A 115,343-nucleotide genomic window follows, 5' to 3' on the forward strand; every position below is an offset into this window, starting at 1 on the left:
TCAACACCAGATCATGAGTGCCAAGCCAGTTGAATAACCCCGCCTGTCCTCGCTCACCAAAGCTCATCGCTCCCAGCCATATATCAATTTTTTGACTATAACCACCACGGAAGTAATCGGTTGGAGATAAAGCTAAAGTCTTAACTTTAATCCCCTCTTCACCCAAATGTGTGGCCATTGCCTGAGCGATCAGCGGGTATAAAGGGTGATCGGATAAATACGCGACGGTTAATGATGTGGGACCCGGTGCTTCGGGTCGTTTATACGGCTCAACGTGATGCATCCATCCTGGCATCAATCCATAGGCATTGAACAGTCTATACTCCCCCATGCCATTGGCAGCCAAACGGGGCAGGAGTTGCAGTGAAGATAACTTCGCGTGTAAGTACGCTCGCCAAGCAGGCTGGTTAGCCAGCCCGTCACGGCAATTCAACCACAGATAGCCGGCGCCCTGATCCATTTCGAGCTTTTGACTCAACGATGTTTGATGACTTGCCAGTCTTTCAGGAGTAAGCGAGGTACTCGGAGTGAGGTAACACATCGCCGCCTCGTCAAAGACCATAATGTGGATCTCATCCGTTAAAGCGCGATAGCCAAAATAATCATCAAAGGCTTCAAGCACCAACCGATGCGCTTGTCGCTCGATAACCCGGTAGGGGCCGGTTCCTATCGGTTGATAAGCCGATAGCTTACGATGATCACACTCAGCAGGGCGAATAACGGCCTCAGGCAGGGTGAGTGCATGGTCGAAAAGCGCGTCCGGGGAGGATAGATGAACATCAATAATGCGTGGCCCTGGAGATTCCACCCGCAATACGTGTGCGAAAAAACGACGTGCCGCAAGCGGCGACAGGCTAGCGATGACATCCTGCTCGGTCATCAAACGCCCATCATGAAAGCGAACGCCTGGGCGTAAATAAAAACGCCACTGTGTGGTGGATACCGCCTCCCAGTGATGGGCTAAATCAGCAACCACAATGCGATCATTGCCGCGATAACGCACTAAGCCGTTAAAAAGTTGCCCCACCAGATGCTGCTCGGATCGGCGGAGTGGCTCACGCGGATCAAGGTTTTCTAATTGACGATAGTAAGGGAGGCGAACAATTTGGCGGCCATTTTGCGTGCTGGGCCCCATTTGCTTTTGGATCAGAGTCGCAAGTTTCGTGGAATCATTATCGAGGCAAGCCAAAGCTTGATCCATCTTACCTTGCGTGAGCCATTGCGCGGCTTGCTCTTCCCGGAGGGAAACCTCACTACGCAAGAACATTAACCGGGATAATTTTCCCCGCCCCACTGATGGTTGCCAAGTCAGCCAATGCTGCTCTTCTAATTTATTCAGCACCATACGCGCATTACGCCGCGTACACACTAAAATGTCGGCAATCGCCTGTAACGTGGTGTCGGAATCTTCGCCATTGAAGTGATGATAAAGGCGGGTGAATTGTGCGCGCAGTCGCTGACCTGACATAAAAGAGGAACCCAATAATCACGATAAGTGGTTTTTACACTTCCTATTTTACGCAACACAAAGCATGCCGTCTGCTCATATATGCGTCACTTACACTCAGGCTGTGATCTCTGACAGGCTATAATCGCGGGCATTAGTGAGGAGGCGTTTGTTCTCACGCCTGACTCAGTTATGATGCCTTTTCTTTGTCAATCATGAATAGGGTGTCTATGATCGCGCCGGCTGTTATTTCCCATTTTGATATCAAACAACGCTGGATGGCTTGCCACGTTAAAAAAGCACAGTTCCCCACTGAAGAAAGCCTGGCTGGATTTGATATCTATGATGCCGCTGCTTATCCCCCACAACCTTTTGACAAACCTGACGCACCGAATCATCAGCCACTCACACTGTATTGGGTCAACAACCACCCGCTCATGATTCAGTATGCCAAGCTCCAGGCTCAACAGTGGCCAGAATCAGATCGCGCCAATATGCTCGCCTACTTTGCCCAGCTTGCGCTTGAAGATGGCGTAGAAATTGCCGAAGCTACGGTCTCTTTGTGCATTGGCACCCAACACGGCGAAACCTGCGCTGCCGCCATGCGAGTCGACACCCAAGAAAACGGTCAGCCAATCAGCGGTATTTATGATCTGATTGCACCCAGTGACGACGCCCGCGCACAACTTCTGCGCGCAATGATGGAGGCGACTGACAACAACCGCCAATGGGTAATTGCCCGTTAATCCTGATACTTAAACGGTTTGATGCCGCTCTTCAACGTTTAGCACAATAACCGCCATTCAACGAGCGCTTTACGGGAAAGATTGTGTTGAGTTTGGGAGACGAAAGCGAGATTTTCTGTGGCTCGTAATTGGACAGTTTCGTGTTAGATCATTTGCTCCACTTTTTGCTTTTAGATCAGTTCTGGTAATGCAACTTACCAGAACTCGTTGCTGAGACTGAGAGCTTTTTTTGCTTGCTATCGGGAAGAAGCGAGCGTCACTAACCTAAGAACGTTAAGTATTCAAGAAAGGACGCTATCCATTTATCGCTAGATAAGAGCCTGCTGCTATCATAATCCCCCCCGCACTTTGATTTAATCTCTTATGTGCAAGTGGTGTCTTCAGCATATTTACCATTCGACTTGCCCCAAAAGAAATTAGCATTAGTCCAGTCATCAAAGCAACAAATGAAAGTATTGAAAAAATAACAATATCTTGAGCTTGCAAAACTGTCAGATCAATGAACGTCGGTAAAAACGAGATGTAAAAAAGGATTACTTTAGGGTTTGACGCTGAAATCAGAAAGCCTTGAGTAAAACTAGCCAATATCGCATTTTTTTTCTGCTCTTCTGATTCGGCCTGAATCGTGTCCTTAACACGAGGCAAAGCTTTAAACATTTTATAACCAAGATAAATCAAATATGCTGCGCCTAAATAACGAATAACAACAAATACTACCGACCAATTCTCAGCAATGGTAGCGAGACCAAAACATGCAAAAATCAGGTAAATAAGATCACTACTAACCATGCCCATTGCTAGCATGAAGCATTTCTGCGGTCCATACACCATGGCGCGAGCCAAAATGGCAAAAACGCCCGGTCCAGGAGTAATACCAAATATAAACATAGCTATAAAAAATGTAGCCGCCCCTTCTAGTGACATTTTATCTGTCCTTAAAAATCAATCAATGTGATGGCTATACCACAGAGCATCAGCATAGCTATAGATGGCTTAAACGATGTTTGTAGCCCAAAAAATGACATTCACAAGATTCATATTCAGCTACTAACTTAGCAGCTAATGGAGAACTTATAGTATTTCTAGGTAGCTTGGACTTATACCATTAATCGTAGTAAATAACTGCTCATTCTAGCTTTTTAAAATACTCGATAACTGCGTTAACTTTTCGTTTAAAAGTAAGTTGATTATAGAATAACCACTTATCGAAAATTTCGCCTTATTCTCAAGAATTTTTTCTACGCGATTTCTGACCATTTACTTTCTGATATTAATGGAACAATAGCAAAAGCAGGTTCTATTTAAAAACGAGCAATATCGCTACATTTTCAAATAGCCTGAGACGGTATCTATAGGGGTGCATGCCTGTCTACAAGATTATCGTTTCCCAAACCACATACGTGAGACTAGGCGATCTTTTAGTATTAGTTGGTTATATAGTGCCGCCAGGATATGAATGCTTATCGCTACCATCAGTAGTCTGGTTAATAACTCATGCAGTTGTCTCGACACAAAAAAGGTAAGCTCCTGTGGTATTGTGTCTCCTTGCGCTACAATACTTAGGAAGTCGACTTCAATCGACATTGCGATACCGCTAGTGACGACACTCAGTATTAGAACGTATAGCCCTGCATAATAGGCTTCGGCTAACCACCCTGCCAAAGAGTGGTTGGTTTGGCTCGGTGCGTTGCTTGGTTGTAGCGATTTGATGGCCAACCTGAGCAAAAACGCGAAGCCAATAAGAACTCCTGCAATGATATGGATGACCAAACGATCCACCTTGAGATCAAGTTCGTGGGAAAGTGACGCAATATCAAATCCCATAAACAGAGCAATCATAACAAATAGGACTAATACCCAATGCAGCACCACCAAAACTGTAGAATAGCATTTCATCCTAGATCCTTGTTATTATTCATTTAGTATTTGTAAATATAAAATCCAGAGCTACGTTGATCTCATCATTAGAACAGTTTTTGCAACCACCTTTTATCTTGTGATCATAAAATACATTCATTACGATGGCTCTCATCTCCTCTTCATTATGGCGCTGATGATACTCAGCCTACTCTTGCGCTTTATTCACATTCGGTGCGCCAGACATCGAACCTTTAACTCCTCCAGAGTGGCAGGAGCTGCATACTTTTTTAAATGCTGCTTCATCTGCAAATGCAGTAGCACTAGGAATGAGCAACAGTTTTAACAACGCTATAATTTGGGTTACTTGACCAAAATTAATCTCATATTTCATGAGCTTACCTCTTATGACGAATAAATTTTTTTACCGTCGATGATGTTCATTGTCATGAGTACCAGGTTAACTGCGCCAGCTATCAGTTCGGCTGCTTGAAGTAAGTAGAACTGAGTATCCAAATTTCCTTCAGTTGCCCATTGATTAAGGAAAATAGCGGCAGGGATTAGGATGAAAACGCCATTCATAGCAATGAAAGGCATGCGTTTTTTCTTTCTATTGATTATTCCCCCTGAGCGTTTTTTTGCCAAAGAGAACCCTGTAGCTCCCGTTAAGGCAATAGCAGGGGCCAAAATAAATAAACCTGGAAAAACGATAAGGGACTTAACTTGCCTGATCGCTTCAATCGAACCAAACAGTTCAGCCAACAAGGTGCTGCTAAAGAAAGTAGCGACGCATAAAGTTGCCGTTATTGCGGCGGCTCGGTGGATTATCTGTTTCATATTCTCGACCTACGGAGTATAATTGACAATATGTTGTCAACATAACTCAAATGACAACATGTTGTCAACTTTAAGTGGGAGATAGTTTTATGGATTCAGATGGCGAAGCCTTCACTAAGGTCGTTCTGGCGATATTTAAAGTAAGCGGCCTACTAAACACGGAAGGCGATCGAATTAGTGAAGAATTCGGTTTAAGCAGTGCTCGCTGGAAAATTATGGGCGCAATAGAAAAGTCAGATGTGCGGCTCACCGTGCCGGAAATAGGTAGAGCAATGGGGCAAAGCCGACAGGCTAGCCAAAGAATTGTCGATGTGATGGCAAAAGATGGTCTAATCGAGTTTGTTGATAACCCAAGCCACAAACGGGCGAAGCACGTCACTCTGACTGCTGAAGGTAAACGCATTTATGATTTTCTCGATAAAAAACAAGCATTATGGGCAGCGGAAGCGGCGATAGAACTCACTCGAGAAGAGTTGGATATTACGTTTAATACCATCCAGAAAATGGTCAAATATTTTGACAAGTAGCATCCCCGTGGAAAGCCATACACCTTAATTACAGCGTGGGAATATTTTTACTTATTATTTTAGGCATTCAGATATTTAATTTTTATAATATTATATTGCCTAATTTATTATTAGCTTGGTCAAACTCACTTTGGGGCAAAAACAATTTAAGTAACCGAGAGAGCTTCCTTCTCGTTACCAGCTTGAGATGAGGGAAAATCAGCCAGGCTGATGGCCTGACTGTTTTGGTCGGGACAGGTTACACCCGCTTCAAAGGCTTAACCACGCTTTCTAAGCCTTCAACTTTTAATGCCAAGCACAGTTGCATCAGATCACCGAGCTCGCCGTCGGGGAATTCCGCTTTGTTTTGAAACCATAGTAAGTATTCTTCAGGCAGATCAATCAATACACGGCCTGCGTACTTGCCAAATGGCATGCGCATGTTGGCCAATTTAATCAGTTGCGCTTTGTCCATGAAGCATTCCTTGTCGATTACGCCGTGGCTTGTTGGGTGTTCTCACGCTGCTGAGCAATCATTTCGAGCAACATGGTTTCACGTACCAGCGATTGTCCTGCTTTGTCACTGTTTGCCATCACCGCTTTGTTGTGCGCGATCGCGTGAGACAGATTCACCCATACAGGCCGCATGCCGTTATGGATCTCGTAGTGTTCGAACGTGGGGGTGCCGAGTTCTCGATCGACTTGGCAGTAGAAGCAGTAAGAAAACATGTGCATCACATCGGCGCCGTCACGATACCAAGGGCGGTATTCTTCAAAGCAGCCAAACGGGCGAATATCACGAATATGTTGTGCACCCGTTTCTTCTTGTAGCTCGCGGATCATCCCCTGCTCTGCGGTTTCACCCTCGTCAATACCGCCACCGGGTAACGAATAATCATCATAGCGTGCGGTGTACATCAAAAGGATCTCATCCCCTTGCAGCGCAATCGCGCGGGCCGCATGGCGTGTGATAATGGTTTTGTTGTCGAGCGGTAACACGCGCTCATCGGTATGTTTGGCAATGATTTGCATCGGTCGCTCAAGTAACAGAAAAACGAAGCGAGGAATCATAGCATACGAGTCTAGAAAATCTCAGATCTCCGCGAACGCCTAAACTACGACAAAAAGTCATTCTAGCGCTTATTACGGCTATTTACTTAAGCCCGAGAGAAGAGTCCACACCATGCACCACGGGAAAATAAAGGCTTAACGCTTCGAAATCAATGCAATTTATATTTACAGTTAAGTAAACTACGTGATATCAAATCAATCATTGGTCGTTGATGTAAAGGGCCGTAATTTTGCAAAGAATTAGTATCCAGCAACTGACGCTTGGAATGTACGTTGAGCAAATCGAAACAGAACACTCACGCACTCGGATGGCGAAACCTGGTTACGTCCGCCGACCCGAGACAATCCAGAAGCTTCGTCAAAACGGCATTAAATACGTATGGATAGATGCTGACCAACTTCTAAGCGCTGAGGAAATACACTATAAAGGCCCTTTAAATAAAGGGAAATATGCATCAACAGGCGCAGACATCGACCAGGCCCGCACACTGATTGACACCTCTAAGCAACAACTTAGCCGTCTGCTTAATGATATCTACGACAACAAGCCAATTGATGTTTCTCCCATCGAGGATCTGGCGGGTGGAATTGTAGATAACATATTTAAACGGCAACATGCCGTGGCTTGGATCAGTGGTATTCGCGACAAGAGTGCCTACCTGATGGAACACTCACTTAATGTCGCCTTTCTGCTCGTCAACTTTGGTCGATACCTCGGGTTTGACCATGCCACACTTCAGGAACTCGCGGTGGGTGGGCTTGTCCACGACATTGGCAAAGTATTAGTTGCTGATGAAATACTTAATAAACCAGGAAAACTGACAGCAGAAGAGTTTGATCACATGAAACTCCATCAAGTGTTCTCTCAGCCTGTGTTAGATAGCATTCCCGATTTGTCGCAAATCGCACGTGATGTCAGTTTGATGCATCATGAGAAGCTGGACGGCAACGGTTATCCTAACGGATTACAAGGCGAAGCATTGCACACTATTGGGAGAATGAGTGGGATTGTCGACATTTATGATGCGCTTACCGCCGATCGCTGCTATAAGCGCGCCATGTCACCCTCGGAGGCTTTTAAAATCATGATGGGCTTGACGCCGTTTCACCTAGATCCCACGTTATTGCGATCTTTTATTCAATGTATCGGCTTTTACCCTATTGGCTCACTGGTGGAACTTGAGGACGGGCGTGTTGGCTTAGTTTGGCAAGAAAATCTCGACGATATCACACGTCCCGTGGTGAAGATTTTCTATTCGGTACGCAGCAACCAATTCCGCGAAGTCGAGTATATCGATCTTAACAGACGTCATGATATTCGCATTGCTCGCGCCACCAGCGAAATGGCGCTCGATATCCATGTCGATGCATTTCGTTAATCCTGTGACGTCACGAGGGCTTTTGCGTATACTGCCCGCCCTCGGTAACCATGTTTTGCTAAACACTGTAGCCTTTGCCAAATAAGATAGAGAGAAAAAGATGAGAGTATGCGCGGTTGATTTAAAAGCCAACGAAGCCAACCTGGTACTGCTAGATAGTAATGACGGCCTATTTTCGGTGCCTGATTGTCGAGCGAAAAAAATCAGTGTGTCATCACCAGAATCGCAAGAGAGTATTCAACATTTCCACCGTACTATGAGCAAACTCATCGAAGATTATCAGGTGGAAAAAATTGTGATCCGCGAGCGCCCAACCAAAGGCAAATTTGCCGGTAGCAGTGCCGGGTTCAAGCTAGAAGCCGCGTTGCAACTGATTGAGGGCATTGACGCCGAAGTACTGCCAAGTAGCGTGATGAAGCAAACCCTAAAACGTCATCCGGTTGATGTGAACTTAAAAGAGCTCGGCCTCAAACAGTTCCAAGAACAAGCGTTTTTAACCGCTTGCGCCTATTGTAATCAACACACCAACTAGTGAAGTGACAGCCACAAGGATGTGTTATGACCCAAATCACTTATGCATCACCGCTCGGTGAGTTAACGTTAACCGCAAACAGCGACGGACTCACTGGGCTGTATTTACCCAAGCGCGCGCCACAGCCGGTCAATACATCATGCCACTCAGCCCAACGCATTCTGGATGATGCATGTCGCCAGCTGGATGGTTACTTCAATGGCTCGCGCCAGCAGTTCTCTTTGCCCCTCTCCCCGCAAGGCACGGCGTTTCAGCAACAGGTGTGGCAAGCGCTGCAAGACATTCCGTATGGGCAAACCGCCAGTTATCAAACCATCTCTAACACCATTGGTAACCCTAAAGCGAACCAAGCCGTTGGGGGCGCAAATGGTAAAAACCCCATTTCAATTATCATCCCCTGCCATCGTATTATCGGGCGCAATGGGCAATTGGTAGGCTACGGGGGCGGTCTTGCGGCCAAACAAGCCTTGTTGATGTGGGAAGCAACCGGCGAATGGCCAACCACGCTCCCCAGCCCGCAAAGTGGTAAAGAAAAAGCCTTTGTCGCTTAGCTACGCTGCTAACGCTTTTATCAGTCGCTCTGGGGTGAGTTTAAAACCGCAGTGCAGGTAAAAGCTTTGCGCATCGGCTTTGTGATAGCTCGGGACCACTTCAATATGATCACACCCTCTTGCCAATAAACAGGTCTCCGCAGCACTGAGCAACTGGCGGCCGAGGGTCATGTCCCGAAAGTGTTCATCCACCATAATGGTGCTGATGCGCCCGACATGGTTGGATTTATCCAGTTGTAAGATCACGTTGAATGCCACCACGCCTGCCACCAACCCACAAAGCTCGGCGACTAGCACGTTGGCATCCTCTGCATTAATCAAATCGGTGAGCGTTTTCTTCATTTGACGCCACGGAAGTGGGTCAGGCTGACAGCGCTCACACAAGGCGCAAATGGCATCGATATCGTGAAGGGTTGCCTGTCGAATCATGGTGTCTTCCTTGGTTGCCGAAGATAAGTCTCTAACATTTGCTATGGGCTAGGCCATTGTGTGGCAGCCCAGCCCCAAAGCGATAAAGCGATAAAGCGATAAAGCGACGACTACTGTGCCTGTGCCATTTGCCCGCCTTTGACGCGTGAAAGGGTAACGCGACGGTCAAAGAAAAAGCCTTCATTGTCGGCTTGGTCGGCCAATGGCTGGCTGTCTCCATACGCAACCGTATCTAGCTGCGCCGGATCGACCCCAACCGAGATCAAGTAGTCATAAACCGCTTGCACACGTTGCTCTGACAGCGCTTGGTTGTAGGCTTTGCGACCCCGTGGGTCGGCATACCCAGCCAATTGCCATTGCGCATCCGGCATTTGCTGAATAAAGCCTGCTAGCTCATCGAGCTGAATCATAAAGTGGGGTTCAATGTCGGCCGAGCTGGTTCGAAACTGAATATTCATCGCTAAGTCGATATCCTCGATAGAATGTTGCTCGGAGCGCAAGCGGGCAAGCTCTAATTGAGCTTCGTTATATTTTTGCGTAACAAGACTCAGCTGCTCATTTTTCGCATTCATGGTTTCAATCGTATCTTGCTGCTCCGTCGCAAGAGTTTCAAAACTCGCGTTCTGGCCCATCACGGTGCCGATAATCGCCCCCGCGACTGCGCCGACCGGTCCTGCCACTAACGCGCCGGCCACCGCGCCGCTGCCCATCCCGATCAGTTCTGGTTTTTTGTCTCGCTCAACATGTGTGGCGGCCATCCCTTGTGGGGTTGCCACGACAAACATAGAAACCGCGAATACAGAGTGTGTGAGTGCTTTTTTGATATCCATAATGTCCTCGAAAATATGCTTGTTGTGCCGTGCTGGCGATGAGGACATTAAAACAAGCCGATCAGGCATTTTGCGGGAGCAAAAATGGCAATGTGGCGATCAATTGTGGCAAAAAAATGGCAATTGCGCGGAATCCGGCAAAAGGGGTTTTCTATGCGCTGAGTTTGGGTATAGTCACTGCAACACTCGTTACCTATCCCGTACCATGAAGCAGATAGCAATTGTTGAAGATGAAGCCGCCATTCGCGATAACTATGCCGATGTGATTCGTCGCCAAGGCTATCAGGTCAATACCTACGCCGATCGTCCATCCGCCCAAACCGCTTTTGAGCAACGTCTACCCGATTTAGCCATTATCGACATTGGTCTGGGGAATGAAATTGACGGCGGCTTTGCGCTATGCCAAGCCCTGCGTGCGATGTCTGCAACAGTGCCGATTATCTTCTTAACCGCTCGGGATAGTGACATTGACACAGTGGTGGGGCTGCGAATGGGCGCCGATGATTACTTGACCAAAGACGTCTCACTGCCTCACCTGATGGCACGCATTGCCGCGTTGTTTCGCCGCAGTGATCTCTTGGCTCAAGCGCCGGCTAGCCAAGTAACGAGTCTGCATTGTGGCCCGCTGAATCTTGACTTGGATCGGATGCGAGTTTACTGGCATGACACCTTGATCGATCTCACTGTGACCGAGTTTTGGATGGTTCATGCCTTGGTTAAGCGTCCGGGCCATGTCAAAAGCCGTCAAGCGTTAATGGATGAAGCCCATGCGGTGGTGGACGACAGCACCATTACTTCGCACGTGAAACGGATCCGTAAAAAGTTTCTTGCCGTCGATAGCCAATTTAATTGCATTAGCACCGTCTATGGCATGGGATATCGCTGGGATGAGGAACACCCATGAGCCTGAGTCGACTGCGTCGTTATGGCTTAAAAGGACGTCGCTGGGTGCGAGAAGGGCTGGCCGGGATCCGCACCAAGATTGTAATTCTCTCGAGTTTTCTACTGCTGCTACCCTATTTGGGCTACCAGTACGTGTGGGAAATGGAAAGTGTTTTACGCCAAGGCCAAGAGCAGACCCTAATGGGCACCGCACGGGCCTTTGCGATGGGCATGAACGATAGACCCTCTTTGTTTACCTACCATGATGCGCCCTCTCAACTCGATCCAGGTAAAGATTTACACGCCTTTCGTCTGAATCATACCGTCACACTGGATGGAGATCTCAGTGATTGGCAACACGATCGCCATCATCAACGAGTGTACCAACGTGATGGGCTTATTTTTACTCAGCACCCTTATCACAGTGATCAATTGTCACTCTCTGTGCTCACCGGCAGTAACAAGCAGGCGGTCTATTTTGCTCTCAATGTCACCGATGCAACACCGACACCCTCACAAGATAGCGGGGATGTCGCCAGTCAAGATCATCTTATTATCGCTCTTACTTCACCACAGGGTGCCTTTTATCGCGTAGCACTCAGCCAGACGGCAGGCTCAGACAATGCCCACGTGATACATATGGAAAGTGGTCTACCTTCACGCTCAGATCACCGTACCCATCAAGATATAACCGAAGGGCCCCCGCAACCCTTACCGATTGCTGCAAAGTGGCGAGCAGTCGATAAAGGTTATCATATTGAAATCAAACTTCCCGCAAACTGGGTCGGCCAGCAATTGGGGCTGGCTTACTATGATCTCGACAATAACTTCGAGCGACCATTGCGCGCCATTATTGGTACGGCCTCCACCCGAACACCCACCACGCTTGGCAGCTTTATGATGCCTTCTGCCACGATTCAAACCTTAATTGAGCGGATGAATAACAACGCGTCACGTGTTTGGGTGGTGGATCAACACAGCCGCGTCCTCGCCAAAGATGGCGATATCCAAACATCCAATGGCGTATGGCAATCACAGGCTGAGCAAAAAGAACAGAGTGGGCTGATTGCCTGGCTAACCAACACCCTCCTCCGCCCTTGGTACGACCGTTTACTCGTTACCCCTCCCGATCACTTTATTGATGCCATGCAGCAGGCTTCGATTTACAAAGGCGTGCAGGCGCAACAAGCTTTACAAGGTCGCCCCTACGCAGGCTGGCGAAGTTCAGATGATAACCAAGCCATGATTCTTTCCGCTGCTTACCCTATTTGGCTAGATGATGAGGTAGCAGGTGCGGTGATCGTTGAAGAGACCACAAACGGCATTCGTAGCCTACGGAATGAAGCCTTAGAAACCCTTTTTTCTGTCATGCTCGCGGTGATCTGTACTGGGGTATTATTACTGCTTCTGTTTGGATCACACATTGCAAAACGTCTGCGTCGTCTGCAACACGAAGCTGACCACGCTATTGATAGTCAAGGACGCGTCATGGGCGTGATTACCACCACTCATAGCCACGACGAGATCGGACGGCTCTCACGGACCATTTCTGAGATGGTCGGGCGCATTGCCGGATACAATCACTATTTGGAGAAAATGACATCCCGTTTATCCCATGAACTGCGCACACCGATTGCGGTAGTACGCTCATCACTTGAAAACATGACCTACACCCAAACCGACCCGGGCCAACTCACTTACATTAACCGCGCCCAAGAGGGGGTCCATCGCCTTGCCGGTATTCTATCAACGCTTACCGAAGCAACACGCCTAGAACAGAGTTTTGATAATGCGGATAAAGAGTCAGTGAACCTCAATGCGCTGCTGGAAGGGTGCACACAAGGGTATCAGCTCGCTTATCCTGAGACACATTTCGCCCTGACATTGCCCGCGCAAACGATAGAAGTAGAGGGAGTGCCTGACTACTTGGCGCAATTACTGGACAAACTCATCTCCAACGCGGTGGAATTTGATGACGGTCGGGCGCCGATTACACTGGCTCTCACGTTAGAAGCGCACCAAGTGGCAGTGACAGTGAGTAATACCGGGCCACTTCTACCAGAGCCGATGCGGGATCAATTGTTTAACTCAATGATCAGTGTCCGTCCCGATAACCATGGCTCGGATAAGCCGCATCTCGGTTTGGGACTTTATATCGCCAGACTGATTGCAGACTTTCATCACGCTCACCTCGACGCGACGAACCGCCCGCAACAAGACGGCGTGACACTGTCACTTTCCTGGTCGACCACACAAATAACAAGTCGATGATTGATCTAAGCGACGCTGGCCTCAATACTGAAAACACCGCCTAACATAAGGGGACTTCGTCAGTTAACCCTGATGACAAGAGAGTCACCCACTTTATTAAGCAAGGAGCCATGATGATTGAGTTTTATTCTGCCGCGACGCCCAACGGTCAAAAGGTCGCGATTGCGCTAGAAGAAATGGGGTTAGCGTATAATCTCCACGCCATGGATCTCATGGCGAATGAACAAAAGCAGCCAGATTTTTTGGCGATCAATCCAAATGGGCGTATCCCGGCGATTGTCGATAAGGACAATGATGATTTTGCGGTTTTTGAATCCGGGGCTATTTTGCTATACCTCGCTGAAAAAACAGGCCAGTTTTTACCTCAAGATCCGAAGGCACGTTCGCAAGCTGTCCAGTGGTTAATGTTTCAGATGGGAGGCGTTGGCCCCATGATGGGACAAGCGAATGTGTTTTATCGTTATTTCCCTGAAAAAATCCCCGCCGCGATCGAACGCTATCAAAAAGAAAGTCGACGCCTGCTCGAGGTAGTTGACCATCAATTACAAAAGCACGCTTATCTTGCCGGTGACAGCTATACCGTCGCAGATATGGCTACCTGGCCTTGGGCCAGAATTCATGAATGGAGTGGTGTCGACGTAAGCGGGCTCGACGCATTGAAAGCTTGGTTAGAAAAACTGGCTGAGCGTCCGGCATGTCAAACCGCTTTAGTGACCCCAGCACCGGGTGAAGCCACCGACGAAGAACGCGCCAAGCAAGTACGAAGCATGGTGACCCGCTAGAAAAACCGATATACTTTTGCCCAGAGAAACATCTCTGAATAGAGAGGTAGCTGTTTGGGCTACCTCTCGTTGACTAACCATGTTTGAGGCACTTTTGTGTTAACTCCCTGTATCGGTCATTGTCGCCGCGAAGATGATGTATGTATCGGTTGCAAACGCACGCTCGACGAAATTATTCGCTGGGGCAATATGACCGACGATCAACGTGCCACGGTTATGGCTCAACTCTCGCAAAGGCCTGAGCCTCAATCGGCTGAGCCACCACGCCGCTCAAGAAACCCGTTCAAACGCCGTCTCGGCTGATGGTGCCAGTGGTTTGCGGTATTCGATAACGACGGTATGTCCCTCGTAGTAAACGGCTTCAATCTCACCATCGACAACCACCTTACTCGTCACCAATACGTCTTGGCTCACTTGCTCACGATCACGTAAGCTGGGCAGGATTTTGTTTGGCTCAACGCCCATGACTTGACAAAAAGCGAATACAAACCGGCTATCAAGTACGCCATCGCCATGAATGCAGCGAGAAAACGTGAGGTGGCTCGTTTCTAATTTCTTCGCCATTTCACTCTGTGTAATCCGTGCTTTGGCTTTGTAAGACATCCACGTTTCGTACAAAGCTTGCCTGTCTTGTTCGTCAAACGTCATCATGATTTCCAATGGGTATATAATGCATAAGCAGTCAGGGTAACAAGTCAACTCCACACAATGTCAGTCTTCCGTTAACCCCAGGTAAATCTTGCCGGATACCGCGCGCTCGGTTAGGATCCACTCATGAGTATTACCTTGAGAGTTACCCAATGGATGTCAATTTAGCCAACCTCCCTGCTGACCAGAAACAAAAAATAGAGCTGGATAAACAAGCCGCCTATGCCGTTTGGAAAGTGGTCAACAACCAAGCACCACAAAACCTTTTCGAGCAAGAAGCCAATGCACTGGTTGATTGGCAGCGTGACGTCTATTTGACGTCGGTTGAGAAATATCGCGCGCAACCTGAGGCCTTTATTATCCCAAATACTGAGCCTCACACTCACGAGCGCTAATGCCCTATCAGGACAGTGGACATCGAAACAGCCCATCCCAATTAACCGTGTCCACTTTTACATTGACCGTGTCCACTTTTACAACGAACTCACCATCGATCCGACCCGGCGCCAAACTGTGCTCACTCTGGTTTTGCTCATAGAAAGTATGGCTCAGCCGTCTATCTGATGTTGCCAATGATGACAAATTGACATGACCCACACTGTTTTAAACGGCCTCACCTGCCTGACTTTTCTTACCCATTGCGTGTCCACCCATCGCTAAATTGTCATACATTTTTTCATTTTTAATTTGGCAAAATCAGACAACTCACTCTAGTGTTATTCTTATCAAGAAGTCTTTTATATTTGGCGTAAAACTTGTATATACACGAATTTGAAAGACAGTGTTGGCTGGGTGACTCCTTGGTGGCCTGATAGAAACCGTATAAGAAAGCGGACAAAAAAGCGCCCATCTCGCAAAGGAAACACCCTTACTTTTTAGACAGTTTAATACGCTCTCAGTAAGGGGTAATCGCTATGACCTTAGGGTTTAAATCTCGCATTATTATGGGGGTTGGACTGTTAGTCACCCTCTCACTTGTCGTACTCGGCTCTCTCAACGCATTATCTCTTCGCGACCGAATGGTTGATGCTTTGGTGACACAAACCCAAAACAAGCTTGATCACCATGTTACGGAGTTAGAGCAGCTCGTACAGTCTCAGCTGAATGCCATCGAGCAAGGTGCTAACCATTTCTCAACAGGCTTAGCGGGACAAGAGAATGTTGCACAAGTACGGATGTTGGCAGACACTGCAGGCATCGCCAATGTGATCATGACTTATGAGAGCGGTCGCTCGTATATGTCGAATCACTCAGGGGATGGGGTCACGACCAACGAGTACAATTTCCGAAATCGCGATTGGTATCGCACGGTCAAATCAGATCAATCGATCCACCTCACCGACATCTATACCGATAAAGTGACCGGTGAAAAAGTCATTAGTGCGGTTGCCCCGGTGTTCGAGAATGGACGCTTCATTGGTGCCTTGCTGGGTGATATTCCACTGAAAAATGTGATCACTCAGGTTAGTGAAATGCGCTTTGCGGGGGGCGCGGCTACCCTCACAGATCAAAATGCGGCTTTTTTCGCCAGTGATGATCCCAATGACATTGGTAAAACCCCCTCTCAGGTCAGCTCTAACTTTTCTGAAATGGAGCGCATGTTTCGCGATAGCGAACAAGGGCATCTAACGTTCCCCTACAGTGGCATCCAGTTTGACGGCTATTTTCAACGCGTCAATCTTACGGAAGGTCGTTATTGGACGTTGATGGTCTTTGTCGACCAAAAAACCGCGCTTGCGAGTGTTCGGGATGCGCAAATAGAGTCGGTGGGAACAGGTTTATTGCTGTTGCTCATCAGTCTCGGTGCGATTTATGCGATTATTCAGATATCGTACCGGCCCCTACTCAAACTCAAAGAGGCTGTGCTTGATTTATCCCGAGGGGAAGGTGACCTCACGACTCGGCTCGACGTGAATGGCAATGACGATTTAGCTCAAATCAGCGATGGTTTTAACCGATTTATCGAAAACCTACAGGGAATGATACGCAGTGTGGCTGAATCCAGCCAGGCTATTTCGGCGAATATTAGCCAGTTATCGCAAACCACCAGTGAGAATGAATCCGTATTAGAAGCGCACTCTGCGGAAACCGAGCAAGTGGTAACCGCCATCACTCAGATGAGCGAGAGTGCTCGAAACATCGCCGAGAACGTGTCGCAATCGAACAATATTACTGCCTCTGCCAGTAAAGAGGCGAGCCAATCGCTAAAAGTCGTTGATAATGCGGTAGTCACCGTCAGCGCGCTGGTCGACGAAGTCGAAGAGATGTCTGGACGGATTACGAGCATGAATAAAGATGCCAACCGGATCAGTGATGTACTGACAGTCATTGGTGAGATCTCAGAACAAACTAACTTACTGGCATTAAACGCTGCCATTGAAGCCGCTCGTGCTGGCGAACAAGGCCGTGGGTTTGCGGTGGTGGCTGACGAGGTACGCGCGCTGGCCGCACGCACCCAAAGCAGTACCACCGAAATCTCTGACATGCTAACGGCCCTACTCGATGGCACGTCCAGCGTGGTTGATGCAATGGAGAAAACCAAAGAACAGTGCCAGACAACTGCTGACAAAACGTCAGAAGTCTCTAGCAGCTTGACCATTATGAGTTCATCTGTCACCGAAATTGATGATGTAAGCACCCAAATCGCTACCGCCACCGAGCAGCAAAGCTCCGTTGCAGAAGAGCTCAGTAAAAACATGCTTTCTATTCGCGACATGGTCAGCAAGCTGGTGGAAAGCGGTAACCAAACGACGGCAGCCACTCAGTCACTCACTCACTCTAACGAGGAATTGGACCGCATGGTTAACAACTTCAAATTGCAGTAAACCATGATACCCATATCCGTTTAAGCTCACTGAATCAGGCAGCGAACGTGGCTGCCTGACCCGCACGCAGTTAAGGGTTGTTGTTATGTCTCATTCACTGTCTTCCCACGCACTAACACCGGCGTTTTTGAATCAGTATCAAACCATTCGTCAGCATTTTTTTGATCGTAATCCTGACCGCTGGCCCATCTATCGCACACCCGAATTAGCCCAATGGTTGGCCAATGGTATGCACCCAATGCGTGCAGATAGTGATTCATTACTCAAACAACAGACAAAGGTTCCTAATCAAAGTGACTTGAGCGCCAAGACCTTACCTAACCTAGCGTTGCAAGCGGCGACCTACTCGAAAGATTGGACCTCGCCACACGCTGTTGAAAATGTGATTACCGCGCCATGCGATCCGGCAATACACGGTGCATTACTTGCCACGATGGCCAACCCTAATTTGGTTTATAGCGAATATGCCGGCTTATCCGTTGAGTTAGAAAAAGCGTTAGTTCGTCAAGTGGCCAACCTCATTGGCTATGATCCCAACCAAGCGACTGGCATATTCACCCAAGGAGGGACCTTTGGCAATTTATATGGCTATTTGATGGGGTTGCGAAAGCAGTTTCCTTTGTCGGGACAGCGGGGGTTACAAGGGCAAGATTTCCGCATGATTAACTCACTCGCAGGCCATTATTCCAACATGACGAATCTGGGACTCTTGGGGACGGACATTCCGAATCAAGTACTACGTGTCAAAGTCGATACCAACAACCGGCTCGACCTCGATGATTTTGCCTACACCCTTAACAATTGTCTCGCAGAAGGCATCCCTGTTCCCACTATCTTGCTTACTTTTGGGACCACGGACACCTTTGCAATTGACGACATTGAACGTGTTTACCAAGTGACTGAGCGTGCCTGCCAGCGCTTCAATACCCCGGTTAAACCCCATATTCATGTTGATGCTGCAGTAGGTTGGCCGTTAATCATGTTTAACGACTACGATTTTGATGCCAACACCATCGGGCTGAACCGTCCAACGCGAGAAAAGCTTCAAACACTCCTTCCACGCATCCGTGGGCTGCGTTTCGCCGACTCCATCACGATTGATTTTCAAAAATGGGGCTTCGTACCCTATACCGCCAGTCTAGTGATGTTTAAACGTCAGGAGGATATGGAGCATCTCAAACAAGACCCGCATTATTTCTCGTATTTTGAGGCACACAAAACCGAGCAAACACACTTACAGTCGACCATCGAATGCTCTCGCGGTGCAGCGGGTGCGTACGGCAGTTATTGTGCCCTAAACATGTTAGGTAAACGCGGTTATCAAACCATGGTTGCTCACAGTTTGCAGAACGCCGAGTATTTAAAAGCACACTTATCGACACTGCCCCACTGTAAAGTGGTCGCGGCAGATAACCTGGGTCCCACAGTTGCATTTCGCCTCTATCATCCTTCGCCAACCCTGGATGTCGATGCCATGTTTCAACAAGAACAAACGCTACACAAAGTGGGAGAGAGAATTGATAGCATCACGCAACATAGCTTGTTTCACCGTCAACACTTCCTTCATCGGCAAGGTAAACAACTCAAGACAAATTGGGTAGAGTCCATTGCACGCACTAACTTTGACCATCATGGGCAATGTTTATTTATTCCGGGAGAAAAAGCGGTATTTTTAAATCCTTACACACGCTATCGCCATATCGACGAATTCATCACCTCATTACATCCTGAATCGGTCAAACAGCCCGTCTGAGTGCGGGCTTTACCAACGCCAAAAATGCGGCATAAATAGCGCAAGCACGGTGAAATATTCCAAACGCCCAAGGATCATCGCAACGTTCAGTATCCAGATCCCCGTATCGGTGACCGGTTGAAAATTACTCCCCACTTCACCAAATCCAGGACCAAGTACATTGATACAAGCCACTACGGCGGTAAAGGATGACCAAAAGTCGAGCCCGGTCATCATCATCAACAAGCTAAAGACACCCGTAGTCAGAGCCGCGAGCGACATAAACGCCATCACCGCTTGAGTCACATCGGTCGAAACAACCTTATCTTGATATCGGATCGGTAATACAGCCGAAGGATGTACCAACTGGTGAAGCTGTCGACGGATGATTTTAAACGTAATAATGTCGCGAATAATTTTATTACCGCCCGCGGTTGATCCTGAGCACCCGCCGAGATAAGCACAAAAGACTAAAAATAACGCCGTTGCGGCTGGCCAGGTGCTTAAATCCGCCGCACCAAACCCTGTACTGGTAATAAACGAGACCACGTGAAAAGCCGCAAAACTAAGCGAGACCCAAACCGTCTCATAACGCGCTTCACCGTATAGATAGAGCCCAAGCATCACCGACAAACACGCAACCACGATAAGAAAGACCCGTGACTCTTCATCATCAATATAAAGCTTCACCCCTCGCCACCCGATACGAAAAATGCGAAAGTGGAGGCCAAAGTTAATCGCGCCCAATAACATAAAGACATTGGAAATCATTAATATAATATGACTTTGAAAGTGCCACATACTGGCGTCGTGAGTAGAAAAGCCACCGGTTGAGACGGTCGAAAAACTGTGAGCGATCGCATCATAAGCACTCATCCCAGCAAGATAATAAGCCAAGGCACACGCGATCGTGATAACCACATAGACCCCCCACAAATAGTGCGCCGTCTTAGAAATCCTTGGGGAAAGTTTTTCGTCTTTAATCGGGCCTGGCGTCTCTGCTTTGAGCAATCGCATGCCACCCACGTTAAGCATTGGTAATACCGCAACCACAAAGATAACTACGCCGAGCCCCCCCATCCACTGTAAAAATTGACGATACAGGAGAAAAGAGGCCGGCATCTCATCCAAACCGCTCAGAATCGTGGCCCCCGCAGTACTCAATGCACTGATGGATTCAAAGGTAGCATCGGTAAAGTTAACCTCTGTGACCAATTTAATTGGAACGCCCCCCAAAAAACCAACAAGGATCCAGGTACAGGTAGAGAACAATAACGCATCACGAAAGGTAACTTGGTTTAATTTACTTTTACGAAAGAGCCAGGAAATGATCAATGATGACAGCATCATCAATAAAGCAGGATAAAAGAATTGTGTCGATACACCGTCGCGAAAAATAAATAGCGACAACAATCCGAAAACGAACTGTACGATCCCCATCCATAAAACAGGCATACCGAGAAGACGCAGTGTATTTTGAAAGTTAATCATGACAGAGGCAACTCATCATTAACACGCCCGTGGTTTGTAGGCTCCATCACCCACCACGCGTAACAACAAACAGTGGCGTGGTCAATCACCTCACCGTTCAATAATATCGGCCTCATCCAATAATGTCATTGTTTATTGGAGGCTAGAGACCGCATATCTACGTCGTTAATACCCTGCAAACAAGGCATTACATCGCAGACACAGATAAAAAAGCCGGGCTAATGCCCGGCCGATTGTTCTTATTGTGCGTGACGGCGCTCACCGCGTGCACTACTACCACGACGCTCATTACCACGGTCGCGATTAAAACGACGTTCACCACGTCCACGACCATCACGATCGTTACGGCCACCACCATTACGGTCGCCAGAGCGACGTTCGCGCATAATTTGACCTTCAACACGCTGTGCATTGGTCTCTTTTTGACGAATTCGCAGTTTTTGCAATTGAGCAAAGACTTCTTTCGGCATAGTTTTTGGCAATTGTACGAACGTGTGCGCAGGCGCTAGTTTAATGGCACCAATATTTTGCTTATTCAAGCCCAACTCGTTGGCAATCGCACCTACGATATCTTTCACTTGAACACCTTGCTCTCGGCCTACGTCTAACTGGTAAGTATCCCAGTCTGCCGGATTCGTATCACGACGATCCGTACCATTTTGGCGATCATCGCGACGGCGATCACGGCGCTGCTTTTCACGATCCATCGCGGCGATCATTGGGTCTGGACCTTTATAGAATAAAGGACGCTTCCCTTGCTGGCGCTGAAGTAACATTGCAGCCAGTGTTGTTGCATCAACCTCGATATCGTTTTGCAGTTGCTCAATCAGTTCAACGAATGGTCCAATGGCATCGCCATCTTTCTTTTCAGCCAATTCGCCCGCCAGTTGTGCCACACGCGCTTCCGCCACTTTGTCGCGGTTTGGCAGCTGGATTTCTTCCATTTTTGTTTGTGTAACGCGCTCAACCGTACGTAGCATACGCATTTGATTAGTACGTACCAGCAAAATAGCCTTACCAGCACGACCAGCACGACCGGTACGGCCGATACGGTGGATGTAAGATTCCGCATCAAACGGAATATCATAGTTGAACACGTGTGTAATACGCGGCACATCAAGACCACGAGCAACTACGTCAGTGGCGACCAAGATATCAATCACACCACGTTTTAAATGATCAACAGTGCGCTCACGCAGTGACTGCGGAATATCACCATGCAAGGCAGCGGCTTTAAAGCCACGTGCTGATAACCAATCAGCCAAACGCTCAGTATCTTGGCGAGTACGCACAAAAACGATCGAGGCGTCAGTATCCTGGGTCTCAAGTAAACGGCTCATCGCTTCGTCTTTTTCGACGCCTTTAACGACCCAGAACTGTTGCTCCACTTTCTCTACAGTGCGGTTACTACCAGCCACATCAACACGGGCAGGTTCACGCAGGAAGCGATCAACAATTTGTTTAACAATCGGCGGCATGGTAGCTGAGAACAGAATGCGCTGTGCACTTTCTGGTGCCTGCTCCATAATCCAGGTCACGTCATCGACGAAGCCCATTTTGAGCATTTCGTCAGCTTCGTCGAGAATAAAGGTATGTACCTCGTCTAGCTTCAAACGATCGCGGTTGATCAAGTCTTTTACACGTCCTGGTGTACCCACCACGATATGCGCACCGCTTTTCAGCGCTTTCATTTGATCAACAATCGACGCACCACCGTAGATCTCAAGGACTTTTAGGCCTTTGATGTTTTGTGCGAGGGTTTTAATTTCCGCCGCTACCTGAATCGCCAACTCGCGCGTCGGTGCCATAATGATGGCTTGCGGCTTATGTTGGTTCAGATCGACTTTATTCAGCAACGGCAATGAGAACGCAGCTGTTTTACCCGTACCCGTTTGGGCTTTACCGAGTGCGTCACGACCTTCGAGGAGTACAGGGATGGAAGCAGCTTGGATAGGTGTTGGTGTTTCAAAGCCCATTGAGTCAAGCGCAGACAAAAGGGTGTCGGCCAGATCTAACTGGCGAAATTTGGTTACAGATTCTTGCATTGGGATCCCAATCTATGAGTGTAGCGAAACGGGGCCCCTTCAGCGTTCTGCTCAACCATGCAACACTGTCTTTCATACAGTGTTAGTCACCAGCGCCACGGGCCTCGGTCATTAAGGGTGTGTATTCTGCGCCATTTACACGAAAAAAGCCAGAAAAAGTTGAACAACTTCACAAATTTTACGGCTCATGGACACATATCTCGCATCTTGTGTACGAAGACAGCGGAGTACGGGCAAAAAAAACACAACAAGAGCCTGTGCGGACTAGGCTCACAGGATTTTAGTGCCACGGGTTGGTTTTGAAACAGTGAATACGTATAGTGTGGCGATCCGTTTATCGAGACCCGAGTTATGTTTCAAGACAATCCCCTGCTAGCACAGCTAAAGCAACAGATTCAGGAAACCCTGCCTAAGAAAGAGGGCCAGGTAAAAGCCACAGAAAAAGGTTTCGGCTTTCTCGAAGTCGATGACAAGACCAGCCTTTTCATTCCGCCACCTTATATGAAGAAAGTGCTTCACGGCGACCGTGTTGAAGCCTTTGTTCGCACAGAAAAAGACCGCGAGGTGGCAGAGCCTGATACCTTGATTGAGCCCAGCCTGGAGCGCTTTATCGGTCGTGTACAGTGGATCCGAAACCGCCTGAACGTGGTGCCTGATCACCCACAAATGAAAGATGCCTTACGCGCCAATACGCAACGAGGTCTGTCACAAGATGATCTTAAAGAAGGCGATTGGGTAGTCGCGTCGCTGACTCGCCATCCACTGAAAGGTGATGATAACTTCATGTGTCGTATCAGCGAGAAGATCACTGATGCCGACGACAAAATTGCCCCTTGGTGGGTCACGCTGGCTAAACACAACCTGCCCAATAAGGAGCCTGCGCCGAAAGAGGCATGGCCAATGTTGGAACAAGGGCTAGAGCGTCGTGACCTCACCGATCTCCCCTTTGTGACCATTGATGGTGAATCCACCAAAGATATGGATGACGCCCTGTATGTAAAAGCCAATGAACAAGGTGGCTTTACCATGACAGTCGCGATCGCCGATCCCACCGCCTATATTGATGCCGATGAGGAACTCGATCAGGTCGCACGCGAGCGCGGTTTCACCATTTATCTGCCTGGGCGCAATATCCCAATGCTGCCTCGCGATCTCAGCGACGACTTGTGTTCGTTACGAGAGAATGAACAACGCCCTGCACTGTGCTGTACATTCAGCATCAGCGCAGACGGTACCATTGCTGACAATACAGAGTTCTTCTCCGCCTGGATACAATCACATGGCCAGCTTGCATACGATAAAGTATCTGACTTTATCGAACAGGGTGAAGAGGCGCTATGGCAACCAGAGAGCGCTGATATTGCTAACCAAATCCATCAACTTCACCAGTTTGCACTCGCGCGCATCCAATGGCGTGAAACCCATGCGGTCACCTTCCCCGATCGCCCAGATTATCGCTTTGAACTTAGCGAAGATAACGATGTGATTGCCATCCACACGGATCAGCGTCGAATCGCTAACCGCATTGTGGAAGAGTCGATGATCAGCGCCAACATTTGTGCAGGCCGCAAACTCCGTGACGCCTTCGGCTTCGGGGTTTTCAACACACATGCAGGGTTTAAGCAAGATAAACTGGATGACGTCGTCGAGCTCGTGCGCGCCCATGAGCACGATGCTAACAGCGAAACCTTAGCCAGCGTAGAAGGCTTTAGTGCACTGCGTCGCTGGCTGAACAGCTTAGATACCACCTATTTGGACAACCGCCTACGCCGTTTTCAAGCTTACAGTGAGATTGGCCATGAACCCGCCCCTCACTATGCGATGGGCCTAGATGTGTATGCCACTTGGACATCACCTATCCGTAAGTACGGCGATATGATTAATCATCGCTTGCTTAAAGCGATTATTCGTGGCGAAAACGAAGCCAATGCCCCTGCCGATACTGTCGGTGAAGAACTCGCGGGGCACCGCAAGCATCACCGCATGGCGGAGCGCGATGTTGCCGATTGGCTTTACACGCGCTTACTAAAACCGGAAGTGGAAGCACAAACCCGCTACACAGCGGAAATCTTTGATATTAACCGCGCAGGTATGCGTGTTCGCCTACTCGAAAATGGCGCACCGGCGTTTATTCCTGCGTCATTAATCATGGATAACAAAAGCCGTATCGCGTGTGACAAAGAACAAGGGACAGTCACTATCGATGGAAACGTCGAATTTAAACTGGGTGAGAACTTAGAAGTGGTGATTGCCGACATTAAAGAGACAACGCGCTCAATCGTCGCAAAACCGACGCAGGTATTTACCCTGCCAGAGACGCCACAAAACTAGTTTTTTGCTGTCATCACGCATGATGACCAATGATCTCGTTATAAAAGCCAAGCCATCGCTTGGCTTTCTTTTTACCCGCAAAATGATAGTCTAATCACTAAATTAATTTTAATCATTGAACCATTACAATTATCACACGCTGAAACCCTAGCAACATGCTAAAAAGCCATCAGTGATATGTTAATGGTATACCTCAACCGCCTTAAGAGGTTTCATGGGGCTTTTACGTTCATCTGCGGTCCGAGTGGGGACCCCCATTTTTTTATTATTACTACTCACGGCAGGTTATCATCCTCTGATCGCCTCGCTAGCGCCCTATTACAATCTCATATATGCCGCCCCTTATTTTCTCCTACTCACCGCGCTACTGTTAAGCCATTTGTTTAAAAGCGCCCGCGTCGGCATGATGGTAGTGATCTTATTAGTGGGGTATACGGTTATCCTTACTCGGCTTCAATCCCCACTCGACCAAGGCACCACCTATCTAGAATATTTACTTCTGGCAGTGGCACTGCCCATAAACCTGCTTTACATGATCATTGTTCGCGACCAAAAGCTCACATCACGATTCGGCTTATTCTTTTTTTTCGCCATTGGCATGGAAATGGGCTGGTGTGCACTGATGGTGCAGCAATTTGGTGAGTTGTCGAATTATCTGCATCAGCATCCCATCTTGGTGAGAGCCGCTTCCATTAGCCCAATGCCGCTCCTACTGATTGTTTTGCTATGTATATTAGTTTGCATGAGCACCATTCGCTTACTCCATAAGAACAGTATTGAAGATCATGCTGCCTTTATCAGCGTGCTCTGCGGCGCAGCTACTCTGGTATTTTTCAATGTGCCGTTTATTTCGTCGCTGATTTTTTCACTTGCCGGTCTCTTATTGGTTGCCAATCAAGTTTCATTTAGTCACCAACTCGCATTTGTCGATGGGCTTACCGAAATTGCGGGTCGCCGAGCACTCGAAGACGAACTTAAACATCTTGGTCGTCAATACACCCTCGCGATGCTTGATGTTGATCACTTCAAACAATTCAATGATCGTTATGGCCATGAAACCGGTGACGACGTGCTTAAATTGGTGGCTAAACAAATGGCGCTATGCGACGGTGGAGCCAGTGCTTTTCGTTATGGCGGCGAAGAATTTACGTTATTATTTAAAGGGAAAATGACCGAGCATTGCTTGCCCTACTTGGAGGCACTGCGTGAAGACATTGCCAATTACCCATTGGTATTGCGCGATCAATCTCGTCCCTATAATGATAAACAAGGTCGACAGAAACGCGGACGTGCCATTGACAAAGAGCCCGTGAATATCACGGTCAGTATTGGATTTGCCGATTCATCACAAGCCGATACCCCAGACGAAGTCTTACAGTTAGCAGACAGTGCCTTGTACAAGGCCAAAGAGGCAGGGCGTAATTGTATTAAGGGCAGCACATGAAACATATTGTATTGATGAGTCTAATGGGGTTGTTTTTAATCGGCTGCACCACGCAATCGGATACATCCGCCACCTCACCATTACCATCATCGACAAATGAAATCAGTGCGACAGCATTGGATCACGCGCTTAATCAAGTATTTTATCAGTGGCGAGGCACGCCTTATCGCTGGGGAGGGACGACTCGAAATGGTATCGATTGCTCTGCCTATACCCAACGCGTTTACCAAGATGCACTCTCAACATCCTTACCTCGGACGACGCATGGCCAAGCCAAGACAGGGTATGCCATTGATTATGAGATCGCGAGGCAAGGCGACCTCGTATTTTTTCATATACGCCCTGGCCTGCGTCACGTTGGCATCTACCTCGGCGGGCAACGGTTCATGCACGCCTCGGCATCGAAAGGAGTGACAGTGTCACGACTAGATAATCCCTATTGGCAAGCGCGCTTCTGGCAATTCCGCCGTTATTTCTGAGTTTGCGCTTTCACCGCGTCGGCAAGTTCGCAACAAGGCTGATATCGTGGGCACGTGACCACATGATCGTTAACCATGCCTAATGCTTGCATCAGCGAATAGCAAATCGTCTCGCCCACAAACTTAAACCCACGCTTTTTCAAAAAACGGCTCATCGCTCGGGACTCGTCCGTCGCGGTGGCTACGTCATCATCCGATTGATGATGATTCACAATCGGCACACCGTCGGTAAACTGCCATAATGCCTTGGCGAGCGAGCCGTACTCTTCCACCAGCGCCACGGCGGCTTTGGCATTAGTGAATACCGATGCCACTTTTAATCGATTACGGACAATCTCATGGTTGGCCATAATGGCGGCGATGTTTGGCGCTTCCACGGCGGCAAGATGATTAAAATCGAAGTGAGAGAAAGCATCACGATAAGCCTGCCGTTTTTCCAGTATTAGCCGCCAACTTAACCCTGCCTGCGCGCCCTCTAAACAAATAAACTCAAAAATAAGCGGATCATCAAATGTCGGTACACCCCACTCGCTATCATGGTACGTACGCTCAGCCTCGCTTTGCTGTGCCCATCGGCATATATTCATTTCTCACCTCCTCTCCTCATACCCTTACTGGGTCATCATTTTTGTTGCTTATAACAAGAAATCAGCAACTTAACGGTGTAAAAGCTATCGTTACATGCGATATAACGCTATCTTTGATCGTGATAAGTACATGAAACGTAATATAACCGTTACTCCTTGTTATTGATGCCACCCATAACTACAAAGGAACACGCGTGACAAAAAAGCATATATTGATCACTGGTGCCGGGCAGCGTATTGGCTACGCACTGGCCTGCCACTTTCTTAGTCAAGACCACGACGTGACCTTATCGTATCGTACCGAGCGGCCTCAAGTGGCTGATTTAAGGTCACGCGGCGCGCACTGCATTCAAGCTGACTTTTCTGCTGATGAGGGCGTTTATGCATTCATTCAGGCGCTTGACGAACAGAATCCCACATTCGATACCCTGATACATAATGCTTCGTCATGGGACAGTGAGAAACACAACCAGGACATCGCATTGCTGTTCGATAACATGATGCAAATTCATGCCAAAACGCCTTATCTTATCAATATGGCGGCACAGCGATGGATGCAGAAAGGAGACATTATTCACCTTACCGACTATGTCGCGCAAAAGGGCAGTGCGAAGCATACTGCCTACGCGACCAGCAAAGCCGCGTTAGAAAACCTGACACTCTCCTTCGCGCAAAAGTTGGCACCACATATTAAGGTAAACAGCATTTCACCTGCGCTGATCATGTTCAACGAGGGCGATGACGACGCCTATCGCGAAAAAGCTCGCCGTAAATCGATTTTAGGCACTGTGCCTGGTGAGCAAGAAATAGTGAATGCCTGTGAATTTATTCTCGCCAGTCAACATATGACGGGCCAATCCATCAAGCTGGATGGCGGACGCCATCTCATTTAGTTTTCGTGACCAGGGAAAGATTATGAACGACGCTGTCATTAAAGTAACCAACCTGCGCCTGCGCACTTATATCGGCTTTAATCCCGACGAGCAGGAAAAAAAGCAAGATGTGGTGATCAATGTCGAGATCCACTACCCCGGCCACAAAGCCTGTGAAGAAGACAACGTAGATGATGCGCTTAATTATAAGGTGATCACCAAAGCAATCATCGATTATGTTGAAAATGGCCGTTTTTTGCTGCTGGAAAAACTGGTGGCAGGCGTACTAGACATTGCGCGAGATCACCACTGGGTGCGTTATGCACAGGTCACCATTGATAAGCCGCATGCGCTAAGATTTGCCGACTCCGTCTCATTAAGCCTTAGCTGGACCGCCAACGAGTCGTAACACAGCCAAGAGTTCGTTAGAATTATTCGAACATCTTGTTCAAGGTGAAACGGTTATGAATTACCATTTACCTTATATACTGTGTTGGCATAGTGAATGGGGACAACAACAATGACAACGAAAACAGGCTACGATCTGGTAATGCGTACGCTACACTGGCTATCAACGATAGTGATCATTGGCCTTTTCGCTGTTGGGCTTTGGATGGTTGATCTCAGCTACTACAGTAATTGGTACCAAACCGCACCACATTGGCACAAGTCAATAGGTATATTACTGGCGATCACCACGGTGACTCGGCTTTTATGGAAAGCAACGCATACAATGCCTCGTGTTGAAGGCAAAGCATGGGAGCGCAAAGCCGCAACAGCTGGGCACCATACCATCTACCTGCTTCTTGCGACCCTGTTTGTCTCTGGATACTTGATCTCAACGCCTGACGGACGCGGGATTGGTGTATTCACTTGGTTTACCGTGCCGAGCGCCGGTGAGCTGTTCCCTAACCAATCCGACATTGCGGGAAATGTTCACTATTACGTTGCTATCACCCTGATTGTGCTGTCGGCTGGCCACGCATTGATGGCACTGAAACATCACTTTATAGATAAAGACAACACGTTACGGAAGATGACCGGAGGAAACTCGAAATGAAAAAACTCATGTTAGCCATGGGAATGAGCGCCGCAACACTCCTATCTGGGCCTGCACTTGCAGACACTTATATGATTGACACCAAGGACGCACACGCCTCGGTCAACTTTAAAGTGCCACATCTGGGCTATAGCTTTATCAAAGGCCGCCTAAACCAATTTGATGGCCAATTTGAATTTGACCCAGATAATATTGAGGCGTCCAGTGTCTCTGTCACCATCGATACCACCAGTGTTGACTCAAACCACGCTGAACGTGATAAGCACATTCGTAGCGGTGACTTCCTAAATGCAAGCAAATACAGTGAAGCGACGTTTGAAAGTACCCAAGTGACTGACAATGGTGACGGCTCGATGACCATTGCAGGCGATCTGACACTACATGGCCAAACCAAACCGATTGAAATCGACGCGGAACTGGTCGGCCACGGTGAAGATCCATGGGGCAACTACCGTGCGGGCTTTATGGGCAACACCCGTATTGAGCTCGAAGACTTTGGCATTCCCACTATGGGTCCAGCGACTTACGTTGATATGGAGCTGCACGTCGAAGGCATTCGTCAGTAATCAGCCATAACTCTATGTCGTGATCAAGCCTCGGTTCGTCCGAGGCTTTTTTGTCGGTAGACTGAAACCCAATCGTCATAGTTGTTGTCTAGAATTCATAGTATGAATAACAACAAGCATTTGGCTATGACTGTTCCCATCAACATCGCGTTTTTTGACCTCGACGAAACCCTGATCGCCACTGACACCAAGCAAGCATGGCTTGAATACCTTTGTCAGCGCGATCTCGCGCCGCAAAATGTGGTCGATCAAGAAAAACGAGCGTATCTGGATTTTAAAAAAGGCCGCATCAACCTTGAGCCATACATGCAAGTACAGCTCACGCCACTCAAAGGCCAGTCAACCCAAACGGTCGACGATTGGGCGACTGACTTTATCGATAGGCTCGTCGCTCCTGTGGTGGTACCGCAAGCGTTAGAACGCATTGAATGGCACCGAATGCGCGGCGACCACTGTGTGCTGGTTTCTAACACAGGCGCGCATCTGGCGCGACCAATTAGCAAACTACTTAAGCTAGATACCGTGATTGCGATTGAGCTTGAAACACTCAATGGCGTCTATACCGGCAATATTTCCCATTGTGCGCGTGATTTTCGTGGCAAGCACGACTATATGCAAGCATGGCTATCAGACCGACATGACACCATTGGTCACACCTACGGCTACAGTGATTCGCACTGGGATGTGCCACTGCTCGAGCAAGTTGATAATGCGTTTGCGGTAAACCCCGACCCGCACCTAAGTTTGCACGCGCAGAAGAAAGATTGGACTATAATGGAATGGGCTAGGCACGACACCATTCGTGATTGAATGTGAGTTCTCTCTGTATGCAATCCACATAGGTTGTGGCAATGAATGGGCGCTATCCGCGCCCTTTTTATTAATACCCACTTGAGAATGATTATCATAACCGTTATCTTTAACTTATGATCGGCTGGCGGCACCGCGCCGTAGTCACACGCATCGTTAAAGAGATAAAGGCTTATGAAGAAGAACATCATCATTATCGTCGCGCTCTTGCTCTCTCCACTGGCGCACGCCGACCAATCAAAACACGCGGACAAGTTAAAAGTGGTGACCAGCTTTACCATTCTCGCTGATATGGCCGCTAACGTAGCGGGTGAGCATGCCGAGGTGGTGTCACTGACTAAACCCGGTGCTGAGATCCACAACTACCAACCCACCCCGGGGGATATTCTGCGCGCGCAAGGTGCGGATGTGGTGATGTGGAACGGATTAGGCTTAGAGCGTTGGTTCGAACGTTTTTTCCAGCACATTGATGAGGTGCCGAATGTGATCTTATCGGACGGAGTGGAGCCGATTGTGATTGCCTCGGGCCCGTATCGCGGCAAACCCAATCCGCACGCGTGGATGTCCCCATCGGATGCAATGCGATACGTTGATAATATCGAGCAAGCCCTGATTAAGTACGATCCTGCCAATCAAACGCACTACCAAGCCAATGCCAAAGCCTACAAGGCACAAATTCAAGCCGTGTTCGCGCGTGCGCAAGATGCCTTATCCGCTGTCCCCGAATCCCAGCGTTGGCTAGTAAGCAGCGAAGGCGCTTTCTCTTATCTGGCGCGTGATTTAAACCTCAACGAAGCCTATTTATGGCCGATAAACGCTGAGCGTCAGGGCACACCGCAACAAGTGCGTTCGCTGATTGATACCGTACGAGAACACCAAGTGCGTGCTGTCTTCTCCGAAAGTACCGTGTCTGATGCACCCGCCAAACAGGTCGCCGCGGAAACCGACGCGCACTATGGCGGCATTTTATATGTCGATTCGCTCAGTCAAGCTGACGGACCCGTGCCTGACTATCTATCCTTACTGACAGTCACCACAGAAACCGTCTTAGCGGGGTTGCGCCATGACGCACTATGATTTAACCGACGGCACGCCCAGTGTGTTAGATGTCAACGAGGTACGTGTTGTCTATCGAAACGGCTTGTGTGCCCTTGAGCACGCCAGCTTCTCGCTGCCAGCGCAAACCATTACCGCCTTGGTGGGTGCCAATGGCAGCGGCAAATCCACCTTGTTTAAAGCCATCATGGGGTTTGTGAATCCAGGCAGTGGCAGCATTGCGGTCAACGGTACTCCCATTAAGCAAGCGCAAAAAGCAGGCTTGGTCGCTTATGTGCCTCAATCCGAAGAGATCGACTGGTCGTTCCCGGTGTTAGTGGAAGATGTAGTAATGATGGGCCGCTACGGCAAGATGTCATTTATGCGCCGTCCCAAAGCGGCGGATCATCAAGCGGTGGATGAGGCCTTGGCCCGCGTTGATATGAGTGCATTTCGCCAGCGCCAAATTGGCGAACTGTCCGGCGGACAGAAAAAACGTGTTTTTCTCGCCCGCGCCTTGGCTCAGCACAGCCCGCTGATTTTACTGGATGAGCCCTTTACTGGTGTAGATGTTACCAGTGAAGAGTCGATTATGCGTTTGCTGCTCGAGCTCAAAGACGAAGGCAAAACCATTTTGATTGCCACCCATAACCTCGGTACCGTACCCGACTTTTGCGATCGCACCGTGTTGGTCAATCGCGCGGTGGTGGCAGGCGGGCGCACCGAACATGTGTTTACCACCGAGAACCTCAGTGCCATTTTTGGCGGCAAACTGCGCCAATATGTAATGCCCAGCGATCAGCTCCACCAAGACGCCGATCCGCGCGAGCTATCGGTGATTTCCGACGACGAGCGGCCCTTGGTGGTGTATGGCAAGCGCGAACAAAGCGCACAGGAGCGGCACAAATGAGCTTACTCGACCCCCTCGCCTATCAATACATGCAAAAAGCATTGCTGGTCACCACCTTGATTGGCGGCGTGTGCGGCTTGCTCTCGGCCTTTTTGATGCTCAAAGGCTGGTCGCTGATGGGCGATGCTCTCTCCCATGCGATTGTACCGGGCGTTGCCGGCGCTTATATGCTAGGCCTGCCCTTTTCGCTCGGTGCCTTTGTTGCCGGCGGCATGGCCGCGAGCGTGATGCTGTTTTTGCATCAACGCAGTCACATCAAACAAGATGCGATCATCGGTTTGATTTTTTCGAGCTTTTTCGCCTTCGGCCTGTTTTTAGTCTCCATTTCGCCCGTCGCAGTCGATATTCAACAAATTATGTTGGGTAATTTACTCGCCATTGCCCCACTCGATGCGGTGCAAATGCTAATCATTGCCTTGGTGAGCCTCACCGTACTGGCGGTGAAATGGCGTGATTTTATGCTGACCTTTTTCGATGAAAGCCACGCTCGCTGCATTGGCTTACCCGTGGTGGGGCTTAAAGTGCTGTTTTTCGCGCTGCTCAGCGCTTGCACCATGGCGGCACTTAAAAGTGTCGGTGCCTTTTTGGTGATTTGCTTGGTGATCGCCCCCGGTGCCACCGCCTATTTATTGAGTGATCGCTTCGGGCCCGTGTTGGTGCTAAGCGGTGTCATCGGCACACTCACCTCATTATTTGGGGTGTATATCAGCTATTTCGCCAACCTTAACGCCGGCGCACTGATTGTGCTGGCCCAAGTGGGACTCTTCTTAGCCGCCTTTGTGTTTGGCCCCAAACACGGTTTGCTCGCGCGGCGCGCCAAACGTCAGGAGGCACTGCAATGAATCCGTATCAACTGACCTTTATGCAAGATGCACTGCTGATGGCCGTCTTAGTGGCACTGCCTTGTGCGCTGCTTTCTTGCTATTTAGTATTAAAAGGCTGGTCGTTAATTGGCGATGCGGTAGCTCACGCGGTGCTACCGGGGTTGGTGCTGGCAAACTTATTTGGTCTGCCGCTGATTGTCGGCGCGTTTGCTGCGGGATCCGCATGCGCCACCAGTGTGCATTGGCTCAAACAAAATAGCCGTGTGAAAGAAGACACCTTGCTGGGGATTGTGTTTTCTGGCTTTTTCGCACTGGGGCTGATTTTGCAAGGCCAGTTCCCGTCTGATTTGCACCTTGATCATATTCTATTTGGCAACCTGTTGGGGATTAACCACCAACAGCTCCTCACCGCCGCCATTACCGGCTTAGTCGTGCTTGCGCTGGTACTCCTTAAAGGGCGAGATTTAATGCTGCTTTCGTTCGACCCCGCGCAAGCCAGCGTGCTCGGGCTCCCAGTACAAAAACTTCACTGGCTCTTACTCTCAGTGATGATTGCTACCATTGTTGCGGGGTTACATGCAGTGGGGATTATCTTAGTGGTGGCGATGTTGATTGCACCAGGCGTCACCGCCTTTATGCTCAGCAAACAATTTAGCCGCATGCTATGGATTGCCTGTGCGATTGCCTTAGTCACCGCCGTGGGCGGCGTCACCCTGTCGTTTTACCTTGACAGCGCACCCGGCCCGACCATTGTATTGCTCCTCACCGGCTGCTTTGTGGTGACCTTTGCGTGGCAGCAATATCAAATCCACCGCAACCAACAACGCCCGCAGCCGACGCAGCAAACAACAAAAGCAACGCGCCCATCCACCACCCATTCGGCGCAATCGCACTGATCGGCACCGACGGACACAGCGGCATCCCAACCTCAGCAGTGCGCGAAACAGAGCCCTCGTTCTAATCGCGCACCGCCCCAACCAAACCGATTCGCCTTGTATTCTAACCAACTTCTTGTACCCATCTCACAAAACATGGCTTACCTAACACTTTGGACAATAGCGCACGAAAACCCAAACAGCCCTTGATAGACTAATCCCAAATCTGCCAACTCAATGGCGTGTTAGGTGCCGACAACTAATCGGCGGTAGCATGGCTAAACACTGGACGGTTAACCAGCTTATCGGGCAGAGATATCCAATAGTGTGCGCGTTTATCCGTGACAGATGCACACTTTCGCGGTAACAAGATATGCATGACAAACGATAAATACTATCTATTTCAGCTGGTTAGCTTGATAAGAGCGCGTGTAATCGTTTTGGGAAGTCGCGCATGCGCACTAATATAATTTTTATATGAATTATCCAGTCCAGTGAAGTAGCTTCATTCGAGAGTTAATTGATGTTTGAAATCTTTGAGCCTTTAAGTCCCTATCTTCCACTAATAACTGTCGGACTTGCTGTCTTTACCTTATGGAATGCTATAAAAACACGTATCCAAGGCAATGAGCTAAAGAAACAGAACCTAGCTTTGAAACGGATTGACCGGGAAGACAAATTTCGTTACCTACACCCCCATCTATATGTTGATTTTATAGCTAAATTCCCTTACCAAGATTCATCATATACGCCCACTTGCGTAATGATTGTATCAAACCGTGATGAAAGAAACGTTAGAGTTGATACTGTTGAATGGGCTTATGATGACGGTTTTAGTTGGGCGCTTGATAATGTGGATTTTCAACCTGTAATGCTACAAACATCTGATAAAATTGAAATATCAATAAATCCAGAAGCAAAAATTTTTCCACATAGTAGTGGCAAACCGTTGGACATGATTGCTAATATCCTAGGGTTGTCTATTAAAGTTAAGTTATCTACCGACGCTGGTCGTCTATATTCAATTGATGACCATCGTTTTAAGCGTTATTTGATGTGCAGGTACATTGATTCAGCAATTATGCTAAAAGTTGGTGAGTATTTTCTGTGTCGACAATACAAACTAAGCCTTTTAAATTTACTCATATAAAAAGAAAATAAATCTCAACCGTTATATCTCAGTTTAGTTCCGATAACTGCAAGTTCAAAAGGAGTAAATTCATGGCCACTTGGGATATTACACATTACATACAAGAATGTGAAAAATGCGGTAAAAAATATAATGTGACTAAGCATGAGCAACCGGTGAGAGAAAAGGGTGTTTTTAACTGTCAGTGTGGTCATCAACTTGAATGTTGGAATGGTGGTGTTGATTACACATTTTCTGAAATAAAAGAACAATAAATATAACGAAATAAGTCCGTGGGACTATTTCTCGCTGCGCGTATATTAGCGCCCGCTTGGGAAGTTACGAGATAAGTTCGTCGGAAATACAAAAAAGTGTCTTATGGAAAGTTGGGAGAGTTTGAGTGACGATGAGCAGGATGTGTATATCAATCTAAAAGCTCGAAACCGTAAGGCTATAAAAATATTTAAACCAGACGACTCATCAACGCAATCAGAGAGCCGCAATTTGCTGGCTATGACAATACATCACCTTACAACTGGTTGTTTTTTGAATACGAGAGAAGAAAGGCGCAACGAAACTGGATTTTAGGAATTGTCGCCGCAATTATTGCGGGTACTGGTGTTTTGTTCATAGCAACCGCTTCGTGAAATGTCAAAAATAGGAATAAGTTTCGCGCAGCCACTTATTCTTATTTGAGTGTTGAAAAAGCCATTGCATTATTAAGTAAATAGGTTGAATAAGCATAGATAGGCGCTGCGTTTAGCTCTTTTTTCAGAACGATCACAGCTTAGAGGTAGCAGATAAGTTGTCAGCTCAGTACGATGCGCCGTGAATCGCAATACACATTGTGGACATTCCTGCTGGTCTAGTCCGTAGTTTAACGCGTGAAGAGAAAAATGGTGCTTAGCGAGCTCAACGCCACAAAATAATTGAGTGGAAATGGTTACCTTCGATATTTAATAACGTACCTAAGTGTGACAGAACTTCAAAAAAGAGAGTTCAGTCATTCGTTAGTAATTTTTATAAAGATTTGGAGAAGGGAAACTGATACCTTACAAAATGTTGAATGAATACTTTCTATACAACTATTCTTTTTTAAACATCTGATGCGCGATATGGGTTTATTTAACGAGGTAGTTTTCAAGCGATGGTACACATAATATTAGATTTTCTGTATGTAATTGTACAACGGAGGTTATCTTCCGGGCGATACTTGATGATGTCTGGAATATCCATAGCTGGGGCTTGTTTGGGGATTGGGTCTATTATGGGAAGTATCTCAAATGACTCACTAACCATTACTTTAGACAACAATAGCTCACCGCTATCATCTATCTTTATTAATGTTTTTTTTGTTCTTGGTGTGTTAAGTTTTTTAGTAGGATCTCTCATTGAGCTGTATGAGCGCTTAGTAGGTGAAGCCGCTGTGAGTAATCGAGCAAAAAGTATTGATTTGCGAAGTCTTGGACAAGCAAGTGCTCCTAAACTATCTAGGGCATTTCCTTTGCAAATTGAAGAGTCAGGTCTTCATTATGACTTATTTCTCTGTCGTCTAGAAGGTGAAAATTTGGACTCTTGGTTAGAAAGGTCTAAGCGAGCTTTAGAGGTTTTCTCTAGTGAAAGTCTTGAACGAATTAATAGCCATGAATCAGAACACCCATTAGCTCTCGGTGCACAAGCTCACATACCTCATTGTTTTACAATAGGCTTTATGGTTGCCAATAGAAGGTTGGTTAACTTTTATTGTTGGAGTAGGGATAAAAACAAAGATGAGAAAAGCCGGTGGATTGACACCAGAGATAAAAGGACTAGAGGAAAGACAATAATTGGTTTTACGAAGACTTTGATTGCTCAACATATCGATGATGATACTAATGTCAAAAAACTTGGTCTTTCACTCGAAATATCAATCCCTTCAAATCCAACGATCTTTATGACTCAATTGAAATTAGATGCTTGCACTCAAATTAAGGTAAAGCACCAATACGTCGGGAATTTATTCTCGGAAAAAGAACAAGTTAATATCATTACAGAAATAAGAAGCTTATTAAATAATAACCTTTTTAAACGGTTTCCTAACTTGCGGGAGCTTCACATCACTATTACTGGTCAAGCTTCATTTGTGATGAGGCTTGGGGCTGACTTTAATCAGAATCATTTCCCGAAAGTAATTAAGGTGTATCACTTTGAAAATAATACGTACCCTTGGTGTTTTTGTCTTAGCCCAAATAATAAATCCATCCAGTATTTAATAACCAGAGATCAATGAAGAGAGATGTATGCAGCAGTCTTATTCAGGGAGTTATGAGAACTTGCTAGCTTCATGTCGTTACCATCAATCGAAATTCCAGCCATTACTGCATTTTTTATTTAAACTTAAATAACCTGGCCATCACTTATATATACAGAATATATCCTTACTAATAGAAAAGCTTTCAGTCGGGTTTGACGTATCCTCTCATATTTGAACGAGCCCCATCGTATACGTTAGCCGTTGACATGCCGTGATGGCCTACCGGTATTGGGTCAGATTAATAAGATATCGCTGATACTTTCTAACCTCGAGGCCAAGCGAAATATCGAGAGTAAGAAAAGGCGCTTGATAGTGTTAGTTTGAAAGTAGTAATGCCAACCTAACTTGGGCGCAACTAATCATTTCATATACATCAGACCAATCGACCAAGATAATAGGATAAAGATCGGCGCACGTCATCAGGTGCGCATGCCAGCGATAAATGAGGTTTTTCTCTCGATACGGCAGCGCATTGCCTAACAGTCGATGATATGTTTGACAGAGGTTTGAGTCTTAAGCGCGCACCCAAGTTTGGTTAAGAGAAATAAGCCGTTTTTTGTGAAGCTTGGGGCACTGTTTTGACAGTGTTTGTAGTAGGATTTGGTCATCACGCATCGTTAGCATCGCTATTGAATCTGTCTATATCGAGAGTATTTTTGGTTAAGTTCATTAGGTAAAAAGGGAGTGATACGTTCATATCTAATTGTTTTGATTGATATTAATGAGGGGGTTCGTTAGGGCTCGGCTTTGTCCGTTAGTTGGCATCAGGTGACAGCTGTAGCCGGCTCTGAGACCAAATCTATAAACATCCGAGGAGCCAGTTATGCCACATAGTAAATACTCAACTTTAGTCAAGGATGCTCTGCAGCGCAGAGACAATTCACTTCGCAAGGGGCTAGATTCCATAAGCGAAGGTATATCGATGGAGTCATTTGATTCTGCTTATAATATTTACGGCCCGTGGGCTAGTGAGCTTGCTTATGTCAACGATCATATTACAGTTTCTCAAGAAATAATTGACAATGCAGCGAAAGAATACGAAAAGGTTGCGGATAAGCTTATAAAGGAGCTTGAGTGGGATGAGAACTCTATCAGGGTTTTACCCCAAGGTTCAGCAAGTACCCAAACGCTTATTAAGGCTCCAGACAGATCAAAGTTTGATATTGACGCTGTTTGCCAAGTGGATGTGTCACAGATAGATACACAAGATCCGATGGCTTTCTTCGAAAAGGTTGGGGGTGTTTTAACCGAAATAGAAGCTATTAGGAAAAAACGTTGCTGGAAGATCCAATTTTCCAAAGAGCCATTTTATCTGGAGTTTACACCTTCAATCCCCCTCGTGACGGTGACTGAAGAGGTTAGACAATCCATGTCTCCTCGTTTCCTACCGGTTGAACACAAATACCTCAATACTGCACTGGCAGTGGTGGATACACCCACTGAATCGTGGAAAACATCTAACCCTGAAGGGTTCTCAGCTTGGGTAAAAGACACTGCGAAGTTAAAGCTATTAGCCCATCAAGCAAATGAATCAATTTCAATGGAAAGTCGAGATGGTATAGATCCTGTTCCAGAGCAACATGTTGAGTTGGAAGATACGCTACGTATCGCTATACGTTTATTCAAACGACACAGAGATATGTGTATTAGAAGGGGACAGATTGAAAAAGAAAGCAAGCCTATTTCTGTGATCATAGTTACTCTCCTGACCGGGTGCTATGCTGGACTGTACAATCTACGGCAATCATACAACCACCCCATTGAACTATTAGCCGACCTAGTTGAGCTAATGCCTAAAATGATTGAAGTAAGAAACGGCGAGTTCTGGGTAGAGAATCCGACTGTGCCTGAAGAAAATTTTGCTGAACGATGGAATGAAGATGACGGAGAGCGTTTTAGCACCATTACTCGCTGGTGTGCTCTTCTAGCTGCAGATCTACAACATATACTACAAGCAACAGATGATCGTGAAATCAAAGAACGAGTACGAAAAATCTTTGGATGCCAAGGTAATAAGTTCGATACTGATGGGTCTAAGAACCCAGGATATGATATATCCCCTATTTTAAGACCCAAACCAGCACCAAAAACTAACGGTTTGGCTTGAGGATAGTTGAAGATGACGATCGATATTAATCGATTAAAATCATTGGTTCCCCCACTTGAGACATCGTACCGCATCTGTTCCGAAGAGGCTAAGGCTTATCGCCTTGGCCTTCCGAATATTAGCGATGAGCGTGAGTTTCAGTGGGCAGAACTTATAATCCCAAGAGACTTTCCACATGACCAAGCTCGCATAATACTCTCTCCCGATACTATATTGAGGATACCTCATGTTGAGTATAACGGAGCTCTTTGTATTGAAGAGATTGGCCCCGGAAGAGGATTCAGTCCAGAAGAACGCATCCATTACTTACTTCATGATTTTTACAATGAGTTCTTATCATCTTGGATAAGCGGAGATCTAGACGACGATTTTGCAAAAGAGCCTCTTCATTATTGGGATATTTACGTTTCTAGATTTCGTGGACGACATGATCCCATTCGTGAAATTTGGACCGTAGATAAGGCTCCAAAAAGGGCTAGTATAAGAGAGGGAACACTTTTATTACCTGCAGGTATTGTGATTGTGGACAACATGAGGCTCCAAACGTCTCATAGGTTAGCTCATTCCCTTGGCAAACAAGCGTCTCAACGTATTCGAGTATCCATCGCTGATATTCCTATTGAGTATCCATTAACCCCCTCAACTTGGCCAAGTAATTTAAGGGAACTAGAACTACTGGTTGCGGCACGCTTCGAGCAGAATAAACAATACTTGTTTCAAACCAACTTGCGAAAGCGTGCTAAGGGCGTCCATAGAATTGTTCTTTTGAGAAACGATTACTATGGATTTGCATACTTCTTGCCAGGAGGGCCTCCAATACCAGTGGGAAAAGGTACAGAAAGACGCGCGTATCCATCAAGGAAAAGCCCACAACCTATTTCTGTGAGCAGGCTGGATGCATCGTGGACTATAGCAAGAGACCAGAGCCCCTCTATCGACGTGCGACAAGAACAAAAAGTCGTGGTTTTTGGGGCTGGAGCTTTAGGTAGTCCAGTAGTAGAACATTTGGCTCGAGCAGGCATTGGTTCAATAACATTAGTGGACCCTGAAATCATAGAGCCTGCGAATTTGGGGAGACATTTACTTGGAACAGAATCAATTCGAATGCCAAAAGCCTTAGCTGTAGCAAAGAGATGTAACAATGGTTTCCATGCGTCACAAGTAAAGCCAGCTGTTATGTCAGCGGAACGATGGCTGACTGAAAACGGCATAGACGACGTATCTTTGTTGCTTGACCTTACAGGAGAATTTAATGTTCGTTTGTTTTTAGACAGAATACGTTCAAAAAATAAATGCCCTCTATTGGTTGGGTGGATGGAGCCATACGTAGCTGCTGCACATGTTTGTTATCTAACATCAGAGACAACATGGATGTTAGAAGGAAGTGATGCTTTGGAGCAATTGCAGGCCGTAGAATGGCCTGAGGACGTTATTCAAAGCGAACCTGGTTGCAATAGCAAGTTTCAAAGCTATACGGCTTCTGCAGCAGCATATGCCGTGGCATTAGTGACTGAACAAGCCTTACAAGTACTTGAAGACAAACCTGATCAAGCAAGAGTAACAAGTTGGGTTCGTGGCAAAAAATACTTAAGGCAGCATAAGGAAGGTCTTGAACTGAAGCATTGGGCAAAGATAGCCGATTCCCACAACGGTATGATAATCGAGAGGTCTTTCCCTTGAAACATCGTATCTTTTTTTATCCCGACTGGAGCCGATACGTTATGTTCACACCAAATGCTCTAGAGAGCATGTATTTGCACACTCAAAATTATAAGGGAAGTTTAGAGGCTGGCGGGGAAGTGTTTTCTCGAACTCCGCATGAAACAGGATTAGTTGTCGACTTTATAGCTGGGCCAGATATGCGAGACAAACGCGGTCCATGTTCTTTTATCCCCGATCCTACAGCCGCTACTGAAATGCGAATGCTACAGTTTGACCAAAACAGGCATGCAGTGGGGCTGTGGCATACGCATCCGGAGCGAATGCCACAGCCATCAAATAAGGACAAAAGAACCGGGGAATTATACTTGAAATCACTAGATGGCCAACTGGACTCATATCTTATGCTCATCTTAGGTAATTCGGGGGATCCGTTGAATTTATGCGTTTGGTCCGTATCGGAGAGCCAAGGTTTATCTTGGATTCGGCTTATTGAAAAATAACTAGGAGCATTTGAACAGTCTGGACAAATAATAGTTTTTGCAAATTCCGGCCCATGCTTAGTCTGTTGTTACTGAATCCTCTTATGAAAAATCTTATACAAGTTGACCCTCAATCTTCCAAGAATCGTCATTTGTTAAAAAGTAAGCCAATATGTAATCGTTATTCATCCATCACCTCTGTCGACTGGCACAACTGCATCCAAGCCTCGGCGGTGCGTGAGACATAGCGCTCGCCGTGCCAGACTAACCCGAGTTGCCATTCAATCGCTGGGCTTATCGGTTTCACAAGCAATAACTCACTGTCTTCCAAGCTAGCACTGAGGCGCTGGCATAAGGGCGCGGGTAAAAACGCTACCCCTGCACCACTTTTCACCAAGGCGGCTAAAAAATCCCACTGACTGCTACGCGCGGCAATAGTCGGCTGATAACCATGCTCTTCACAGCGGGCAATAATCCGATCGCTTAGAGTAAATTCAGCGCTATACAGATAAAACGGCTCGTCTTTCACTGCCTGCCATGTCAGGCTTTTTTGCGCTCGCCACGCCGCTTGGTTAGGCAACACAGCATAAATGGAGTGAGTTTGTAAGGGTAAACTTTGCAAGCACTCAGGCTGGGTGTCGGTGAGCATGGTGATTGCCACATCAATCTCGCCATTGATCAGCGCTTGTTCGGTGCGCCGCCCACCGTATTCGACAATACTGAGCGCCACGTTTGGGTAGCGTTGACGGTATTCACGCAACACATTGGCATACAGCGGCCCTATCATCGGCGGCATCCCCAACCTGAGTTGGCCGCGCGCCAGTTGATTGAGATCGTCCAGTTCAGTATTTAGCTGCTCAAACTCAGCAATAATGCTCTGCGCACGCTGATACACCACCTCGCCAGCATCGGTTAACCAAAACCGCCTTCCCTCTCGGTGCAACAACGGCTGACCCACATCTTGCTCAAGGTTACGCACCATTTTACTGATTGTCGGTTGCGTCACATGCAACGACGCCGATGCGGCAGTAAAGCTCTGCTTTTCCACCAAGGCAATAAAATAGCGCAACGCACGAATATCCATAAACGGCCCTTAAAAGCTGTCTGTTAACTATGTCATTTTGGCATAGTTGATGGCGAAAAAAGCAGAGGAACTGGCACTTGTTACCAAACGTCACTAGGTTACACTTTCGGTAGCATGAAGCAGTCTCTCATTAAGTCTCGCTCACCGCGTTTGATACCCGCTTCTTTTGCCAAGCGCTCCCATTTAGACACGGCCTGGGCGACTTGACGATAAATTTTGTCAGCTGTTTTCACATCAAGTTGAAAGTACTCCGCCACCTCAAACGCTAGGTCAATATCTAAAGCATTATCTTTGTCGTCAATATTTAAGTGCAGCCCGTGGGCATGTTGTGTTGAATTGATGTCGTAAGCGGGTGACAGTCGCCAACCTGTCGTGTCAAAAATAAAGCCATGATTACGTAGGTGATCGTCACTATTGGCAACCATGATATTAAACAGCATACGTCTCCAAAGCTGTGCCAAGTCCGCCCGCGTATTAGAACCATTCTGGATAAGAAATTCCGCTAACTCTAAGTAGCTCGCTCCATCATCATTGCCATCGAAATATTCAAGCTGTGTCATTGCTGACGTAAATTGCAGTATCCTGCCGTCATCGGTACGATCAAATCGCTTAGTCAGGAAAATATGGTGGTCTGAACCAATGGCCTGCACTTTACATTCAGCCATATTGATCCCAGAGTCCAAGGCCATTTGGCACACCAAGTATTCCCACAGGCCAATATCATAATCGTCATACCGACTTGGAAACTTTGCCAGCCATAAAGTACCATCGACATCTCTTACAGAAGCTTTCGGCCTAGCTCCGCCCAACGATGACCCTGGTGAGATAAGCATATTCAACCATTTGAGGTAGTCAGGATTATCAAAGTCGGGTTTGTCCTCGATGCCTTGCGCTGCACATTCTAGCTCCGCGAGTGAAGTCATAGCTGGAGCCGCCAGATCGTCATTGTCGTCAAGAAAATTGCCACCATGCTCGGTGCAAAACCTTAAAGCGCCCATTCTAAAAGAGTCATGAACACCGAGGAGATAGTCGGTTTCGTATAATGTGTTCGCTCTACGTCCCTCAATGCGGGCTATAACAGCCTCTCGACGTTGCATCAGCAAGCGCCCCCATCGATCAGGGCAAGAATCCAAGAATATCTTGAAGTTTTTGTCATCTTCAGCGTGCTGCTCGCCACTATATAAATGAAGGCAAGGGTCGATTTGAGAAGCATACTTAGATTTAAGCCAGGTCTTGTCATAGCAAAAGCTGAAATGCTCTTTACCACGGATTCGCGATGCTCTCAGTGTCCCAATAAACAAGGGCGGCTCAGTTTCAATCCAATCAGCGTAGACAAAGATTTCCATTCGTTTGATGCCCTATCGTCTCGTTTTCAACAACTCGATATCTTGCAGTTTCCTACCAAGTTCATCATCGAGCGCGACTTTACCTAGATCGTCTAACAAACCTAGTACGGCGAGCACATTAACATAATGGCCTAACGACACTGTCGGATCGCCTTTTGTGATTTTTCGTAGCGTTGGTTTCGAGATCCCTGTGCGCTGATGCATTCTATCTTGACTGATCCCTCGACGTTTCATCGCCAATAAGATGTTTTCACCCAATTGATGCAATATTTTCATCTGCCGCGGGAACACGGTGGCACCGCGCTTGGGCGGCGATTCCTTATCACACTTCATCATAATGAAATTAAAACTCGATAAAAACTCAATATATGAAAATATAGTTTCATATTAAAAAGAAATCAAAGACAATCTGCTAAGACTCGATTTTGTCAAAGACAACATGACGGACTGCCCATAAAAATGAAACTATAAATTATTTTTAAGGAGGCATATGAAAACATAGTTTCACTTTTAGTGCCAGGCATATATGACGAAAAACTGATTCCTCACGGGACTGGGTTGTCGCTAACGCAGCTTTATCGCTCAACAAATCATGCCATTTTGGCATAGTTTAAATAAAAAAAAGTCACTTTATTCACTCTCTGCCAAGACGTAAACTATGAGCCATCTCACAGATTCTTGGCACGCCTTCGATGCAATTGATTAAAAACGCCTTACTTACCTTACTGCAAGTCTTTGTCTTAGCAGGCATTTGGTTTTTGTCTGATTGGTTGGTCACCACCTTTGCTATTCCACTACCGGCCAACCTCACCGGTATGTTGCTGTTGTTAGGCGCATTAATGTTGAAAGTTGTCCGTGCCGATTGGTTACGTCGCGGGGCAGCGTGGCTGTTAGCAGAGATGTTGCTGTTTTTTGTGCCGGCGGTAGTGGCGGTGGTCAACTACCAAGATTTATTGCTGCAAGAAGGCGGTAAGATCATGGTAGTACTGATTTTGAGTACCGCAATGGTGATTGCGTCAACCGCTTGGGTGGTCGATAAGGTGTATCGTTTTGAGGTTAAAATGGCGCGCCGCCGCAGTAATCATCACCACACGCATCATCCTGATCTAAAATCGGAGTGCTAAGCCATGATGTCTGCTTTACCTGCTTGGCTTCACGCCTCGTTATTAAGCGTTACCTGCTTTTTAATGACCCTTGGCTTTTATTACATGAGTAAATGGCTGTATCGCCGTCATCCCTCCATTCTGGTGATGCCATTGTTGCTCGCGCCCTTGCTGATTGTCGCGGTGGTGGTGGGGTTTAATATCCCGTATCAAGACTACATGGCGCAGTCGTACTGGCTGCTGTGGCTGCTGGGCCCGGCGACTGTAGCGTTTGCGATCCCCGTGTATGATAACCGCGCGCTCATCCGCCGCCATTGGTTGTCGCTATCGATAGGCGTCACAGTGTCTGTGCTGGTCGCGATTACCAGTACTGTGGTGCTAGCGCGGGTGTTTGAGCTGTCTGAGCTGCTGCAACGCAGTTTGGCGATGCGCTCAATCACCACCCCTTTTGCTGTAGAAGCCACCAAAGCGATTGGCGGGCAAAGCGATCTCACCGCGCTGTTTGTGGTTCTCACTGGGGTGATTGGCATGGCGATTGGTGAAAGTATTTTGACCGTGATTGCGATTCGCTCGCGCTTAGGCCGCGGCGCAAGTTTGGGCGCATCGGCCCACGGTGCTGGCACCGCTAAAGCGTATCAAATTGGTCACGAAGAAGGGGTGGTCGCCAGTGTGGTGATGATGATTGCCGGTATGGTGACTGTGTTGCTTGCACCTGTGTTGGGTCAGCTGCTTTGGTAAGTGATCGCTAAGGACTTTTCTGCGCTACGTTATCAGTAACTACAGAAAAGTGGGAGAGGATGAAAGTTTCTGCTTGGTGCGCAGGTCTTGATCCTCACCAACCCTAATAACGAGGCGATCATGAAACAGCACAAATCAATGTGGCGAGTTATCGCGTTCACAGCGTTCAGTTTGCTATCGATAGCAAGTTATGCGGCGGTGAAAGACACTGCCACCACAGACCAAGGCTACCAAAAGGCGACCCTTGCCGGCGGGTGCTTTTGGTGTACCGAGTCCGATTTGGAAAAACTCGATGGCGTGATCGATGTGGTGTCAGGCTACTCAGGCGGCGAGCTTGAAAACCCAACCTATAAACAAGTCTCGTCCGGCACCAGTGGCCATATTGAGGTGATTGATGTCACCTATGATCCAAAAGTCGTAGATTACGAACAGGTGCTCGATCAGTTTTTCCGTCATATCGACCCTACTGATGACCAAGGCTCGTTCGTTGACCGTGGTCCGCAATATCGCCCCGCGATCTTTTATCGCTCTGAAACGCAAAAACAAATTGCTGCCGATTTTATGGCGGAAATTGAAGCGTTAGGCGTGTTCAAAAAGCCGCTGAAAACCGAGTTGATCCCGTTTGAGAAATTCTGGCCAGCAGAAAGCTATCATCAGGACTACTACAAAAATCACAGTATTCGCTATAGCTATTACCGCTACGCATCCGGCCGTGATCAGTATCTGGACGAGATTTTTGGTGACGATCGCAAAGACAACCCCATCACCTTGAGAGAAATGATTGACGCGCAGAAAGCGGACGAGATGACATCGAGTGCGAGCAATATGTCTTATTCGCGCCCCTCGGACGAAAAAATCCGCGCGATGTTGTCAGACATGGAATACGAAGTCACCCAAGAAGACGGCACTGAGCCAGCATTCCGCAATCCCTACTGGGACAACAAGCAAGCCGGGATTTATGTGGATATCGTTTCGGGCGAGCCGCTGTTCTCCTCCACTCATAAATACAAATCCGGCACTGGCTGGCCCAGCTTCACGCAGCCCATCAATAAGCAGTATGTGGTCACCAAGCCAGATAAATCACTGTTTTACACCCGCACCGAGGTACGCAGTAAGGTGGCGGATTCGCATCTCGGCCATGTGTTTGAAGATGGACCCGCGCCAACCGGCCTACGCTATTGCATGAACTCAGCCGCGATGCGCTTTGTGCCGGTCGATAAAATGGCCGAGGCGGGTTATGAGGATTACCTTTATCTGTTTGATAATCAGTAAAATTAACGCTAACACAAACAACGCCCCAGCGAGTTCTCACTGGGGCGTTGTTTATCTGTGGATGATTAAACGATCAGTTAGCCGGTTTTTGTTCAGGCGGCGTTTGACCGTATTTTTCAAAAATGGCACTGACTTCGCCTGACGCTACCATTTGCTGAATGGTGCGCTCGAACTCAGGGAAATAATTCGCCACCGGTGATTTTTTCGGGATGCTGATATAGCGTCCATTATAAAAACGGTCCACAAAATTGGCCTGAGTGAACGCGCTCACCGCAGTGAATTTATCAATATCGTGGCTTGAAGACGTCACCGCCACATCAATACGCCCGTTTTCCAGTACCTTAATGATTTGTTCCGTGTCGTTGTAATAGCGACGCTTGAGATCCTCGGTATTGTTAAATAAATCGGAGTAGAAGCTATCACGCAGTGCGCCGATCCGATACTGCTTTAGCTCTTCAAAACTATTGATTTGCTGGTTAACATTTGGGCCGATGATGTAAAACACTTCACGGATGCTATAGCCATAAGGGACAGCATTCAAAAAGGCCTCACGCTCATTGTTCATCGAATGACGCGGAATAATATCAACCTCCCCGACTTCGGCAACGTTGATGGTTCTTGCCCATGGCACGGTCGACCAATCAGGTGTGTGGCCCATTTTCTCAAGTGCCACCGTAATAACTTCAGCGACAGGGCCTTCACAACCGGTTTCGGTGGGGATCAACTCAGGCGCGCGATCGCGACAGTGTGCTCTAAAGGTGTCAGCGGTGGCCGGTACTGCCACGAGTATCAGTGCCAAAAGTAAGTATCTCATTGTCTACCCTCACAGTGATTAGTACTCAGTAAGCGTAGTGATCCCTTTGCAAAACTGCCTGTTTTTTGAACACCCATAGCCTCTTATTCAAAGGTGACCTCTGTCAGTGTTTGCGGTAAAGTCCTTTTATCTCAGGCATATCACATCAATAGGGACATGGCATGCACACCATCTTAATTACTGGATTTGAACCGTTCGGCGGCGAGAGTGACAACCCGTCATGGCAAGTGGCAAACGCATTAGAAGGCTGGCAGCCCAATGAAGAGTGCATCGTCAAAGCCGTGCGCCTGCCCTGCACCTTTGAAGACAGCTTATCAACGTTACATAGCGCGTTGGAATCGCTCAGTCCGGTGATGGTGATTGCTCTTGGCCAAGCCGGTGGTCGCGCTGAGATAAGCTTGGAGAAGGTAGCGATCAATTATCAAGATGCGCCTATTCCCGACAACGCCGGTAAGCAGCCACATGGCACGCCGGTGGTGTCATCTGGGCCCAATGCCTATTTTTCTACCTTGCCGCTCAACCGTTTAGTGAACGCGTTAAACGAAGCGCATCACCCTGCCAGTATTTCTTACACCGCGGGCACCTTTGTGTGTAACCACGTGTTTTATGGCTTGATGCATGCGCTGGCTCATCATACTGAGGTACGCGCCGGCTTTATTCATATTCCCTACAGCCCAGCACAAGCGTGTAAGCACCGCGCCCCGAGCATGCCAGTGGGTGATGTGGTGGCGGCGATGAAGATAGCCATTGAGTTGAGTTTATTGGATGATGATGTCACCACCGTATGTGAAGGTATGTTGCACTAACGCTAGATAGATGGCGCCCGGACGATAGCGCCTAGAGGACGGAGCACAGTTGCGGTTACCGTGCTCCTAACCCAGTCGCTTAAAACAGCCACTCAGTGACAAGATCGTTGTCGGTCAGCACGCTATCGAGAAAGGCAAACAAGTGCGCATTCATCGGTGCCGTATCAAAGGCGCGAATGGAGGCAGGGTCTTGAATAAAGCGCTTGTTAGCGGCCTCGCCCTCTGGATAGGCGGCGTGCAGTAAGCCTTCAACCGCCAGCGGTGTCAACTCAAGGTGGCATTGAAAGCCATACACCCTTGGTCCGTACTTCACGATCTGGCGCGGGCAACCTTCGCTGCTAGCCAGTACACGACTGTTTGGTGTCAGCCCCGGCATATCATGGTGCCAATGGCCCACAATTTCTTGCGGCGCGAAGTGCGGAATGTGCTCGTCGATGTGGCCATCTTCGCTTAATTGGATGGGGAAGTAGCCAATCTCGGGCTCAGGACTTGTCTGATACGGCGCGCCCAAGGCTTCACCAATCAGTTGCGCGCCGAGGCAAATCCCTAATACCGCACTGCCTTGTTCGATACACTGCTTAATCAGCGCTTGCTCGCGCTGGCTATCAAAGTGTGGACATTCAGATTGTGGCGTATCTGGACTTTGCGGCCCGCCGAGTACCACCAGCAGATCAATGCCTTCACCACTTTCTGGCAACGGCTCGCCCCGATACAAATGACTGGTTGTCACATGATAGGCACGCTCGTCACACCAATCTAAAATGGCACCTGGGCCTTCAAACGCCTCGTGAATAACAAGATGGACGCGCATTCCTCACTCCTTGGGATTTGTTTTACGCACGATTGCGGCTAAGCATACTATATTGAGCGTCGGCCTCAAGCCTTGCCAACCTCGAGTGGCGGGCGCGCCACAAACGCTTGAGTTAGCAACTGAAACAGCTGTTCGGTTGCCGGCAATTCATCTAAGTGCGCGGCTAATGGGGTATGCACCTCGGCCTCAATGCGATCGGCGTGACCACATAACTGGTTGCACAGCGACACGGGGGCAACAATATGTTGGCAATCCGCATCAACCAGCAAACACGCTTGCGCCAGCATCACTGTTTGTTTGGCATCGCCTGCGCCCGCGCCTAAACGCAGGATACGCTGGGCAGTTCCCACCACTTTTTTGCCGGCAATATTGAGGTTGTAGTCACCATCACAATACGAACCGGGCGTATCGCCCACCGCCGTTACAATGCCTAACTGATGGAAAAAAGACTGTAAAATGGTGCAAAAATACTGGTAAGCCGTCTGGATATGATAAGGCGTGTTAGCAGGCCACACCGTCAGATAAGACACGTTAATCACCCCTGGCAGTTGCGGCACCGGCGCCCCGCCTGTTTGGCGGTTATGTACTTGCCAACCTAACGCTGATAACGCGCGGCGTAATTCAGGGGTTTGGGGCCATTTTTGGCCCGCCGGCAGTACCAAGGTTTGCGCATCTGGCTGCCAAAGCAGTAATGCCTCGTTGAGTTCGCCCTGCTCTATCCGGCGGATCAGCGCCTGCTCTTTCTCAAATGCAGACGCCACCGACAGCGAGGGATAACGCAAAATCGTTTTTTGAGTCGCCATCGTGCACTCGCTATCGTTACATTCCTATTATCCGGCTATTAACCGAACAAACGCTGCCAAATGCTTGGGTTGCGTTTGTCGTGGTACTCTTCACGCAAGGCATCGATTTGGCGCATCCCTTGTTTTGCTTGGTCGAGATCGCCTTCGCTGAGCGCCGTATCAATCTTATCCAAGGTCACCGCCAATTTATCGAACCCTTCCATAAAGATATCCGTTTTTTCCGGTGGGTAGCTGCCCGCTTTGGCTTTCGCAACCAGGGTTTCCAGTTTGGCGACCGGTGCTTGCATGGCGTCAATACTTTGCGCACTCGCCGCTTCTTTGAAGGTCATTTTAATTTCTTTCATGATCGGCTTGAGCTCAGAGGCTGAGACGTTCAACGACAGCAGCACCGCCACCGCACCCGTGAGTATGACTTTCTTCATTTTTGCTCCATGTAATTGTTTTTTAGTAATAATATTGCGCCATCATCTTACTCACTTATCGTGGTATTTCCTAGCGTAGAAGCGTAAAACAATGTAAAGCGCTTACACATTCCGCATCCAGATGTTATGATTAATTGTAAATGATAATGATTTTAAGTTAGATAATATGAAACAGCCGAACTATCACCTCACTCACGTTATTGATACCCAAACCGTCACACCCAATATGCAACGCTTAACCTTACAAAGCGACGCCTTCGCGGACTTCCCAGCGGAGTGTGAAGGCGGCTATATCAAGTTGCTATTTGATAAAGCGGGAAGCACGGATCTGAACGAATTAGCAGAAGGCGAACGCCCTGTGATGCGCACCTACACCATTCGCCGTTTTATGCCTGACCAGCAGCAAATTGAAGTGGATATGGTTCGCCATCAAATCGAGCAAGCCGATTGTGGCTTTGCTGCGCGCTGGGCACTGAACGCCCAAGTGGGCGATACCATTCATATTGTCGGCCCTGGGACGATTGCACCGATAAATCGCGATGCAGATTGGTTCTTTATGGCCGCAGACATGACCTCGTTGCCGGCGCTATCGGCCAAGATCAAAACCTTGCCTCGCGATGCCAAAGGTTATGTGGTGATCCAACTCGATACCACAGAGGATGCCCAACCACTCGACGCTCCCGCTGGCATGGAGATTATTTGGCTAACCACACCAACGTTGTCTGAGACGGTAAAAGCACAGCCTTGGTTAGCGGGGCAAGTGTCCGTGTGGTGTGCCTGTGAATTTGAAAGCATGCGCGCACTGCGCCAGTATTTCCGCAATGATCGTGATGTTGAGCGTGAGTTTATCTACATCAGCAGCTATTGGAAAAATGGCGTGACCGAAGAAGGCCACAAAGTGATCAAGCGCGAAGACGCGGAGAACAATCAGTAAGCCTGATATGCGCGTGATGTTCATCTGTCAGTGAGCGAACTTTTCCAGTCTCAACCCGCATAAAAAAAGCGCCGATAGCGGCGCTTTTCACGTTTAAGGGGTTACCCTTTGATTACTTTGCCTGCTTGTCGAGCAAGTCGAAGAAGAAGGCATATTCTAATGCATCTTCTTTAATCCGCTTAAAGCGCCCCGATGCGCCGCCGTGGCCGGCTTCCATGTCGGTTTTAAACACCAACGTATGGTTGTCGGTTTTGAGCTCACGCAGTTTCGCGACCCATTTCATCGGCTCAAAGTACTGCACTTGTGAATCATGCAGCCCCGTGGTGACCAGCAAGTTGGGGTAATCTTGCGCGCTAACATTGTCGTACGGCGAATAGCTGAGCATGTATTCATAGTAGGTTTTGTCGTTGGGGTTGCCCCACTCGTCATACTCGTTGGTGGTGAGCGGAATCGACTCATCCAACATGGTGGTGACAATATCGACAAACGGCACATGCGCGGCCACCCCTAAATACAGCTCTGGCGCTTGGTTGATGATCGCGCCCATTAATAAGCCACCTGCAGAGCCGCCGACGGCAAACACCTTGTCTTTATCGCCATAGCCTTGCGCAGTCAGCGCTTTAGTCACATCAATAAAGTCGTTAAAGGTATTCTTTTTGGTAAGCTTTTTACCATCGTCATACCAAGGGCGACCTAGCATTTCAGAGCCACGAATATGGGCAATCGCAAAGACAAAACCGCGATCCAGCAGGCTTAAACGCGTGGTGGAGAACGTGGGCTCCATGGTGGCGCCGTAAGAGCCATAGCCGTATTGATAAAGCGGATTAGTGCCGTCTTTTTTGAAGCGGTCTTTACGATACACCAAAGACACAGGCACCTGCGCACCATCACGCGCGGTGATCATCACACGCTCTGACTGGTAGTTGTCCGGATTAAACTCACCCAGCACTTGGTTTTGTTTGAGCATTTCACGCTCACCCGACGCCAAATCAAACTCGTAGTAGGTACCCGGTGTGGTCAAGCTGGTGTAATACACACGCACAGCGGTATTATCCATTTCTGCGTTGCCCGTCAGATAAGCCGCATAAGCCGAATCATCAAACTGCAACGGATACTCATCACCGTTGGTCAGGTTTCGCACCGTGGTACGCGGCAAGCCATTTTCGCGCTGCTCGTACACCAGATGGTTGTCGAACAGGGTAAAATCAACCAGCTGTACGTTCTCTTTCGGGGCAATCACATCTTGCCATTGGCTGCGATCGTCACGCTCACTTTGGTGTACCTTCATCAAGCGGAAGTTGACCGCTTGGTAGTTGGTATAGATGTAATACCACTCACCACGCTTGGCCACGTCATATTCAATACCGGTTTCCCGCGGATAAAACGCTTGGGCGGTCGCATTCGGATCATTGGCGTCCACCAATGAGACGCCACTAGTTTCGGTGCTGGCGTGCCAAATAAAGATTTGCTCACCGTCTTTGCTTTTGCTTAAACCGGTGTAATAGGTGGTATCCGTTTCTTCGTAAATTAAATCATCATCGGATTGCGGGGTGCCCAAACGATGGCGGTAAACCTGATACCCCAGCAGGGTTTGTGGGTCTTTTTTGATGTAGTAAAACGCTTGGTTGTCGTTCTGCCACACAATGCTGCTCGACGCGCCTTCAATCTCATCACCCAGATACTCACCGGTGGTGAGGTCTTTTATTTTGATGCTATAAACGCGGCGGCTGAGGGTATCTTCGCCGTAGGCCAATAAGTTCTCACTCGGGCTCACACTCAGTTGGCCAATGCTGTAAAACTCATGTCCTTTCGCGAGTGCGTTGACATCCAAAATCACCGTTTTGTCGGTACCCGCAAAGTCTTTCGCGCGCACATAGGTGCGATATTCGTCATCACCTTCTACTTCGCTGGAATAGAAGTAATTGCCCTTTTTCACCGGGACGGAGGTATCGTCTTTGACCATGCGCCCTTTGATTTCATCAAATAGCTTGGCTTGCATTGGCTCAGTATGGGCCAGCATTTGCTCGGCATAGGCATTTTCTTGATTAAGATGAGCAATCACATCTGAGTCTTGGCGTGCATCATCGCGCATCCAATAATAGTCATCTATGCGCGTATCGCCGTGAATGGTCATTTCATGAGGGATTTTTTTCGCGACAGGCGCACTCAGTTCGCCTGGGCTGGAAGCTTTCACGTGTGACTCTCCTTGAAAACTGCACCCTGAGAGCAAGGACACTGCCAATGCTCCGGTGAGTAAAATGTGTCGGGACATACTTTTCCTTCAGGTTTATTTAGCCATAACAGTAATTTAACAAACAAGCATCTCTTTACTGACCTGAGGGCTCCAAGCAAGTTCCAATAAACAATGTTCTTTTTATCGTCCGCAAAGTGACTCACATTCTAATGCGTCCTGAGTGCAAACATCATTGTATTTAGCGTTAAACAGCAAATTATCGCGTTTTAGCCACTTTGGGGTTAATCGCCGGCACGAGCATCATTGCCGATTGGGCGGCGACATCAATACGTTGTCCACTCGAAACCGTGACGCCCGTTAGCAGATCAGTCCAATCATTTTCCAGCGTCACTGAGAGTGATTGCGGATTGGGGGATTTATTTAACACCAATATTCCTGCCTCGCCCCGTTGAATTACCAGCCAATCATCGGTCGCTTCCAAGACGCTCATGGGCTCACCATGGGTTAAATTATGAAAGGCAATCATTTGCACCATCTTTGGATCCTTCCACGCGTTTCGCCAGCGCGGTTGGCCATCTCTCCCTTTGATACCGCTGGTATCAAGATCGGTATAAATCAGGGGAACGCCACCATCACGCCCCAAGATATACGCGTAAGCAAGCCATTCACTGGCTTCATCCATCACCAAATCTAAAAAAACCTCGTTGTTGGGAATGTCATGGGTAATGGCAAAGGTGATTGCACGCCCTTTCGATAAGGCTTGGCCGAAGCAATAAGGGTCAATCAAGGATTTGAGGCTGCCTTGGCTGGATAAAGCGTGGTAAAGCGTTGAGAAAAGGGGAAAGTCGTAGGCACCTAAACTCGTCTGTTGTAAATAGGGAGCCAGAAAGAGTTCATACTCTGCTTTGCTTGCGCCACCGTCTGTGATGATTTCGCCAAAAATATGCGCATCATGGGTGATATCATCGTTCCATACGCGCTTGAGGTGCTCTAATGTCATGTGCTTCGCTGCATCAATACGGAAACCTTTCACGCCAATGGCTTTTAACGCCTTAAGATAGGCACGTTGCTGCTCTATCACATGATCACACACCCGCAGTGTCGGTAACCCCGGATCGCTAGGCCCGCCGCTAATACGCCCGTTTTGTACTTGCCACCTATTTTTCCAATCTTGTATGCCAAATGCGTCGACGAAGTCTTGCTCAGTAAAGAGTGGCTCGGATAAATCACCAAACAAGGTCAGTTCGCGATAGTGGTCTTCGTGCGTGTGATAAGCCGCCCTCACCGCTTGGCTGGGATAATCCAAGTCGCTGCGAACATGCGCTTCATTGGCCATATGGTTGAAAACCACATCAACATAAACAAGGACACCGACACGGTTTAAGGCTTCAACCATCGCTTTAAAATCCGTGGTGTTACCGAGTGCATTTTCAATCACGCGATAGTCTTGAGGCTGATATCGAAGCCACCAGCGTTGGTCTTGCTCGCTTTTCATCGGGGGAGATACGAGCACCGAGCCATACCCTAACGCCCTGATCTCCGCGGCACGTTGGGCAACATCCGCATACTTCCAATCAAAAGCATGTAAGATAACATTTGCTGCCGTTGAGTGGGTATCTTGTAAGCCGTTCATATCTATCTTCTCATCGCGTTTAGGCATCGACCGTGATCCCGATGTGGGTGGGCTAATTCAATAGTCAAAATTATAAACGCTATACACGCGCCGCCCTCCTCCCTTTACCGCTTGTGTGAGGATGATAAGCAAGGCGTAGTCAGTATCTAGCTGAGGATTAAGAACCCCCTCGTTGGCCTGTATACCGGATGTCATCGCAGTTAAAGGCGAAATGGGTTTGGCTCTTCAAGCCGGCTCGCAACCGACTTTGGTCAAAGAATAGAACTTGGAGGTGTACACTTTAAAGGTGTTTTTCCCTTCATGCTTGGCACAATAAAGGGCATCATCCGCTTGCGCCAATAAGCTGTCAATATCGAGCGCCTCGGAAGTCGTCGTCACCCCAATGCTAGCAGATAGGGTCATTTCAAGTACTGAGCTGCTACGTTGAACAGCATGCAGTAATTCTACCGATAATTGCTGCGCAGTAGCACTGTCACAGTCAGGCACCACGACCGCAAACTCTTCTCCGCCTAAGCGTCCGACAGTCCCCTTTTCATCAATGACTTGTTCGAAAACCTCGGCGCAATGGATCAGTACCTTATCACCGACCGAGTGCCCGAATGAGTCATTAATCGCTTTAAAGTCATCCAGATCAATCATCAACACACTGATTGGAAAAGCGGCGGTATCAACACGTCGTTTCGCTCTTGCCAAAAAGGCGCGGCGATTAAACAGCCCCGTTAAGCTATCTCGAGTCGCTTCGCGGTGGAGTTTCTCGTGCACGCGCTCCAGCTTATAAAGAAAGATAATCAGGGTATTGATCACGCTATAGGCGATGCCCGACAAAATCAGCCCTGCTTGTAATAGAGAGGTGCCCAACAGTTGCGTAAATAGATCAGGATAGAAATGTGCAAATGTCGCCCTGCCTACATAGGCAACACTGAATCCACCCATCACCATGATGAGCCAACGCTTTAAACGCTGGCCCCCTATGTTTGTACTACTCACGATGGTTTGTGTCATCAGCCCTAACTGCATACTGACGATCAAGCTCGCGTAAACCACACGACTCCCGATATCATCAAGGTATGACGACATCGATACAACAGACAGAATAACAGGTAGCACCAACTGCCAACGCGGTACGTCGCGCGCAAAAATTTGCCCCAACGCCCAGTGGCTAAAAGCAAATGCCACCATCACACAGGCATTGTAAAAAACGATCCCTAAATAAGGATGAAGGTGAGGACGGGCAAACAAGAATAGGTTGCTAAAGCCATGAATAAAAAGCGAGAGTGCCCATCCGTTAATCCCTGGTTCTTTGCGATTTTGTACTAATAGAAAACCCGCTAGCAGCCATTGGATTGCAGTCAGAGTAATGAGCAGTGTCGGTGCATCGAGTTTAAACATCAGAGATACGTTAATTAGGGCGTGCTTTAACTTTACCACTTAATCCGTGGCCGTTTACCGGCAATCAATGTGCGCGGCTTCAATTTCTGGCGGTTAATCTTTATGACAGTTTCAGCGTCCTCGCACCGATGCTATCCATAGATCGTGAGCGATAGGATTAGTTGCGATACAAGACTTTGATAATGTGCCAGCCGAATTTGGTTTTTATCGGCCCAAGCGGGCGCAATAACTCACCACTGAATACGGCTTTATCGAAAGGCGGTGCCATGTCACCGCGACGAAATTCGCCTAAATCCCCGCCTCGCTTACCCGAGGGGCATTGCGAGTACTTCTTCGCGAGCGTTTGGAAGTTTGCCCCTTTTTTAAGCTGATCAAGCAAAGAGGTTGCTTGCGACTTATCGTTCACCAGTATGTGAAGGGCTGCTGCTTTCTTGGCCATCAAGGTATCTCGTGTCATAAAAAGCCGCTAATTATAACGGATTTGAGCACAATATAGAGGGAAAGAAGCCGTTTCTCGAAAACAATTGAACAAAAAAGAGAGGAAAACCAGCACAAAATGGTTAGAGTTGAAATCATTAAACGACAAAACCCAGCTGGCATATGTCATTTTCATGCCAGTTCTATCTAATTTCCTCCACAGTCCCAACAACGCTACCCAACCACAAAGCGCCAGCCGCATAACACCGATAAGGCGCTGATTTGATCGTTTTTTGTTTGCATCACTCCGCTGGATGATGAGCACTGCTACGGGCTAAAACCCCCTAAAATAAGATCTCAGTCACACTGCTGACACGTTGCGATTCATCCGACTTTAATAATTACACCTCTGATGGTTAAGCTGTTTATATTATCTGTCATTTGTTCAAAAACATTGGCAGATGCTTTTACGGGTATAGGAGAGACCGGCACTCGCTGCCAGCTCACTTAATGGGAAACAGATCTCAATCACACTCTCGTTAACCACGAATGAAAGCTAATCCACATATCGGAGGGACATGATGTCCATTTACAGCCATCTTAAGCAATTGACTGCAATTTCATGCGTTGCCGCCGCGCTGAGCTTCTCAGCGTTCGCAAACGCCGATACCTGGCGTTATGCCCACGAGGAATATGAAGGTGACGTGCAAGATGTTTATGCACACAAATTTAAGGAGTACATTGAGGATAACTCTGAGCACTCACTACAAATTTATCGCTTTGGCGAACTCGGTGAGTCTGATGACATCATGGAGCAAACCCAAGCAGGTATTCTCCAGTTTGTTAACCAATCCCCTGGCTTTACTGGCTCTCTCATCCCTGAAGCACAAATCTTCTTTATCCCTTACCTCATGCCAACGGAGATGGACACAGTGGTGGAGTTCTTCCGCCAGAGTAAAGCCGTGAATGAAAACTTCCCTGAGTTGTACGAAGAGCAAGGCTTAGAACTGCTTAAAATGTATCCAGAAGGCGAGATGGTCCTGACAGCCGACGAGCCTGTCACTGAGCCTGCTGATCTTGCAGGGAAGAAAATTCGTGTGATGACTAACCCACTGCTGTCATCAACGTATGAAGCCTTTGGTGCGACGCCAACGCCATTGCCATGGGGTGAAGTATACGGCGCACTGCAAACCAATATGATTCAAGGTCAAGAAAACCCGATTTTCTGGATTGAGTCAGGTGGCTTGTATGAAGTATCACCGAATCTTATCTTTACTCATCACGGTTGGTTCACCACAGCATCGATGGCCAATAAAGACTTCTTTGATGGCCTATCGTCAGACGAACAAGCGATGATCCATGATGCGGCTGACTATGCGTTTAACGAGACGGTTCAGCACATCCGTGGTCTGGCAGAGAAGTCTCTCGATAAGATCCAGTCTGCCAGCGATGACGTGACCGTAACGCGCTTAACCGATGCACAAATCGAGAAGTTTAAAGCGCGCGCTCCGCAGGTCGAGGAAACCTTCTATGAAATGACCGGTGAAAGCGGTAAAGCGCTTCTTAACCAGTTTAAGAAAGACTTAGAAGCCGTTACTAACTAGTTGTCAGTCGTTCAGGCACCGCCCCTCGCGGTGCCTGTTTATTTGAGGAATGCGTAATGACCGATTCCGATTCTCTCGCGTACCACTCCGAGTTACCCGGCCTTCTTGGCAAACTGGATACCCTGATTTGTAAAATCGAATCCTTCATGCTGGCTGCTGGTGTGCTGCTCATGGCCTTAAATACCTGTGTCAACGTCATTGCGCGTTTTGGCTTTGGTCAAGGGCTGTTCTTTTCCGGTGAAATCAACCGCATCTTGATTGTCTTGATCACTTTTGCGGGGATCGGCTATGCCGCTCGGCACGGCCGCCATATACGAATGTCTGCACTGTATGACACGCTACCTTTCAAAGGCAGAAAAATCCTAATGACCACAATCGCGCTAGTCACAGGCCTGATTATGCTGGTATTAGCGTATTTTTCCTATCAGTACATTTCCTCTGTGTACGACCGTGGTCGTATTTTACCCGCGTTGGGCTTTGAGATTTGGTGGATCTACATCTGGGTACCGCTTGGATTTATTATTACAGGCATTCAGTACGGATTAACTGTCTACAAAAATCTCACCTCGCCTGATGTATATCTCTCCGCTGGCGTGCTAGACGGTTACGCTGAGACTGAAAGTGAAGTTTAAATAGGCACCACTATGGCCACGACTTTAATGCTCATCATGATTGTCTTGCTTGTGCTCGGCTTTCCGATGATGATCCCACTGACAGCTGCCGCCTTAACCGGTTTTTATATGATGTTTGGCGGCGTCGGTCAAATGGACACCTTTATTCAGCAAGTGCTAGGCGGCATTCGGCCTGCTTCGTTAATTGCTGTTCCTATGTTTATTCTCGCCGCCGATATCATGACGCGAGGACAATCAGCCAATCGCTTGATTGATATGGTCATGACGTTTATCGGTCATATCCGTGGCGGCTTGGCGATCAGTACCGCAACCTCTTGTACCTTATTTGGTGCGGTATCCGGCTCGACCCAAGCAACCGTGGTTGCAGTAGGCTCAGCCTTACGCCCTAAATTGCTTAGAGCCGGCTACAGTGATTCGTTTTCTCTTGCTTTGATCATCAATGCCAGTGATATCGCCTTTTTGATCCCACCCAGCATCGGAATGATTATTTATGGCGTGATCTCGGAAACATCAATCGCTGAGCTGTTTATCGCCGGGATTGGTCCGGGACTCATGATCCTCACCTTTTTCTCCCTTTATTGTTTGTATTACGCCACAGTAAATAAGGTCCCGACAGAGCCTAAAGCAAGTTGGAGCGAACGTCTCACGGCGACGCGAAAAGCATTGTGGCCACTGATGTTCCCACTGATCATTGTTGGCGGGATTTATGGCGGTGTCTTCAGCCCTACTGAAGCAGCTGCAGTTTGTGTGCTTTACGCCATGATTCTAGAATTTGGTGTTTTCCGGTCCTTGAGCCGCAAAGATGTGTTCACCATTGCACGCTCTACGGGCCTTATCACGGCGGTGGTCTTTATTCTTGTCGGTGTTGGCAATGGATTTTCTTGGATTATCTCGTTTGCCCAGATACCGCAAACGATTCTAGAAGCCGTTGGTATTAGCGAAATGGGTCCAATGGGAGTGTTAGCGTCAATCTCTATCGCCTTTTTCGTTGCTTGTATGTTTGTTGACCCTATCGTCGTGATTTTGGTGTTAACCCCCATATTTGCGCCTGCGATAGAAGCGACTAGTCTTGATCCTGTCCATGTCGGGATTGTGATCACCTTGCAAGTGGCAATTGGCTCAGCAACACCTCCATTTGGCTGTGATATTTTCACTGCCATTGCGATTTTCAAAAAACCCTATTGGGAAGTTATCCGCGGAACAGGGCCATTTATCGCGATGCTGCTTTTGTCAGCCGCGTTGCTGGTGATGTTCCCGCAAATTGCGTTATTCCTGCGTGATGTCGCGTTTGGGTAACTAAACAACAGGAGTGCTTGGATGTTTAAACGAATACTCGTTGCCGTCGATGGCTCATATTCGGCCTTAAATGCGTTGGATAAGGCCCTTGAGTTACAAAAACTGACCGATTCAGAACTTTACTTACTATGTGTTTTTAAGCACCACAGTTTGTTTGAAGCATCGCTTTCCATGGTGCGCCCTGATCGGTTACAGATCCCAGATCAAACACTGAGTGAATATGCGCGCAATATTGTTGAGCAGGCCAAACAACATGCGCTTGAAAATGGCGGTGAGGGTGTCCGCGGTTTTGTTAAAGGCGGCCGTCCGTCCAAAACCATCATCAAATTCGCGAAAAGCAAAGAGGTCGATCTGATTGTAATGGGGGCACATGGCACCCACTCAGATAAAGATGGCATGTTTCTTGGCAGTGTCTCGCATCGCGTAGCCGGGCGTGCACATTGTCCAACCATGGTGGTTTAAGGGCGCTGAGGCTTGTCATCAAAAAATCACGTAAAAACGACAATAAAAAAACGCCGGTATCAAAAAATACCGGCGTTTTTTATATCACTAGAAAGCTTATTGAATATGGAAATAATGGCTATTTAACACTAAATGTACACCTATTGATGCGGCATACCCTAGCATAATAACTGGTGCCCATTTTAGGTGACCAAAGAAGGTATATTTGCCGTGCGCTTGTCCCATTAGCGCCACACCAGCTGCTGAGCCCAACGACAACAAGCTACCACCGACACCTGCTGTTAGCGTGACCAACAACCAGTTACCATGCGACATCTCAGGGCTCATGGTTAAAACAGCAAACATCACCGGAATGTTATCCACCACCGCCGAAAGTACACCAACAAGCGTATTCGCCCAAATCGGATCCCATTGCAGATACATCACGTTTGAGACCATGCCGAGATAGCCAATCAAACTCAAGCCGCCGACACACATCACCACACCGTAAAAGAACAATAATGTGTCCCACTCCGCGTGAGAGATGCGTCGGAAGACATCAAACGGCACCACTGACCCCAATCGTCTTAGGGCGGCTTCATCATTCTTGGCTTCAGCAATGGCCCGTTTACGTGCCAGTGAACGAGGGAGCGTTCGACGCAAATAAAAGCCGAAAAATTGAAGGTACGCTAACCCCATCATCATCCCCATCACGGGGGGGAAATGAATCAAGCCATGGAAGGCGACTGCCGTGGTAATGGTCAGTAGAAATAGCACCATAATACGGCGAGCACCGCGTTTTAACTCGACATGTTCCTGCATTACATCGGGCTGTGTACGAGGAATAAATAGCGACATAATAAAGGCTGGGATGACGTAATTCACCACAGAGGGGATAAACAAGGCACCAAACTCCGCAAACGCGACTTTGCCCGCCTGCCACACCATCAAGGTGGTAATATCACCGAAGGGGCTAAAAGCACCACCGGCATTTGCCGCGACAACAATGTTGATGCAAGCCAGGTTAATGAATCGAGGGTTATCACCACCTATTTTGAGCACAATCGTACACATCAGTAGCGCCGTGGTGAGGTTATCGGCAATAGGCGAAATAAAGAACGATAAGATCCCCGTTATCCAGAATAAGGTACGTAGATCATACCCCTTGCTTAAGATCCACGCTTTCAATCCATCAAACAGGCGCCGCTCTTCCATCGCTGAGATATAGGTCATCGCCACCAGCAAGAAAAGCAACAACTCTGCATATTCAAGTAGATTATGTTCTAGCGCTGCCTGTGCGGGAGCCATATTCCCCCATTGGGAGTAGGCATAGCCAATCAGCAACCAGATCAACCCAGCCGCTAATAACACAGGTTTCGATTTTCTTAAATGGAGCTTTTCTTCTAGCATCACCAAGCTGTACGCAACAGCAAAGATGGCTAGAGAGGCATACCCAACCCAAGACTGTGAGAGATCCAGTCCTTGTCCTGTTGTAGCGGCAAAAGCCGATGGCGATACTACCGCCAACGCCGCAACCAAACGCTTCATCCTTGAGCCTCCAAGTTTTCGTTTCTCAATATTGATATGACAATGTAAATATAAAAATCGACCTTATCTTGGTCGTTCTACCAAAGACCCATCTGGAACAGAGATAAATTCGTACTGACCCTGGGTAGTGACGTATTTCTCACCATCAAAATACTGTTTAAAAAGGGTGCCCTGTGGCGTTTATTCGGTTTAACCATGGTTTATTTTGCACCGTTAGCCCACCGCAGCACAAAAGCAAACATAATATTAACAAATATGGCGTTAACGTCTATTACTAAGCGTGATAAAACCGTAAAAAAGAGGTGACACGGATTAGTGTCAAGATTAATAATATCAACTTACTAGTCGATAAACGCTGTCATAGTCAGCAAAAATCGACTAGATTTAGATAAAAAGTGAATGATTTTAGTCATCACGGTTAAAAACACAAAAAATAACACTGACACAACATTGCAACAGCATCATCGCTATCCCGCTTGGATGCATTAGTTAGAAGAAGGGAGTCACCATGAAAACACCAAAACTCGCTGCCATTGCATGTACCGCCATACTGGCGCTGAGTACCTCTATATCAGCGATGGCCGATACAGCGACTGTCGCCGTGTCACAAATTGTTGAACATCCTGCACTTGATGCGGTGCGTAATGGTCTTGCTGATGGACTAAAAGCCAAAGGGTATACTCAAGGCGAAAATCTAGACTTTAAATATCAAACAGCACAGGGCAACCCTGCCATCGCTGTACAAATTGCTCGACAATATGTGGGTGAGCAGCCGGATGTCTTAGTCGGTATCGCAACCCCCTCCGCTCAAGCGCTTGCCGCCGCCACTCGCAGCATTCCTGTTATTTTTACTGCAGTCACCGATCCTATCGGCGCTAAGCTGGTTAAGGATATGAAAGCCCCTGTTGGAAACGTAACAGGCTTATCTGATCTCTCACCTGTTTCTCAGCACGTAGCACTCGCGAAAGAGCTCTTGCCAAATATCACCTCTATCGGTGTTGTTTATAATCCGGGTGAAGCAAATGCCGTAACCTTAGTAGAGCTACTCAAAGAGGCGGCGAAGCAACATGGTATCAAAGTGATTGAAGGCACGGCGCTAAAAAGTGCCGACGTGCAGTCTGCAGCGCAAGTCGTCGCCACCCAATCAGATGTTATTTATGCGCCTACTGATAATACAGTAGCCAGTGCGATCGATGGCTTGGTCGCTGCCGCAAACTCAGCAGACACGCCGGTGATAGGTGGATCTCCCTCCTACATCCCTAATGGCGCAGTGGTCGCACTTGGCTTTGATTATTACTCGGTGGGCGTGCAAACAGCAGACTATGTTGCCGCCGTGCTAGAAGGTAAACCTGTGTCGTCGTTGCCCGCAAAAGTGGCGGAAGGATCAGATCTTGCGGTCAATCGCGCCGCGGCCAAAAAACTCGGCCTTGAAGTGCCTGCGTCTATCTTAGATCGCGCCTCGCGCATCGTAGACTAGTTCGTTATCAGTCCTGGAGTAGTAAATGACTGCAATCGCCTTCTTTGGCACCTTAGAGGTTGGGCTTATCTACGGCTTGGTCGCATTGGGTGTCTACCTGACCTTTCGTGTTTTGGACTTTCCCGATCTGACCGTTGACGGTAGCTTTCCGATGGGGGCTGCGGTCGCAGCCACCATGATCGTCGCTGGTTACAACCCTTGGTTGGCCACAGCCGTAGCCATTTTGGCTGGTGGGGTAACCGGGCTCATCACCGCCTTCTTAACCGTTAAGTGCGGCATCCTCAATTTGCTTTCGAGTATTTTGACTATGATTGCCGCTTTCTCTATCAATATTCGCATTATGGGCCGCCCCAATATCGCCCTTCTCGGAGAAGAAACCATTCTGACTCCGTTTGAGTCGCTCGGCATTGCTCCTGCCTATCTTCGTCCTTTGGTGGTCGGGGTATTGGTGATTATTAGTAGCCTACTGGTGATCCGCTTATTAGCCAGTGACTTTGGCCTAGGACTACGTGCCACCGGAGTGAACGCACGTATGGTGAAAGCCCAAGGTGGAAGTACGGCGATGTATACTTACTTTGGCCTTGCCTTATCTAATGCTTTTGTCGGCTTCGCCGGTGCGCTCTTTGCGCAAACCAACAGTTTTGCAGATGTCACCTCTGGAGTGGGTACTATTGTCGTTGGCCTCGCCGCAGTGATCCTCGGACAAACATTGATACCAGGGCGTAAAATGTGGGTCGCGGTCGTCGCCGTTATTGTAGGGTCCATTTTATATCGTCTCGCGGTCGCCTTTGCGTTATCTAGCGGGATGTTTGGCCTTCAGGCCTCGGATCTGAACTTGGTCACTGCTGTGCTGGTTGCCGTGGCGCTTATCGCACCGAAAATGCGTCAGCAGTATCAAAAATCGAAGCGTGCCAAACAGGCGGAGGTGTCAGGATGATTTCGCTAAGCAATATTCAAGTCACCTTCAATCCCGGCACGGTGCTGGAAAATAGAGCGCTGCGCGGGGTGAACTTAACCATTCCCGAAAAGGAATTTGTCACTATTATTGGCTCCAACGGAGCAGGTAAATCCACTTTACTTGGCGCCGTAACAGGGGAAACGCCAATGATTGGCGGCAAAGTCATGATTGATGAGATTGACGTTACCAAAAAGGCTGTCCATCAGCGCGCCACCCTCGCAGCGCGGGTATTCCAAGATCCACTTGCCGGTACCTGCGCCTCATTGACCATTGAAGAAAACTTAGCACTGGCCTATCGGCGCGGTAAAGGCCGGGGCTGGACGCGCGCGCTGGGGAGTAAACGTCGCAAATTGTTCCAAGAACGTATTGCAATTTTGGGATTAGGCTTGGAAGACAGGCTGGGTGACAGCATCGGTTTACTTTCAGGTGGACAACGTCAGGCCGTGAGTTTGGTGATGGCAACGCTATCAGACAGCAAGCTTTTATTGCTTGATGAGCACACTGCTGCCCTAGATCCGCGAATGGCTGCGTTCGTGATAGATTTGACCAAAACCATCGTCAATGAATTTAATCTTACCGCCATGATGGTCACTCACTCGATGAAAGATGCGTTGGCGTGTGGTGATCGAACCGTAATGTTACACCAAGGCAATATCGTGCTCGATGTCCATGGCGACGAACGTAAAAACCTGGACGTTCCTCATCTATTGGAAATGTTCAATAAAGTGCGCGGTGAAACCCTCGCCGATGATAGCTTGCTACTCGGTTAACCGACTACGGCGCTTACCATCATGGTAGGCGCCTAATTTTCTATTCTTTTTGTCAACTTTTTCGTGATAATCAACAATCCATGCTAGGGTAACTCTATCTTAGTAAGGGACTGACTATGAACATCAAAAGCGTTCTGCTCGCTTTACTTGTAGTGCTGATTTGGGGCGTCAATTTCTCCGTTATTAAAGTCGGGCTGGAAACCTTGCCGCCTATATTATTCTCCGGGCTACGATTTTTTATCGTCGCTTTACCGGCCGTGTTTTTTATCCCTCGTCCCAAGGTCAAGCTTTGGCAACTGTTCGCCGTCGGGCTGAGCTTAGGCGTGATTAAATTTAGTTTGCTGTTTATTGCGATGCAGGCCGATGCGTCAGCTGGGATCGCATCACTGTTATTACAGTCTCAGGTGATTTTCACCATTGTTCTTAGCGCCCTACTATTTAGAGAGTCAGTGACACGCGCTCAGGGAATAGGCCTGGTGATTGCTTTTGTGGGGTTTGGGTTATTCTTTTTCACTTCCACGGGAAGCGCAACGTTCATGGGAGTTGCAATGATTGTGGCAGCCGGCTTTTTCTGGTCTATCGCTAACTTAGTGATGAAAAAAATGCCAGGCGTGAATCTCATGCACTTTATGGTCTGGGTAAGTCTAATCCCACCTGTTCCGCTTTTTGCGCTGTCGTATTGGTTTGAAAGCCACCAACCATTAGCTTTGTTACAAGCCACGCCACTATCAGGCTGGATATCCATCGCCTATGTTGGCTATCTCTCTACCTTGGTTGCGTTTGCTATCTGGGGATGGCTGCTTAACCAACACACGTCAGCATCGGTCACACCGTTTGCGCTATTGATTCCTATTGTGGGGATGGGAGCAGCATCCGTCGGGCTAGGTGAAAGCCTATCATTGGTCGAATGGGCCGGAGCCGCCTTAATTGTCGCCGGGTTAAGCTTGTCAATACTAGGGAGAAGAATAGGCAGATGGCTTGGTATAAGCCCAAGAGCACATCCTACTTCTGCGTCGTGATGTTTTTACTTGGCCACCACTGATTTATTAAGCGTCCTCCTAAAGAGGGCTGATAACGCCAACAGTGATCGAACATAGCCATCAACTCAGGATTACCGTACTTTGATAAGCTCACCGCATGAAAGCGGTTTTGCTTTGCCTTCAGCGCGTCGACCTTATTTATCATATCGTCCGATTGCTTGGGCGCAATAAAGTCCGACACCACGACTAAGTCGGCATTTTGATATCGTTCACCCGTCATCAGGTTAAGCGCTTTTTCGATCACAGGCGCCATATCAGTGCCACCGTGAAAACGGTACGAGAGGAAGCTCATTGCCTCTTGTAAGCCTTGCTCACCGGTCAGCTCATAACTGATATGATCAGTCGAAAAAAGCATCACGTAACAATCACGATGTTCCGTTGCCGCGATACGCATTAATACATACGCTAGCGCTTTGGCGCACTGTTCTGGGAATCCACTCATCGATCCCGAGGCATCGACTGCAATGATAAATGGCCCCTTCTTTTGTTCTGGTTTAGACTGACTGGGCGCTTGCGTTTCCACCTTTTTTCGGCGATGGGCTTTCCCTGTAAACTGATAATTAAGTAATTGCTTATCGACAAGCTGTTTATAAAATACCATTTCTAGCGCAGGATCAGCCAACAGGACGGCTTCGTTAGGCAAGAGGCGATCGACACGATCACTTTGGCATATCCCTGTGATGTCATCCGGGACATCGACTTGCCTTTCCGGTACGGTTTTCAGGGTTTCCGTTGGCTGTTGGCTTGGACCCGCCGCATCGATATGGTTAGCCATGCGTCCTAACTGCTCGGCAATCGCTTGCAGCTCTGAGTTTTTCTCTAAAAACGTCACAAATCGCTTAAGTAAGGTGACATCTTGTTGTGACAGCGAGCTAGCCGCCATATCCCATAACCGTCCAACTTTACTGATATCGCCCGATTGATCGACCCCATCCATTTGTTGATAGGTTGAAATCCGGCGATACAAATCCTCAAGCAGTTTTTGTTTTTGGGCCTCAACACTTTCAGATTGCGCTTTTTGTATTTCCGCTTTTAAATGCGCGTGCCATTTATTGCAAAAATACGATTGGAACATCGGATCGGCGTGGTTCGCTTGGTGTGACGCCAGCTTTTTCGCTTGCTCATAAAAGGAAGACACCGACTTTAGCTTTCCCACTAAGACGTTAATATCTTTCTCAAAATCACGGGCTGTTTTTTCTGTCGCATGCTCGTAATACTGAATTTCTTGTTTCAATGAAGCGGATAAACCTTGCTGCACGAGCTTACGTTTAGTGTGGCCCCGCCAGCGATTGAGCTGCTGCTTAACTGCGCGTTTAATCGCGGGGCTGCGCTCAGTCAGTACGAGTAACTGAGGATGAGACATCAACTCTGTCATGGCCGCATCGAGTAGCCCCGACTCGGCCAACATCAAGCCCATATTAAGGCTCTCAGCACTCAGCATCACGCACTCCTGAGAAAAATTCGCCGAGTCGTGCCAACCGGTTCACTTGACGTTCCAGAGTGTCAAACTGGGTTTTCACCTCATGCTCAACATCCACCAAGCTTGCCGACGCAGTCTCAAGCAGATCAGGTTGGGCAAATAAATGGGGCAAGCCGGCATTGAGCTGACTGCGCGCGCGGCGGATCAAAAATTGTGCTTGCTGCAATTGTGCTAATGCTTGGTCGGTCTGCGTTTTCCATTCCGCCACTTGTTTACTGTCTGGATCATTCATGCCTACAAGCGCCATTGGGACCGGCCGGTTAGCAATATCTTTGATCACCAAGGTGTGTTGCGCATCCCACTCTAGGGTTAATCGGCACAAGTGGGTATTTTTGTTCACATAACCGTATAAATCTGTGCTGCCTGTTTTCACTTTCTTCTCTACATCAGCAGCATCAAGATATATCCAACGACTATCCCCTTTTTCTTGTTCTGATACCGACGGGTTAGCTCTGAGTAAAACAAAGCGAACAAGATCCTGGCTTTGGTTGACGGTAAAGCGAGGAGATTGACTGATATCGATGAGCGGCTTACGACTGAGGCCTGCATTACTCGTATCTTGGCGATACGATAGCGCTTCAACCGTGCTGAGTTCGATATCACTTAAAGCGGCCTTTACATCCTCAATTAATGCGAGCACTTCTTGCTGGTCAAATAGGACCTCTGCGGCAAATGCTCGCATCACATTTTGCACGACGTCTCGCGATTCTGGGCTGTGCCACAAGCAATCTTCTAAGAGCAATACATCAAGCGGCGCAACTTCATCTCGACCATTAAAAAAGGCTGCCGACTTGAGTAAACGTACCGCTTTTTTCCAACGCCTATCCGAAACATACAATTCAGATGGATCAAACTGTGTTTGATCATTGCTCGCGTTTTCTAAACGTTGCTTTAATGTATAGAGTTTTTCAAAAATGACGTCGGGAAAGCTTAACGTTGGAATGATAGCTTGCCATTGTTGATACTCTTCATGGCTGATTTTTAGCTTCTCTGACACCGATGCTTCTTCTTGGCTAGGCTCGGTGAGCATCAACTTAAAGTTTTTCTTTTCTTGAATTCGATTAACAAACACTCGAAGCAACATGCGGTCGTAAAGCGCGTCGAGCCCACTATCAGGATCCGGTAGTTCATTAGAAGCGGTGACGAGTAAACGCATCGGCACGGGATAGACATGCTCGCCATTTTTGAAGGTGCGTTCGTTCACCACGGTAAGCAAGGTATTGAGGATCGCTGGCCCCGCTTTCCAAATCTCATCAAGAAAAACCACATCCGCGTTAGGTAAATATCCATCGGTTAAACGAACGTATTTACCTTCATCTTTTAGGGCCTGAATCGAGAGCGGACCAAATACTTCTTCGGGGGTGGAAAAGCGAGTCATCAAGTATTCAAAAAACTGGCTGTTATCAAACGCCTCTATTAAACGTTTGGCGATATAACTTTTTGCAATCCCGGGGGGGCCGAGCAAGAAGACACTTTCGCCAGCAAGCGCAGCTAGCAGACACATTTTGATCGTGTGTTCGCGTTCGTAAACCCCACTAGATAGCGCATCAATAAGGCTAGCGATACGTTCCGGCAATAAAGCGCGGCGACTGACGGTGGCAAGGTTTTGAGGCAAGTGGTACTCCGCTTTTAATGGCTAGGTATCGTATTCAACACGCTTGATCAAACAAAACGCCCCTCTGTTCGTTAACCATGGCAAATATGCTTTGTTTTGCCATTAGGGGCTGACACTCCGTATGAAAAAAGCGCAATTCTGTAACCTAATATTACTTAATGTATGGATATATCATTAGCACACCTGCCAAATAGTGACATAGATCACCATCAAGTCAATCTTGCGACACACCTCTTACTTAACTGGATACATGTTAACCCACTTTCACAACCGGCCAGTGTGCGTGACTTCCCCACTCGGCCCATGATCCATCGTAAACAGCAACAGGATAGGCAAAGTAATGCTCAGCGACGGCAGCCAAAATACACGCGGTTACCCCCGAGCCACAGCTCGCCACGTTGATCCGCGTATCACTTAAGTGCGGTAACACAGTTAATCGCGCCTCATTCTCATTTATCACAAAGCCACGTGGGTCGGTTAACGTGGCAAAGGGAAGATTCGTGGCGCCAGGCATATGGCCACTACGAATCCCCTCTCTCGGTTCAGGGACGTCGCCATAAAAGCGCGTTTCAGGGCGAACATCTATCACATTAATCGCGGCGAGCTTATCTGCCAACGTCGCACCATCGATGTAGCGATAAGGCTTAAACTGTGTCTGATAGGTGGCTTCTACGCGCGGCTGAGGCGGCGTATTATCAACCCCTCCCTCTGAGGCCATCCATGCCGGTAGTCCGCCATCGAGGATAAACACATTCTGATGGCCCATGACTTTACACATCCACCAAGCACGAGCAGCGGAGAAGAGTCCTTGGGTGTCATACACCACCAAGGTATCTTGTGAGGCAATACCTAGCTCTCCCAGGTGTTGGGCGAAACTTTCTTCATCGGGCAACATGTGAGGCAGGCTAGAAGACAGATCTTTAATACGCCCGTCAAAGTCAAAATAGACCGCGCCCGGTATTCGTCGTTGTTGCCATTCTTGAAAGCTGTCTCGAGAAACATCTGGCATAAACCAACTGGCGTCTACGGGGATCACGGTATCGAGGCGCTGAGCCAGCCATTCGGCGGTTACAAACACTGACATTTTGACGGTTCCTTTTCATCGTTGATTGACGGCTTACCACCCTTTCACAAGATATTGACCTTTCTCATCTGGTGTCAGCCTGCGTTTTTACTCATACTGAGAGCCTCGCATTGAAGATGCAACTAAATGAGGATGTGAATGACACCGTCTCGCGTGATCAGTGGCACTATTTTACTGTTTCCCACTATGCTACTTGCACCTAGCGCGGCCTTGGCGGCCGGCTTTGGGGTAACGATTGAAAACGACAGTCCATTGGGAGTCGACAACCAATACACCAGTGGCGTTTATGCGCACTGGCATGCAGATTGGTCGGACGATCTCACTACTTCGTCAGTCACGCCTATCCGTTGGTTTGCCGAACAGCTCTCGCTCAATGAAGCGGCAAGGCAAGGTTGGAGTGTCGATATGGGGCAAATGATGTGGACCCCTAACGATATTACCTATACCACGCCTCAACCCGAAGAGCGTCCCTATGCGGGGTTAATTTTTGTCGAGCCCGGTATCTACCAGCAAACGCCAGAACGGGTTGATAAATGGTCACTGATGCTCGGTATGGTTGGCCCCGCCTCGCAAACGGAAGAAGGGCAATCTTACGTTCACGATTTGATTGACTCTCCCGATCCCAAAGGCTGGGACTACCAAGTAGAAAATACGCCAGTGGCGCAATTTGCTTATGAGCGCCATCAGCTCTTGCACCGTAGCGAGCATCAAGAATGGGGAGTCACCGGGCGCGCGGATATTGGCAACTTCCGCAGTGAGCTTTCAGCCGGCCTTAGCTACCGTATTGGCCTTGACCTTGCCAATACTTTCGGCGGAATAAGCTTTGAGCCAGGTCGACACCTCGACAGCCGCTTGTTTGAAGCAAGTAAAAAAGGGGCATTCCTATACACCGCTGTTCAGGGGCGCTACCGCGCTAATGACATCACCATCAATGGCGATAAGCCACCTGAGAATGCCGATATTGATATGACACACTGGCAAGCCAGTATCGCCGCGGGTCTCGCTTTTTATCAGCCTCGCTGGGGCACTGATGTGAGCGTAGTAATGCATTCTAAAGATTATGAGCAAGCTATTGATGATACGTATAGCTATGTGTCTTGGACAATGCATTACCGCTATTAAATACGCCCCCTGATATGGCCACTATTGTTACGTGGCCGTCTCCATCTTCTCTACGAACTGAGACTTCGGTTTGTCTGTTAATTTCATCAATACTAAGGACGCTAAGATCATCGCTATCCCAACCCATTGGAGTGGCTGTAAGGTTTCATTGATCCACAATACACCGAGCGTCACCGCCGTGAGTGGATTAAGAAACATAATGATGGACTGACGGTTAGGGCCAAGCACGGTGATTGACCGTATATAAGCCCAATAACCCACCGCGGTATTAAGTAAAATAACCCATACGAGTCCAGGTAAAGCCTGCACGGTGATCGCTTGAGGTGGACCCGCCACGAGCCAAGCAAACGGAATCAGCATCAACCCTCCCAACACTAACTGCCACGCGGTTAAGCCAAAAATATCTTTCGCTTCCCAACGCTTCATCCACAGTGTCGATTGTGCAACAAAGAAGGTCGCTAGTAACATCGCTCCCGCCCCGATCCAGTCAATATCTGTGGACGGATTCAGCAACAAACCCACCCCCAATAGCCCGAGTAATGCCAAGCTAAGCAGCTTAGGCTCTGGCCGTTTTCCCTCGGTTAACCACTGCAATAACATCAGGACTAGCGGCAAGGTGGCGCCTAAGGTGCCGGCCACAGCCCCCGGTAGGCGATATGCCGCGATAAATAGCAGTAAAAAGAACGCCGCAATATTGAAAAAACTCACCGCCAGCATTCTCGGTAAACTCAGCGGTAAACCACGACGACTAATCACTAACATCAGCAAGCCTGCAGGCAACGCGCGCCAAACGGCCATCCAATAGGGCGAGAGGTCACCAAGGAATAAGGCCACGGCTGAATACGTACTTCCCCAAAAAATAGGTGCGAGAATGGCAATAAAATAGTGCATTGTGGCTCTCCATTTGTCTTCATATGAAGATACATTAGCCGTCAAATTGATCAACATCAAGTATCTTTATTGAAAGATAAATATCTACAGAGGGTAAAAGCCCGTTCAATGGCAAGGAACTGCTATTCTTATTGATTGGTAAAACAGAGGGATACTAAAATGATAAACACCGAAAATGCAGTCGTCTTATTGGTTGATGTGCAAGGTAAGTTGGCGCAAAAAGTAGCAGGCAGTGAAGACCTACACCAAAAAATCGCGCAGTTACTGCGTGCATGCCAGCACTTTGATGTGCCCGTGGTTTGGGTTGAACAGCTGCCCAATAAGCTCGGTCCAACGACCTCATCCTTGGCTGACTTAATGCCAAATAATACACCCATTGCGAAGCAAACGTTCAGCGCTTACGCCCATCCTGAGGTAGAAAAAAACCTGACAGAGCTTAACCGCAAACAAGTCATACTGTGCGGAATTGAAACACATATTTGTGTCTATCAAACCGCCTGCGACTTACTGAGAGAACACTATCATGTCCACGTAGTCACCGATGCAACCTCATCTTGCCAATCCTCGCATTATCACAGCGGTATTACGATGATGCGACAACATGGTGCCTGGATAACCGTGGTTGAAGCCTTGTTATTTGAATGGCAACAACAGGCAGGCGAACCAGACTTCAAATCATTTCTCTCATTGATTAACTAACGGGCATATCGCCTCTTAGATCTCGACGGCACATCGGGATAACCAGCCACCATAACCCCAATGATGAACATAAAGTTTGTGTGGTTCGTATCACACTACCAGCCCTAACATTTTCATTAGTGGTCTAATATTATTTGTGACACATGTTTGAAAAGGAAAGGAAGCATATGTACAAACGATTACTTTCTGCCGCTGTTCTCTCGCTCTCGGCGTTATCGGCCAGTGCGGACGATCATAACTGTGGCAAAGTCACCATCGCTGACATGAATTGGAACTCTGCCAGCCTGATTGCCAACATCGATCAGTTTATTTTGGAGCATGGCTACGGCTGTGATGCCGAGCTTGTCCCTGGCGATACCATGCCAACGGGCACCTCGATGATCGAAAAAGGTGAGCCGGATATTGCGCCAGAGTACTGGAGTAACTCCATGCGTAAAGGCCTACAAAGAGGCATTGACGAAGGCCGTATTCGCTATGCAGGGAAAGCGTTTGTGGAAGGCGGTGAAGAGGGATTTTGGATACCAAAATACATGGTAGAACAACACCCTGAGCTGAAAACCATTTCGGGCATCAAAGCCAATGCTGATTTATTCCCTCATCCAGAAGATGCCTCCAAGTCCGCATTTTATGGCTGCCCTGCTGGTTGGAGCTGCCAAATAACGTCAGAGAACCAGTTTGAAGCACTCAACCTTGCTGACAGTGGGTTTGAAATTGTCGATCCGGGTTCAGGTGCTGGCTTAGCGGGCTCGATTGCGAAGGCTTATGAGCGCGAAGAAGCGTGGTTCGGTTACTATTGGGCACCGACTGCTGTACTAGGTAAATATGACATGGTAAAAGTGGACTTTGAGACCGGTACGGACGTACAGCATTACAAGGATTGTATTACCTCAAATGATTGTATGACACCTAAAGCGACTATGTATCCGGCAGCTGACGTTGATACCGTGGTGACTGAGCGCTTCGCTACGCGTGCACCAGACGCACTTACCTATATAGAAACCCGTGGTTTTACCAACGACCAGATGAACCGTTTATTGGCATGGATGGAAAACAATCAAGCTGATGGTGAATATGCCATGACCAACTTCCTCATTAATCATGAAGAGATTTGGACCCAATGGGTGCCCAGTGATGTCGCAGAAAAAGTAAAAAACGCGTTATAACCCAAAATGGCCAGCGCAGAGCTGCCGCTGCGCTGGCTCTCCTTAAGCAGTATAGGAATAATAACAATGGCTGATTCTTGGCTAACGGATGTGCCAGAAATGAGCAGGCGCGACTTGCTCACAATACGACAAACGCTTGATGGTGCTTACCGTAACTTTTCCCGCGAATATGGTGAAGGCATCGAAGCCTTCTTTGACCCTCTCCTCCACTTTCTTGTTTGGTTCGAAGACTTACTCCTCGCCACACCTTGGTGGCTGGTCATTGCTGTACTCGCTGGTATTGCCTATCTCGCCAGTCGTTCTTGGAAACTCCCCGCGGCTGTAGTGATCTCTTTCACTCTCATTGGTTACCTTGGGATGTGGGAAGACACCATGAGCACCATGAGTATCATTTTGGTCTGTACCCTAGTCGCTATTGGTGTGGGGGTGCCGATAGGCATTGCGATGTCAAAGTCCAATCGTACTCAGGCTGTCGTCACACCATTGCTCGATATCATGCAAACCATGCCCGCCTTTGTGTACTTAATTCCGGTGGTCATGTTATTAGGTATTGGCAAGATCCCGGGGGTTATTGCCGTGGTCATTTATGCCATTCCGCCGGTTATTCGCTTGACGAATCTTGGTATCCGGTTAGTCGACAAAGATGTGTTAGAGGCAGCAACAGCCTACGGCGCTAATGGTTTTCAGCGTTTATTCCAGATCCAGCTACCACTGGCAATGCCAACGATTATGGCGGGCATTAACCAAACCATCATGATGGCACTGGCAATGGTAGTCATCGCATCGATGATTGGCGTCTCGGGTCTTGGGCAACCTGTACTTAAGTCAATAACCAACCAATACTTTACCTTAGGTCTTCTCAACGGCCTCGCGATTGTCGTGATTGCGATTATTTTCGACCGCGTGTCGCAAAGCTACGCCAAACGCTCTCAGCTGCATCTCAAAGGAGGTGACCATGACTAAGCCAGCTCAATATACCTTAATTGAGATCCAAGGTCTGTATAAAGTCTTTGGCGACCATCCGCAAAAAGTCATGCCAGACGTCAAGGCAGGGAAAAGTAAAGACGCTCTGTTACACGAAACGGGACACACCATTGGGCTCAGTGACATTAACCTGTCTATTCGACGTGGCGAGGTATTTGTGATCATGGGGCTATCGGGTTCGGGAAAATCGACCTTAATTCGTCATTTCAACCGTTTGATCGATCCCACCGAGGGTGAAATCCGCGTCGAAGGTACCGATATCATGAAGCACGCGCAAAAAGAGCTGCAGACGTTTCGACGCCATAAGATGTCCATGGTGTTCCAGCGCTTTGGCCTACTCCCGCACCGTACAGTGAAAGAGAACGTTGGCTTCGGTTTACGTATTCAAGGCGAAGGGAAAGCGCAACGCGATAAAAAAGCGGAGCAATGGCTGTCGACTGTGGGTCTCGACGGCTACGCCGATCAGTACCCGGCGCAATTATCTGGCGGCCAACAACAACGTGTCGGCCTTGCACGCGCCCTCTGCACGGATGCGGAAATATTGCTGATGGATGAAGCATTCTCTGCGCTTGACCCCCTGATTCGTAGCGAGATGCAAGACCAGTTGATTGAATTGCAGGAAAAGCTGCACAAAACCATCATTTTTATCACTCACGATCTCGACGAGGCGCTGAGGCTTGGTGACCGTATTGCCATTTTACGTGATGGTAAGCTGGTACAAATGGGTGAGCCTGTCGATATCTTGCTCCAACCGGCCGATGACTATGTCGAAGCCTTCGTTAAAGACGTTAACCGTGCTCGAGCACTCACTGTGGAAACCGTGATGCAGCCACAAATCTGTCGTATCAGTGCCCACACCATTGGCGATGCGATCCAGCAGATGCGTCAGCAAAAAACCAATTATGGCTACTACATCACTGAAAAGGGCTATCAAGGCACCTTGAGTGAGAAAGCATTGAGTGACAAAGACCCAAGCGGCGATATCGAGGCAAGCTTACTCGAAAACGTTCCCGCCATTGACCAAGACTCTTTATTAGAAACCGTGATCCCAGATACGTTGGAGTCAAAATGGCCGCTGCCCGTCTTTGATAATCAAGGGGAGCTGATCGGGCATCTATCAAGACAAACCGTGGCAAACATCCTCAGTGAGAGTGGTCAAAAATCTTCTGCGATATCGGACGATCCAGACTCGCCCAAAAAAGCCAGTTAACAGGCAACGCGACGTCATTGTCTGTGAAAGCGTCCCGTTCAGTCGGGGCGTTTTTTTCTTCTCGTCGCTGTTTTTCTGCTCTTTTTCATCACAACCCCTGTCCGCCTCCGCGCGATGTGTTCACTCCCACATCACACTACTGATACACCTGTCATTCTTCTGAAACAGTGACACCCTAACCTGCGGCGCATCATTGGATTGGCAGTTAACAGGAAGTATCATGAGCGTAAGACAGCGATTACTGATCGCCTTCACCCTCTTCATCGCCTCAACCATCGGACTAGGCAGTCTCGCACTTTGGATATCGGCTCGCTCCGCGGACGCCTCAGCCGAATATGTAAATCATCAACTTCCCGAAGTATGGGCGCTTTTAGCCCTTGAGCGTGATCACCGCGATCTCGTCAATCTGTCGCAAAAAATCAAAGCACAAGTCTTGTTCTGGAACGAGATCACCCCTGAATTTGAAAAGCTTCAGCAGCGTTATCAACAGGGCTGGCAAGCCTTGTCACAGTATCCGTCTTTGTCGGACTGGCGCGCCGAACAGCGAGAAGGCAAAAAGAAGTTCGACCAATATCTCACCAAGCTTGCTAAAACGGTCGACAGTAAGAGCTTTTACGATGCGGGGCGTCTCGTGGACTTTGACCTCTACCCTGCCGTTGACCCCATGTTAGCGGCCATCAACGACAAGCTGACCGAGCGTCAAGATAACGCGAAAAGCTCTGCCGGCGCGCTTATTACCTTTTTGAATCAGCAATCGAATATTGTCTATGTTGGCTGTGGGATAACCCTATTACTTGCCTTGGTGCTCATGACCTGGCTACGAAAAACCGTGGTGGTACGCCTGGATCATATTGCCACGTCCCTGACGGATATCGACCAGCGCTCCGATCTCTCCATGCGTTTGTCCGATAAATATCGAGATGAGGTCAGTGCCGTCGCTCGGGCATCAAATAACTTGCTCGATAAGTTCAGTTACTTTGTCACCGATATACAATCGCGAACATCAGCGCTGGATCAACAGTCAGATACGTTAGACCAGCAAAGCACGCAAGTGGCGACGATCAACAAGCAAACACGCAAAAACGTCAACGATGTCGCGCAGTCACTCACGGTGATGGAAGGCGCAACCACAGAAATCGCCAACGCCATTCATGACACCCGTGAATACATCGGCAAAGTCTCTCAGGACAACGATGAAATTCAAACGCAAATGAGCGCGACAGAAGCCTCAATTGCCCATAGCGTTAAAGTCGTTGAAAACGTGTCGAGTACCATGGCAACGTTGAAACAAACCAGCAACCAAATTGCTGGCGTCATGGATGTGATCGAGAGCATTGCCGAGCAAACCAACTTGCTTGCCCTCAATGCCGCGATTGAAGCAGCTCGCGCCGGTGAGTATGGCCGGGGTTTTGCGGTTGTCGCCGATGAAGTAAGAGGCTTATCTCAACGTACAGCACAATCGACGGGAGATATCCGTAACTGGATTAACGATCTGCTAGGCCAAGTTGATACCGCCAGCACTCTCCTCAAGGAGACTCAATCTGCCAGTGCCGATAACCACCAAGCCAGCATCCGGCTGCAAAGCTATCTGGGTGACATGCACACTACCTTCCAAGGGCTGGAACAGCTCAGCGCAGAAGTTGAAGCCGCATTGGATTCACAACACAAAGAAATCGCCCATCTCACTGAGCAGCGTCGCGCGCTCAAGCAGGGTAGCCAATCGCTCACCGATGCCATCGATACCACCAGCGATGTGAGTGGTCAGTTGAGCCAGCAATCCAGCGCATTGACGCAATTAACTGATCAATTTCAAACCTAGAGGCATGTTGTGATAACGCGATCTCACGCCCTTCATCGAGTCTAAGAAAGAAAGCGCCCTCGCTGAAGGGGCTCCTTCCCTCTTAATCAGGCGTTCTTGATACGCTCGAAACCGGCGGCCAGATCGGCAATCAGATCGTCGACTTGCTCTAACCCGATATGTAGCCTCACCAGTGTACCAGAAAACTCTACCTTACCAACCGGTCGGATACGGTTGAGCTGTTCAGGCTGATTGGCCAAAAGTAACGACTCAAAACCTCCCCATGAGTAAGCCATACTGAAATACTGCATATGATCACAAAACGCTTCTAGCTGAGCATCGGACAAACGCTGATGAAAGACAAACGAGAAAAGCCCGTTACTGCCGCTAAAATCACGCGCAAAATAACGATGTCCGGGACAATCAGTAAAGCTCGGATGCAGAATTTTCGCGACTTCAGACTGCTCATTCAACCAGTTCGCCACTTGCAATGCATTATCTTGATGCTGAGCGAGACGCACATCGAGAGTGCGCAACCCTCTTGTTGCTTGGTAAGCGGTGTCAGGGTCAACGGTTTGTCCCATTAAGTAGACACGCTCTCGTAACGTTGGCCAACATCGTGCATTGGCAACGGCAGTACCCAGCATATTGTCTGAATGGCCGATAATGTATTTGGTTCCTGATTGGATAGAAATATCTACCCCTTGTGCGAGTGGTTGATACAAGCGACCTGCCGCCCAGGTATTATCCATCATGATCACCGCATCCGGTGCTCTTTCACGCACGGCTTCAACAATAGCGGGCGTGTCATGCACCTCCATCGTATACGATCCCGGAGACTCTAAGAAAACAATACGCGTATTGGTTTTTATCCGCTTACTGATTTCTTTGCCCTCAAGTGGATCAAAATATTCGGTATCAACCTGCATATCAGCCAAGATTTTCTGGCAAAAGTCTTGGGTTGGCTCATACGCCGATCCTGAGACCAAAATGTGGTCGCCTGTTTTCACAAACGCGAGAATACTGTTTGCGATTGCCGCTGCACCACACGGAAATAATGCACACCCCGTTCCTTGCTCGAGCTCTGTCATTGCATCTTGCAAGGCAAAATGTGTCGTCGTCCCGCGCCTGCCATAGAACAACGTTTGTTGGTGGCGATGAGCAATCGCATGCTTTTTCTCTGCTAATGAATCGAAAATAATTGAAGAAGTACGCTGCACAACCGGGTTGACTCCCCCCAGGGTATAGCTTCTTCGGCGTCCCGCATGAATTAGCTGTGTACGGCTTTGTTTCTTTTCCATCACTCACCCATCCTTTATTGGCCTCTTTTCTAGACTAAGCCCTCAACGATAAGCAGTAAAGACATTTAGACGTCCAAAATGGATTTTTTGGCCTCTATTTAACAATATGTCATAGCGATCAGCACTAAGTCATTCAGTGGCTCATCGATGGCTGTCATTATCATTTGAACACTAAACAGATCACAATTCCGTCATCTTCTACTAGAAACAACTAAAAAATGTATATACATTGTATATCTATAATATGGGCATTAAGACATGGCAAAAAAAGAAAAAAATAATAAAGACAGCCAATTACTAATACGAATAAGCAGCGAGCAACGCAATGCATTCGTGCAGGCATGTGAAGAATCTGACACATCAGCCGCACGAGAAATAAGGCGCTTTATCAAACAATTTTTGAAAGACCACGAAACAAAAAAAGAGTCCTGAATACGTTTAAGGTGCACATTGCCGGCACCAGACCACAGCATGATGCTGTATTGCAGTGGCACACGCTTCGGCAATAAATACTCAAGGAGAAATATCCATGGCGAAAGTATCTAAGAAAGATCTGAAAAAATCGATTAAGAAGACAAAAGCGAAAGTCGAGAAACAACAAGGCAAGCTTAAAAAGCTTGAAAAGAAACTAAAAAAAGCCTAAATCACACACGCGCGTAGGCGATATAATAAAAAGCTCGGGCCGATGCCCGAGCTTTTTTATATCCATTTTTTTGATGTTCATATTGGTTGCGCCAATGGCATCATCTACAACGTGTTTATGCTGTATCTGGAGAGGATACAGGCTCAACGGTAAAACGCCCGACATCCACCCCACTCACTCGTACTTGCTCGCCGGGCTGAAGGACAATATCACCTGCATTTGCATCCAGCTGCAATTGCCATGTGATCCCTGAGTATTTAGCTGATGACGGCTGCTCACGGCTTAATGGGGCTGTCAGTGTCAACGTCAACCCAATAAAATCGCTATGCCGGTTGTCTGGACGACGGCCTCCACGTTGCAGTCGTTTTAGCGGTCGCCATAATAATAGGGTTAATAACCCCGCACCAATCCCAGTACCACTAAACAACGCTGTCACGGTTTCGGGCAACACACCGACCATGGCCAACAGGCCGACCAAAATAGCAGCACTGCCTGTTGCGAGTAAGACGATCGTCGATAGGCCTAGCAACCAAACCTCGACGGCCAACAACAATAATCCAATAATAATGGTTAATTCTGCGAGATAGTGACCCAAGTTATTTATCCTATTTAACCTTTAGCTTTATTCAACGTCTCGATAATCGTCATCGCTTCTGCAACAACATTCGCTGCTCCCGTCCCCGAATCTGGCAACAACACAACAGAAGACTCTTTCGCAATCGCTTGTTTCGCGCTAATCGCCTTCTCTGCCAGTTCGAGCTGAATCGCTTTTTGCCCTTCCTCAGTGATGGCTCGTGTACCAACAATTTCAAGCGCTTCGGCTTGTGCTTCCGCTACAGCAATAATAGCTTGAGCTTCACCCTGAGCTTTCAGTATTTGCTCCGATTTCTCAGCTTCCGCGGCTAAAACGCGCGCCTGCTTCTGCCCCTCTGCCACATTGATATCAGATTGACGCGCCCCTTCAGACTCAAGGATCACCGCACGTTTCTCACGCTCAGCTTTCATTTGACGCTCCATAGCATCGAGAACAGAGCGCGGTGGATCGATATCCTTAATTTCATAGCGGAGTACTTGCACACCCCAAGGCTGGGCAGCCTCATTGATTGCAGAAACAATCGCTGTGTTCAAGCTTTCACGTTCTTCAAACGTTTTATCTAACTCCATTTTACCCACTTCACTACGCATCGTTGTTTGCGCAAGCTGTGTCACTGAGTAAACATAGTCATTCACGCCATAGCAAGCTTTGAAGGGATCCAGGACTTTGATATAAAGGACGCCGTCCACCACCAACGATATATTGTCACGTGTAATCGCAGATTGACTGGGAACATCATATGCTTGCTCTTTGAGGGTTCGCGTATATGCCACACGATCAATAAAAGGAACGATGACATTAAGCCCCGCTTCCATTGTTTTGTAGTACTTGCCAAACCGTTCTACCACATAGGCAGTGTTTTGCGGGACAAATGTGATGGCGCCTCGAAGCACAACAACCACTAAGATGGCTAGTACTATCCACACACCAATAAAACTCGATATTTCAAAAAAGACGTTATCCATGGAGGGATCCTACTTACTGTCGCTAATACGACCAATATAGATGATGTTAAGAGCTCAGGCATGAGTAACGATTCGTGAACACCTGAGCAATTAGGATACGTCAATGTCAGCGTAAAAAGACAGATAACAATAACAAATTTGACACTCCTCTTAATCTAGATCGCTTTTTTCAATATGATTTTGCTCTATAACGACACAGCCCTCCGTGCTTGATCCCATTTTTTAAAACTCTTTATGAAGATCGCGATTTCATCAGCAAAAGAGATTTACCTCGCATTATTTTGGGTGTATTCTCGTTAATGATCATCCGTAATGGTTGACATCACTGGCGGTTGACGCGCGCATCGTGCGGCAACCATCGGTAAATTGATACGCAAACTACGCGTAGTTCTGTTGAAGCTGTTTAGTAGCTTCTGGAATCGGAAATTTATGCAGCAATTGAATATAGTTACATCGAAACACCCCACCGCTAGGCTGGAAAGTTAGTTGTCCTGAAGATATTCGCTACATTTGCCCATAGAGTCGATTAACGGCACTCGCGTCACTGCAACACCTAGATAATATATTCAGGAGACACCATGTCCAAAGCTAATGGTACCGTTAAGTGGTTTAACGAAGAGAAAGGTTTCGGTTTTATCCAGCAAGAGAACGGTCCAGACGTATTCGTTCACTTCCGTGCTATCGTTGGTGACGGCTTCCGCACACTTGCGGAAGGCCAACAGGTTGAGTTCGATATCGAGCAAGGTCAGAAAGGCCCTCAGGCTGCGAACGTTGTTCGCCTGTAAGCCAAACCAAATTTAATAAGAAAGGCGCCCTAATGGGCGCTTTTTTTATCTTTATAATCCTTTGCCTTCCTGTAAACCTCGTCAATATCGCATTCAATCATGATGTTAGTAGACGCTATTCTTACCATCCACTAGGCTGACAAGATAGGAAATTGTCGGGAGGACGTATGCTATCTCCGTGCTTAATTGTCGATGATCATGAAATGATTCGTGACACCATAGGGTTAATGGCACAAGCACTCGGTATTAAGTCGGTGATCACAGCAGCGGACGGGGCTGAGGCTATCTCGCGCGCTTACCATGATGAACCCAGTCTTATCATCACAGATCTGCAAATGGACCCCATTGATGGTTTGGAAATGTTGCGCCTGATGAGAAGCGGGCGGTACCACCTGCGTCATGATATGCCCATTATTATTTTAACCGCTAACGCCTCTCAAGCAGTGATCAGCGAATGTATCCGGTACGACGTTGATGCCTTTATGGTAAAGCCAGTTAAAAAACAAGACTTGGAAAATCGCGTTAAGCAGTTATCGAAACAAACCAAAGCCAAAAAACCCCCCAAGTTTTACTTTGAGATGTATCAGTCAGATCCGGCTAAATCAACGGACTTTGAGCACAATGGTGCCATTGTGTTTACGGAAGAAGAGCAACAAAAGATTGAGGGGATTCATGCTCCCGAAGGCGAAGTAGCACCGGATCTCGCGAAAAAAGAACCGGCAGTGCCAGCTCCTCCTATGGGAGAGCCCAAAGATCGTAAATTCATTCGCTGGCAAGATAAGTATACGGTTGGTCACCAAGATCTTGATGACAGTAACAAGCAACTGCTCTCAATCATTAACGATACGTATGAAGCCATTGCTTATCACCATGAGGGGGAAGATAAAACGGATTTCGATGCCCTCGCTCAGCGCTTTCGTGATTACATCGATTCACATTTTCAGTTAGAGGAAGATATTCTCGAAGCACACACCTACCCAAAATACAAAGAGCACACTGCAGTCCACCAGCGCCTGGCTCGGCAAGCGCAATATGTACTGCTGCAATGCCAAGCCGACCCCGAACTCTATCGCTCAGAGTTTTTCAAGTTTTTACGCTATTGGTGGATTCATCACGTGGTTCGAGAAGATACACAATACCGAGATTTTTTATTACAAGGACCCTAAATCCAACCTCCCTCCTTATCAGACAGCCCTATTCTAGGGCTGCTTGCATTCACAAACCACGCCATTCAAGTAAGCTGTCACCACGCGCCTTAAACCTACTTAGCAACACATCATTTGTATTGAGATCCCTCTCACACCTTTAGGCCAGTAAATGTTACGCCTCGAAACACTTACTTTAATAAAAAATTTAACAATATAAAAACCCAACAAAAACAGAGCATTACCTAAAAATGATAAATCAACCACTAAAATTTGGGGTTGATTAACCAAATTCATCGCCTATTATATAAAACGAATTCGTTAGAGCACAAAACAATTATGTGGCGATCAAAAACGACAGATACGGCAGTGCTGGACTCTGAAGTACTCGACCGTAAACAAACAAAACCAAACACGCAGTTTGTGTTTCGTAAGCCTGCCATCAAGGATGGCGGCGACATCTATCGATTAATTACTCAGTGCCCACCGTTGGATGTGAACTCCGCTTATTGCAACTTTTTGCAAGCGACGCACTTTAAAGAAACTTGCGTCGTCGCAGAGCGTGATGGCGATGTACAAGGCTTTATATCAGGCTATATCCGTCCTGAGCAGCCAAACGCTTTCTTCGTTTGGCAGGTCGCTGTGTCGCCAAAAGCACGTGGTGAAGGGCTTGCCCTCTCAATGATTGAAGCACTGCTGGCGCGTAAAGTCGCGCAAGACATTCAATTCATTGAAACCACGATTACAGAAGACAACGCTGGTTCATGGGCGCTGTTTAAAAAGGTAGACCGCCTATACGGTAAGGGCGGTCAACGCTCAGTGTTCCTCGACGAACAAGAGCACTTCAACGGTGAACACGACACCGAATACCTTTTCCGAATTCCACTCAAAAAATAACAGGATGAGTTATGGATATCTTTAAATCGCAGGAGTCAAACGTTCAATGTTACGCCAACAACTTCCCGGTTGTGTTCGAAAGCGCAAAGGGTTGTTGGATCACTGACGTAGACGGCAAGCGCTACCTCGATTTTCTTGCTGGCGCCGGTTCGCTTAACTATGGACACAATAATCCAACGCTAAAAAAGGCGTTAATTGAGTACATCGAGAAAGATGGCATTACTCACGGCCTTGACATGCATACAAGCGCGAAAAAACGCTTTCTCGAAGTATTTAAAGAGCAAATCTTAGCACCACGTGACCTGGACTATAAGCTTCAGTTCACTGGCCCAACAGGCACCAACGCTGTCGAAGCAGCGATGAAGTTAGCGCGTAAAGTTACGGGACGTTCGAATATTGTCTCATTCACTAATGGCTTTCACGGCTGTACCTATGGTGCCTTGGCTGTAACAGGCAATCATCACCACCGTGGCGGTGGCGGTATTCCTGTCAATAACTCAGTGACCCGCATCCCGTATGACGGCTACGCGAATGTTGACGGTCTTACTTTGTTTGAAACCATGTTAAATGACGCTTCAAGCGGGCTGACAGGTGGCGACAAGCCTGCTGCAGTATTGCTGGAAGTTGTCCAAGGTGAAGGCGGCTTGAATGTTGCCTCAAACGAGTGGCTGCAGCGTCTACAAGACATCTGTAAGGCCCACGATATTCTCGTCATTGTGGATGATATCCAAGCTGGGTGTGGCCGTACGGGTACTTTCTTTAGTTTCGAGCCTTCAGGTATCAAACCTGACATCGTGACCTTATCCAAATCAATTGGTGGTTATGGCCTACCGATGGCGGTAGTGCTACTAAAACCTGAGCTGGATCAATGGGCACCGGGTGAGCATAACGGTACATTCCGTGGTAACAACCATGCATTTGTCGCCGCGACTGAAGCTATCGAAACCTATTGGCGCGATGAGCAATTCCAAACGCATGTTCAAGACAGAGCGACTCAGCTTAATAAAGTCTTGCAAGAGATGCTGGCTAAAAACAGTGATCTTTTTGAGACCATTAAAGGACGTGGTCTGATGCAAGGGATTGCATGTCAAAACGGTGATATTTCTGATGCCATCACTGGTCTTTGTTTTGATAACGGCATGATCATCGAAACCGCAGGTCCAGATGACGAAGTGATTAAATTCTTCGCACCACTGACAGTCAGTGAAGCTGAGATGGAAAAAGGCTTACAGATTTTCGTTAAATCCGTTGAGCAGTATAAAAAAGAGAAGCTCAAAAAAGCATCATAATGACGCGAGTCTTACGATAGCCATTTAACGAATCGATGTATAAGGAATAACAATGATTGTCCGCACATTAGAAGAATGTCAGAACAGTGAACGCCGCGTTACAGCTGAAAACTGGGAAAGCGTACGCATGCTGCTACGCGATGACAATATGGGTTTTTCGTTCCATATTACAACTATATACGCAAATACAGACACGCATATCCACTATCAGAACCATCTAGAATCAGTGTATTGCATGTCTGGTGAGGGCGAGATTGAAACCACCGACGACGGTAAGGTTTACCCTATCAAACCCGGTACGCTGTATGTCTTAGACAAGCATGACGAGCACCAGCTTCGTGCAAATAAAGGTGTCGATATGGTCATGGCCTGTGTGTTTAACCCGCCCATTACAGGGCAAGAAACACATGATGAAAACGGTGTTTATCCATTAGTCGATTAACCGTCAAGGGGCAGCCGGATGCTGCCCCTGTAAACCCAATCGGCCTTCTAATTCATAAAGCCCACAAGGAGCTCACATGAATCATACCGTTGAAAAGATCGGCGGTACATCGATGTCAGCCTATGACGCTGTCATGGATAATATCTTTTTGTACCCGTCAAACCCGTACAACCGCATTTTTGTCGTTTCTGCTTACGCTGGCATCACGGATGCATTGCTGGAGTGTAAGCGTTCGGGTAAACCAGGCATTTATCGCCTTCTTGCCGCGAACAATCCAAAGTGGCGTGATGCGATGGACGAGCTGGAACAGCGTATGTTGCTTATTAACAGCAATATGTTTCCTGATCCTGTATACCGTGAGCGTGCCGATAACTTTATTCGCCAGCGAATGGAAAAAGCGCACAGCTGTATCGAAGGTATACTCGAAACCTGTAACTATGGGCAGTTTTCTCTGGAAAGCTATTTACCACAAGTTCGTGAGTTCCTTTCATCAATTGGTGAAGCACACAGTGCACATAACTCGACTCTGCTGCTTGAGAGTGTGGGAATTAACTCACGATTTGTTGACCTATCAGGCTGGGACAACCCAGATGAAGGCAAAGGCGACCTCAATACGGTGATTGCCAATGCCATGGAAGACATTGATTTCAGTAATGAGCTGCCCATCGTTACCGGCTACGTCTATTGTGATGAAGGTCTGATGAAGACTTATGATCGCGGTTACAGTGAAATGACATTTAGCCGGATTGCCGTATTGACCAAAGCAAGCAGCGCGGTGATCCACAAGGAATATCACCTAAGTAGCGCAGACCCACGCATTGTTGGGCCAGAACGTGTACAGCCAATGGGATTGAGTAACTACGATGTTGCAGATCAACTTGCCAACCTTGGGATGGAAGCGATCCACCCTAACGCCGCATCAGGTATGCGTGCTGTAGGTATTGAATTGGTTGTTAAAAACACATTTGAGCCCGACCATGATGGGACAGTCATTTCTCATAAATACCGCCCTAAAGACAATGAAATTGAAATCATTGCCGGTCGAGACAAAGTACTAGCGCTACATATTTTCGACCAATCGATGGTTGGACTCGTCGACCGCGTGAGTTACGACGTGATGGAAATCATTCGCGAAGAAAACGTTCAGCTCATCAGTAAGGAGATGAACGCAAACTCAATCACCTACTACTTGGATGGCAAAACGGCGAGCCAAGACAAGGTGATTAACCGTGTTGAAAAGCTCTATCCGAAAGCGAAGATTACCGGCGAGATGGTCGCACTGATTTCTGTCATTGGTAGCCGTATTGACTCAAACCAGACGATGAGTAAAGGCATGCTGGCGCTACTTGATGCAGAGATAAATCCGAAAGCGGCACACTCCTCAATGCGTGATGTTGATGTTCAATACGTTGTGCTTGATAAGTTTTATCATGCTTCGATCTGCGCACTACACGCATGTTTCATTGAAAAACCAACACCGAAGCCAACAATTCGTGCGGCATAACAATGCGACGACGCGCTATGCGGATAATAAAATGCCTCCTATATTGGAGGCATTTTTTATTGACCACTCACACTATGTATTGATCACTAACACTAGCTGTAAAGATTCAACTTGTATAACAAACCAATCCATTAGCCAATCAGTATTGATAATGCCTAGATAGCGGGTAAAATGCCGCACTTTCTTTGGTTAGTAATATCTTGTGCATTTATGATCGATCCTAATTTACTCCCCGTTTATTTAACGGCTGTTATCGCACTATTACTGGTCCCTGGCCCAGACATGTTACTGATTATAAGTGCAAGCATCAGTTATGGTCGACGAGTCGGGGTCGCAGCAAGCCTAGGCAATGCCACATCTGGGCTGATCCTTACAGCGCTCGCAGCAACGGGCGTATCGGCAATGATTGCAATGTCCCCCCTTGCATTAACACTGCTTCAATACGTAGGAGCCGCCTACCTTCTCAAAATGAGTGTAGATACCTGGCGCGCTTCACCAACTGATAGTGCGACACTGGAGCATCAACAGCGTATGGGCCGGCATCTTTATAAGCGTGCGGTCATGACGAATCTTCTTAACCCCAAGGCATTGCTCTTTTTTGTCTTGTTTTTACCGCAATTTATCTCGCAACAAATTCAAGCGTCCTCAAGCACCCAACTATTAACGCTAGGCCTACTTCTCAACCTTCTTGGTCTTGCCTTTAATATTTTACTGGTTGCTATTGTAGGGAAATTGGGTAACGCGATATTAACGAACCCTAATGTTCAAAGGTATCAACATAAAGTGATGGCCGCAGTGTTTGCTTTACTCGCTATTTGGCTTTTTACCCAACAGACGTTATAGATCACTCTTCATTCCCTAAACGTTATCTTGAGCGCCAATCTTTGTCATAATATCCGTTCAGCCCTTAATAGGAGAACGTGTAATGGATGAGAACACCGCCACGCTACTGAATTTGCGTGTTATCGAAGTGAGCGACTATCAACCCTTGGCAGAGTTGATGGATCTCGTCTTCCCAGATGTCGGCGGTGCTTGGCCCAAGAGCACGATCATGCAACTCATCACTGCCTTCCCCGATGGCCAGATATGTATTGAAGACAACGGGAAAATTGTTGCCGCGGCATTAACACTGAAAGTGTCTTACAATCGCTTTTCGCTGCCGCATACTTATGCCGATATTATCACCGATGACGGTGTGGTATTTCACGACACGAAAGGGGATGCGCTATATGGCCTTGATGTTTTTGTGCACCCAGATTATCGCGGTCATCGTCTTGGTCGACGGCTCTACGAAGCAAGAAAAGATCTGTGTCAGGCTCTGAACTTAAAAGCAATCCTCGCCGGCGGACGCATTCCTGGTTATCACAAACACAATGATGTTTCAGTCACTGATTACATCAATAAAGTCAGAAGAAAAGAGATCCACGACCCCATCCTCTCTTTTCAGCTTTCCAATGATTTTGACGTCAAACGACTGATGAACCGCTATTTACCCGAAGACGATAAATCGGCGGGCTATGCGACACTGCTGGAATGGGATAACTTCTTCTATGAAGAGGATGCATCTTCAGTCCACGATATTGAAAAAACCATCGTCCGTCTCGGGGTCGTGCAATGGCAAATGCGTCATGTTCTCTCGGTCGATGACCTATTGAACCAGGCTGAGTTTTTCGTCTCCTCATTAGCCAACTATCAATCAGACTTTGCGTTATTTCCAGAGTTTTTCTGTGCACCATTGATGGGGTTAGCGCCCGACAAACGATCCGTCGAAGCGATCCGTTTTCTCAGTGAATTTACCCAAGCAATTAAGCAACGGTTTTCGCAGTTGGCGGTCACCTATAACATTAATATTATTGCTGGCAGTATGCCGGTACTCGAAGATGGAAAACTTTATAATGTTTCCTACTTAATGCACCGCGACGGGAGCATTGATGAACAATATAAAATCCATATTACACCCCATGAACAGCGTGATTGGGTCATTGATGGTGGCGACTCCGTCAACGTCATCGAAACCGACGCGGGGCGGATTGGGATCCTAACTTGTTACGACGCTGAATTTCCAGAGTTAGGACGAATCCTTGCTGAACAGGGAGTCCAAATACTGTTTGTCCCCTTCTGGACCGATACCAAAAATGGTTACCTACGTGTTCGCTTATGCGCGCAAGCTAGGGCGATTGAAAATGAGTGCTATGTGGCCATTGGCGGAAGTGTTGGCAACCTCCCTCGGGTGGATAACGTTGACATTCAGTATGCGGAATCAGCCGTGTTCTCGCCATCAGATGTGTATTTCCCGCATGACGCTATCCTTGCAGAAGCCAATGCGAATACTGAGATGATGATCTTTGCAGATGTCGATTTAGACAAACTTAAAATGCTACACGAACGAGGTTCAGTCACCAACCTCAAGCATCGTCGACCGAAACTGTATGCCAATCACTTGAGTCAGGAGTAAAGGCGTTTTGCCCCGTAAACGGCGGGGCAAATCACTGCAATTTATCGGCACCGATCACACTGTGAACAAAAAAAAACACAACGCTCGCCCAACTTTTATGACACACCTGCCAATCACTAACTACCATTGATTAAAAAGCAACCAATTCGGTTTGCCTATCTAATCGGCTAATTAATCATTGAGGTGAAAGGCCATGAAGCTCAAACATAGAATGCTCGTCAGCTTGCTTGGCGTGGGCATCGTGCCTGCATTGGTGATCACACTGCTATCACTCAATACAGCATCTTCCTCGCTCGAGACCCAAACGTTTAACCAGTTAGAGGCACTGCGAGAGGTGAAAAAATCCGCGGTAGAGCGCTATTTTAAAACCGCAGAGGGGCAGATCATTACCACAGCGGAAATCCCTTCCATCGCTGATGCCATGGCTTCCATGACTCAAGCCTTTACCAACTTAGCTCCAGCACAAAACGCCACGTCATCGTCGTTAGTCCGCTATTATCAGCAGAACCTAACCAGTAAGTTACAAACGACTAACAACAAAACCTTACCCAGCGCACAAGCACTCGTCGCACAGCTTTCTCCGCAAACCATGGCACTGCAAAACGCGTATTTGGTGAATAACCCCAGCCCCGTCGGCGAAAAAGGAAACTATCAAACCAGTCGCCAATTGCCCGCTTACGATCGCGCTCATCAAGCTATCCATTCCTTTTTAAGAGATGTCCAAGCGAAATTTGGCTATTACGATATTTTCTTAATTGAAGCGCAGAGGGGCACGGTGGTTTATTCCGCCTCTAAAGAAGTCGATTTTGGCACCTCGCTACTCACGGGGCCGTTTCAACGCTCAGGGCTTGCCGAAGCCTTTAAACAAGGCCGACAGCTTACCGATGGCGATGCCGTGATTGTCGACTTCTCGCCCTACTCCGCATCCGCCAATGCACCCGCAGGCTTTATGGCCTCGCCCGTCTATCGCAATAATCAATTGCTGGGGGTATTAGCGTACCAATTCCCTATCGACCGATTAAGCGAAATCATGACTGAGCGTGATGGATTAGGCCAAACCGGCGAGACCTACTTGGTAGGCAGTGACGGCTTAATGCGCTCCAACTCATTTTTAGACCCAGAACACCGCACCGTATTTGCTTCTTTTATGAATCCCTCTGAAGGTACCGTCAATACTCAAGCCGTCCAGCGCGCAATTAACGGCGAAAAAGGCATTGATATCATCAGCGACTATAACGGAAACCCTGTTTTATCCGCGTATGCACCGTTGACTGCTGGAGGGCTGACATGGGCGATCATTGCAGAAATGGATGTTAAAGAGGCCTTTGCTGCATTGAATGCGCTCGAGCTCTCTGTCGCAGTGATTTTTGTGATAGCTGTGATTGGCATTGTTGCGACCGCCATTATCTTTGCCCGCAAAATTACCCGTCCGATTGGCGGGGAACCTGAAGAAATGGAAAAAATTGTGCAAACCATCGCCGATGGCGATCTCACCGTCTCTTTTAATCAAGATCCGAACGCGACTGGGGTTTATCGCTCAATGCGAGAGATGACAAAAAACCTCACTGCGATGGTGAGTGATATTATCGGCGCCACCAGCCAGCAAGCTGCAGCGGCAGAGCAGCTTTCAGCGTCAACCGTTGAGACCTTAACCAACTTCGAAGCGCAAAACGCACACACTGAACAGGTCGCAGCGGCCATGGAGCAGATGACTGCGACCGCCAATCAAATCTCATCAAGTACGTCATCCACAGCCGATGCAGCGGAAAAAGCCCGAGAGATGATCCACGATGGTGACAGTCAGGTCTCACTCGCCGTCGATTCGATGCGTGACCTAGTGGCGCGATTACAAAGCGCACGAACAAAATCGGACTCTTTGGTGCGCAGTGCGGAAGATATTTCTGGCATTTTACAAACCATTGGACAAATTGCTGATCAGACGAATCTACTCGCGCTTAATGCGGCCATTGAAGCAGCACGCGCGGGTGATCAAGGTCGTGGGTTCGCCGTGGTTGCCGACGAGGTGAGAACCCTTGCGCAAAGCACGCAAGACGCGACAGGTGAAATTGCCCAATTGATCGAAAACTTGCAGCGCGATTCCAGCGATACAACACAGGCGATGGTAGACAGTGCTGATGCGGCAGGCAATGTCTCTGAACGGGCAGAATCCAGTATTTCATCGCTTAAACAAGCAGTGATGGCCGTTGAAGAGATTGCTGATATGTCGTTACAGATGGCCAGCGCTTCTGAAGAACAATCCTTGGTCGCGACGGAGATCAATCAAAACCTTGAGGAAATTAACACCATGACAGGTGAAAACCGTCAAGCCATGGACCAGATCACACAAGCGACGCAAGATTTGAGTGCCCTTTCTCAAGTGCTCAAAGGCCACACCAGTAGATTTCATTGTCAAGGAAAGCTCGCCTAACCCTCAGGCTCGGCACACAAGGTGCCGAGCATCACCTTTCCCCAAAACAATCGCCTGACCTCGCGCAAACTCTCAACATTCGCTAGCACATAGAATGGCTATCTTGATAGAATCAGCGCATTTCTGCGTAAGCGTAACAAGAGAGATTCCGAATGGGACGAAGTTTTGAAGTGCGTAAAGCGTCAATGGCGAAAACCCAAGGCGCAAAAATTAAGGTTTACTCAAAGTACGGTAAAGAGATTTATGTCTGCGCCAAGAACGGCGGACCAGACCCAGATAGCAACTTGTCTCTGCGTCGATTGATTGAAAAAGCCAAAAAAGATCAAGTTCCTGGACATATCATCGATAAGGCGATTGATAAAGCTAACGGCTCAGGTGGTGAGAACTACGAAGTTGCCCGTTATGAAGGATTTGGCCCTGGCAGCTGTGCCGTCATCGTCGATTGCTTGACCGATAATAACAATCGAACCTATATGGATGTCCGCCAGTGCTTTGTCAAAAACGACGCTAAAATTGGTTCACCTGGCGCTGTTTCTCATATGTTTGAGCACCAAGCTGTTTTTCAGTTCCAGGGAACTGATGAGGAAGGCACGCTCGAGGCATTAGTAATGGCGGATGCGGATGTATCAGATATTGAAGCGGATGAAGGTGTCATTACTGTTTTTGCTCCGCACACAGAGTTTTTCAAAGTGAAAAATGCGCTAAGTGACTTTCTTGGCGACGCGCCGATTGATCTCGAGGAGATCACTTTTGTACCTCAAACCTATACAGAGGTCAGTGGCGATGACGTTGAACGTTTTGAAAAATTCCTCGATATGCTTAACGACTGCGATGACGTGCAAAACGTCTATCACAACGCTGAGCTAGCCTAAGGTATTGTCGCTAGGGTGCCTCACTGTGTGTGGCCCCCTACTTTTCATCCAGCTGAGTGAGTAGCATTTGTGAAAATAGCGCCCAGTTCTGGCGGAACCTATCGTCACCTTGCAATAAGTAACTCTGTAGACCCGCACCAAGAAAGAAAGCATCGACCACACGAATAGCGGTATCGATCTGATACTGTGGAACCCTTCCTTGATAAAAGTATTCAATCGCCCGCGTATATTCCGTTAAACCGTGCTGAGAAAAGCGCTGAATCGCGGTACGAAATTGCTCATCAAATAATGCCTGAGTCGTGAAGCTATACATCGCTCTCATCGCATAGGGCTCACATTGCATAGTAAAATACAGTGTATCGCCTGTCACCGCTAAATAGCTTTCAAAATCATCAAAATTAGCAGGCTCAGCGACTGCCAAAAACATTGAGATTAACTCATCGACTGCAGCATGTTTCACTGCATTGAGGTTATCAAAATGATGATAAAGCGCGCCTTTGCTAATCCCCGCTTTTTTCCCCAACTTCGTTGCTGTTAGTGCGGCAAGCCCCTCATTTCCAACAATTTCTAAAGTGGTTGAAAGAATATGTCGGCGCATCGCACGCGATGCAATTTCATTTTTATTCATCGTTATTTGATCAAAAAGTGAAGGTCTAGATGAAAAAATAAAACATACCGAATGTTCATTCAAATATTTACGCACAAAATGTGACCAGCAACCGAATGATTTTTCACCACCTCATTAATTAAGTGGAAAATGGTTTGAAAGTAAGTGTTGTAAAATAACAGTTGTCCGTGCCAAGACAGCCACAGTGACTGTGTCTACACTAATAGAAGGAAGAACTAACAAGAGTCGGATCAGTACGATGAAAGGATTATGGGCTTTATTGCTGATAATAAGTGTCACGATACCTGTGCATGCCAAGACAACCTATGTGGTCGGTGTGCAGAGCTTTTCCCAATATTATCCTTATTCGGCCTATTCCAATCGCAATTATTCCGGTTTCAACCGGGAATTGCTCGATATGTTCGCCAATGAATACCACTATCGATTCGTGTACAAAGCGTTGCCGCTGAGAAGGCTCTATCATCGTTTTGTCGATGGGGTTGTTGATCTTAAATACCCAGACAGTCCAGACTGGAGCCCTGACATAAAAAAAGATAGCGAGGTGATATACAGCGATCCCGTGGTCGACTATATCGATGGGGTCATGGTGATTGACCAACATTATGGTCAACCTCTCAATACCTTACGGACCCTTGGGACTGTCTCTGGCTTTACGCCTAAGCCTTATCAATCTCGTATCAGTGCCGGCACAATACGCCTTGATGAAAGCTACAAATACGATTCCCTCATGATGAAAGTCGTCAGTGGTCGTGTTGACGGTGGTTATGCGAATATCGCTGTAGCACAGTTCTACTTGGACCAAATGGGCTTTAAAAAAGGCTCTGTGCGCTTTGACGATACGTTGCCTCATGTAAAAGGAACGCGACGGCTGTCAACCATTCATTACCCAAAAGTCATCAAAGAGTTCAATCAGTTTCTAGCCGAAAGCGAAGAAAAAGTTTCGGCTTTGAAAGCCCGTTACGGGTTCGAGTAGTCTCGGGATTTATCTCTTCAATTCAATGTTCTGTATTGTATACTCGTACCGCCACTTAAGGCAGGATCAGTACATTGAGTCAACACAGTGAAGGGTACTCTTGAATAATCAGCTTATTAGTTTGGACTTATTTTATGCTATCGAGCACTTAATGCCCGGTAAGCGCACGGCTGCATTGTTTCGTCGCTCCATTAAACATCTTCCGATCACCACGTTAACGCTGGCTCACTATGATTCTGCGGCGGGGTTGCAGCTTGCTCTATTCCGTCATTGCCGAAACTATGTCGCGTTTACTCAAGGTAAACCCATCTCACCAGATTTTGATTTCTCCGGCACAGCTGAGCAAATATTAGCCGCAGAGTCAGTGATGAAGGCATTTATTCGCGGTGCTTACTGGTGGGTTGAATACCATATGAGCCTTTATCGCGAGGACTGGAGTCAAGAGCAAATCCAACGTTGGTTGAAAGATTTACGTCTTTTAGTGCAAGTGATTATTGGCATCGGGAATTGCACCAATGCCAAATTTTTAATCACGCATCGGGGCCCGATCCAAGCACTCACTTATGACACACACCTTGAACCGTTCCTGACCAATTATTGAGCCGCCTCACTGAATGAGCTTTAGAAATCACGGCTCATACAACCTACTAATTATTTGTCGGTTTCGCTATTTCGTCATGTTTTACCGATAACCTGTCCCGACAATAATGAATCAGGCTACAGCATGAAACGATTAAAAAGGTATCAATATGAGCGATACGCTATTCTCTGTCGTGCCTCATACCCCACCTATTTTGATCATACCCATTATGGATTCAGTCCTAATGGGCGGCACGATATCTACGACCGGTGGGGACGCTGCATTATTCGTGTGCTTTGGCGAGAGAATGATGATGCCGTCGTCGTCTTCCGGGGCTCACAAACAACCTGGGATTGGCTCATTAATTGTGCATGCATTCCGAAAAGCATCATGGTCGATGACAAACGCTGTCACGTCCATTGGGGATTTCACTATCTTCTCACACAGACAAGTCTGTCTTGGCAACCGCACAAGCGACATTACCGACAAATGACAAACAGTCAATTTGCTGATATTGCTCAAGCCGCTGATCATGCTGTGCTTGAAGGGGAGACAGTGCTTACAAAATTGGTATCAGCGTTATCTCCCTTTTTAACGACCGGTAAACACGTTTCCTTTATTGGTCATTCATCAGGGGGCGCCATGGCTATCATCGCAGCCGCGATGTTGAGCAAGCAATTTGGCGGCGCGATTAAACGTATCGTCACTTTCGGACAGCCCGCTGCAGGCATGTGGCGTTTTAAGCGATTGTATCCGTTCCCGACTCGGACCTATCGTATCTGTTGTGATGTCGATATGGTGACGTTCTTGCCCGCGCTCCCACTACTTTATTGGCATGTCGGGCGGCTACTATGGTTACATGAAAATAAAATCTACACTGATACACCCTCATTGATGCGTATCTTCCGCGTACTATTTAGCTGGCTGACACGCCCCATTGCTTACCATTACATGGATAAATACATCCGGCGTAAAGACTATTTCGATCAGCATTAACAACCTATACCCTCACTCTTGGTCTTATCGTCTAAGCACTTAACGGAATTAACACTATTTGCAAAGTTTGCGTTTTATTTTTGTTCGCTTAGGGGCAGAATAGCGCCATCACTCGGGGAGGCGTTGACGGAAACCATGGAGATAGCTTTGTTGTCTGAGTTAAGAAATATTGCCCAACTACTGTTAGAAAACAAATTATTAACCACCGTCGGAGTGGTCGTCGTTGTCAGCCTCGTTCGCCGACTGATCCTACGTCACATCCGTGGTGACAGTAATTTCCTTAGCGAAGATCAGCGAAAATGGATGTCTCGGACAAAAAACGGTGCATTCACTACCCTACTACTCTTTCTGTTCCTCTTTTGGAACACCGAAATCAATGAATTTGCGTTATCACTGACCGCCATCGCCGTTGCCGTTGTGGTCGCCTCAAAAGAGATCATCCTATGCTTCACCGGCTCGATCCAACGTGCAAGTTCTCGTTCTTTCCGGATTGGTGACTGGATAGAAGTCGGTAATACGTGCGGCGAAGTCATCGAGCACAATTTAATGGCCACCAAAATTCAAGAGATAGACACTCATAGTGGTCACTATTGTTATACGGGAAAAACCGCCACGCTGCCGAATAGCTTGTTCTTTGCGACCACAGTCAAAAACCTGAATTTTATGAAGCGTTATGTGTATCACCATTTTCACTTAGTGATCCGAGGCGATATTAATTTATACCCACATATTCCGGCACTGCTGGCACGTATTGACGATCACAGCGAAGATTTTATGGACATTGCTCGACGTTACAACCATGTAATTGAACGTCATGCAGGCGTTGATTTGCCAGGGCCAGAGCCACACTTGTATTTATCCCATACAGAGACCGGTGAGCAGCTTGTTCACATTCGGCTGTTTTGCCCTACTGAGCGGGCAGCAGAGCTTGAACAGTTGATCCGAGAAGACATTATGATCTTATATTGCGATAAACTGCTGCCCACAGCGGGCGGTAAACTCGGAGAAAGAGTTGAGCAACCAGCGGTAGACGTCTCACCCCCACCGTCAAGCACTTGATACATAAGAGCGCGCGTAGTCATTATTACGAGCGCTCTTCTTAGCAAGGAGCGATTTACAGCAAAAACAGCGTTACAGCAGGAACAAGGTTCCCAAGCCTAAAAAGGCAACAAAGCCAACAATATCGGTCACTGTTGTTAAAATCACAGAACCAGACAATGCGGGATCAATCTTCAATTTACCGAGCAGCACAGGCACAAATATCCCCGCCAGTGCTGCACTGATAATATTGGCAACAATCGCAGCACCAATCACGATGCCTAACCCCCAACTCTCAAACCAATATCCTGCAATAACGCCAATCACCAACGCCCACAATATCCCATTGAGCAACCCAACCTTAAACTCTTTATTCAATAATGGCTTTAAGTTGGTCTTAGAGATTTGCCCAAGGGCTAAGCCACGCACAATCAGCGTGAGCGTTTGGCTACCCGCAATCCCACCCATCGATGCGACCACAGGCATTAATACAGCTAACGCCACCACTTGTTGTAGCGTGGCTTCAAACAAACCAATAAACCAGGAAGCCAGGAAAGCGGTCATCAAGTTAATACCCAACCACAATGCACGATTTCGAGCACTTTTCATTACCGGGGAGAACAAGTCTTCATCTTCATCCAGACCCGCCGTTGCCATGATCTGCGCTTCCGCTCGCTCCGTTTGCATCTCATACGCCGTACCAAGATCGAGACGACCAATCAACATGCCACCATCGTCGAGTACTGGCAAGGCAATCTCTTCACTGCTTGCGACCTTGTCTGCACTGACATAGATGTCATCACGGGCATTCAAGCTCGGGAATTGCTCCCGCACCAGTTCACTGATTTTGAGAATGCCATCCGCGCCAAAAAGCTTATGAATAGGTACCGCGCCCACCCAAATCCCACGACTATCTACCACAAATACATGATCGCAATATTTTGGCATCACACGACGAAGCAAACGAAGCACCACTGTCACTTTGGTTTTTGCCGGCACCACTAAAGGTTGATGATCACACCAATGACCCACTTCGCTATCCGCATATTGCTGCGCCGAGGCATAACGTTGCTTTTGTTCCGAGTCCATGCGGCCGAGCGCTTCCTCTAACAGAGGCTCGGTCAACACATCTTGCAGCTCCAACAAGGTGTCAGCATCAAGATCAGCAAATAACGTATGTAGCTGCGCTTCATCCACCGCACGAATGATCGCTTCACTCGCGTCATCGCGCATTTCTGCCAGCACCGGAAGCTGTATCGGAGAGGAAAGCTGCTCCCAAAAGCCCACACGATCGTTAACGGGCAAGGCTTCTAATAACAGAGCAAGACTATCAACACCATGCGCTTGCTCTATCTCTTGTATCGTCTCGGGCGCACCTTGATCAACTTTTGAGAGCAGATCATCAATCACTTCTTGTCTATCACTGGTTTGCATGTTACTTCCTTTATGATGATCACCGTTTGCATGCAGTCTCATTGGCCAAGCCCTACAGGCCCCCTTCCGCCTCTGCTCAAAATGGCATGATATCGCCGCAGTCGATATGCGATAGTTATCACATATCATCGCTGATTTTTCAGATTCTTACCACGGATAATCGTTATCACCTCTATGGTGAAACAAGGGCTAAATAATGACGAGTAATAATGACAATGTCTGTCAAATCAAAAGATAAGGTCTGTGTCGGCTGGCGTGAATGGGTTAGCCTGCCTGACCTCGATATCTCCCGTATAAAGGCGAAAATCGACACAGGGGCTCGCACGTCTTGCCTACATACCTTTAAAATCGAAGAATTCGAGAAAAATGGCCACGCTTGGATCAGATTCTGGGTCCATCCAAACCAAGGTGATTCTGAGGCCGCCGTGCAGGCAGAAGCACCGATTCTAGCTCGGCGAATGGTACGTGACTCTGGTGGCCATGAGCAGCTGCGGTATGTGATAAAAACAACAATTAAAGCCGGTGAATTGTGTTATCCCATCGAGATGACTCTCACTGCACGCGATAACATGCGATTTCGTATGTTACTGGGACGCACGGCAATGGCTGGTAAAATTATCGTTGATCCCATGTCTTCATTCCTACTCGGAAAATAGGAGCCCAACTGCAATGAAAATAGGTATCCTGTCACGCAACAAAAATCTTTATTCTACGCGCCGTCTTATCGAGGCCTGCGAAGCGCGTGGCCACGAATATAGAATCATTGACGCATTACGCTGCTATATGAGCATTAACTCAACCCAACCGTCCATTCATTTAGCCGGAGAAGATCTTGGTGGATTCGATGCGATCATTCCACGCATTGGCGCATCTGTTACCTATTATGGCTGCGCTGTCTTGCGTCAGTTTGAAATGATGGGGGTCTTTCCAATGAACGAATCGGTCGCCATTACGCGCTCGCGAGATAAACTGCGTTCTATGCAGCTGTTGTCGCGTAAAGGTATCGGCATGCCACACACTGGTTTTGCCAGTAAACCCGGTGATATTGCCGACTTACTGACCATGGTTGGCGGCACCCCAGTCGTGGTAAAACTGCTTGAGGGGACACAAGGTATTGGCGTTGTCCTCGCTGAAACCAAAAAAGCGGCAGAAAGTGTGATCGAAGCTTTTATGGGCCTCAAAGCCGATATCCTAGTGCAAGAATATATAAAAGAATCGAGCGGTGCCGACATCCGCTGCTTTGTGATTGGTGACAAGGTGATTGCGGCGATGAAACGCCAAGCTCAACCCGGGGAGTTTCGCTCCAACCTGCATCGCGGCGGCACGGCTACCTTAATCAGGATCACGCCGACAGAGCGAAGAACTGCTATCGCAGCGGCAAAGTCTATGGGTCTCAATGTCGCAGGGGTCGATCTGCTGCGCTCAGAGCGAGGGCCACTGGTCATGGAAGTCAACTCATCGCCCGGTTTAGAGGGGATAGAACGAGCAACAGGCAAAGACGTTGCCGGACTAGTGATTGATTATATAGAAAAAAATGCAAAACCTCAGAGGACACGCACACGTGGTAAGGGCTAAAAAAAGCGATGCCATCGAGATCGGTGGGCAAACCATCCATGCAGGCCACCGAGCCAGCCTAGAGCTTGAAATTGCGCGTTTGTATACTCATGCACCGCTCAACGTCAGTATCGAAGTATTGCATGGGACATTAAAAGGGCCCGTTCTGCTTATATGTGCCGCCATACATGGCGATGAACTCAATGGCATTGAAGTTGTTCGTCAAGTCATGGCCAAAATCAACCCAAAAAAATTACATGGTACTGTCATTGCGATCCCTGTCGTGAATGTCTTTGGCTTTATTCATAAATCACGTTATTTACCCGATCGTCGAGATCTGAACCGCTCTTTCCCCGGATCAGAGCGGGGCTCCATTGCGGGGAGGATGGCGTATCAGCTCTTTAACCAAGTGATTAGCCAGTCTACTCATATTATTGACCTCCACACGGCCGCGATACATCGCACTAACTTGCCACAAATTAGAGCGAACTTGGATAATCAAGACGCTGAAGCGATGGCGACAGCATTTGGTGCCCCCGTGGTTGTCGACGCGGCCTTGCGCGAAGGATCCCTTCGTGCCGAAGCGGAACGTATTGATATTCCAGTGATCACGTACGAAGCCGGTGAAGCGCTTCGCTTTGAGCCTTATGCCATTAATGCCGGCGTACGCGGGGTGATCCGTGTCATGCGCTACCTCGGGATGATGCGCCAAACACGGCGAAAAGCCACTTATAAGCCGGTCACAGCTAGAGCCACTAAATGGGTCCGTGCAGAAGCGGATGGGCTTTTAAGAAGCCATGTTGCGCTCGGGGAAATTGTTAATGACGGGCAAACCATTGGCATTATCAGCGACCCAGCTGGCACCACAGAAACAGAAATCAAAGCCGTCAAAAGTGGCATTGTGATTGGTCAGCATACATTACCTGTGGTTAATGAGGGAGATGCTATTTTTCATATTGCGTTTTTCTCGCAACCCGATGATTTGATTGAACAACATATGGAAGACTATCGTGATCAAATTAAAGACGATCAAGATGATGAAATAAAGTGGGGGATTGGCACGCTATCAAGTTGATCCTACCGAGGAAATTATGCCGTATTGCTTGCATGAGCCGATAAGATTCATAACACTATGCGTTTTGTAGCACGGGCAACCGCCCGCTAAACAAGAGGAACGACATCATGCTGACCTGGCAAGACATCGTCGCCCGAAGTGAAAAAGGCAACGTCGCGCCACCATCGCGAGTAGAAAAAACCGAGCAAGAGTGGCAAGCGCAGCTAAGCGATGAGGCATTTCGAGTCACCCGCCAAAAAGGCACGGAACGGGCATTTAGCTCGGGCATGTGTACATTATTTGAACCCGGCCGTTATGGCTGTACATGTTGCGGTACATTGCTGTTTGATGGAGGAGAAAAATTTGATTCAGGAACGGGCTGGCCTTCTTTTACTCAGCCTGCTGAAGATAGTGCGATCGCGTATCATAAAGATACCAGCCACAGTATGACGCGCGTTGAAACTACCTGTGCAACCTGTGATGCGCACCTCGGACATGTTTTCCCAGATGGCCCACCCCCGTCTGGCTTGCGGTTTTGTATGAATGCCGTCGCTTTGAAAAAGCTCGATTAAAGCATCTATCCCGCGAAAAATACAGAGCCGCACTCCGGCTCTGTTAAACTCTCGTCAACGTGTAATACTCAGCACTAACCCCGTTTATTTCCTATCGCATCACCCTCTACTCTGCAATGCCGCCTTTTGTCAGCTTAGTTGGATCAAGCAATTGCGAAAGTTTTTCTCGACCAAGCTCAGTCTCTTCTTCCGCAACATCCAGGATTGGGCGTCCTTGTTGATAGGCTTTCTTGGCAATCTCAGCCGCTTTCAAGTATCCCACAACAGGGTTAAGCGCGGTGACCAGAATAGGGTTACGAGATAGCGCCGCTTGCAAGTTATCTTCTCTCACTTTAAAGCTCCGAATTGCTTTATCAGCAAGCAGTCGACTTGCTCCAGCCAGCAAGTTGATGCTTTGCAACACATTCGCGGCAATCACCGGCAACATAACGTTAAGCTCAAAGTTCCCCGACTGACCCGCCACCGTCACCGTGGTGTCATTCCCCATGACTTGCGCCGACACCATCGCTGCCGACTCAGGGATCACTGGGTTAACCTTGCCAGGCATAATTGATGACCCTGGCTGCAACCCTTCCAACTCAATCTCACCCAACCCCGCTAAAGGGCCAGAATTCATCCAGCGCAAATCATTGCTTAGCTTCATGGTCGCCACAGCGGTAGTTTTTAACTGGCCGTGAAGGGCAACCAACGCATCTTGGCTACCAATGGCAAAAAATGGGTTCTCACTGGCGGAAAAGCTCGTCTTGGTCAATTCTGCTATCGCATCAGCGAAACGTTCGGCAAACAATGGATGAGCATTGATCCCAGTTCCCACCGCGGTGCCACCCTGAGCGAGTGCGCGTACTGATGATAAACTTTGTATGATTTGTACCATGACATGCTCAATTTGTTGCGACCAGGCATCTAACTCTTGAGCCAAGGTCACGGGCATAGCATCCATCAAGTGAGTGCGCCCTGTTTTTACGATATGGCCGACTGACTGTTTCTTTTCCTGTAACGCATCACGTAAATGCGCAAGTGCAGGTAACAGCTTTTGCTCACAGCCTAAGGTGGTACTGATCTGAATGGCCGTTGGCACCGCGTCATTGCTACTTTGGCTCATATTGACATGATCATTAGGGCTGACTGTTTCCCCACATTTCTCTGACGCTAAGGTGGCAAGCACTTCATTCATGTTCATATTAGAACTCGTACCAGAGCCAGTCTGAAAAACATCAACGGGGAACTGATCCAGGTGGTTTTCTGCCATGATTTCTTGTGCACTCTCACGAATTGCACTGGCCACCTTACTCTCCAGCAACCCGAGCGACTCGTTCGCCTGTGCTGCACCGTATTTCACCATGGCCAACGCGCGGATGAAGTCCACAGGCATCGTTTGATCACTAACCGCGAAATTGTTAACCGCACGCTGGGTTTGCGCCTGATACAGCGCCTGTGCAGGCACCTCAATATCGCCCATACTGTCTTTTTCAATACGTGTTTTTGTCATTTTGATACCTTCCCTTAACGTTTCGATAATGGTTATCATTAACATATTGAGCGTGGTAAATGAAACGCTGCTATCGCATTGGAATAAAAAAACCCCGTGCTTGAGCATCTGCTATGTCCTACTATGGCGCCAGCGTCACAATCAACGAGTAATAATATGCAAGATGAAACCAGTACCAGTATCACTAACTTGATTGAAGTGGTTGAGAACCAGATCACCGACCAAGACCCTAAAAAGGTAGCAGAAACCTTGATGCGTCTGCGTATGACCGGCTACTCACGCGACGAAGCTATCGAGTACATTGCCTGTGCGTTAATGGTTGAAATTTATGATGTTAGCCATCACAACGGGCAATTTACCCTGTCCCGCTATGAAGCCAATTTAGACACCCTGCCAGACATGCCATGGGCCGATGAGATTAATTTGAATATCGGTGAGTAAACCTATAGTACTGATGTTCGTCATTAAAAAAGCCGCTCAGCGCGGCTTTGATTTTTAGAGTGGGTAGACTTTCTCAAACTCTTCAAGCACCACATCCGAGTGCTCATCAAAATGTAGGCCGTGTGTTTTAGCGTACTGGGAAAAGTAACCCCAATGCGCTTCGTGCCAACACTGGTAAGAGCCATCTCCCTCTCCTTCACATGCCGCAAATTCAGCACTGACTTGGTTAAACGGGCAATAGCTCACCTGTGTGGTTTTGACGATACACACGGGTCGTTGGTGACCATTAAGGACGATCTTGTAATGTCCTTTTTGTGGGATCACCGCATTTTTCTCTTCCAAAGAGCTGCGCAGTCGGCAGTGAGCTTTCTTTTTATTCAAACTCACCAATGTCGCAACTTCGTTCGCTCTCACCGTGTGATGACTTAAGGTGTCCACCACCACTTGATCATCAGTTGGCCGTTGGTCCGCGGGAAGGGTCGCAAGATATTGGTGCCAAAAGGCGTTTTGTTCTTCAGTCATGGGTCTCGCCTTGATTATTATTGGTTTCGTTTTTAAATGATTTCTTTCTGAACAGGTTCTTGGACAGCAGTAACGATGGTGATCATAACGTGCAGCCGCACATTCGCCTATGCGCTAGCTAACGTTTCTAGGTTGCATTGTGAATAAATTCACACTTAAACATCAACCGAAGCCAATTTTGATCAAAAAAAAGCGGCCTTTTTGGCCGCTTGAGAGATTGATTAACCTTAATCGCTAATAAATGGCAATAAGGCTTGGTGAAGCCGGTCAATTTCATCAATTGTGTTGTAATGCATCATTCCAATGCGGACCACACCGCCTTTGTCTAAGATATCAAGCTGCTCGCACAAGCCTTGGGCATAAAAGTGCCCATTCCAGACACACAAATTTTGCTCGCCAAGTGCTTGAGCAACCTCTGCCGGCTCTGTTCCCTCTATGCGGATCGCAAACGTTGGAGTGCGTTTATCGAGCTGATTATCATCGGTAATACCATAAATACGTACTTTGGGATAAGCGCGCATCAACTGGATAAAGTGTGCTGACAATGCTTGCTCATGCGCTTGATACTGCGTATAGCTTGCCGCTAGTCTTTCTCGCAGTGAGGACGTGGGATCGCCCCATTGCGCAAGATAGTCAACCGCCGCAATAAAGCCCGCTATCGCCTCAAAGCTTTGGGTGCCCGTTTCAAATCGACCGGGGCCTTGATTAGTCGCAGGTTCCACTTTGTACGGTTTTAACGTCTGTACCCACTCAGGCGCGACATAGGCAAAACCAACATGAGGCCCAAAAAACTTATACGCTGAGCAGGCAAGAAAATCGCACCCGAGTGCTTGCACATCCACCAAGTGATGGGGCGCGTAATGCACGGCATCCACATACACTTTGGCGCCCACTTGTTTCGCCATCTCCACCACTTTTGCCACATCCACCAAACTGCCTGTGGTATTTGAGGCTAACGTCACCGCAATCAACTTGGTTTTGTCGGTAATTAAGCTAGCAAGGTGTGTCATATCGATAGAATACGTCGACTCATCAACACGCACCTTCTTCACAGTCACGCCTTTGTCGTGCGCCGCTTGTTGCCAGCTAGATACATTTGAATAGTGATCGAGTGCCGAAACAATCACTTCATCTCCGGCCTGCCAGTCGCGACTGATTGCGCGGCTGAGTGAAAAGGTCAAGGTGGTCATATTGGGGCCGAACACCATGGACTCTGGCGACGATGCATTCACAAAGGTGGCCGCCACATTGCGCGCGCGCTGCATCAGCTCAGTGGTGTAACGACCAGAAAAGAACTGACCACCCAGATTAGCATTGTAGTGCCCTAAATAATCGACCATGGCGTCAAGCACCGCGCGGGGCACTTGCGCGCCCCCAGGCCCATCAAAAAATGCGACGGGTTTGCCTTCAATGATTTGAGCGAGTGCGGGAAAGTGGCCCCGAACAGCATGGGGTGAAAAAACTGCCGGTCTCATCATTACTTCCTTGTTGCAGTGAGTACAAATACATCCATGGTGCCCGGTTTCTCGTTATCAACGGGCGTAATCGGCTCAGCGTAATGCCATAACGTACGGTCATCAAGTGCCGCCATTTGCCCAGGGGCTAGCGGTAAACTAAATAAAGGGGCACTGGTTTTGTGGCGGAATACTTGAAAATCGCCCCCATTGATATTACCGCGGCCAATGCTCACAATCGCGATATGATCGAAGCCATCTTGGTGAACCCCCTCTGGTGCAACTTGCACGGACTGGTCCTCCGCCTGAATGCGAATTTGGTGGATTTCAATATCGTTATCATCACTGAGCTGATACACATCGCGGAAAGTGCGACACATGGCATGAAAGCCGGGCTTTTGCACGGTTTCCGGCTCAATATCTTCAAACGTCCGCGCCACATCCCCTTGAAATTCGTTAATGTCCGAGGTTTGCATAAACGGCCGCGGTGGAAGCTTCTCAACACCACCATCAAAAACATGCACGATGGAGTAACGGCGAAGTCGATAGCCGCCATCCGCATGTGATGTTCCGGGAAGGTTGTCAAACGAGGGTTGAAGTTGTTTGATGTGATTGTCGTCCAGTTGATTAAGCTGCATGAGTAGTGTTGATGTATTCATGGCTTTCTCCTTTTATCGCACCGAAGTACGAATTGATGCCAGGCCAAATGGCAAGACATGGAAATTAACAAATACGTTACACATTATAATCAACCAAACATCCTTTTTTTTCCAGACATAGCCTTATATTCATCGAACCATGAACACCTAATCAGAACTTTCATCTAATGAAAACCATTAAGCTATTGAAACCCTCCACCCCAATAATTAACATTTATTAAACATTGGAATTAATCACTATTAAATATGCAATAAGACATATTTTAAACAACAATAAAGCCTATTCTCTGTCACGAAAAGTTGCCATAAAGAGAAAATCGAGACATCCCATCCTCATTAATCACTTCGCATTATCGGTATAACGCCTGTTTCAACACACACCCTCTATACTCATAGACAGAATGCCGTGTTTTAGGGAGAGACAATATGGCACGCTTAGCCATTCAATGTGCATGCGGACAAATAACGGGCGAGATTATTGATGCGCAGCAGAGTCAACGCTGTGTATGCTTTTGCCAAGACTGCCAAGCTTATGCACAAATACTCGGCTATCATACTGAATTGCACCCAGGAGGCGGAACGGAGATACTTCAGATCACGCCGGCTCAGCTACGCATTTATCGAGGTCGAGACCAACTGACCTGCGCCAAGCTATCGGAACAGGGGATTTACCGATGGTATGCGAACTGTTGCCAAACCCCCATCGCTAACACTATCAATGCCAATATTCCTTTCGTTGGTATGCACAGTGCGTGTTACCGCATTGACGGGGAGAATGAAGAAGAGATAGGACCAGTGCGCTGGTATGTGCAAGGGCAAGACGCGCGCTCCACACCAGTCAACCACTCGGTTCATCCTCGTTTTCCTATTCGATTGATGGTAAAAACAGCACTAAAAGCCCTGTGGGCGCGACTGTTGGGTAAGCACCGTCCCAATGTGTTTTTCGACCGACAAGGCCGCCCTCGCGGTATAGTACATCATGTCGATCCGCCCGGTTCAGGCTCAAATGATCACCAGCCACAGTCTTGAAATAAAAGGAAGCATCAATGACAGTGATGGGTTATATCGTGATAACGAACCTTTAACTTCATCAAAACCCCATTTACAATAACGCTGTAAAAACAAGCAATCCCCCGAGCGAAGCGGCAACTCAACAAACCATGTCGCTTCTCTTACTCACAATAACGGACAAGGGGAGGCATCCGTGAGCAACCCATCTCAACACCCAGATAGTTTCAATACCCGACGGACCCTACACGTCAATGGTGAAACCTACGACTACTACCGGCTGGACGCACTGTCCGATAAATTCGAAATAAGCCGTTTGCCTTACTGCCTGAAAGTACTGTTAGAAAATTTGCTACGTAAAGAAGACGGCAAAAATGTCTCTGACGATGACATACGTACACTTTGCCAGTGGCAAGCTGATAAAGCAGGACAAGATCAGGTGAACTTCACCCCCGCTCGCGTCGTACTTCAAGACTTCACGGGCGTACCCGCGGTGGTTGATTTAGCCGCCATGCGCGCTGCCATGCGAGAGCTAAAAGGAGACCCGGCTAAAATCAACCCGCTTGGCGCGGTCGATCTGGTCATTGACCATTCGGTCATGGTGGATGACTACGGCAGCTCAGACTCGTTGCAGAAAAACACCGAGATTGAGTTTGAGCGCAACAGCGAGCGCTACCAATTTTTGCGCTGGGGCCAACAAGCCTTCTCAAATTTCCGCGTCGTACCACCTGGCACTGGGATCGTCCACCAAGTGAACCTCGAGTATTTAGCACCCGGTGTGTTAGTGGAAGAGCAAGGCGGTAACAAGTTAGCCATGCCAGATACGCTGGTAGGCACAGACTCACACACCACCATGATTAACGGCTTGGGTGTGCTGGGATGGGGTGTGGGGGGCATTGAAGCGGAAGCGGCGATGCTCGGCCAGCCGATTACTATGCTGATCCCTGAAGTCGTCGGCTTTGAGCTAAAAGGCGAACTGCCCGCGTCCGCTACTGCCACTGACCTCGTACTCACCGTCACCCAAATGCTGCGTGAACGCGGTGTGGTGGGTAAATTTGTTGAGTTTTATGGCCCGGGTCTCGCCAAATTGCCGCTGGCTGACCGCGCGACCATTGCCAACATGGCACCCGAATATGGTGCAACCTGTGGCATCTTCCCGATTGATGAAGAAACGCTTAGCTACATGCGCCTAACAGGACGCACCGACGATCAAATCACACTGGTCGAAACTTATGCCAAAGCACAAGGCTTGTGGCGTGATGACGACGCACCCGTTGCTGATTATAGTGATACGCTCCATCTCGATCTGGGTGATGTGGTGCCAAGCCTGGCGGGCCCCAAACGTCCACAGGATAGAATTGCATTAACCGATGCCAAAACCCAATTCGATCAGCTGTTAGAAAAAGAACAAGCGGCGTCTAATAATGTGATTGCCAGCTTTGCCAGTGAAGGCGGACAAACCGCGGTCGATAACCCCAACCTGCGCGAACAAGGAAAAGTAGAGGTCGACTATAAGGGCGATCGATTTACGCTTGAACATGGTGCGGTTGTGATTGCCGCAATCACCTCCTGCACCAACACCTCGAACCCTGCCGTGCTTGTCGCCGCTGGGCTGGTGGCACAGAAAGCACACGAACGAGGCTTAAAAACCAAACCTTGGGTCAAAACATCATTTGCCCCTGGTTCACAAGTGGTGCCAGCCTATCTAGAAAACGTCGGTCTACTCGAACCGCTCGCGGCGCTTGGCTTTAATATTGTCGGCTTTGGCTGTACCACCTGTATTGGTAACTCAGGGCCACTGCCTGAGCCAATCACTGAAGCCATTCGCTCTGCTGACCTGCTCGCGACCAGCGTGCTCTCCGGTAACCGCAACTTTGAAGGCCGTATTCACCAAGATGTGAAAGCCAACTATTTGGCATCGCCCCCATTAGTGGTTGCCTATGCACTGGCAGGTAATATGAATGTGGATGTCCTTAAGGAGCCATTAGGACAAGATGAAAGCGGCAAGCCGGTCTACCTCAGAGACATTTGGCCAACCCCGCAGGAAGTCGCGCAAACCATTCAATCCGCGATGACGGAAGGGCTGTACCAAGACAAGTATGCGGATGTATTTGCCGGGACAGACGCTTGGCGTAAATTACCGGTGCCTGAAGATGAGATTTACTCATGGCCCGACTCCACGTACGTTAAAAAACCAACGTACTTTGACGGCATGACCATGGCGCTCCCCGAGATGAAACCCATCAAGGGCGCACGCTGTGTGGTTAAGGTGAGTGATTCCATCACCACTGACCATATATCGCCAGCCGGTGCAATTAAACCGGATAGCCCAGCGGGCGAGTATTTGAAATCTAAAGGGGTTGAACCGAAAGATTTCAACAGCTATGGCTCGCGCCGTGGTAACCACGAGGTGATGGTGCGCGGCACCTTTGCCAACGTGCGCTTGAAAAATCAAATGGCGCCGGGCACCGAGGGCGGCATGACTACCTACTTGCCGACCAATGAGCAAATGAGCATCTATGAAGCGGCTCAACGCTACCAATCGGACGAGACACCATTAGTAGTGCTTGCGGGTAAAGAGTATGGAACAGGTTCAAGCCGTGACTGGGCAGCCAAAGGCACTAACCTACTAGGCATTAAAGCGGTGATCGCGGAAAGCTTTGAGCGTATTCACCGCTCTAACTTAGTAGGCTTTGGCGTGTTGCCGTTGCAATTTAAAGACGGCGATTCCGTCGAATCACTAGAGTTGGATGGCACGGAAACGTTCGATTTTGAGGAGGTCAACGGCGAACCGTCCACCCTCAAAGTGTGTGCGGTGCGGGATGATAAAACCATTGAGTTTGACGTTAACGTCCGCATCGACACCGCCGTCGAGTGGGATTACTACCGCCACGGCGGCATTCTCCACTACGTACTGCGCCAACTCGCCAGCTAATATTGGCATCGATACCACAAAGGCCCCGCGGGGCCTTTTTTGTTATCTATCCCACAGCTTGCAGGCTTCTCAGGCAACCCAGTCATGACAGCGAGCTAAACAGTGTTATAGTGCAAAAAAATCATAAAGTATAAGTACAAGGTATGTATCAATATCGCTTTCGTTTTTTATTTATAATGAGTCTTCGCTATATATTGCCAGGACTTGCCATTCTCACTCTTGGGCGGCTGGCATTATTGTGGTTTGTGAATACTGACATCGAACTGGACACACGCGTTCAAGATTTACTCCGGGCACTATGGGTTGGTTTCAGATTTGATGCAAAAGTAGTGGCTATAGGCTTTGCTCCATTAATACTCGCTGGCTTATTAAGCCTCACCTCGTCACGTCTTTTCCAAAAAATAACAAATATCTCGAGCTGGTATGCCACTATCATCTATTTTTTAATGATTCTAGCCTCCGCGATAAATACTTACTATTTTTTAGCATACGGGAATCATCTTGATGTATTCCTATTTGGTTTGTTTGACGATGACAGCCAAGCAATAGTGGATACGCTTTGGCAAAGCTATCCATTATTATCAGGCATTACGGCCACGATTATTATCGCATTTTTTCTCGGGCATACTTTTTGTGTGAACTACAAACCATGGGGCTCAAATAAACGTTATCAATCACAGTCAATAAAATCACATATCATGTATTGCATGGCAATAGTAGCATTTTCGGCCGCTTATTTTATCATCGCTCGCGGTTCGATAGGGTCACTACCACTTAAGCGTTATCATGCTAGCGTATCCGAGCTGCCATTACTGAATGCAACAGTACCCAATGCTTTTATGGCCCTTGATTGGGCACACAGTGATTATCAAAAACAAGAAAACCTCTCCTCGATAGAAGAAAAAGAATTAAGAGAACAAATGTTTGCTGTGCTTGGCAAACCCACTCCCTATGAGAGCACATTAAATAACAACTATTTAAAAAATAACCCGCCTCATGTCGTTATGACTTTGATGGAGGGAATGGGGATGAATATGTTGGTTGAGGATAATAAAGAGACTAATGACTTGTTGGGAAGACTGCGCCCTTACTTCCAAAAAGAGTTCGTTTTTACGCGTTTCTTAGCCGGTACTTCTGCCACCATTGATAGCATCGTCATGATGCTCTTTCACAGTGACGTCCCCACAATTAGCCACTCAACTTATAGTGCGAAATCTCTATCAGATAGTGCCCTAGAGCCTTATAATCATGCAGGCTACCAAACCATTTTTATCTATGGTGGCAATGCAATGTGGAGAAATCTATCACGTTACCTTCCGTTGCAAGGCTTTGACCACGTTTACGACGAAAATACAATCATCGACACATTCCCCGAAGCGAAAAAAAGTGCCGGAACATGGGGGGTCGCAGATGAATATACTTTCAAGTTGGCTCAAGAAATTCTTGAAAAAGCATCCAAACCAACCTTTATCTATATCATGACGGTGACTAACCACTCTCCTTTTTATGTACCAGATAACTATCAAGCGAAACCAGTCGCTGCGAGCCCCCGATTAAAAAGTAGAGTCCACGGTGAAACAGTTGAAGTAAGTACTATGTTAAAAGCCTACCAATATGCTAGCGATGCTTTAGGCGGTTTCATAGAGGCCATTGATGACTCAGCACTTTCTGAGCGCACTATTATTGCTGCAACAGGGGATCATCATTTACGATTTTTATCAAAAGGTGCACAGAACGAAATTGCACTGAATTATGCTGTTCCATTTTTTCTTAAAGTACCAAAAAAAATTCTAACTCAAACATCTTATTATTATGATCCAACGCATATCGGCTCACACCGTGATATTTTCCCTACGCTCTATCACTTTAGCTTATCCAACTCGCCATACTCGAGCTTAGGCGGAGAAAACTTGCTGCAAAAGCAACCTGTCTCTAATTATGGCTACAATAGCTCTGTTGTTATCAATTCGCAGGGTGTATATCGCCTCTCGTCCCCTAAAAAACTCTATCCTTGGCGTACATTACTAACCAACGAACCCGAGGCGATCACAAATTCAGAGCCAAATTGGGGTAGAAACTATCAAAAGCTTCAACATAACTTTCTAAGATTTAGGGTCAACGCCAACAGTGAAAAACATGCGCTGATACGTCCCACTACGACGAATAAGTAAAACAGAAGCGCGTAGGTGGCACCTTATCATAACCTACGCGTTAACCTCAGTGATATTGCTTCGCCATCATGGTTTCAAACGCGTCGATCACCTGCTGTGTATCAATGGCAGCCATCACATGATCGCCTTTCACCCGCGTGCTCCATGCCAATTGCTCAACGGGCTTTCCATGTTGCTGTTCAGCAAAGGTTTCATAAACACTGACCACATCCGCGAGGTTGTTGTAAGGGCCGGTCCGCTTCGGGTTGCTATGGCCATAAAGGCCTAAGACAGGCGTGCCTTGGGTGGTCGCCATGTGCGCAGGGCCGGAATCGGGGGCCAGCACCGCATCGGCGCGTGCGAGCACCGCAGCTAATTGCTTGAGGTTGGTTTGTCCTACCAAGTTAGCCAGTGGCACGTTAGCAGCGGCAATAATACGCGCAGCCAGCGTTTTTTCACTCGCAGCCGGTGAACCACAAAGTACCACCTGATAACCTTTACCGACCGCGTAGTCGGCAAATTCGGCGTAGCGCTCTGGCAGCCAGTTGCGCTCATCTTTACTCGCGGCGGGACTAATCACGATAGTAGGCTTATCACCAAGTTGCGCGTTGGCAAAGGCATGATCGTCTTCAG

At 47.9% G+C, this 115,343-nt stretch carries 111 protein-coding genes (2 of these 111 running past the window's edge); 72 read left to right on the plus strand and 39 right to left on the minus strand.

The window, feature by feature from the left end:
• Positions 1-1,468 carry the 5' portion of an SgrR family transcriptional regulator gene (locus BUQ98_RS13430; protein ID WP_074214314.1) on the minus strand. Its footprint begins 230 nt before the window's first position, so 1,468 of the gene's 1,698 nt are visible here — the first part of the coding sequence; its start codon is at positions 1,466-1,468; its stop codon lies beyond the left edge, outside the window.
• Positions 1,469-1,671: 203 nt separating this feature from the next.
• Between BUQ98_RS13430 and BUQ98_RS13435 the strand changes: the two genes are divergently transcribed.
• The gene (locus BUQ98_RS13435) at positions 1,672-2,193 is read left to right on the plus strand and encodes a hypothetical protein (RefSeq protein ID WP_139294760.1); all 522 of its coding nucleotides are present in this window, start codon (positions 1,672-1,674) and stop codon (positions 2,191-2,193) included.
• A gap of 294 nt (positions 2,194-2,487) precedes the next feature.
• Here BUQ98_RS13435 and BUQ98_RS13440 read toward each other — a convergent pair whose 3' ends face one another.
• The 4 genes from BUQ98_RS13440 to BUQ98_RS13455 all read right to left on the minus strand — a co-directional run bounded on the left by BUQ98_RS13440 (position 2,488) and on the right by BUQ98_RS13455 (position 4,887).
• Positions 2,488-3,117: a LysE family translocator gene (locus tag BUQ98_RS13440; RefSeq protein ID WP_074214316.1), complete on the minus strand. Its 630-nt coding sequence runs from the start codon at positions 3,115-3,117 to the stop codon at positions 2,488-2,490.
• Between the two features lie 453 nt (positions 3,118-3,570).
• The gene (locus BUQ98_RS13445) at positions 3,571-4,089 is read right to left on the minus strand and encodes a cytochrome b (protein ID WP_074214317.1); all 519 of its coding nucleotides are present in this window, start codon (positions 4,087-4,089) and stop codon (positions 3,571-3,573) included.
• A 169-nt stretch (positions 4,090-4,258) separates the two neighbouring features.
• A complete protein-coding gene (locus BUQ98_RS13450; protein ID WP_074214318.1) occupies positions 4,259-4,444 on the minus strand; it encodes a hypothetical protein in 186 nt (61 codons plus the stop codon).
• An 11-nt stretch (positions 4,445-4,455) separates the two neighbouring features.
• The gene (locus tag BUQ98_RS13455; RefSeq protein WP_074214319.1) at positions 4,456-4,887 is read right to left on the minus strand and encodes a hypothetical protein; all 432 of its coding nucleotides are present in this window, start codon (positions 4,885-4,887) and stop codon (positions 4,456-4,458) included.
• Positions 4,888-4,976: 89 nt separating this feature from the next.
• On the opposite strand from BUQ98_RS13455, the gene BUQ98_RS13460 reads away from it, so the two are divergent.
• Positions 4,977-5,414, plus strand: a complete 438-nt coding sequence (locus BUQ98_RS13460; protein ID WP_074214320.1) for a MarR family winged helix-turn-helix transcriptional regulator — start codon at positions 4,977-4,979, stop codon at positions 5,412-5,414.
• A 238-nt stretch (positions 5,415-5,652) separates the two neighbouring features.
• Here BUQ98_RS13460 and BUQ98_RS13465 read toward each other — a convergent pair whose 3' ends face one another.
• Together BUQ98_RS13465 and BUQ98_RS13470 are read right to left on the minus strand one after the other, a co-directional pair.
• Positions 5,653-5,868, minus strand: a complete 216-nt coding sequence (locus BUQ98_RS13465; protein WP_074214321.1) for a DUF3820 family protein — start codon at positions 5,866-5,868, stop codon at positions 5,653-5,655.
• A 17-nt stretch (positions 5,869-5,885) separates the two neighbouring features.
• Positions 5,886-6,425, minus strand: coding sequence for an NUDIX hydrolase (locus tag BUQ98_RS13470; protein WP_074214322.1), 540 nt, complete (start codon positions 6,423-6,425; stop codon positions 5,886-5,888).
• Between the two features lie 269 nt (positions 6,426-6,694).
• Here BUQ98_RS13470 and BUQ98_RS13475 point away from each other — a divergent pair, with 269 nt between their 5' ends.
• The 3 genes from BUQ98_RS13475 to BUQ98_RS13485 all read left to right on the plus strand — a co-directional run bounded on the left by BUQ98_RS13475 (position 6,695) and on the right by BUQ98_RS13485 (position 8,926).
• Positions 6,695-7,843, plus strand: a complete 1,149-nt coding sequence (locus BUQ98_RS13475) for an HD-GYP domain-containing protein (RefSeq protein WP_254813935.1) — start codon at positions 6,695-6,697, stop codon at positions 7,841-7,843.
• 100 nt (positions 7,844-7,943) lie between these two features.
• Positions 7,944-8,375 carry a DUF3010 family protein gene (locus BUQ98_RS13480; RefSeq protein WP_074214324.1) on the plus strand — a complete coding sequence of 144 codons (432 nt, stop codon included), beginning with the start codon at positions 7,944-7,946 and terminating at the stop codon, positions 8,373-8,375.
• A 26-nt stretch (positions 8,376-8,401) separates the two neighbouring features.
• Positions 8,402-8,926, plus strand: coding sequence for a methylated-DNA--[protein]-cysteine S-methyltransferase (locus BUQ98_RS13485; RefSeq protein WP_074214325.1), 525 nt, complete (start codon positions 8,402-8,404; stop codon positions 8,924-8,926).
• On the opposite strand, the gene BUQ98_RS13490 is transcribed toward BUQ98_RS13485, so the two are convergent.
• Together BUQ98_RS13490 and pdsO are read right to left on the minus strand one after the other, a co-directional pair.
• The gene (locus tag BUQ98_RS13490) at positions 8,927-9,355 is read right to left on the minus strand and encodes a GNAT family N-acetyltransferase (RefSeq protein WP_074214326.1); all 429 of its coding nucleotides are present in this window, start codon (positions 9,353-9,355) and stop codon (positions 8,927-8,929) included.
• A gap of 110 nt (positions 9,356-9,465) precedes the next feature.
• Positions 9,466-10,185, minus strand: coding sequence for a sortase-associated OmpA-like protein PdsO (pdsO, locus tag BUQ98_RS13495; RefSeq protein WP_074214327.1), 720 nt, complete (start codon positions 10,183-10,185; stop codon positions 9,466-9,468).
• 205 nt (positions 10,186-10,390) lie between these two features.
• Between pdsO and pdsR the strand changes: the two genes are divergently transcribed.
• The 4 genes from pdsR to BUQ98_RS13515 all read left to right on the plus strand — a co-directional run bounded on the left by pdsR (position 10,391) and on the right by BUQ98_RS13515 (position 14,423).
• On the plus strand, positions 10,391-11,089 hold the full coding sequence (pdsR, locus tag BUQ98_RS13500; RefSeq protein ID WP_074214755.1) for a proteobacterial dedicated sortase system response regulator: 699 nt from the start codon (positions 10,391-10,393) through the stop codon (positions 11,087-11,089).
• Complete coding sequence (gene pdsS / locus BUQ98_RS13505) at positions 11,086-13,338, plus strand: proteobacterial dedicated sortase system histidine kinase (RefSeq protein WP_083605300.1); 2,253 nt, start codon at positions 11,086-11,088, stop codon at positions 13,336-13,338. The genes pdsR and pdsS overlap by 4 nt, the downstream gene beginning before the upstream one ends.
• Before the next feature lie 113 nt (positions 13,339-13,451).
• Positions 13,452-14,120 (plus strand): glutathione S-transferase family protein, encoded by a 669-nt coding sequence (locus BUQ98_RS13510; RefSeq protein WP_074214328.1) that lies wholly within the window; start codon positions 13,452-13,454, stop codon positions 14,118-14,120.
• A gap of 96 nt (positions 14,121-14,216) precedes the next feature.
• On the plus strand, positions 14,217-14,423 hold the full coding sequence (locus BUQ98_RS13515; protein WP_074214329.1) for a DUF1289 domain-containing protein: 207 nt from the start codon (positions 14,217-14,219) through the stop codon (positions 14,421-14,423).
• On the opposite strand, the gene BUQ98_RS13520 is transcribed toward BUQ98_RS13515, so the two are convergent.
• A complete protein-coding gene (locus BUQ98_RS13520; RefSeq protein WP_254813936.1) occupies positions 14,391-14,771 on the minus strand; it encodes an XRE family transcriptional regulator in 381 nt (126 codons plus the stop codon). The genes BUQ98_RS13515 and BUQ98_RS13520 overlap by 33 nt on opposite strands.
• Before the next feature lie 149 nt (positions 14,772-14,920).
• Here BUQ98_RS13520 and BUQ98_RS13525 point away from each other — a divergent pair, with 149 nt between their 5' ends.
• The 3 genes from BUQ98_RS13525 (at position 14,921) to BUQ98_RS13535 (ending at position 19,346) form a co-directional block, all read left to right on the plus strand.
• Positions 14,921-15,163 carry a DUF3283 family protein gene (locus BUQ98_RS13525; protein ID WP_074214331.1) on the plus strand — a complete coding sequence of 81 codons (243 nt, stop codon included), beginning with the start codon at positions 14,921-14,923 and terminating at the stop codon, positions 15,161-15,163.
• 519 nt (positions 15,164-15,682) lie between these two features.
• On the plus strand, positions 15,683-17,593 hold the full coding sequence (locus tag BUQ98_RS13530; RefSeq protein WP_074214332.1) for a methyl-accepting chemotaxis protein: 1,911 nt from the start codon (positions 15,683-15,685) through the stop codon (positions 17,591-17,593).
• Positions 17,594-17,678: 85 nt separating this feature from the next.
• Entirely contained in the window at positions 17,679-19,346 is a 1,668-nt protein-coding gene (locus BUQ98_RS13535; protein WP_074214333.1) for a pyridoxal phosphate-dependent decarboxylase family protein, read from the plus strand.
• A gap of 9 nt (positions 19,347-19,355) precedes the next feature.
• Here the strand turns inward: BUQ98_RS13535 and BUQ98_RS13540 are convergent, their stop codons facing one another.
• Together BUQ98_RS13540 and BUQ98_RS13545 are read right to left on the minus strand one after the other, a co-directional pair.
• Positions 19,356-20,816, minus strand: a complete 1,461-nt coding sequence (locus BUQ98_RS13540) for a TrkH family potassium uptake protein (RefSeq protein WP_074214334.1) — start codon at positions 20,814-20,816, stop codon at positions 19,356-19,358.
• Positions 20,817-21,055: 239 nt separating this feature from the next.
• The gene (locus BUQ98_RS13545) at positions 21,056-22,861 is read right to left on the minus strand and encodes a DEAD/DEAH box helicase (protein WP_074214335.1); all 1,806 of its coding nucleotides are present in this window, start codon (positions 22,859-22,861) and stop codon (positions 21,056-21,058) included.
• A gap of 351 nt (positions 22,862-23,212) precedes the next feature.
• Between BUQ98_RS13545 and BUQ98_RS13550 the strand changes: the two genes are divergently transcribed.
• The 3 genes from BUQ98_RS13550 (at position 23,213) to BUQ98_RS13560 (ending at position 27,115) form a co-directional block, all read left to right on the plus strand.
• A complete protein-coding gene (locus tag BUQ98_RS13550; RefSeq protein WP_074214336.1) occupies positions 23,213-25,192 on the plus strand; it encodes an exoribonuclease II in 1,980 nt (659 codons plus the stop codon).
• A gap of 214 nt (positions 25,193-25,406) precedes the next feature.
• Complete coding sequence (locus BUQ98_RS13555; protein ID WP_074214337.1) at positions 25,407-26,636, plus strand: GGDEF domain-containing protein; 1,230 nt, start codon at positions 25,407-25,409, stop codon at positions 26,634-26,636.
• Entirely contained in the window at positions 26,633-27,115 is a 483-nt protein-coding gene (locus tag BUQ98_RS13560) for a C40 family peptidase (RefSeq protein ID WP_074214338.1), read from the plus strand. Before BUQ98_RS13555 ends, BUQ98_RS13560 begins: the two co-directional genes overlap by 4 nt.
• Here the strand turns inward: BUQ98_RS13560 and BUQ98_RS13565 are convergent.
• Positions 27,106-27,702, minus strand: coding sequence for a DNA-3-methyladenine glycosylase I (locus BUQ98_RS13565; RefSeq protein ID WP_074214339.1), 597 nt, complete (start codon positions 27,700-27,702; stop codon positions 27,106-27,108). The genes BUQ98_RS13560 and BUQ98_RS13565 overlap by 10 nt on opposite strands.
• A gap of 194 nt (positions 27,703-27,896) precedes the next feature.
• Between BUQ98_RS13565 and folM the strand changes: the two genes are divergently transcribed.
• The 15 genes from folM (at position 27,897) to BUQ98_RS17275 (ending at position 42,345) form a co-directional block, all read left to right on the plus strand.
• A complete protein-coding gene (folM, locus tag BUQ98_RS13570; RefSeq protein WP_074214340.1) occupies positions 27,897-28,595 on the plus strand; it encodes a dihydromonapterin reductase in 699 nt (232 codons plus the stop codon).
• Positions 28,596-28,617: 22 nt separating this feature from the next.
• Positions 28,618-28,983 carry a dihydroneopterin triphosphate 2'-epimerase gene (gene folX, locus BUQ98_RS13575; RefSeq protein ID WP_074214341.1) on the plus strand — a complete coding sequence of 122 codons (366 nt, stop codon included), beginning with the start codon at positions 28,618-28,620 and terminating at the stop codon, positions 28,981-28,983.
• A gap of 111 nt (positions 28,984-29,094) precedes the next feature.
• Positions 29,095-29,634 (plus strand): cytochrome b, encoded by a 540-nt coding sequence (locus BUQ98_RS13580; RefSeq protein WP_074214342.1) that lies wholly within the window; start codon positions 29,095-29,097, stop codon positions 29,632-29,634.
• Positions 29,631-30,200, plus strand: coding sequence for a YceI family protein (locus BUQ98_RS13585; RefSeq protein WP_074214343.1), 570 nt, complete (start codon positions 29,631-29,633; stop codon positions 30,198-30,200). Before BUQ98_RS13580 ends, BUQ98_RS13585 begins: the two co-directional genes overlap by 4 nt.
• Positions 30,201-30,326: 126 nt before the next feature.
• Positions 30,327-31,010: an HAD family hydrolase gene (locus BUQ98_RS13590; RefSeq protein ID WP_175566327.1), complete on the plus strand. Its 684-nt coding sequence runs from the start codon at positions 30,327-30,329 to the stop codon at positions 31,008-31,010.
• Positions 31,011-31,184: 174 nt separating this feature from the next.
• Positions 31,185-32,087, plus strand: a complete 903-nt coding sequence (locus BUQ98_RS13595) for a metal ABC transporter substrate-binding protein (RefSeq protein ID WP_074214345.1) — start codon at positions 31,185-31,187, stop codon at positions 32,085-32,087.
• A complete protein-coding gene (locus BUQ98_RS13600; protein WP_074214346.1) occupies positions 32,074-32,955 on the plus strand; it encodes an ATP-binding cassette domain-containing protein in 882 nt (293 codons plus the stop codon). The genes BUQ98_RS13595 and BUQ98_RS13600 overlap by 14 nt, the downstream gene beginning before the upstream one ends.
• Positions 32,952-33,797 carry a metal ABC transporter permease gene (locus BUQ98_RS13605; RefSeq protein ID WP_074214347.1) on the plus strand — a complete coding sequence of 282 codons (846 nt, stop codon included), beginning with the start codon at positions 32,952-32,954 and terminating at the stop codon, positions 33,795-33,797. The genes BUQ98_RS13600 and BUQ98_RS13605 overlap by 4 nt, the downstream gene beginning before the upstream one ends.
• A complete protein-coding gene (locus BUQ98_RS13610) occupies positions 33,794-34,675 on the plus strand; it encodes a metal ABC transporter permease (protein WP_074214348.1) in 882 nt (293 codons plus the stop codon). Before BUQ98_RS13605 ends, BUQ98_RS13610 begins: the two co-directional genes overlap by 4 nt.
• A gap of 502 nt (positions 34,676-35,177) precedes the next feature.
• Positions 35,178-35,804 carry a hypothetical protein gene (locus BUQ98_RS13615; RefSeq protein WP_074214349.1) on the plus strand — a complete coding sequence of 209 codons (627 nt, stop codon included), beginning with the start codon at positions 35,178-35,180 and terminating at the stop codon, positions 35,802-35,804.
• 71 nt (positions 35,805-35,875) lie between these two features.
• Positions 35,876-36,058, plus strand: a complete 183-nt coding sequence (locus BUQ98_RS13620; protein WP_074214350.1) for a hypothetical protein — start codon at positions 35,876-35,878, stop codon at positions 36,056-36,058.
• 941 nt (positions 36,059-36,999) lie between these two features.
• The gene (locus BUQ98_RS13630) at positions 37,000-38,052 is read left to right on the plus strand and encodes an SAVED domain-containing protein (protein WP_074214352.1); all 1,053 of its coding nucleotides are present in this window, start codon (positions 37,000-37,002) and stop codon (positions 38,050-38,052) included.
• Positions 38,053-38,899: 847 nt separating this feature from the next.
• A complete protein-coding gene (locus tag BUQ98_RS13635) occupies positions 38,900-40,183 on the plus strand; it encodes a nucleotidyltransferase domain-containing protein (protein ID WP_074214353.1) in 1,284 nt (427 codons plus the stop codon).
• A gap of 12 nt (positions 40,184-40,195) precedes the next feature.
• On the plus strand, positions 40,196-41,863 hold the full coding sequence (locus tag BUQ98_RS13640; protein WP_217693646.1) for a ThiF family adenylyltransferase: 1,668 nt from the start codon (positions 40,196-40,198) through the stop codon (positions 41,861-41,863).
• A 68-nt stretch (positions 41,864-41,931) separates the two neighbouring features.
• Positions 41,932-42,345 carry a Mov34/MPN/PAD-1 family protein gene (locus BUQ98_RS17275; protein WP_371515125.1) on the plus strand — a complete coding sequence of 138 codons (414 nt, stop codon included), beginning with the start codon at positions 41,932-41,934 and terminating at the stop codon, positions 42,343-42,345.
• A gap of 160 nt (positions 42,346-42,505) precedes the next feature.
• On the opposite strand, the gene BUQ98_RS13650 is transcribed toward BUQ98_RS17275, so the two are convergent.
• From BUQ98_RS13650 to BUQ98_RS13660, 3 genes are all read right to left on the minus strand, one after another.
• Positions 42,506-43,408, minus strand: a complete 903-nt coding sequence (locus tag BUQ98_RS13650; protein ID WP_074214355.1) for a LysR family transcriptional regulator — start codon at positions 43,406-43,408, stop codon at positions 42,506-42,508.
• 98 nt (positions 43,409-43,506) lie between these two features.
• Positions 43,507-44,754, minus strand: a complete 1,248-nt coding sequence (locus BUQ98_RS13655) for a type II toxin-antitoxin system HipA family toxin (protein WP_074214356.1) — start codon at positions 44,752-44,754, stop codon at positions 43,507-43,509.
• 12 nt (positions 44,755-44,766) lie between these two features.
• Entirely contained in the window at positions 44,767-45,030 is a 264-nt protein-coding gene (locus tag BUQ98_RS13660) for a helix-turn-helix domain-containing protein (protein WP_051503382.1), read from the minus strand.
• 416 nt (positions 45,031-45,446) lie between these two features.
• On the opposite strand from BUQ98_RS13660, the gene BUQ98_RS13665 reads away from it, so the two are divergent.
• The 3 genes from BUQ98_RS13665 to msrB (BUQ98_RS13675) all read left to right on the plus strand — a co-directional run bounded on the left by BUQ98_RS13665 (position 45,447) and on the right by msrB (BUQ98_RS13675) (position 47,867).
• Complete coding sequence (locus BUQ98_RS13665) at positions 45,447-45,878, plus strand: CidA/LrgA family protein (protein ID WP_074214357.1); 432 nt, start codon at positions 45,447-45,449, stop codon at positions 45,876-45,878.
• 6 nt (positions 45,879-45,884) lie between these two features.
• Positions 45,885-46,595 (plus strand): LrgB family protein, encoded by a 711-nt coding sequence (locus BUQ98_RS13670; RefSeq protein WP_074214759.1) that lies wholly within the window; start codon positions 45,885-45,887, stop codon positions 46,593-46,595.
• A 120-nt stretch (positions 46,596-46,715) separates the two neighbouring features.
• A complete protein-coding gene (gene msrB / locus BUQ98_RS13675; RefSeq protein ID WP_074214358.1) occupies positions 46,716-47,867 on the plus strand; it encodes a peptide-methionine (R)-S-oxide reductase MsrB in 1,152 nt (383 codons plus the stop codon).
• Positions 47,868-47,940: 73 nt separating this feature from the next.
• On the opposite strand, the gene BUQ98_RS13680 is transcribed toward msrB (BUQ98_RS13675), so the two are convergent.
• Complete coding sequence (locus BUQ98_RS13680) at positions 47,941-48,681, minus strand: substrate-binding periplasmic protein (RefSeq protein WP_074214359.1); 741 nt, start codon at positions 48,679-48,681, stop codon at positions 47,941-47,943.
• A 161-nt stretch (positions 48,682-48,842) separates the two neighbouring features.
• On the opposite strand from BUQ98_RS13680, the gene pcp reads away from it, so the two are divergent.
• On the plus strand, positions 48,843-49,487 hold the full coding sequence (pcp, locus tag BUQ98_RS13685; protein WP_074214360.1) for a pyroglutamyl-peptidase I: 645 nt from the start codon (positions 48,843-48,845) through the stop codon (positions 49,485-49,487).
• A gap of 79 nt (positions 49,488-49,566) precedes the next feature.
• Here the strand turns inward: pcp and BUQ98_RS13690 are convergent, their stop codons facing one another.
• The 3 genes from BUQ98_RS13690 to BUQ98_RS13700 all read right to left on the minus strand — a co-directional run bounded on the left by BUQ98_RS13690 (position 49,567) and on the right by BUQ98_RS13700 (position 51,523).
• The gene (locus tag BUQ98_RS13690; protein ID WP_074214361.1) at positions 49,567-50,298 is read right to left on the minus strand and encodes a glutamine amidotransferase-related protein; all 732 of its coding nucleotides are present in this window, start codon (positions 50,296-50,298) and stop codon (positions 49,567-49,569) included.
• Positions 50,299-50,363: 65 nt separating this feature from the next.
• Complete coding sequence (locus BUQ98_RS13695; protein WP_074214362.1) at positions 50,364-51,101, minus strand: lipoate--protein ligase family protein; 738 nt, start codon at positions 51,099-51,101, stop codon at positions 50,364-50,366.
• A 38-nt stretch (positions 51,102-51,139) separates the two neighbouring features.
• On the minus strand, positions 51,140-51,523 hold the full coding sequence (locus BUQ98_RS13700) for a cytochrome b562 (RefSeq protein WP_074214363.1): 384 nt from the start codon (positions 51,521-51,523) through the stop codon (positions 51,140-51,142).
• Between the two features lie 166 nt (positions 51,524-51,689).
• On the opposite strand from BUQ98_RS13700, the gene BUQ98_RS13705 reads away from it, so the two are divergent.
• On the plus strand, positions 51,690-52,457 hold the full coding sequence (locus BUQ98_RS13705) for a siderophore-interacting protein (RefSeq protein WP_074214364.1): 768 nt from the start codon (positions 51,690-51,692) through the stop codon (positions 52,455-52,457).
• A gap of 112 nt (positions 52,458-52,569) precedes the next feature.
• Here BUQ98_RS13705 and BUQ98_RS13710 read toward each other — a convergent pair whose 3' ends face one another.
• From BUQ98_RS13710 to ppiC, 4 genes are all read right to left on the minus strand, one after another.
• Positions 52,570-54,729 (minus strand): S9 family peptidase, encoded by a 2,160-nt coding sequence (locus tag BUQ98_RS13710; protein ID WP_083605301.1) that lies wholly within the window; start codon positions 54,727-54,729, stop codon positions 52,570-52,572.
• A gap of 178 nt (positions 54,730-54,907) precedes the next feature.
• On the minus strand, positions 54,908-56,284 hold the full coding sequence (locus BUQ98_RS13715) for an alpha-amylase family protein (protein WP_083605341.1): 1,377 nt from the start codon (positions 56,282-56,284) through the stop codon (positions 54,908-54,910).
• 225 nt (positions 56,285-56,509) lie between these two features.
• Entirely contained in the window at positions 56,510-57,673 is a 1,164-nt protein-coding gene (locus BUQ98_RS13720) for a GGDEF domain-containing protein (protein WP_074214367.1), read from the minus strand.
• Positions 57,674-57,830: 157 nt separating this feature from the next.
• The gene (gene ppiC / locus BUQ98_RS13725; RefSeq protein ID WP_046075958.1) at positions 57,831-58,112 is read right to left on the minus strand and encodes a peptidylprolyl isomerase PpiC; all 282 of its coding nucleotides are present in this window, start codon (positions 58,110-58,112) and stop codon (positions 57,831-57,833) included.
• Positions 58,113-58,668: 556 nt separating this feature from the next.
• Between ppiC and dctP the strand changes: the two genes are divergently transcribed.
• From dctP to BUQ98_RS13745, 4 genes are read left to right on the plus strand one after another with little or no spacing between them, the layout of a single operon-like run.
• Positions 58,669-59,694: a TRAP transporter substrate-binding protein gene (dctP, locus tag BUQ98_RS13730; protein ID WP_217693647.1), complete on the plus strand. Its 1,026-nt coding sequence runs from the start codon at positions 58,669-58,671 to the stop codon at positions 59,692-59,694.
• A gap of 56 nt (positions 59,695-59,750) precedes the next feature.
• Complete coding sequence (locus BUQ98_RS13735) at positions 59,751-60,326, plus strand: TRAP transporter small permease (RefSeq protein ID WP_074214369.1); 576 nt, start codon at positions 59,751-59,753, stop codon at positions 60,324-60,326.
• Between the two features lie 12 nt (positions 60,327-60,338).
• Positions 60,339-61,622, plus strand: coding sequence for a TRAP transporter large permease (locus BUQ98_RS13740; protein WP_074214370.1), 1,284 nt, complete (start codon positions 60,339-60,341; stop codon positions 61,620-61,622).
• A 21-nt stretch (positions 61,623-61,643) separates the two neighbouring features.
• Complete coding sequence (locus tag BUQ98_RS13745) at positions 61,644-62,084, plus strand: universal stress protein (protein WP_074214371.1); 441 nt, start codon at positions 61,644-61,646, stop codon at positions 62,082-62,084.
• A 96-nt stretch (positions 62,085-62,180) separates the two neighbouring features.
• On the opposite strand, the gene nhaD is transcribed toward BUQ98_RS13745, so the two are convergent.
• Entirely contained in the window at positions 62,181-63,611 is a 1,431-nt protein-coding gene (nhaD, locus tag BUQ98_RS13750; RefSeq protein WP_074214372.1) for a sodium:proton antiporter NhaD, read from the minus strand.
• A gap of 508 nt (positions 63,612-64,119) precedes the next feature.
• Here nhaD and BUQ98_RS13755 point away from each other — a divergent pair.
• The 4 genes from BUQ98_RS13755 to BUQ98_RS13770 all read left to right on the plus strand — a co-directional run bounded on the left by BUQ98_RS13755 (position 64,120) and on the right by BUQ98_RS13770 (position 67,835).
• Positions 64,120-65,088 carry an ABC transporter substrate binding protein gene (locus BUQ98_RS13755; protein ID WP_074214373.1) on the plus strand — a complete coding sequence of 323 codons (969 nt, stop codon included), beginning with the start codon at positions 64,120-64,122 and terminating at the stop codon, positions 65,086-65,088.
• A 25-nt stretch (positions 65,089-65,113) separates the two neighbouring features.
• A complete protein-coding gene (locus BUQ98_RS13760) occupies positions 65,114-66,025 on the plus strand; it encodes an ABC transporter permease (RefSeq protein ID WP_074214374.1) in 912 nt (303 codons plus the stop codon).
• Entirely contained in the window at positions 66,022-66,816 is a 795-nt protein-coding gene (locus BUQ98_RS13765; RefSeq protein ID WP_074214375.1) for an ABC transporter ATP-binding protein, read from the plus strand. Before BUQ98_RS13760 ends, BUQ98_RS13765 begins: the two co-directional genes overlap by 4 nt.
• 116 nt (positions 66,817-66,932) lie before the next feature.
• Positions 66,933-67,835 carry an EamA family transporter gene (locus BUQ98_RS13770; RefSeq protein WP_074214376.1) on the plus strand — a complete coding sequence of 301 codons (903 nt, stop codon included), beginning with the start codon at positions 66,933-66,935 and terminating at the stop codon, positions 67,833-67,835.
• Here the strand turns inward: BUQ98_RS13770 and viaA are convergent.
• From viaA to BUQ98_RS13785, 3 genes are all read right to left on the minus strand, one after another.
• Positions 67,819-69,297 (minus strand): ATPase RavA stimulator ViaA, encoded by a 1,479-nt coding sequence (gene viaA, locus BUQ98_RS13775; protein ID WP_074214377.1) that lies wholly within the window; start codon positions 69,295-69,297, stop codon positions 67,819-67,821. The two genes, BUQ98_RS13770 and viaA, sit on opposite strands and share 17 nt — an antisense overlap.
• Positions 69,284-70,951, minus strand: coding sequence for an AAA family ATPase (locus tag BUQ98_RS13780; protein ID WP_074214378.1), 1,668 nt, complete (start codon positions 70,949-70,951; stop codon positions 69,284-69,286). Before BUQ98_RS13780 ends, viaA begins: the two co-directional genes overlap by 14 nt.
• A gap of 253 nt (positions 70,952-71,204) precedes the next feature.
• Positions 71,205-72,035, minus strand: coding sequence for a rhodanese-like domain-containing protein (locus BUQ98_RS13785; RefSeq protein WP_074214379.1), 831 nt, complete (start codon positions 72,033-72,035; stop codon positions 71,205-71,207).
• Between the two features lie 138 nt (positions 72,036-72,173).
• Here BUQ98_RS13785 and BUQ98_RS13790 point away from each other — a divergent pair, with 138 nt between their 5' ends.
• Positions 72,174-73,157, plus strand: coding sequence for a lipid A deacylase LpxR family protein (locus BUQ98_RS13790; RefSeq protein WP_083605302.1), 984 nt, complete (start codon positions 72,174-72,176; stop codon positions 73,155-73,157).
• 27 nt (positions 73,158-73,184) lie between these two features.
• On the opposite strand, the gene BUQ98_RS13795 is transcribed toward BUQ98_RS13790, so the two are convergent.
• Positions 73,185-74,048, minus strand: a complete 864-nt coding sequence (locus BUQ98_RS13795) for a DMT family transporter (RefSeq protein ID WP_074214380.1) — start codon at positions 74,046-74,048, stop codon at positions 73,185-73,187.
• A 159-nt stretch (positions 74,049-74,207) separates the two neighbouring features.
• Between BUQ98_RS13795 and BUQ98_RS13800 the strand changes: the two genes are divergently transcribed.
• The 5 genes from BUQ98_RS13800 (at position 74,208) to BUQ98_RS13820 (ending at position 79,923) form a co-directional block, all read left to right on the plus strand.
• Positions 74,208-74,747: an isochorismatase family protein gene (locus tag BUQ98_RS13800; RefSeq protein ID WP_074214381.1), complete on the plus strand. Its 540-nt coding sequence runs from the start codon at positions 74,208-74,210 to the stop codon at positions 74,745-74,747.
• Positions 74,748-74,914: 167 nt separating this feature from the next.
• A complete protein-coding gene (locus BUQ98_RS13805; protein ID WP_074214382.1) occupies positions 74,915-75,910 on the plus strand; it encodes an ABC transporter substrate-binding protein in 996 nt (331 codons plus the stop codon).
• 66 nt (positions 75,911-75,976) lie between these two features.
• On the plus strand, positions 75,977-76,873 hold the full coding sequence (locus BUQ98_RS13810; RefSeq protein WP_074214383.1) for an ABC transporter permease: 897 nt from the start codon (positions 75,977-75,979) through the stop codon (positions 76,871-76,873).
• Positions 76,866-78,104: a quaternary amine ABC transporter ATP-binding protein gene (locus tag BUQ98_RS13815; RefSeq protein ID WP_074214384.1), complete on the plus strand. Its 1,239-nt coding sequence runs from the start codon at positions 76,866-76,868 to the stop codon at positions 78,102-78,104. Before BUQ98_RS13810 ends, BUQ98_RS13815 begins: the two co-directional genes overlap by 8 nt.
• Before the next feature lie 220 nt (positions 78,105-78,324).
• A complete protein-coding gene (locus BUQ98_RS13820; protein WP_074214385.1) occupies positions 78,325-79,923 on the plus strand; it encodes a methyl-accepting chemotaxis protein in 1,599 nt (532 codons plus the stop codon).
• A gap of 86 nt (positions 79,924-80,009) precedes the next feature.
• Here the strand turns inward: BUQ98_RS13820 and metC are convergent, their stop codons facing one another.
• Positions 80,010-81,203, minus strand: coding sequence for a cystathionine beta-lyase (gene metC, locus BUQ98_RS13825; protein ID WP_074214386.1), 1,194 nt, complete (start codon positions 81,201-81,203; stop codon positions 80,010-80,012).
• 258 nt (positions 81,204-81,461) lie between these two features.
• Here metC and BUQ98_RS17055 point away from each other — a divergent pair, with 258 nt between their 5' ends.
• On the plus strand, positions 81,462-81,635 hold the full coding sequence (locus BUQ98_RS17055) for a hypothetical protein (protein ID WP_175566328.1): 174 nt from the start codon (positions 81,462-81,464) through the stop codon (positions 81,633-81,635).
• 326 nt (positions 81,636-81,961) lie between these two features.
• Here BUQ98_RS17055 and BUQ98_RS13830 read toward each other — a convergent pair whose 3' ends face one another.
• The gene (locus tag BUQ98_RS13830) at positions 81,962-82,441 is read right to left on the minus strand and encodes an NfeD family protein (protein ID WP_254813938.1); all 480 of its coding nucleotides are present in this window, start codon (positions 82,439-82,441) and stop codon (positions 81,962-81,964) included.
• A gap of 14 nt (positions 82,442-82,455) precedes the next feature.
• Positions 82,456-83,406, minus strand: coding sequence for an SPFH domain-containing protein (locus BUQ98_RS13835; RefSeq protein ID WP_074214388.1), 951 nt, complete (start codon positions 83,404-83,406; stop codon positions 82,456-82,458).
• Between the two features lie 578 nt (positions 83,407-83,984).
• Here BUQ98_RS13835 and BUQ98_RS13840 point away from each other — a divergent pair.
• The 10 genes from BUQ98_RS13840 to BUQ98_RS13885 all read left to right on the plus strand — a co-directional run bounded on the left by BUQ98_RS13840 (position 83,985) and on the right by BUQ98_RS13885 (position 95,223).
• The gene (locus BUQ98_RS13840) at positions 83,985-84,191 is read left to right on the plus strand and encodes a transcription antiterminator/RNA stability regulator CspE (protein ID WP_074214389.1); all 207 of its coding nucleotides are present in this window, start codon (positions 83,985-83,987) and stop codon (positions 84,189-84,191) included.
• A 167-nt stretch (positions 84,192-84,358) separates the two neighbouring features.
• A complete protein-coding gene (locus tag BUQ98_RS13845; protein WP_074214390.1) occupies positions 84,359-85,357 on the plus strand; it encodes a bacteriohemerythrin in 999 nt (332 codons plus the stop codon).
• 318 nt (positions 85,358-85,675) lie between these two features.
• Positions 85,676-86,233, plus strand: a complete 558-nt coding sequence (gene ectA / locus BUQ98_RS13850; RefSeq protein WP_083605343.1) for a diaminobutyrate acetyltransferase — start codon at positions 85,676-85,678, stop codon at positions 86,231-86,233.
• Between the two features lie 11 nt (positions 86,234-86,244).
• A complete protein-coding gene (gene ectB, locus BUQ98_RS13855; protein WP_074214391.1) occupies positions 86,245-87,522 on the plus strand; it encodes a diaminobutyrate--2-oxoglutarate transaminase in 1,278 nt (425 codons plus the stop codon).
• A 52-nt stretch (positions 87,523-87,574) separates the two neighbouring features.
• Positions 87,575-87,964, plus strand: coding sequence for an ectoine synthase (locus BUQ98_RS13860; protein WP_074214392.1), 390 nt, complete (start codon positions 87,575-87,577; stop codon positions 87,962-87,964).
• A 76-nt stretch (positions 87,965-88,040) separates the two neighbouring features.
• Complete coding sequence (locus BUQ98_RS13865; RefSeq protein WP_074214393.1) at positions 88,041-89,468, plus strand: aspartate kinase; 1,428 nt, start codon at positions 88,041-88,043, stop codon at positions 89,466-89,468.
• Positions 89,469-89,678: 210 nt separating this feature from the next.
• On the plus strand, positions 89,679-90,311 hold the full coding sequence (locus BUQ98_RS13870; protein WP_074214394.1) for a LysE family translocator: 633 nt from the start codon (positions 89,679-89,681) through the stop codon (positions 90,309-90,311).
• A gap of 82 nt (positions 90,312-90,393) precedes the next feature.
• Positions 90,394-91,923: a bifunctional GNAT family N-acetyltransferase/carbon-nitrogen hydrolase family protein gene (locus BUQ98_RS13875; RefSeq protein WP_074214395.1), complete on the plus strand. Its 1,530-nt coding sequence runs from the start codon at positions 90,394-90,396 to the stop codon at positions 91,921-91,923.
• 193 nt (positions 91,924-92,116) lie between these two features.
• The gene (locus BUQ98_RS13880; RefSeq protein ID WP_074214396.1) at positions 92,117-94,351 is read left to right on the plus strand and encodes a methyl-accepting chemotaxis protein; all 2,235 of its coding nucleotides are present in this window, start codon (positions 92,117-92,119) and stop codon (positions 94,349-94,351) included.
• A gap of 152 nt (positions 94,352-94,503) precedes the next feature.
• The gene (locus tag BUQ98_RS13885) at positions 94,504-95,223 is read left to right on the plus strand and encodes a YebC/PmpR family DNA-binding transcriptional regulator (RefSeq protein WP_074214397.1); all 720 of its coding nucleotides are present in this window, start codon (positions 94,504-94,506) and stop codon (positions 95,221-95,223) included.
• Positions 95,224-95,260: 37 nt separating this feature from the next.
• Here BUQ98_RS13885 and BUQ98_RS13890 read toward each other — a convergent pair whose 3' ends face one another.
• Positions 95,261-95,851 carry a TetR/AcrR family transcriptional regulator gene (locus BUQ98_RS13890; protein ID WP_074214398.1) on the minus strand — a complete coding sequence of 197 codons (591 nt, stop codon included), beginning with the start codon at positions 95,849-95,851 and terminating at the stop codon, positions 95,261-95,263.
• A 238-nt stretch (positions 95,852-96,089) separates the two neighbouring features.
• Between BUQ98_RS13890 and BUQ98_RS13895 the strand changes: the two genes are divergently transcribed.
• The 4 genes from BUQ98_RS13895 (at position 96,090) to BUQ98_RS13910 (ending at position 99,459) form a co-directional block, all read left to right on the plus strand.
• The gene (locus BUQ98_RS13895; protein ID WP_074214399.1) at positions 96,090-96,824 is read left to right on the plus strand and encodes a type 2 periplasmic-binding domain-containing protein; all 735 of its coding nucleotides are present in this window, start codon (positions 96,090-96,092) and stop codon (positions 96,822-96,824) included.
• A 100-nt stretch (positions 96,825-96,924) separates the two neighbouring features.
• On the plus strand, positions 96,925-97,425 hold the full coding sequence (locus BUQ98_RS13900) for a hypothetical protein (protein ID WP_074214400.1): 501 nt from the start codon (positions 96,925-96,927) through the stop codon (positions 97,423-97,425).
• 123 nt (positions 97,426-97,548) lie between these two features.
• Positions 97,549-98,400: a lipase family protein gene (locus tag BUQ98_RS13905; RefSeq protein ID WP_074214401.1), complete on the plus strand. Its 852-nt coding sequence runs from the start codon at positions 97,549-97,551 to the stop codon at positions 98,398-98,400.
• Positions 98,401-98,550: 150 nt separating this feature from the next.
• Positions 98,551-99,459 carry a mechanosensitive ion channel family protein gene (locus BUQ98_RS13910; RefSeq protein ID WP_254813939.1) on the plus strand — a complete coding sequence of 303 codons (909 nt, stop codon included), beginning with the start codon at positions 98,551-98,553 and terminating at the stop codon, positions 99,457-99,459.
• 72 nt (positions 99,460-99,531) lie between these two features.
• Here BUQ98_RS13910 and BUQ98_RS13915 read toward each other — a convergent pair whose 3' ends face one another.
• On the minus strand, positions 99,532-100,872 hold the full coding sequence (locus BUQ98_RS13915) for a magnesium transporter (RefSeq protein WP_074214403.1): 1,341 nt from the start codon (positions 100,870-100,872) through the stop codon (positions 99,532-99,534).
• 215 nt (positions 100,873-101,087) lie between these two features.
• Between BUQ98_RS13915 and BUQ98_RS13920 the strand changes: the two genes are divergently transcribed.
• The 4 genes from BUQ98_RS13920 to msrB (BUQ98_RS13935) all read left to right on the plus strand — a co-directional run bounded on the left by BUQ98_RS13920 (position 101,088) and on the right by msrB (BUQ98_RS13935) (position 104,052).
• Positions 101,088-101,528 carry an ATP-dependent zinc protease family protein gene (locus tag BUQ98_RS13920; RefSeq protein ID WP_217693651.1) on the plus strand — a complete coding sequence of 147 codons (441 nt, stop codon included), beginning with the start codon at positions 101,088-101,090 and terminating at the stop codon, positions 101,526-101,528.
• A gap of 13 nt (positions 101,529-101,541) precedes the next feature.
• Complete coding sequence (gene rimK / locus BUQ98_RS13925) at positions 101,542-102,447, plus strand: 30S ribosomal protein S6--L-glutamate ligase (RefSeq protein ID WP_074214405.1); 906 nt, start codon at positions 101,542-101,544, stop codon at positions 102,445-102,447.
• Positions 102,434-103,501, plus strand: a complete 1,068-nt coding sequence (locus BUQ98_RS13930) for a succinylglutamate desuccinylase/aspartoacylase family protein (RefSeq protein WP_083605303.1) — start codon at positions 102,434-102,436, stop codon at positions 103,499-103,501. The genes rimK and BUQ98_RS13930 overlap by 14 nt, the downstream gene beginning before the upstream one ends.
• 107 nt (positions 103,502-103,608) lie before the next feature.
• On the plus strand, positions 103,609-104,052 hold the full coding sequence (msrB, locus tag BUQ98_RS13935; RefSeq protein ID WP_074214407.1) for a peptide-methionine (R)-S-oxide reductase MsrB: 444 nt from the start codon (positions 103,609-103,611) through the stop codon (positions 104,050-104,052).
• A 106-nt stretch (positions 104,053-104,158) separates the two neighbouring features.
• Here the strand turns inward: msrB (BUQ98_RS13935) and BUQ98_RS13940 are convergent, their stop codons facing one another.
• On the minus strand, positions 104,159-105,541 hold the full coding sequence (locus BUQ98_RS13940) for a class II fumarate hydratase (RefSeq protein WP_074214762.1): 1,383 nt from the start codon (positions 105,539-105,541) through the stop codon (positions 104,159-104,161).
• A 156-nt stretch (positions 105,542-105,697) separates the two neighbouring features.
• Here BUQ98_RS13940 and BUQ98_RS13945 point away from each other — a divergent pair, with 156 nt between their 5' ends.
• Positions 105,698-105,982: a hypothetical protein gene (locus tag BUQ98_RS13945; RefSeq protein ID WP_074214408.1), complete on the plus strand. Its 285-nt coding sequence runs from the start codon at positions 105,698-105,700 to the stop codon at positions 105,980-105,982.
• 54 nt (positions 105,983-106,036) lie between these two features.
• Here BUQ98_RS13945 and BUQ98_RS13950 read toward each other — a convergent pair whose 3' ends face one another.
• From BUQ98_RS13950 to BUQ98_RS13960, 3 genes are all read right to left on the minus strand, one after another.
• Positions 106,037-106,504, minus strand: a complete 468-nt coding sequence (locus BUQ98_RS13950; protein ID WP_074214409.1) for an ASCH domain-containing protein — start codon at positions 106,502-106,504, stop codon at positions 106,037-106,039.
• Between the two features lie 227 nt (positions 106,505-106,731).
• Entirely contained in the window at positions 106,732-107,979 is a 1,248-nt protein-coding gene (locus tag BUQ98_RS13955; protein ID WP_074214410.1) for a cysteine desulfurase-like protein, read from the minus strand.
• Between the two features lie 2 nt (positions 107,980-107,981).
• The gene (locus tag BUQ98_RS13960; RefSeq protein WP_074214411.1) at positions 107,982-108,617 is read right to left on the minus strand and encodes a 2OG-Fe dioxygenase family protein; all 636 of its coding nucleotides are present in this window, start codon (positions 108,615-108,617) and stop codon (positions 107,982-107,984) included.
• A gap of 426 nt (positions 108,618-109,043) precedes the next feature.
• On the opposite strand from BUQ98_RS13960, the gene BUQ98_RS13965 reads away from it, so the two are divergent.
• The 3 genes from BUQ98_RS13965 to BUQ98_RS13975 all read left to right on the plus strand — a co-directional run bounded on the left by BUQ98_RS13965 (position 109,044) and on the right by BUQ98_RS13975 (position 114,731).
• Positions 109,044-109,646 carry a DUF6151 family protein gene (locus tag BUQ98_RS13965; protein ID WP_074214412.1) on the plus strand — a complete coding sequence of 201 codons (603 nt, stop codon included), beginning with the start codon at positions 109,044-109,046 and terminating at the stop codon, positions 109,644-109,646.
• A 175-nt stretch (positions 109,647-109,821) separates the two neighbouring features.
• Entirely contained in the window at positions 109,822-112,560 is a 2,739-nt protein-coding gene (acnA, locus tag BUQ98_RS13970) for an aconitate hydratase AcnA (RefSeq protein ID WP_074214413.1), read from the plus strand.
• Positions 112,561-112,703: 143 nt separating this feature from the next.
• On the plus strand, positions 112,704-114,731 hold the full coding sequence (locus tag BUQ98_RS13975; RefSeq protein ID WP_083605304.1) for an LTA synthase family protein: 2,028 nt from the start codon (positions 112,704-112,706) through the stop codon (positions 114,729-114,731).
• Positions 114,732-114,777: 46 nt separating this feature from the next.
• Here BUQ98_RS13975 and BUQ98_RS13980 read toward each other — a convergent pair whose 3' ends face one another.
• Positions 114,778-115,343, minus strand: partial view of a glycosyltransferase family 9 protein gene (locus BUQ98_RS13980; RefSeq protein WP_074214414.1) — the 3' portion only. 484 nt of this gene lie beyond the right edge of the window; the window shows 566 of its 1,050 coding nt (coding positions 485-1,050); the start codon falls outside the window, past its right edge; its stop codon occupies positions 114,778-114,780.

Source organism: Salinivibrio sp. ES.052 (genome assembly GCF_900141775.1).
Classification (GTDB): Bacteria; Pseudomonadota; Gammaproteobacteria; order Enterobacterales; family Vibrionaceae; genus Salinivibrio.

Excerpts from the sequence above, each read along its gene's own strand:
- BUQ98_RS13440 (WP_074214316.1), bottom strand. The coding sequence starts at position 3,117 with ATGTCACTAGAAGGGGCGGCTACATTTTTTATAGCTATGTTTATATTT.
- BUQ98_RS13445 (WP_074214317.1), bottom strand. The coding sequence starts at position 4,089 with ATGAAATGCTATTCTACAGTTTTGGTGGTGCTGCATTGGGTATTAGTC.
- BUQ98_RS13450 (WP_074214318.1), bottom strand. The coding sequence starts at position 4,444 with ATGAAATATGAGATTAATTTTGGTCAAGTAACCCAAATTATAGCGTTG.
- BUQ98_RS13455 (WP_074214319.1), bottom strand. The coding sequence starts at position 4,887 with ATGAAACAGATAATCCACCGAGCCGCCGCAATAACGGCAACTTTATGC.
- BUQ98_RS13460 (WP_074214320.1), top strand. The coding sequence starts at position 4,977 with ATGGATTCAGATGGCGAAGCCTTCACTAAGGTCGTTCTGGCGATATTT.
- BUQ98_RS13465 (WP_074214321.1), bottom strand. The coding sequence starts at position 5,868 with ATGGACAAAGCGCAACTGATTAAATTGGCCAACATGCGCATGCCATTT.
- BUQ98_RS13470 (WP_074214322.1), bottom strand. The coding sequence starts at position 6,425 with ATGCAAATCATTGCCAAACATACCGATGAGCGCGTGTTACCGCTCGAC.
- BUQ98_RS13480 (WP_074214324.1), top strand. The coding sequence starts at position 7,944 with ATGAGAGTATGCGCGGTTGATTTAAAAGCCAACGAAGCCAACCTGGTA.
- BUQ98_RS13485 (WP_074214325.1), top strand. The coding sequence starts at position 8,402 with ATGACCCAAATCACTTATGCATCACCGCTCGGTGAGTTAACGTTAACC.
- BUQ98_RS13490 (WP_074214326.1), bottom strand. The coding sequence starts at position 9,355 with ATGATTCGACAGGCAACCCTTCACGATATCGATGCCATTTGCGCCTTG.
- pdsO (WP_074214327.1), bottom strand. The coding sequence starts at position 10,185 with ATGGATATCAAAAAAGCACTCACACACTCTGTATTCGCGGTTTCTATG.
- pdsR (WP_074214755.1), top strand. The coding sequence starts at position 10,391 with ATGAAGCAGATAGCAATTGTTGAAGATGAAGCCGCCATTCGCGATAAC.
- pdsS (WP_083605300.1), top strand. The coding sequence starts at position 11,086 with ATGAGCCTGAGTCGACTGCGTCGTTATGGCTTAAAAGGACGTCGCTGG.
- BUQ98_RS13510 (WP_074214328.1), top strand. The coding sequence starts at position 13,452 with ATGATTGAGTTTTATTCTGCCGCGACGCCCAACGGTCAAAAGGTCGCG.
- BUQ98_RS13520 (WP_254813936.1), bottom strand. The coding sequence starts at position 14,771 with ATGATGACGTTTGACGAACAAGACAGGCAAGCTTTGTACGAAACGTGG.
- BUQ98_RS13525 (WP_074214331.1), top strand. The coding sequence starts at position 14,921 with ATGGATGTCAATTTAGCCAACCTCCCTGCTGACCAGAAACAAAAAATA.
- BUQ98_RS13530 (WP_074214332.1), top strand. The coding sequence starts at position 15,683 with ATGACCTTAGGGTTTAAATCTCGCATTATTATGGGGGTTGGACTGTTA.
- BUQ98_RS13535 (WP_074214333.1), top strand. The coding sequence starts at position 17,679 with ATGTCTCATTCACTGTCTTCCCACGCACTAACACCGGCGTTTTTGAAT.
- BUQ98_RS13540 (WP_074214334.1), bottom strand. The coding sequence starts at position 20,816 with ATGATTAACTTTCAAAATACACTGCGTCTTCTCGGTATGCCTGTTTTA.
- BUQ98_RS13545 (WP_074214335.1), bottom strand. The coding sequence starts at position 22,861 with ATGCAAGAATCTGTAACCAAATTTCGCCAGTTAGATCTGGCCGACACC.
- BUQ98_RS13550 (WP_074214336.1), top strand. The coding sequence starts at position 23,213 with ATGTTTCAAGACAATCCCCTGCTAGCACAGCTAAAGCAACAGATTCAG.
- BUQ98_RS13555 (WP_074214337.1), top strand. The coding sequence starts at position 25,407 with ATGGGGCTTTTACGTTCATCTGCGGTCCGAGTGGGGACCCCCATTTTT.
- BUQ98_RS13560 (WP_074214338.1), top strand. The coding sequence starts at position 26,633 with ATGAAACATATTGTATTGATGAGTCTAATGGGGTTGTTTTTAATCGGC.
- BUQ98_RS13565 (WP_074214339.1), bottom strand. The coding sequence starts at position 27,702 with ATGAATATATGCCGATGGGCACAGCAAAGCGAGGCTGAGCGTACGTAC.
- folX (WP_074214341.1), top strand. The coding sequence starts at position 28,618 with ATGAACGACGCTGTCATTAAAGTAACCAACCTGCGCCTGCGCACTTAT.
- BUQ98_RS13580 (WP_074214342.1), top strand. The coding sequence starts at position 29,095 with ATGACAACGAAAACAGGCTACGATCTGGTAATGCGTACGCTACACTGG.
- BUQ98_RS13585 (WP_074214343.1), top strand. The coding sequence starts at position 29,631 with ATGAAAAAACTCATGTTAGCCATGGGAATGAGCGCCGCAACACTCCTA.
- BUQ98_RS13590 (WP_175566327.1), top strand. The coding sequence starts at position 30,327 with ATGACTGTTCCCATCAACATCGCGTTTTTTGACCTCGACGAAACCCTG.
- BUQ98_RS13595 (WP_074214345.1), top strand. The coding sequence starts at position 31,185 with ATGAAGAAGAACATCATCATTATCGTCGCGCTCTTGCTCTCTCCACTG.
- BUQ98_RS13600 (WP_074214346.1), top strand. The coding sequence starts at position 32,074 with ATGACGCACTATGATTTAACCGACGGCACGCCCAGTGTGTTAGATGTC.
- BUQ98_RS13605 (WP_074214347.1), top strand. The coding sequence starts at position 32,952 with ATGAGCTTACTCGACCCCCTCGCCTATCAATACATGCAAAAAGCATTG.
- BUQ98_RS13610 (WP_074214348.1), top strand. The coding sequence starts at position 33,794 with ATGAATCCGTATCAACTGACCTTTATGCAAGATGCACTGCTGATGGCC.
- BUQ98_RS13615 (WP_074214349.1), top strand. The coding sequence starts at position 35,178 with ATGTTTGAAATCTTTGAGCCTTTAAGTCCCTATCTTCCACTAATAACT.
- BUQ98_RS13620 (WP_074214350.1), top strand. The coding sequence starts at position 35,876 with ATGGCCACTTGGGATATTACACATTACATACAAGAATGTGAAAAATGC.
- BUQ98_RS13630 (WP_074214352.1), top strand. The coding sequence starts at position 37,000 with ATGATGTCTGGAATATCCATAGCTGGGGCTTGTTTGGGGATTGGGTCT.
- BUQ98_RS13635 (WP_074214353.1), top strand. The coding sequence starts at position 38,900 with ATGCCACATAGTAAATACTCAACTTTAGTCAAGGATGCTCTGCAGCGC.
- BUQ98_RS13640 (WP_217693646.1), top strand. The coding sequence starts at position 40,196 with ATGACGATCGATATTAATCGATTAAAATCATTGGTTCCCCCACTTGAG.
- BUQ98_RS17275 (WP_371515125.1), top strand. The coding sequence starts at position 41,932 with ATGTATTTGCACACTCAAAATTATAAGGGAAGTTTAGAGGCTGGCGGG.
- BUQ98_RS13650 (WP_074214355.1), bottom strand. The coding sequence starts at position 43,408 with ATGGATATTCGTGCGTTGCGCTATTTTATTGCCTTGGTGGAAAAGCAG.
- BUQ98_RS13655 (WP_074214356.1), bottom strand. The coding sequence starts at position 44,754 with ATGGAAATCTTTGTCTACGCTGATTGGATTGAAACTGAGCCGCCCTTG.
- BUQ98_RS13660 (WP_051503382.1), bottom strand. The coding sequence starts at position 45,030 with ATGAAAATATTGCATCAATTGGGTGAAAACATCTTATTGGCGATGAAA.
- BUQ98_RS13665 (WP_074214357.1), top strand. The coding sequence starts at position 45,447 with ATGCAATTGATTAAAAACGCCTTACTTACCTTACTGCAAGTCTTTGTC.
- BUQ98_RS13670 (WP_074214759.1), top strand. The coding sequence starts at position 45,885 with ATGTCTGCTTTACCTGCTTGGCTTCACGCCTCGTTATTAAGCGTTACC.
- msrB (WP_074214358.1), top strand. The coding sequence starts at position 46,716 with ATGAAACAGCACAAATCAATGTGGCGAGTTATCGCGTTCACAGCGTTC.
- BUQ98_RS13680 (WP_074214359.1), bottom strand. The coding sequence starts at position 48,681 with ATGAGATACTTACTTTTGGCACTGATACTCGTGGCAGTACCGGCCACC.
- pcp (WP_074214360.1), top strand. The coding sequence starts at position 48,843 with ATGCACACCATCTTAATTACTGGATTTGAACCGTTCGGCGGCGAGAGT.
- BUQ98_RS13690 (WP_074214361.1), bottom strand. The coding sequence starts at position 50,298 with ATGCGCGTCCATCTTGTTATTCACGAGGCGTTTGAAGGCCCAGGTGCC.
- BUQ98_RS13695 (WP_074214362.1), bottom strand. The coding sequence starts at position 51,101 with ATGGCGACTCAAAAAACGATTTTGCGTTATCCCTCGCTGTCGGTGGCG.
- BUQ98_RS13700 (WP_074214363.1), bottom strand. The coding sequence starts at position 51,523 with ATGAAGAAAGTCATACTCACGGGTGCGGTGGCGGTGCTGCTGTCGTTG.
- BUQ98_RS13705 (WP_074214364.1), top strand. The coding sequence starts at position 51,690 with ATGAAACAGCCGAACTATCACCTCACTCACGTTATTGATACCCAAACC.
- BUQ98_RS13710 (WP_083605301.1), bottom strand. The coding sequence starts at position 54,729 with ATGTCCCGACACATTTTACTCACCGGAGCATTGGCAGTGTCCTTGCTC.
- BUQ98_RS13715 (WP_083605341.1), bottom strand. The coding sequence starts at position 56,284 with ATGAACGGCTTACAAGATACCCACTCAACGGCAGCAAATGTTATCTTA.
- BUQ98_RS13720 (WP_074214367.1), bottom strand. The coding sequence starts at position 57,673 with ATGTTTAAACTCGATGCACCGACACTGCTCATTACTCTGACTGCAATC.
- ppiC (WP_046075958.1), bottom strand. The coding sequence starts at position 58,112 with ATGGCCAAGAAAGCAGCAGCCCTTCACATACTGGTGAACGATAAGTCG.
- dctP (WP_217693647.1), top strand. The coding sequence starts at position 58,669 with ATGATGTCCATTTACAGCCATCTTAAGCAATTGACTGCAATTTCATGC.
- BUQ98_RS13735 (WP_074214369.1), top strand. The coding sequence starts at position 59,751 with ATGACCGATTCCGATTCTCTCGCGTACCACTCCGAGTTACCCGGCCTT.
- BUQ98_RS13740 (WP_074214370.1), top strand. The coding sequence starts at position 60,339 with ATGGCCACGACTTTAATGCTCATCATGATTGTCTTGCTTGTGCTCGGC.
- BUQ98_RS13745 (WP_074214371.1), top strand. The coding sequence starts at position 61,644 with ATGTTTAAACGAATACTCGTTGCCGTCGATGGCTCATATTCGGCCTTA.
- nhaD (WP_074214372.1), bottom strand. The coding sequence starts at position 63,611 with ATGAAGCGTTTGGTTGCGGCGTTGGCGGTAGTATCGCCATCGGCTTTT.
- BUQ98_RS13755 (WP_074214373.1), top strand. The coding sequence starts at position 64,120 with ATGAAAACACCAAAACTCGCTGCCATTGCATGTACCGCCATACTGGCG.
- BUQ98_RS13760 (WP_074214374.1), top strand. The coding sequence starts at position 65,114 with ATGACTGCAATCGCCTTCTTTGGCACCTTAGAGGTTGGGCTTATCTAC.
- BUQ98_RS13765 (WP_074214375.1), top strand. The coding sequence starts at position 66,022 with ATGATTTCGCTAAGCAATATTCAAGTCACCTTCAATCCCGGCACGGTG.
- BUQ98_RS13770 (WP_074214376.1), top strand. The coding sequence starts at position 66,933 with ATGAACATCAAAAGCGTTCTGCTCGCTTTACTTGTAGTGCTGATTTGG.
- viaA (WP_074214377.1), bottom strand. The coding sequence starts at position 69,297 with ATGCTGAGTGCTGAGAGCCTTAATATGGGCTTGATGTTGGCCGAGTCG.
- BUQ98_RS13785 (WP_074214379.1), bottom strand. The coding sequence starts at position 72,035 with ATGTCAGTGTTTGTAACCGCCGAATGGCTGGCTCAGCGCCTCGATACC.
- BUQ98_RS13790 (WP_083605302.1), top strand. The coding sequence starts at position 72,174 with ATGACACCGTCTCGCGTGATCAGTGGCACTATTTTACTGTTTCCCACT.
- BUQ98_RS13795 (WP_074214380.1), bottom strand. The coding sequence starts at position 74,048 with ATGCACTATTTTATTGCCATTCTCGCACCTATTTTTTGGGGAAGTACG.
- BUQ98_RS13800 (WP_074214381.1), top strand. The coding sequence starts at position 74,208 with ATGATAAACACCGAAAATGCAGTCGTCTTATTGGTTGATGTGCAAGGT.
- BUQ98_RS13805 (WP_074214382.1), top strand. The coding sequence starts at position 74,915 with ATGTACAAACGATTACTTTCTGCCGCTGTTCTCTCGCTCTCGGCGTTA.
- BUQ98_RS13810 (WP_074214383.1), top strand. The coding sequence starts at position 75,977 with ATGGCTGATTCTTGGCTAACGGATGTGCCAGAAATGAGCAGGCGCGAC.
- BUQ98_RS13815 (WP_074214384.1), top strand. The coding sequence starts at position 76,866 with ATGACTAAGCCAGCTCAATATACCTTAATTGAGATCCAAGGTCTGTAT.
- BUQ98_RS13820 (WP_074214385.1), top strand. The coding sequence starts at position 78,325 with ATGAGCGTAAGACAGCGATTACTGATCGCCTTCACCCTCTTCATCGCC.
- metC (WP_074214386.1), bottom strand. The coding sequence starts at position 81,203 with ATGGAAAAGAAACAAAGCCGTACACAGCTAATTCATGCGGGACGCCGA.
- BUQ98_RS17055 (WP_175566328.1), top strand. The coding sequence starts at position 81,462 with ATGGCAAAAAAAGAAAAAAATAATAAAGACAGCCAATTACTAATACGA.
- BUQ98_RS13835 (WP_074214388.1), bottom strand. The coding sequence starts at position 83,406 with ATGGATAACGTCTTTTTTGAAATATCGAGTTTTATTGGTGTGTGGATA.
- BUQ98_RS13840 (WP_074214389.1), top strand. The coding sequence starts at position 83,985 with ATGTCCAAAGCTAATGGTACCGTTAAGTGGTTTAACGAAGAGAAAGGT.
- BUQ98_RS13845 (WP_074214390.1), top strand. The coding sequence starts at position 84,359 with ATGCTATCTCCGTGCTTAATTGTCGATGATCATGAAATGATTCGTGAC.
- ectA (WP_083605343.1), top strand. The coding sequence starts at position 85,676 with ATGTGGCGATCAAAAACGACAGATACGGCAGTGCTGGACTCTGAAGTA.
- ectB (WP_074214391.1), top strand. The coding sequence starts at position 86,245 with ATGGATATCTTTAAATCGCAGGAGTCAAACGTTCAATGTTACGCCAAC.
- BUQ98_RS13860 (WP_074214392.1), top strand. The coding sequence starts at position 87,575 with ATGATTGTCCGCACATTAGAAGAATGTCAGAACAGTGAACGCCGCGTT.
- BUQ98_RS13865 (WP_074214393.1), top strand. The coding sequence starts at position 88,041 with ATGAATCATACCGTTGAAAAGATCGGCGGTACATCGATGTCAGCCTAT.
- BUQ98_RS13870 (WP_074214394.1), top strand. The coding sequence starts at position 89,679 with ATGATCGATCCTAATTTACTCCCCGTTTATTTAACGGCTGTTATCGCA.
- BUQ98_RS13875 (WP_074214395.1), top strand. The coding sequence starts at position 90,394 with ATGGATGAGAACACCGCCACGCTACTGAATTTGCGTGTTATCGAAGTG.
- BUQ98_RS13880 (WP_074214396.1), top strand. The coding sequence starts at position 92,117 with ATGAAGCTCAAACATAGAATGCTCGTCAGCTTGCTTGGCGTGGGCATC.
- BUQ98_RS13885 (WP_074214397.1), top strand. The coding sequence starts at position 94,504 with ATGGGACGAAGTTTTGAAGTGCGTAAAGCGTCAATGGCGAAAACCCAA.
- BUQ98_RS13890 (WP_074214398.1), bottom strand. The coding sequence starts at position 95,851 with ATGAATAAAAATGAAATTGCATCGCGTGCGATGCGCCGACATATTCTT.
- BUQ98_RS13895 (WP_074214399.1), top strand. The coding sequence starts at position 96,090 with ATGAAAGGATTATGGGCTTTATTGCTGATAATAAGTGTCACGATACCT.
- BUQ98_RS13905 (WP_074214401.1), top strand. The coding sequence starts at position 97,549 with ATGAAACGATTAAAAAGGTATCAATATGAGCGATACGCTATTCTCTGT.
- BUQ98_RS13915 (WP_074214403.1), bottom strand. The coding sequence starts at position 100,872 with ATGCAAACCAGTGATAGACAAGAAGTGATTGATGATCTGCTCTCAAAA.
- BUQ98_RS13920 (WP_217693651.1), top strand. The coding sequence starts at position 101,088 with ATGTCTGTCAAATCAAAAGATAAGGTCTGTGTCGGCTGGCGTGAATGG.
- rimK (WP_074214405.1), top strand. The coding sequence starts at position 101,542 with ATGAAAATAGGTATCCTGTCACGCAACAAAAATCTTTATTCTACGCGC.
- msrB (WP_074214407.1), top strand. The coding sequence starts at position 103,609 with ATGCTGACCTGGCAAGACATCGTCGCCCGAAGTGAAAAAGGCAACGTC.
- BUQ98_RS13940 (WP_074214762.1), bottom strand. The coding sequence starts at position 105,541 with ATGACAAAAACACGTATTGAAAAAGACAGTATGGGCGATATTGAGGTG.
- BUQ98_RS13945 (WP_074214408.1), top strand. The coding sequence starts at position 105,698 with ATGCAAGATGAAACCAGTACCAGTATCACTAACTTGATTGAAGTGGTT.
- BUQ98_RS13950 (WP_074214409.1), bottom strand. The coding sequence starts at position 106,504 with ATGACTGAAGAACAAAACGCCTTTTGGCACCAATATCTTGCGACCCTT.
- BUQ98_RS13955 (WP_074214410.1), bottom strand. The coding sequence starts at position 107,979 with ATGAGACCGGCAGTTTTTTCACCCCATGCTGTTCGGGGCCACTTTCCC.
- BUQ98_RS13960 (WP_074214411.1), bottom strand. The coding sequence starts at position 108,617 with ATGAATACATCAACACTACTCATGCAGCTTAATCAACTGGACGACAAT.
- BUQ98_RS13965 (WP_074214412.1), top strand. The coding sequence starts at position 109,044 with ATGGCACGCTTAGCCATTCAATGTGCATGCGGACAAATAACGGGCGAG.
- BUQ98_RS13975 (WP_083605304.1), top strand. The coding sequence starts at position 112,704 with ATGTATCAATATCGCTTTCGTTTTTTATTTATAATGAGTCTTCGCTAT.